Consider the following 85,087-nt stretch of genomic DNA (forward strand, 5'->3'; position numbering starts at 1 on the left):
CGGGCGGCAGAAGACCCTGAGTTTGAGACGTTTTACACGAAGAACATTTTGCTGAACGAGGGGATTCGGGCCTGGATGGCGCCGCAGGACCAGCCGCATGAGCGCTTTGAGTTCCCTGAAGAAGTCCTCCCCCGCGGCAACGCGCTCTAAGCGGGTGCTAACCCTCGAACGCTCGATTTTCCTGGATCCCTTGCATGAGTGTTGAGGTCGAGCGTTCGCCTGTTGGATCCCTGGATTCGATGGGTAGGCACTCGGCCACTAGCAAGCCCTTTTGTTTTGGATCCCTAATTTTGATTGCACTGGTTGTTACTGTTTTTGGAGGCTAGCCTCAGTGACTTCAACGACGTTTGGTTCCGTAGCGATGCAGGATCGCACCCAAGGCGGATTTGCCTGGTGGGCGGGGAATGCTCGCTTGATCAATCTTTCTGGTCGGCTTTTGGGTGCCCATGTGGCCCATGCTGGCTTGATCGTCTTCTGGGCGGGAGCGATGCTGCTGTTTGAGGTGGCTCACTTCACGCCAGATCGGCCCATGTATGAGCAGGGCCTGATCCTGATGCCCCACGTGGCCACTCTGGGCTGGGGGGTTGGCCCGGGCGGCGAGGTGATTGACACCTACCCCTACTTTGTCATCGGGGTGCTGCACCTGATCTCCAGCGCCGTGCTGGGGTTGGGGGGCATTTATCACGCCATTCGCGGCCCAGAAACTCTGGAGCAGTCTTTCCCCTTCTTCGGCTACGACTGGAAAGACAAGAACAAGATGACCACCATCCTGGGCATCCACCTGATCCTGTTGGGGTTGGGGGCTTTCTTGTTGGTGGCCAAGGCCATGTGGTTTGGCGGTGTCTATGACACCTGGGCTCCAGGAGGTGGCGATGTGCGGGTGATCACCAACCCCACCTTGAACCCCGCCGTGATCTTCGGCTACTTGTTCAAATCTCCCTTTGGTGGGGAAGGCTGGATCATCAGCGTTGACAACATGGAGGATGTGATCGGTGGCCACATTTACATCGGCATTATCTGCATTGCCGGTGGGATCTGGCACATCCTCACCAAGCCCTTCGGTTGGGCCCGCCGCGCCTTCATCTGGTCTGGGGAGGCCTATCTCTCCTACAGCTTGGCGGCGGTTTCCCTGATGAGCTTCATTGCCACTTGCTACATTTGGTTCAACAACACCGTTTACCCGAGCGAGTTCTACGGCCCCACTGGCCCAGAAGCATCTCAGGCTCAGGCTCTCACTTTCATTGTGCGCGACCAGCGCCTGGGGGCGAACATTGGCCAAGCCCAAGGTCCCACCGGTCTGGGTAAATACCTGATGCGCTCCCCCACGGGCGAGATCATCTTTGGCGGTGAGACGATGCGCTTCTGGGATGTGCGCGCTCCTTGGAAAGAGCCGCTGCTGGGCCCCAATGGCCTGGACTTGGATAAGCTGAAGAACGACATCCAACCTTGGCAAGCTCGCCGTGCGGTGGAGTACATGACCCACGCGCCGCTGGGATCCCTGAACTCGGTGGGTGGTGTGGCTACCGAGATCAACACGGTGAACTTCACCAGCCCGCGCACCTGGTTGGCTGCTCACAACTTCATCTTCGGCTTCCTGTTCTTTGTCGGCCACCTGTGGCATGCCGGTCGCGCTCGCGCTGCCGCTGCTGGCTTTGAGAAAGGGATCAACCGCGAGAACGAGCCGGTTTACCGGATGAAGCCGATCCGATAAGGGCATAAGTCCCTCTGGAATGTACCTTTGGCCCCCCTTGCCGGGGGCCTTTTTTTGGGCATCCCCCCCTCAAGGATTGGCAGAAAGAAAGTTTGGGGTGGAAACTGAAGAGCGCTGAGTCATCAGAGCAGATGCACAAGATCCCTGTTACCGTCATCACCGGATTTCTGGGATCCGGCAAGACCACTTTGATCCGTCACCTTTTGCTCAACAACCAGGGCCGCCGCATTGCCGTGTTGGTTAACGAGTTTGGCGAAGTGGGCATCGACGGCGAGTTGCTGCGGGATTGCCAACTGTGTGAGGGGGAGGGATCCATCCCCATTCTGGAGCTGGCCAACGGCTGTCTCTGCTGCACGGTGCAGGAGGAGTTTTTGCCCACCATGGAAGCTCTGTTGCAGCGGCGGGCGGAGCTAGACTGCATTTTGATTGAAACCTCAGGACTGGCCTTGCCCAAGCCGCTCGTGCAGGCTTTCCGCTGGCCCACCATTCGTACAGGCGCCACGGTGGATGCGGTGATTACGGTGGTGGATGGTCAGGCTCTGGCCTCCGGGCAACTGGTGGGGGATCCGGCGGCCCTGGAGGCGCAGCGGCAGGCTGACGAAAGTTTGGACCATGAGACTCCGCTTGAGGAATTGTTTGAGGATCAGTTGAGTTGTGCCGATTTGGTGGTGCTCACCAAGGTGGATCAGATTACCCAAGAGGAGCAAGCTCGGGTGGAAAGCTGGCTGCGGCACCACTTGCGCCCTGAGGTTCAAATCCTCCCTTGTGAGCGGGGGCAGGTTCCCCCAGAAGTGCTCTTGGGCTTTAATGCAGCGGTGGAAGACCAGCTCGAGCGCCGCCCCAGCCACCACGATCACGGGGAGGAGCATGAGCACGAAGCTTTTGAGTCTTTCTACCTCAGCTTGGAGGGAGGTTATGAGCCGGGATCCCTGGTGGCTCAGCTACGCCAGTTGGCCCAAGAGGAATGCCTTTACCGGATCAAAGGATTTGTGGCCGTCCTCCACAAGCCGATGCGCCTGGTGCTGCAGGGGGTGGGATCCCGATTTGAAACCTACTACGACCGCCCCTGGCGACCCCAGGAGCCGCGCTTGACCCGACTGGTGCTGATTGGGCAAAACCTCAACCGCGAGCGCATTGCCGCCCAGCTCCAGGCCTTGGCCATCAGAGAAACGGTGGCCCCCACCGGCTGATCCCTGTCGGAGGCGAGTGGGATCCCTTGGGTCCTCGGCTCTCATCCCCCCGTCCCAGAGGGAAAGGAAGTAGCGTCCAGTTCTACTGTTACTCAAAGGTGGTCTAGAGGTAGGTATCCAAAAGAGAGGCCACGGTGGGGAAGTGGCAGCGCAAACCCAGGGTTTCTGGGGAAATGGCCGGGTAAACAAAATGGCGCTGGCGCAGACAGAACTCATCCCAGGCTGAAAGCCGCACCCGAAATAGAAAGGCCAAGCCGCGAACGAGAGCCGGGGGCAGAGGCACTCGGAAATAGATCCGTTTTTTGAAATAAGCACACATCTGTTCCACACATTCATCCCAGGAGAGGGGGGGATTGCCCAACACCCAATCGCCGCCACCAGGCAGATGGGCCACCCAATAGGCCACCATCTCGGCCACATCGGCAGCGTGGATAAAGTGGAAGCTGGCATCCACCCGCAAAAAGCGGATCAGATCCAGCCAGCGGAGAACGTCCTTGAGGCCGGCAGTGATGTGGGAGTAGGGGTGGTGGGGGCTGCCGCCAAAGAGCAGGGTGGGATAAAGGGTGAGCAGGCGCTCCGGCCAGAAGCCGCTTTCCTGCCGCCGCAGCAGCATCTCGTACTTGCTGCGGATGTAGTCGGTGCCGGCCCGTCCGGCAATGGCCAAAGGCTCCAGGTCCTGGTTCAAAAGGCTGGCCGTGGAAAAGTAGATCACCTGCTGACAGCGCTCCGGATCCAACAACTGAAAGAGTTCCAGAGTGTGGGTAACATTCACGGCCCAAGCCAGGGCGGGATCCCCCCAAGCCGCTGCCATGTGGATCAGCCCGTCCATCTGCCGTAGCAGGGCAGCCTGTTCCCGGATGCGCAGGAGATCGCCGGGCACCCAAGTGATGGGGGCAGGGAGTCGTTCCAGGGGCAGCCGTAGGCGGCTGGTCTCGCGGATGAGAACGTACAGGTGGTAGGCGGGCCGCTCCGGAAACTCGGGATCCCTTTGCTGGGCCAGGCGCTCCAACACATAGTGCCCCAGGCAGCCGCTAGCGCCGGTAAGAAACAGGTTTCGCAAGAGGTCTTCCCAACGGGACTCGATGAAAAAAAGCTTCTGACTAGTGTACCGCTTCAGCTTCTGTCTACCGGACTGCCTGAACCCTCAATTCCCCTGCAAGAGAGCCGCTCGGCTTGGCAAACCCCACACTGGAAATCTGGCCGCAAGGATGTCAGCTAGAAATCGCAGGAGCCCCGCACTGTACCCGTAGGGTCAGTGCCGGGAGGAATGCGCTTTGATGAAGTACAATGAACTTATGAGCCAAGTCCTGACCATCTCCTGCAAGCTCAAGGTGTCCCCGTCGCAAGCCGCCAAATTGGACGCGACGATGGATGCCTTTGTACAGGCATTGAACTGGGTCAACCAAAACACACCAGAAAAAGTAGTCAACGCAGTCAAACTCCAATCCCTTTGCTACTACGAGATTCGAGCTCGGTTCGGCTTGTCTAGCAACTTGGCTCAACAGGTGTGCAGACGGGTAGCGGGTTCCCGCAAAGTGGCTAAGCAGAAAAAGCGTCCCGTCAAGGAGTTTAAGAGCGGCTTTGTTACCTACGACGCTCGCATCTTTTCGTTCCGTCAAAAAGACTGGACGGTGTCGCTGACCACGGTGGAAGGGAGAGAACGCTTTGAACTGGCCATTGGCAACTACCAGCGTGGGATGCTGGCTGGTTCCAACCCAAAAGCTGCCACGCTGATCAAGCGCAAAGATGGCTCCTACTACATCCAGATTTGCGTAGAGGAAAAAACACCTAAACAACAAGATACCGACAAGGTGATCGGGGTGGACTTGGGGAGGACAGATATTGCCCATACGTCAGAGGGGGACAACTGGAATGGACAGCAGTTGAACCGAATCCGAGACCACTACTCCCGGTTGAGGGCGGCACTCCAACGCAAAGCCAGTAAGGGCACACGCAGTTCGCGGCGCAGATGCAGAGAACTGTTGCAACGGCTGTCTGGCAAGGAGAGACGCTTTCAAGTGTGGGTCAATCATCGCATCTCCAAAGCTATTGTCTCTAGGGCAAAAGCCACAAACAGCGCTATTGCTCTGGAAGACCTGACAGGGATCCGGGAAAGGGTCAATCAACAGCCACGCAGCAAAGCCGAGCGGCGTAGGACCAACAGTTGGGCGTTCTACCAACTACGTCAGTTTCTGGAGTACAAGGCGAGGGTTGCAGGGGTTTCTCTGATTCTTGTGCCGCCTGCCTACACGTCGCAGACCTGCCACAAGTGTTTGCATATCCATCCCGACCCTGCGCAATCCTACCGCAGTGGCAAGTCGTTCAAGTGTGGGCACTGTGGATGGGAAGGGGATGCGGATTTGAATGGTGCGAATGTGATTGCGCTCTTGGGGGCTGTCGTAAACCAGCCTAGAGGTCCGGGCTTGTTTTGTTCTCTGGTAGAGCAGAACAGGCTCAGGGCTACTGAAAGCCCGCTCCGTACCGCTTAGCGGTCGGAGCCGGGTAGTTTACCATAGTTCGACAAGAATCCAACTCAAAGAGCATATCCGAATATCCATCTGCATCTGTGGCTGTAACCTCTTCTCCGCCTTCCCGTTCCCGCGCTTTTGACCTTTGGCCTCCCCTGGCCTTAGTTTTGCAGCGGCTGACCCAAGCCGTACCGGTGCTGCTGTTGATCACGCTGCTCAGCTTTTTGCTCTTGCAGCTGGCCCCCGGAGATTTTTTGGATCCCTTGCGGGCGGATCCCAGTGTCAGCCAGGAGTTTATTGCCCAAGAGGAAGCGCGGCTGGGGTTGGATAAGCCCTTGGTTTGGCAGTACTTGACCTGGCTGGGCAACCTGCTGCAAGGGGATTTCGGGGTGAGCTACACCTATCGCGTGCCGGTAGCACAGCTCATCCTCTCCCGCGCCGGCGCTACCTTGCTGTTGGCGGTGTCCTCTGTGGTGCTGACTTGGCTGGTCGCCATTCCCCTAGGGATCCTGGGGGCGCTGCGGCAGAACACCCCCCTGGATCGGGCGTTGCAGTTGCTCAGCTACCTGGGCCAGGCCATGCCCAGCTTCGTGCTGGCCATTTTGCTGCTGATCGTGGCCCAAAACGTGAGCTGGCTGCCGGTAGGGGGGATGACCAGTGTTTATTTTGCCGAGCTTAGTTTGGGGGAAAAGTTGCTGGATCTGGGCCGCCACCTGCTCCTGCCCACGCTGGCCCTGAGCATCACCAGCTTTGCCGGGCTGCAGCGGATTACGCGCGGCAATTTCTTGGATGTGCTGCGGCAGGAATACATCCAGGCGGCGCGGGCCCGTGGGATCCCAGAGTGGCGGGTGATCTGGTTGCACGCGCTGCGCAACGCCGTCAACCCCTTGATCACGATCTTGGGCTTTGAGTTTGCCAATCTGCTCAGCGGCTCTTTTATTGCCGAGTTTTTCTTCAATTGGCCGGGGCTGGGCAAGCTGCTCTTGGAGGCTGTTCAAAGTTTCGACATCAATGTGGTGATGGCGGGGCTTCTGCTGGGGGCCGTGATGCTCATTCTGGGCAATTTGTTGGCCGATTTGCTCCTGATGTGGGTGGATCCCCGTATCCGACCCGACTCGTTTTTTAGTTAGCCATTGCTGCTACGGATCCCTCAAACAGGCGGCTCAATTGTGGAGACAATATCCCGAATCACCGCCTCAGCCTCTTGCCGTCGGTTGCCGGCCATCTCTCCCGACCCGGCCAGAGAAACCCGATGGGTCAGTACCGGCACGAACAGTGCTTGCAGATCTTCTGGTAGACAAAAGCTGCGCCCTTTCACCAGCGCCTGAGCCCGTGCTGCCCGCGCCAAGGCCAGGGCTCCACGGGTGGATACCCCCGCCCGCAGCAGCTTGGACACGCGAGTGGCCTGCACCACCTGCAGAAGATAGTCCGCCAGGGATCCATCCAAATACACCTGATCCACCGCCGACTGAATCTCTCGCAACTCCATCAGGGAGAGAACCGGCTGCAGAGCATCCACCGGCTCGGCCTGTTGCCGTTGCAAGAGTAAAGCTCGCTCTACCTCAGGGCTGGGGTAGCCAATCGACAGCCGCACCAAAAACCGATCCAACTGGCTTTCTGGGAGGGGATAGGTGCCGTGGTACTCCAAAGGATTTTGGGTGGCCAACACCATAAATGGGCTCGGCAGCGGGTAGGTGCGATTGTCCAGCGAAACCTGCTTTTCCGCCATTGCCTCCAGCAGGGCACTTTGGGTGCGGGGCGAGGTGCGATTGATTTCATCCGCCAAGACCACGTGGGCAAAAATGGGGCCGGGACGAAATTCAAAATCCCCTTTTTCTTTGTTGAAAAGGGTGAGGCCAAGGATATCTGTCGGCAATAGGTCGCTGGTAAATTGAATCCGCTGAAACTTGGCTCCCAAACTGTGGGCGATGGCCCGCGCCAAAGTGGTCTTGCCTACACCGGGCACATCTTCAAGCAAAACATGACCTTCCGCAACCAAGGCCGTGACCACCGCCTGCACCACCTGCGATTTGCCCTGAAACACGGATTCGATATTGGCAATCAGCTTGCCAATCTGTTGGTGCAAGGTTTGTAATCGCTCCCCTGGGATCCGTGCTGAACCAGACCGGGTGCTGACACTCGCCATAAACCATTCCCAAAGGGGCCTATTCCACCTTACAGGCTGGATCCCATTGCCAGCTCAGGGCGGGATCCCGCTAAATCCCAGTGAAAAACCGGAGTATCATAGACCTGAGCCCTCCACAAGGATGGATATCTTGGAACTGTCTTGCAAAAGTGAATATGCTCTCCTGGCCCTTCTGGAATTGGCCCAGCACTACAGCGATGGCCAGGTGCTGCAGATTAAAGAAATTGCGGCTCATCAGTCCATACCCGACCGCTACTTGGAGCAATTGCTGGCCACCTTGCGCAGACAGGGGTTGGTGCGCAGCCAACGGGGATCCAAGGGAGGCTACTTCCTGGCCCGAGCACCCTGGCAGATCTCGCTGCTGGATGTTATCCAGGCCATCGAGGGGGAAGATCTCACCCGCTCCCGCGACTTGCCCTCGGGCGATCTCACCCCAGAGCGGGAAGTGCTCCTGAAGGCCTGGCAAGATGCCCAAGCTGCGGCGGTAGCCATTCTCCAGAAGACCACCCTACAAGACCTCTGCGACCGGCAGGCACAACAGCAACAGGCTCGGCTCATGTATTACATCTAGGCCAGAGGCTGGAGCTGGGATCCTTGGAAGGTTTTGGGTTATCCTGAAACCCACTGCTTTTTGAATTGAGCCCTTCCATGACCGTTCGCTCTTCTCGCTCTCAGGCTGCCGATACGTTTTCCGCGGAAGATTTTGCCCAGGCTTTAGACAAGCAAAACCTCAGCTTTCAACCGGGGCAGGTGGTGCAAGGCCGCATCTTCCAACATCAGAACGATGGCGCTCTGGTGGATATTGGCGGCAAATCCCCGGCCTTTTTGCCCCTCAAGGAAGCAGGGATCCGCCCAGGGGAAGATTTGAGTGCGCTCTTTCCTTTAAAGACAGAAGCCGAGTTTCTCATCCTGCGGGAAGATGCAGAAGGACAAATTGTGCTCTCGGCGCGGCGGCTGAGGCTGAAGCGGCTTTGGGAAGAGCTGGCCCAGAAGCAAGCCAACGGCCAGACGGTAACCGTTCCGGTGATCGCCACCAACAAAGGGGGGGTGGTGGTGGATGTGCAGGGGCTGCGCGGCTTCATTCCCCGCTCCCACCTCAGCCAACGGGAAAGTCTGGAGGAGTTGGTGGGGCAATCCTTGACAGCAAGCTTTATCGAGGTGAACCCAGAAGCCAACAAGCTGGTGCTCTCCCAAAGGGCGGCTGTAAAGTCCGAGAACCTGAGCCGCTACACCAGTGGCCAAGTGGTGGAAGGCAAAGTCAGCGGACTAAAACCCTTCGGTGTGTTTGTGGACTTGGAAGAAGGGGTAACCGGGCTGTTGCACATCAAGCAGGTCAGCCAAAGTTTTGTAGCCTCGCTACCGGATTTGTTCAAACCAGGCCAACGCATCAAAGCTGTTGTCATCGATGTGGATGAGGCCAAGGGACGGATGGCCCTCTCCCTGCGGGTGCTGGAAAAGCATCCGGGCGAGGTGCTGGAGCAGCTGGACAGGGTTATGGAGGAGGCCGAAGAGCGGGCCGGTAAACTCAAGGGGAGAATAACATCCGACGGCCAAGTCATCTGATCCCATCTCTGCCTCGAGTTCGGATGCAAAACCTGCAGAGGGAAAGCAAGACGCCTTACGGCAATCAGAGGAAAATCACTTCCAAGGGATCCCATACGGGATCCTTTTTTTCATCCCGTGCTCAACGCCTTACGGCAATCAGAGGAAAATCACGGTACTCTAGTACTACCCTTACTCCTGCAGGGGCCTGTGCTCAACGCCCAGGGGCTTACCTCTGACAATACCACTGGTCTTAGCCCTCTTCAGCCAGGAGGTGATTTTCGGAAGAGTTCCCAGAAGAGGGCTGGATCCCCTACCCCCGCATAGGCAACCTCGAAGGGTAGAGCTTAGGATGGCTTGACCCATCTCCTCTTTATCAGCTCTCTCGCTGCCTATGAACCTGTCATCCATTGCCAAGCCACAGCAGCTTTCTCTTTTGCTGATTGCACTTCAGCTAACTCTGGGAGCGCCGGCGACAGCTCATCCGGTCACCGGTTCTGCAACGGACTCGACGGCGGCGGCCATTCAGCGAGTAACGGAAATTCATGGCGGAGCTGGGCCTTGGGCCGTGGTCGGCTATCGCATGGGGATGCGCGCTCTGCAGGAGCTGGGCTTGATGAGTCCAACTCCCCACACTTCTAGGAACCGTTTTCTGGTGGAGGTCATTCACGAGTCGCCGGCAGAGATCCCGTTCGTGTGCATTGTGGATGGCTTGCATGCTGCAACAGGGGCCAGTTTGGGCAAGTTGAACTTGAAGCTGGTGGAGGTCGAATCTCTTGAAAAAATGCGCAGCGTGGTCATCCACCGAGAGACCGGCAAGCGGGTGGAGTTTCAAGTTTTGCCCGAGTTTATTGACAAATACCGGAACTTGCCCCCGGAACAACTGGCGGCTGCAGGGCAGGAAGTTCTTCAACTGGCCGATGAGAAGCTTTTCCGTCTCGCCATTAGCCCCTAGCAGGGAATATCGCTGCCGGATCCCTTCGGCATTCCTGAGCCAATCAGCTCCAGACCCGAGCGGGTGGCCACCTCTGCCGGATGCTCTCTTTCTGGAACTAACTCTGATTATCGTGGGCTCGCTAGGTACCCCCTAAGGGATCCGGGCTTGAGCGAATACATCTTGAGGGATCACCTTTAGATCCGGCAGGAAATCATCTTGAATGGCTTGGGATCCCGTAAAGGTGCGCGGCGGGGCATCGGGATAGAAGACGGTGATGCTCTTGGCTTGGGGATCCACAACCCAAACCCTGGGGATCCCAGCTTCTAGATAATCGCTTGCCTTCTGAGCTATGGCTCCAAAACTCTGGCCAGGAGAAAGGATCTCGATCACCAACTCGGGAATGGCAAAACAAGGTTCATCGGTCATGGCCTCAACCGGCAACCGCTCGTTAGAGATGTAAGTAACATCAGGAACTGGGATCCAGGGCTCTGCCTTTCGTGTTAAAACAACTGCCCACTCAGTATGTGCTGACCCAGGCTTAGGACACTCAGGGCTAGAGCACCAGTCCTCCAAAATTTGCCACAACACCGGTTGGAGACGAGCATGGAAGCGCTTTGGCGACATGGGTTCGTTTTTGGAGACGGCCCGCCCATCGACTAGCTCATAGACAATATCCCCCTCCGGCAAGGCCAGAAACTGTTCGGGAGTTAGCTTTTGACCTGAAATGGACAACTCTGGAGTCGATAGCATCACAGGATCCCCGTTGTTTAGGATGGCCGAATCTCTGTCTAGGCTAGCTCTGACATCCCCCACCTTCACCGTTTTGAAACAGTTGTCGAGCAGGGATCCAAATCCAGCGGCAAGATGGCTCCACTCAATTTTGGGGGTAGAGATCCCCATCTTTCTGGCACCGGCTGAGCAGAGGATGCCACTTTTCGTGAGAGGATAGGGCAACATTCAACCCAGAACCCTCTCCAGGCAACTTGAGAAGGGGGGGCTTCCAGGCTGCAGTAGCTTGAAGATGCCCGTGCTTCAATGCTTGAAAGCCGTCATCGAGAGGATCCCTATGGCTAATACCCTTTTGACCACTCTAGGCACCAGCCCCTACAGCGAGACGGTGTATGTTTTTGGGGAGCGGAAAGCCGATAGAACCCGTTATGTTGCCAAAGCCCTCTGTCAGCTCTTTGACATCGAGAGGGTGATTGTGCTGCTAACCCAAGAAGCACATGACACCCATTGGAAGCATCTACGGGACTGCCTACCCCCCCACGTGGAGAAAATTGCCAAGGCCATTCCTGAAGGGAAAACCGAGGCAGAGACCTGGGAGATCTTCGATGTGCTGGTCGATAGCATCGAGCCCCATACGCGGCTGGTTTTCGATATCACCCACGCCTTTCGCTCCATCCCCGTACTGGTGCTCTTGGGAGCCGCCCTTTTGCGCAAGGCCAAGAATGTAAATATTCAGGGGCTGTACTACGGTCTCTATCTCAAAGACCAGCAGGAAACACCCATCATCGATCTCACCCCCGCCCTTCGTCTTTTGGACTGGCTGACGGCTACCGACAAATTCATCAGCACCGGCTCGGCCTTGGAGTTGGGCCAACTTTTGGATACAGTTCAACGGGACTTTTACCGCCAACCAAAGCTCGGCAAAAGGGATCCCAGGCCCACCCGGCTGCAGAGCTTTGGACAAGCCATCCGCGACATCTCCCGTTCTCTGGAGCTGGTGAGGCCGGTCAGCCTGCAGGAGGACTTGCGCAAGTTACAAAGACACTCTACCCAGGAGTTGGCAGAAGAGGTGGGCCAATTTGCCAAGCCCTTCGGCCTGCTGCTGCAAAGCATTCAAAATAGCTACAGCCAACTGGCGCTGCCGGCAGACCAGAAGGAGGATCCCCGCGCTCAAGTTCAAAAGCACTTTCAACTGCTGCGCTGGTATGTGGAAAAGCGCTTCACCACCCAAGCCATTCTCTTGGCCCGCGAGTGGGTGGTCTCCGCCCTTTGCCTCTGTGAGGGGATCCAAAACTACCTCGAACGAGAAGCGCGGCAGGGAATTGAACACCAGTTGGGATCCCTCATCCCGCGGGAAGAGCAGCTCTTGGGAGATCTCCCTGCGACTGGATCCCTTATCCAACACCAAGAGCAGCTTCAGTCCCTGCCTCCCATTGCCGCCCATGTCCCAGATGTGCAGCAGCTAGCCAAGCTCTGGTCTCGGCTGAGCGAATACCGCAACGACGTGGCCCATGTGCAGATGAAACCCAAATCTCTACGCAGCGAAGTTCTGGAGAGCTTTGTGCTGCAGGATCTGCTGCCGAAACTGGAAGCGCTGTTTCCTGAATTGACTCGAACAGAGGGGGAATTGGAAGGGGATCCTTCCAATTCTCGGTAGGCTACCAACGTCGGCCCACCCTCAGGTTCTGGGTTTTCAATTTCGGTCCAGCGGTTGGCAGGGGCTGAGCTTGAACAAGTCCTATTGACCTGGAGAAATACTGAAAAAAACCTGAGGGCCGGTCGGGATCGGTGGACTTTGTTTTGTAGCTTCTGCAGCCGGCTATCGGGTGGCTGCTGGGGTTTTGTCTACTTTGTTTCTTGCACGTTCAGTTCTTAACTTTCCTATCTTTCCTGCGAAAACACCATGTCTTATCACTACTACTGGCAAGCAAAGCTCTGGGGCCTGCTGCATGATCCTGCCCTCAAAGCCCTCCACGACGCCTCTGGCCGCGCTAAGGAAGGGCTGTGGCCAAACCTAGCAGCGATGCAGGGGTGGATCTCGCCCAAGGCAGAGGGATCCTCTCCCATAGGCGATGCTGATCTCATCGCCTCGGCCAGCGACCGCGCGGCCATTGGCCATTTGCCCATAGCCATCAACTATCAAGTTGAGGATCGCAACTTGGGTCTTGGACTAGAAATGAGCCACTTGCTCTCCGGGCGCAAGCACTTTTGGCAATTGGCCGATGACCAACACCAAGCCCTCAAGAATGCCCACTCCCGTGCAGACTACCTGATGGAACGGGAGGAGAACGCCATCCCTGATTGGGTTCGGCAGGAGACGGATCCCCAAAAAGTGTTTTGGTGGTTTTGGCGGTGCTTTCCCCAGGCCATTTGTCAGGAGTTTGGGGATGAAAGCTTGCTGCTATTGCCGGCAGAAACCCGGCTTCCAGACGGATCCCTGTGGAGCCACGCCAGCGTCACCGCAGCCCTAGCGGGATGTTTGGCCGGCTACGACGAGCCCAAGTTCGCGCGTCCCTTCTTGGTGAGCTTTACCTTCAACCCCATCCAGGAGCTGATCAAAGCCAGCCGCAAAATGCGGGACTTTTGGGCCGGATCCTGGCTGCTGCACTACCTTTCTGCCCGCATGAGTTGGCGACTAGCTGAAAAATACGGTCCCGACTGCCTACTCTACCCCAGCCTCTATGGCCAGCCATTAATCGACTACTGGCTGCGGGAGAAGTACCCCGAATTTGAAGAATGGATCCCTCAACCTTCTGCCAACGCCCTGCTCACCGCCGGTTTTCCCAACGTGCTCCTGCTGCTGTTGCCGGAAGACCGGGTGCAAGCGGCCATGCAGATGGCGCAGCAGACCCTCAAGGAAGAATGGAAGCAGTTGGCCCAGAAGGTGCTGGATTACCTGCAGGGGGATCGCCGCTGGCTGAGGCAGTTGCACCCAGAGGACCCCACCTGGCAGGGATGGCTGGAGCACCAGTGGCAGCACTACTGGGCAGCCGTGCCCTTGGGATCCCCGGCTCACTCTCTCAAGGATACCGGCATCCTCAAGCCCCCTCAGGTTTCCATTGATGCGGATCCCTGGGTCAGTGCCCAAAACCGCACCTATCACCTAGAGGCCAAGCAAAAGCTCTTCGGGGATGAGGAGCTGGAGTTTCTGCGGGCTAGCTTTTGGGATCCCCAAAGACAACAGCGCCGCCAATACAAGGCCGGACTCAACGTGGGATCTTGGTGGGCAGCCGCAGTGGAGCAAAGTCGGCGGCTACAAGCCGCTTGTAAGCAGGCCCGCGATTGGCAGCTCCCCGTTGCCTTTGGGCCGCGCAGCACCGTTTCGGGCTTGGGGCCGGTGGTGCATCCCTCACCGCGGCAGGGGTGGATAACAGAAGGGGAGAGTCGGCGGCTTTGGCAGCGGCAGGCCGGGCTCTTCGATGGCCGGGAACAGCTCAATGCCACCGAAACCCTCAAGCGGGGCTTGTACAAAGTGCTGCCGGAGCTCTTCCGCGAGCTGGATGAAGACCAGATTGCCGCTTCTTACCCGGATCTCACGGCTGGGGTGGCTGGCTACCTCAAAACCCAAGGGCGACGGGAACGAGAGCACTTCGAGCAGGCCTGTCAGGCAGTGGAGGCCCGCTACCCGGAGGTCAGAGGGGTGCTGCGGGAAATGCGGGGCAAATGGGGGATCCCGTGGGCCGACCAGCAGAACCTGCGCTACCATCCCCGTCTGCTCAATGCTGGTTGGCTGGTGGAAGACCTGGAGCTGGACGAGGAAACGCAAAGAAGCTACCGGCAGGACATCGAGACGCTTCTAGGCCGCTACTACCCCAGCGTTAACCCCGCCAGTTGGTACGTGCTGGCTGCCGGGGATGGGGACGACATGGGCAAATGGCTCAGGGGCGAGAAGATGAAATCCTACTACGACTATCTGCCTCAACCCCTACAGCGGCTGGCCAACGGGCAAACGGAAGCCATTGGCGAGGTCTTTGGCAAGGACAAGGAGGAGCTGGAGCAAGTCAAAGACGCTTTTCAGAAGTTTGTCAAAAACAGCCGCAAGCGCATGGGGCCTGCCACCCACAGCGCCCTAAGCCGCGCCCTGCTGGATTTTTCCGGCCAGTTGGTGCCCTACCTAACAGAGCAACGCTATGCAGGCAAGCTCATCTACGCCGGCGGGGACGACGTTTTGGCCTACACCAACCTCTGGGAGTGGGATGGCTGGCTGTGGGATATTCGCCAGTGTTTCCGGGGGGGAGAGGATGACTGGCGGGAGTTTGAGAACCTGGGGGACTACTGGCAGTGGAAAAAAGGGCGGCCTCCCGAAGGTTTGAGCCGGCGCCCCCTCTTTACCCTGGGATCCGCAGCCACCATCAGCTTTGGCGTGGTGATTGCCCATCACTCGGTGCCTCTGGCCATTGCCCTGGAAAACCTTTGGCAGGCGGAAGAAGAAGCCAAGGGCCACCTCTATGCCCATGGCTGCCCCAAAGACAGCGTGCAGGTGCGGGTGCTGTTTGCCAATGGCAACCAACTGGTGAGCACCAGCAAGTTCGACACGTTCGACAAGTGGAAGGATCTCCTTGATTTTGACTGGAAGCTCATGGGCCAGCAGCAGGATCAAAGCTCCTTGTTTGAACAAGCGGCCCAGCTTTGGGAGCAACACCCAGCTCCGAGCCTAGAGGCAGTGCGTGAGTGGGCCCGGTTGTTCTGCAGCCGCCGGGATCTCTTCAAACAGGAATCCGAGCAGAAAGAGCACTTCCAGAACAAGCTTGTGGAGTTTATTCAGCATTTTTGGCAGTACAGCCTGCCCGCCCAGCCGCAGGCGTGGGATCTGGAGATCAAAAACTGGTTCAAGTTGGCAGCTTTTGTGCTGCGCAACCGCACCGTTGCTTTGGGGAGGAACGGCCGATGAGTTGGTTTACCCTATCACCCTTGGATGTGTGGATGTTTCGAGATGCCAAGCCCTTTGCGCCGGGAGAGCGGGCCTGGGCCAATAGCAGCTTTCCCCCCAGTGGCCACACCTTGGCCGGGGCTGTTCAAGCCTACCTGGGCCAGCCGATGACGCTGCGGCTGCGGGGCCCCTTTCTCTGCCACGACGAAAGGCTCTATTTCCCTGCCCCTCTGCATCTGGAAGACGGATTCCCCCTTGTTCCCGTTCCTTGGTTGGACAAGACGGATCCCTACTTCCATTGCCACTGGGATCCCACCCGGCCAGCCCCCTTGGTTTCCCTGAGGCCAGCAGAGGAGGAACCCGAAGGCAGCCAGAGCAGCAAGAAGAAGAAAACAGGAGGCTACCTACCCTTCGAGGTGGTGCAAAAGGCGCTGGAAGGCAAAGGCTGGGATCTCAGCCAGGCCGTTAAGCCACCGCTGAAGTATGAAGTGCGGCCCCACAACACCCTGCAGGTGAGCAAGCGGCAAGTGCGAGAAGCCGATGGCTACTTTGTGGAGACCTGCATCCGTCTTCAGCCGGGCTGGAGTTTGGCCCTTTCCATCGAGTGCTGGGATCCAGATGGCGAAGCCTGGGATCCCTTGCCCCTGCAGCAAGAAGTGGTTGTGCGGCTGGGGGGAGAAGGCCACGGTGCCTTGCTAGCCCCTTGTCCGAAGTTGCAGGCGCAGTGGCAGCAGTTGCAGGCCCTTTCTCAGGCCGCCTTTTGCCAAGCCGGACGCGCTTTGGCCTACTTGGTGACCCCAGGTGTGTTCATCAAGAAGGTGGACGGGCGTTCCCTCTGCCGTGCCTGGCCCTGGGAATGGCGATTGGCCACTCCCCATCCTGCTCATTCCCTTACCGGCCCCCTGGTGAGCGTGGCCACCGGCAAGCCCGTTCCCATCAACGGCCGCCTGCGGGTAGATCACCCCCAAGAGCCGCGACAGATGAGCCTACCCGCTCCTCAAGTTTTTGCAGCGCCTCCTGGCAGTGTCTACTACCTGGAGCAACCGGCCCCCCTCAACCAAGAAGAGCCCGAGCTAGAAGATGGCCGGCTCAACGTGTTCCACCGCTGGCGGCTGTTGGGCTATAGCGAGCTCCTATGGCTGCCTTGGGCCAACTGAGTTTTGCTTTCAACCCTCCAATGCTTACTCAAAAAAGGAGAGATTTGTATGCCTTTTCAGATCGTTTACCTCCATCTGTTGACTCCCCTGCACACCGGCGGCACTGCCCAAGAAGGGAACCTCTTGGGGATTGCCCGCGAATCCCACACCCATTTGCCCTACATCCCTTCCAGCACCATTCGGGGCAGGTTGCGGGCCAGCGTGCCCGATAAAAACAAAAAATTTGAGCTCTTTGGCAACGAAATTGGGGAAGGGGATCAGCTTACCCAGGGATCCATTTGGATTGGAGATGGCTCCTTGCTTTGGATCCCGGTGCCCTCCCTTAGCCACGGGGTGGTGTGGATAAGCTGCCCGCTTCTGCTCAAGCGCTGGCTGCGGCTAACAGGCCAGAATCTGTCAGTGCCGGATCCCTACAGTACGAGCTTGAAGGCCGACCGACCCATTTACCTCAAAGATGCCATTCTCAAAGAGGGTCTTCGACAATGGTCGGAATGGAAGAGCTACACCAAAGATCCTAATATCAGTCGCGTGATTGTTTTACCCGATCAGCACTGTGCCACCCTCATTCAAATGAGCCTGTGGCGGCAGGTGAAAGTCAAGCTTAGCGAGCAAAAGGTTGTGGAAGGAGGCTTCCGCTACGAAGAGGCTATTCCTCCCGATAGCTTGATGTACTTTACCTGGGGGGTTACAGCCCAAGCAAATGGCAGTTCTCGACAGACAGCAGAAGAGTTTCAAAAGCTGCTGCAATCTAACCAGATTATGCAGATTGGCGGCCAGGAAAGCTTGGGCCGAGGCTTTGTGGAGCTGTCTTTGAACTAGATCTCAACCTAGGAGGGAGGTTTTATGAATAGCTTTGACCCGCGTACATTGGCCAAGCCCGTTTACGAATCCCTGTGCCAGCTCAGAGCGCAAACCAGGGATCCAGAAAGGCTAAAAGAGCAAAAAAACCAGGCTGTGGAGCTCTACACCTATCTTTCTACTTGGGGCCTGCTGCGCCTCAAGGCCGAAGAAGACGCCCTTAGCCAAGAGGGCAAAAAAGAGGTGGTCAAGGAGTTTTTCGATTGCCTAGAAAAGATCTCCGGTCAAAACGAAATTGCCAAATCCAACGGCCTGGATCGTCTCATGGGGTTGGGAGTTGAAGAGTACCTGGGTTTAACAGGGCTGGGACTTGCCTTGGCGCAAGAATTCAGCTTCTGGGCTACAGCCATTTACCATGACGTTAGCGGAGGGGACTAATGAGCGTAGCCATTCCAATCCAGTCTATTTCCCTGTGTGAAGGAAGCCAAGTGGTCATCCATTCGCTGACTTGGCAAGACTTTGAGAGCATCTTGGAAGAGTTAGGGGAAGACCGCCACACTCGCATTGCCTATTACAACGGCACGTTAGAGATCATGTCTCCCTTGTCCAAACATGAGCGCCCTCACCGCATTGCCGGAGATATTGTGAAAGCTCTCCTTGATTCTCAAGGGAGAGACTGGGAAGATTTTGGCTCAACAACCCTTAAAAAGTCTGGCAGTGCTGGGGTGGAGCCTGACACCTGCTTTTATGTCCATCACCTAGAGCAGGTGCGAGGGTGTGAGGGAAGGATCGATGTCGATCTGTTGCCTCCGCCTGATCTGGCCATTGAGTCCGACGTTACTTCCCGGACCTTTATCGATGCCTATAAAGCTATTGGCGTGCCCGAAGTTTGGATCTTGGGTGAGCGAAGTTTACGGATATTTATTCTGCAGGGAGAAGACTACGTAGAATCGAGCTGCAGCCGACTTTTCCCAGACTTTGACATCCCCAGGCTTGTGCCTCAACTCATTCGACGCGCCTTAGAAATTGGCACCAGCACTATGTTGCGCGAATTTCGGGAAACGCTTCGCAATTCCTAATACTGCTTTCCATCTTTAGGAGAAGATCAAATGCCTAGCAATCGTCCTGCCAACGCTCCACAACCTTCTCCCTGGCTAGGGCATCTCTTGGATCCCAACCCCAGCCCAGATCCCACAGCGAGCTTTATTGAATATCTGCGTTGGATGAGGGCTCCAGCAACTCCTTTCAAAGACGGAGCCAAAGTCGATCTGGTGCACCAGGCAGAAGCAAAGGCAAACTACGGAGCGCGCCTGCAAGTTCTAAATGCTCGCATCAAACGCATTGCCGGAGAAAAAAACACTTTTCAGGTCACCTGTCCCTGGCGAATTCGGGTAGGCGGAGCCAAAGGCCCGGAGAGCATGCTGCTGCCCGCTTTTGATCACTTAGGGATCCCTTACCTTCCCAGCTCCACCTTGCGGGGGGTAGCCCGCGCCCAGGCTATTCGAGAGTTGATGCAGAAGCGCAATCTGTCTTGGGAGGAGGCAGATAAAGCAGTGGCACCCTGGCTTGGGCATCTAGAAGCTGAGGACAAAGATAGTGCTGGCAAGGTGATCTTTTTAGATGCCTACCCTGTGCCGACCAGGACTCAAAGACAAGGGGATCCCGATAATTCCAGAACAGGAGGTCTAGCTGTCGATATTGCCAATAATATCTGGAAGTGGAACGGTCAAAATCTTGAATACTCACCTAATCCCAACCTCTTCTTTTCTCTCAAGCAAGCCACTTTTTTGATTGGCCTGCGTAAAGGGCCAGGCTGCACCGACGAGATGTTGGCCCAAGTGAAAGAATGGCTCATCCGCGGGCTGGAGCAAGGAGTGGGATCCCAAGTCAATACCGGCTACGGTCGGCTGATTCAAACTGGCAAAACTCTATCTCAATACAAGGGAGAATTCTTGCGGCTGCCTTTTAAGCTGAAGGGTCAGTTGATCCACGGGCGACAAGTGGTCAACTGGAGACCTGATAAGAACCGGTATGACAACAAATCAATTGCCGAAGTCCGACCGGTAGCCTTTAAGAACATGCTGCGCTACTGGTTTCGAACCTTTGCCCTGGGTGTTTTGCCCGTGAAGCAGGTGCAGGAATGGGAGGGGCAACTTTTTGGGGCCATCACTCCCCAGCAAAAACACAGCTGGATCCACGTGGATCTTTTGAAGGGGCGAGTAACTCAACCGGAGCCGGAACCCAATCAAGCAGGAAAGGGGAAGCCTGCCGGACGGCAAGAAGGGATCCTCATTCTCAGCCTTTCTGAGGAGTGCCAAAACTATGCTTCAAAGGAGAAGCAGGAAGCGGTGCAAAAGCTCTTTCGGAATCTAACCTGGATGCTGTTTCACCTGGGAGGTATTGGCCAGGGGGCAAGAAGGCCCTGCTACTCTCGCCAAGACCGCGGTAGAGCTCCTTGGTGGCGGGGATCCACCCTCATTCCCAACTCCGAAGATTCATTTTGGAATCTGCCAGAGTCGGTAGAGGAATTCCAGAAACTCTTTCAGAAGCGGCTGCGGGGCTTTTTTGAAGCACTCCAGGTTTTGACTGGGCAGGCCATTGATCCCAGCAATCCCGGGAGCTTTGGTCAGGTCAGCAAAGAAAAGTTGCCTGAAGCTGTGGATGCCCATTGCAGGATTGTAGTCTGCAGCGGCCCAAAAGAGTTTAATAAGCCCTATGCTTTGGCTGTTTTGCACAAGGTAGGCAAGATAGCGCCAGGAAAATACGACAAGTTTCTCTGCGGCGACACAGGCACGCCGTCCCCTGTTTGGATTGCAGATTTGGATGACTATCAGGTGGTTACCGTTTTTAGGGCAACGGTGAATCCTAGGAAAAGTTATCTTGAACAGCTCAGGAAAAATGCTGATGATTTTGGAATAATCTGGCCCTTGAAGTAGAGATCTTGGAGAATCTCTGGAGGAATAAAATGTCCAAAAAGAGGATCAATGCCAAAGTTCTTAGAAACCTTGTTACAGCTGTGGTCAACGGCTCGATCACGCTGGCCATCCTGCTAATTGCTCCTTTGGGATTGGCAGCCGTGATTACCAATACCATTCTTGTCGCGATTGCCAGCTTCTTTTCGGGCAGTCTGGCCGAGATCGTGATGGATTTCTTGTCAAGTCCTGAAATTGATGTGGAGATTTTACCGGAGCGTGGCCGCTCTAAACCCGGCAATGCCATAGATCAGAGGCGAGGCGCTGAAGATCTGCGTCGTCATGACGAATAATGCGAACTTTATATGTCTCTCAGCAGGGGTGTAGGCTAAGCCTTAAGCAAGAGTTCGTAATGGTCTATTTGGGCGAGTCGCTCTTGCAGGAGGTGCCTCTACCCTTGCTGGAGCAAATTTTAATCTTTGGCCGATCCCAGGTGACTACCGATGTTGTGAGGGAGTGCTTGAAGCGCAATATCCCCATTGCCTACCTCTCCCGGCTCGGCTATTGCTACGGTCGCCTCATTCCCATTGAAAGGGGCTACCGCCGCCTGGCCCATTGGCAACAGGCGCTCCCTGAAGCATGGAGACTGCAAACAGCAGCCCAAATAGTGCGAGCTAAGCTCCTCAATGGCCGCGTGCTGTTGATGCGACAACTTAGGCAGCGCCCCAGCGAAACCAGGGATCTAACCCTGCGCAGCCTGGAACACTTGGCCGCTCAAGCTCTGCAGGCTACTTCGCTGGATCAATTGCGAGGCATTGAAGGGATCGGCGCAGCTTTGTATTTTCCCGAATTGGGCAATTGCTTACAACAAAAAGGATTTGTTTTGATCAAGCGCACCCGACAGCCGCCCACCAATCCAGTGAATGCCATGCTCAGCTTTGGCTACATGGTGCTCTGGAACCACCTATTAACCTTAATTGAGCTGCAAGATTTGGATCCCTATCAAGGTTGCCTACATGCCAGCAGCGAACGCCACGCTGCTTTGGTTTCCGATTTGCTGGAAGAGTTCCGAGCGCCTATTGTGGACTCACTGGTACTGTGGCTGGTCAACAGCGGTGTTATGGATATCCAAGAAGACTTCGAGTATCGAGATGGGGGCTGTTTTCTCAGCGATGCTGGCAGAAAGAAGTATCTCAAAGCTTTTCTCCAGAGAATGGAGGGATCCATCCAAACCCCCGATGGGGATCAACCCCGCTGGGATTTGCTGACGCAGCAGGTTAAGAAATTTAAGCATTCTGTCTATAATCCTCAAGACCTGTATCAGCCTTACCGGATTCGCTGATGTTTCTTTATGTCGTTACCTACGACACCCCTTGTGATAAGCGCCGCAAGAAAATTGCCGACCTGCTAGAAGGCTACGGCAAGCGCGTGCAATACAGCGTGTTCGAGTGTGTCCTCGACAAAGACAAGTTCGAGGAGCTCAAGCTACGGCTCCGGAAAAGGGTCAAGCCCGATGAAGACAGCGTCCGCTTCTATCCCCTCACCAGCCACGCCCTTGACCAAGTGGAAATCTGGGGTGGGCCCCCCTTAACTGCACCCCCCCACTCGATCGTTGTCTAGCTCAAGCAACTCTCCACCCACTTCAGTACTTGATGTTCTCAAAAGCACACAAAAACGGTATCAACGCTTTTGCGAGCGCCTCGCCAAAACCCGCAAAGGCCGATTCTTTCGTTGACCCGCTCGATGCCTTGCGCCACAAGGCTTTCAGGCCTCTCACCCCCCTCTCCCAAGCTCTTTTTTGCCCTCTTCGACCGACCCCCTCGCAAATGGGTCTTGCATTCCTTGCCCTGCTTGGGTTTAATAGGGGTAGAGTTCCCCCTTCGGGGGGATCCCTAGAAATTGGAAACAATGGTATGGCAGAGTATCTAGGTAGAAGATATCACATTGAGTTCCCCCTTCGGGGGGATCCCTAGAAATTGGAAACTGCTTTTTGTTTGCTAGATATAGCTTTGATGAAGCCTGGGTTCCCCCTTCGGGGGGATCCCTAGAAATTGGAAACAAGCGTAAGGAGGGCTTGAGTAATCCTTTCCGCGGGGCGTTCCCCCTTCGGGGGGATCCCTAGAAATTGGAAACTAATAACACGGTTTATGCAGTAGATAAAGTTGGTCTTAGAGTTCCCCCTTCGGGGGGATCCCTAGAAATTGGAAACCTACCAGACGAGAAATCGCCGATAAAATTATCAGAGGTCGTTCCCCCTTCGGGGGGATCCCTAGAAATTGGAAACCTGCGAGTATATCCGCAGCGTCGCCTTGATCTTGGGGTTCCCCCTTCGGGGGGATCCCTAGAAATTGGAAACTGCAATTCTGCTCCAGGTTCGGTTTGACTGCTGCTGTTCCCCCTTCGGGGGGATCCCTAGAAATTGGAAACTTGAGGAAAAGCTGTGTTACAAAGGTAGGGAAGTTGACTCAATGAAAGTTCCCCCTTCGGGGGGATCCCTAGAAATTGGAAACAAGTCAGAATGTCAGCAAAGTGAAGTAGTACCCATCAAGTTCCCCCTTCGGGGGGATCCCTAGAAATTGGAAACTTGAGGATGGCTCGCTGACCATCAACGATCCGCTGTTCCCCCTTCGGGGGGATCCCTAGAAATTGGAAACTTCCCGTAAATCATCCGAACACCGCGGGGTGTTCGTTGAAGTTCCCCCTTCGGGGGGATCCCTAGAAATTGGAAACCTCTTAAATTTGATAGGAGTAAATCTGTGTTTAAAAGTTCCCCCTTCGGGGGGATCCCTAGAAATTGGAAACACGCTTATAATGATCAATCAGTGGAGAGAAAAACCAGTTCCCCCTTCGGGGGGATCCCTAGAAATTGGAAACAGGTGAACAACTATCCTACCTAAAATAAAAAGGCTGGTTCCCCCTTCGGGGGGATCCCTAGAAATTGGAAACATGAACCGTCCTGCACTGTGGATTTGCATAGCCAGTGGTTCCCCCTTCGGGGGGATCCCTAGAAATTGGAAACTAGAAAGCTTATCCAGAGCCTGTTCTAGCCAATCCTGTTCCCCCTTCGGGGGGATCCCTAGAAATTGGAAACCACCGAGGAGTCGGAGGAAGTACCACACGGACTTCTGGTTCCCCCTTCGGGGGGATCCCTAGAAATTGGAAACTGATTCCAGACGATAAACCCATCTTTGTCCACCGCAATGTTCCCCCTTCGGGGGGATCCCTAGAAATTGGAAACGAACTTTTAACCCGGCTGGATCGGGCTCAGGAACAAGGCAGTTCCCCCTTCGGGGGGATCCCTAGAAATTGGAAACGAGCATAAAGCTTCTCCCATCCGGTTTCCCGGATAAACCAGTTCCCCCTTCGGGGGGATCCCTAGAAATTGGAAACTTGAGCTGGATCTTGTTAATGTTCATATCGCACCTGTTCCCCCTTCGGGGGGATCCCTAGAAATTGGAAACATCATCCACCTCTCCCTAAAGTAGAAGACGGTAGCGAAGAGTTGTTCCCCCTTCGGGGGGATCCCTAGAAATTGGAAACACCTGCTCTACTACAACGTCGCAGCAAAGGCCCAGTGTTCCCCCTTCGGGGGGATCCCTAGAAATTGGAAACATTCTCAGCAACACTCGTGTATTGCAATACAGTATTCTCGTTCCCCCTTCGGGGGGATCCCTAGAAATTGGAAACATCAAGTACGGGCAGCGACGAGTTAACCTCGTCCACCTGGTTCCCCCTTCGGGGGGATCCCTAGAAATTGGAAACGTTCTGAAACACCGTGCCAGAAAAAGTTCTCTAAGAGGTTCCCCCTTCGGGGGGATCCCTAGAAATTGGAAACCGTCGTATTCGACGGGAAGGAGGTAGTACGCGTATAGTTCCCCCTTCGGGGGGATCCCTAGAAATTGGAAACTAGAGCAGGTACCTTCATGATTACCTCTCCCTTTATGTTCCCCCTTCGGGGGGATCCCTAGAAATTGGAAACTGCAGCCCTGTCTTTGGGTGTTACGCGTTGAAAACACCCTGTTCCCCCTTCGGGGGGATCCCTAGAAATTGGAAACAAGGTATTTAACCCCCCGCTTGGTGTACACTGTATGAAGTTCCCCCTTCGGGGGGATCCCTAGAAATTGGAAACAGGACACCACTAGAACGTTCCCTCTACGGACCTTAAACAGCGTTCCCCCTTCGGGGGGATCCCTAGAAATTGGAAACACACCACAGCCCCTTTGATTGTCTCTGCAGGGAAGATGTTCCCCCTTCGGGGGGATCCCTAGAAATTGGAAACGATGTCTATAGCTAAATGTATAAGCAGCTACAGGACTATCGTTCCCCCTTCGGGGGGATCCCTAGAAATTGGAAACTTGATTTTTATTCTCCTCATTGGCTTTAGCTTCTGGTTCCCCCTTCGGGGGGATCCCTAGAAATTGGAAACACCCATCACGGTGTTTATCGCGGTATGGAACCGCGATGTTCCCCCTTCGGGGGGATCCCTAGAAATTGGAAACCGGAAATCCACCCGGTCTGCCATACCAACCAATCTTGTTCCCCCTTCGGGGGGATCCCTAGAAATTGGAAACATTACTGAAGCTAAGAAACGTGAAGACAGAAAATGGGTTCCCCCTTCGGGGGGATCCCTAGAAATTGGAAACTTGTTGATTTAGTTGGCGAGCTGGTTCAGTTTGCTGATCGTTCCCCCTTCGGGGGGATCCCTAGAAATTGGAAACGGTAGCAAGAGCAAGGAGTCAGTTGTATACTCAGTGTTCCCCCTTCGGGGGGATCCCTAGAAATTGGAAACTCCTGGGTGTGTTTGGGGAGGCTAGGTTAGGTTAGAGTTCCCCCTTCGGGGGGATCCCTAGAAATTGGAAACATGAAGGCACTCCTTATAATTATGCAACTACCCTAGGTGTTCCCCCTTCGGGGGGATCCCTAGAAATTGGAAACAGCAAGCTGAACATCATTGAGGGACTTGACGTACTCAGTTCCCCCTTCGGGGGGATCCCTAGAAATTGGAAACCAAGCCTGCACGGCCATCCATCCCAGTGCCCCTATGTTCCCCCTTCGGGGGGATCCCTAGAAATTGGAAACAAGTACCCCCTTTTGGACATACGTGTCCCTTGTTTGGTTCCCCCTTCGGGGGGATCCCTAGAAATTGGAAACAGCTAGACGTTCTAACATTCGTCGAGATTTTAATCAGTTCCCCCTTCGGGGGGATCCCTAGAAATTGGAAACTTTGAAAGGCAGGCTACCGTTATTCCCTGCCTAAGGGTTCCCCCTTCGGGGGGATCCCTAGAAATTGGAAACTTTACTCCCTTAAAGCGTGACTCTTGGTGAAATAAAAAGTTCCCCCTTCGGGGGGATCCCTAGAAATTGGAAACTTCAACTGCTCCGCCTGTCGAGCAGACAGTTTCAAGGGTTCCCCCTTCGGGGGGATCCCTAGAAATTGGAAACTACGCCTCTAGCCTCCCGTAGTTACAACGGTAGACGGAAGTTCCCCCTTCGGGGGGATCCCTAGAAATTGGAAACACGCCTACCAAATCCCCGGTTCCAAACCGGTTGTTGAGCCAGTTCCCCCTTCGGGGGGATCCCTAGAAATTGGAAACAGGTAGCCACCCCCATCTCTCCAGGCCCTTCTAGCCGTTCCCCCTTCGGGGGGATCCCTAGAAATTGGAAACTGCAGGGCCTCGGAAGGACGCAACGATGTGGGATCCCTGGCTGTTCCCCCTTCGGGGGGATCCCTAGAAATTGGAAACATACATTTCCGTCTCGTTTTACGTTCCTGATTTGGAAGTTCCCCCTTCGGGGGGATCCCTAGAAATTGGAAACACTGTAACGTCAAGTTCAACAATAACAGAATCATTTGTTCCCCCTTCGGGGGGATCCCTAGAAATTGGAAACAACGTGCACCTTTCTGTGTTAGCTCCGCCTTCCGACGGTTCCCCCTTCGGGGGGATCCCTAGAAATTGGAAACGTCCAGTACTTCCTGGAAGTTCAGGAGCCCCGCTTCGGTTCCCCCTTCGGGGGGATCCCTAGAAATTGGAAACTATAGGCTTGGGCAACAGAACGGGCATCGGTTTTACAGTTCCCCCTTCGGGGGGATCCCTAGAAATTGGAAACTCCTAACTTTGGCAGGGAATCACTAAACCTGCCTTTCAAAAGTTCCCCCTTCGGGGGGATCCCTAGAAATTGGAAACAACTACTTGGTTACGGGAATGTAAAAAGAGACTTCTGTTCCCCCTTCGGGGGGATCCCTAGAAATTGGAAACTCGATGATACTCACCATACGCAGAGCTGCGTTGATGATAGTTCCCCCTTCGGGGGGATCCCTAGAAATTGGAAACAAGCTGAATGCAGTCCGAGAGGCTCTCGAACTGTAGTTCCCCCTTCGGGGGGATCCCTAGAAATTGGAAACCATTCGGCTATAGGATTATTAGTGATCTTAAATAATGTTCCCCCTTCGGGGGGATCCCTAGAAATTGGAAACCTTGGTACATAACGGAAAGAGCAGTGGCGCATATACAGTTCCCCCTTCGGGGGGATCCCTAGAAATTGGAAACTTGTATTTAAATACTTTATTTTGATTAATTATTGTCACTGTTCCCCCTTCGGGGGGATCCCTAGAAATTGGAAACTTCCAACAACAACGTTGGGTACGCTTGACTAAGCGTGTTCCCCCTTCGGGGGGATCCCTAGAAATTGGAAACCACCCATCACGACGACTATCGCGATAGGGAGCGGCAAGTTCCCCCTTCGGGGGGATCCCTAGAAATTGGAAACATCTATTGGCAAATTGGTCTTGTTCTAGTAGATCTTCGGTTCCCCCTTCGGGGGGATCCCTAGAAATTGGAAACAAGCTAACCTGATTGTTAATGTAGTGTGCGAAGATGTTCCCCCTTCGGGGGGATCCCTAGAAATTGGAAACTTGAGCTTATTCAGTTGATTCAATTGATCGCTGGACAGGTTCCCCCTTCGGGGGGATCCCTAGAAATTGGAAACGGCCTGGGCTTTCAGCGCTTTTTGGAACGCTTTGGCCATGTTCCCCCTTCGGGGGGATCCCTAGAAATTGGAAACATGGCTAGACTGGCTCTGATCTGTCATTTATTTTCTGGTTCCCCCTTCGGGGGGATCCCTAGAAATTGGAAACAATTTGATTGGCAAAATCTTTCTTATCTATTAGTGAAACACAGTTCCCCCTTCGGGGGGATCCCTAGAAATTGGAAACGCTCTTTGACTCCAGTTGGTTTCGTACGAAACGAAGAGTTCCCCCTTCGGGGGGATCCCTAGAAATTGGAAACCTACTGTACCCAGAATGGCTGCGATATCCCTAATATATTGTTCCCCCTTCGGGGGGATCCCTAGAAATTGGAAACGTTACTCGCTGGAAACACCCTACTTCCCCACAATGGCAGGGGTTCCCCCTTCGGGGGGATCCCTAGAAATTGGAAACCATAAAGAACACCCAGGTTTTCATACCTGGGTGTCTTTTGGGGTTCCCCCTTCGGGGGGATCCCTAGAAATTGGAAACCTGTTAAACTAGAGCAACTGGTCCAACTGACGCAGTTGATGTTCCCCCTTCGGGGGGATCCCTAGAAATTGGAAACTCCATTTGTCAAGTGTACCTACCTCTTCGAGGTACCACCCGTTCCCCCTTCGGGGGGATCCCTAGAAATTGGAAACACCCAGAGCGTATTCTAGCCAATCCTGTCCTTTTGCAAAGTTCCCCCTTCGGGGGGATCCCTAGAAATTGGAAACATGGATCTCATTTACGAATACGAATACAACCCAAGTTCCCCCTTCGGGGGGATCCCTAGAAATTGGAAACCAATATCCCATTGGGCTGACTACTAGTGCAGCTCAAGTTCCCCCTTCGGGGGGATCCCTAGAAATTGGAAACCTGCGTTACGTCAAACTCATGCGGTTTTGTGGCCGTTGGTGTTCCCCCTTCGGGGGGATCCCTAGAAATTGGAAACACGATAAAAGCACCCCGATAGTCCACAATTGCAGGGCGTTCCCCCTTCGGGGGGATCCCTAGAAATTGGAAACAACCGGTTCGGTATGGGTGTTCAGAACTACTTTGGGTTCCCCCTTCGGGGGGATCCCTAGAAATTGGAAACAGTCTATAAATTCGTATCTAAACAATTTATATAAGTAGTTCCCCCTTCGGGGGGATCCCTAGAAATTGGAAACACGATGAATGGAAAGACACTCAAGCACCATTTATAGCGTTCCCCCTTCGGGGGGATCCCTAGAAATTGGAAACTTTTCCTAAGGTGCTCTCTTACGGAGTTTAAGGGAGTGAGTTCCCCCTTCGGGGGGATCCCTAGAAATTGGAAACAACCCAGGTCTGCTTGCTGTAATTCCAGTAGTAGTTGTTCCCCCTTCGGGGGGATCCCTAGAAATTGGAAACTGTTATTAGCATTGACTTGCACAATTGGTATTTAAAGTTCCCCCTTCGGGGGGATCCCTAGAAATTGGAAACTTGTAGTGTGGTAGGTAACAGTACTGTACTGTTCCACGATGTTCCCCCTTCGGGGGGATCCCTAGAAATTGGAAACTATCAACCTGACCCAGCAGATGGTTGACCAGCTAAACGTTCCCCCTTCGGGGGGATCCCTAGAAATTGGAAACATTATTCGGATTAAATCGCGGAGGAGTTCACAGCGTTGTGCGTTCCCCCTTCGGGGGGATCCCTAGAAATTGGAAACTCGTCTCTAGGGCGTCCACTCCTGATGGCCCAGTCCCGCCAGGTTCCCCCTTCGGGGGGATCCCTAGAAATTGGAAACATTGGCCAGTCAGATCAGAGCGGCTGGCATACGGGAAGTTCCCCCTTCGGGGGGATCCCTAGAAATTGGAAACTTGCGGATGGTTCAGCTCATCTAAACTCAACAAAGGCTGTTCCCCCTTCGGGGGGATCCCTAGAAATTGGAAACAGGCTTGACCTCCGCACCAACGGTGAGGGTGCAAACTCACGTTCCCCCTTCGGGGGGATCCCTAGAAATTGGAAACTTGACCTTCTCCTCTGCCGGCTGGCAGCTCTGCTCGGTTCCCCCTTCGGGGGGATCCCTAGAAATTGGAAACCCTCAATGGTCAACCACTTGTTGCGATGCGGAATCGCAAGTTCCCCCTTCGGGGGGATCCCTAGAAATTGGAAACTTGTTTATCCCTGAAGAAGGGAGGTTGAGTATGGAACCTGTTCCCCCTTCGGGGGGATCCCTAGAAATTGGAAACGTGTGGGTGGGGGAGGGACTACCTTAGAGGGTTCTGCCCATCGTTCCCCCTTCGGGGGGATCCCTAGAAATTGGAAACTTCAAACTTGCGGAGCAGGCCCGCGCGATCCAGCATCGTTCCCCCTTCGGGGGGATCCCTAGAAATTGGAAACTTATGATGCGGAGCACCTTGTCCCTCGGTGTGCCTATATAGTTCCCCCTTCGGGGGGATCCCTAGAAATTGGAAACTTTTGGTTCTGCAGGCTTTGGTTTGTCGGCAAAGGACTGTTCCCCCTTCGGGGGGATCCCTAGAAATTGGAAACGTGTGTGGGTGGGGGAGGTTAGGGAATTACTTTACAGTAGTTCCCCCTTCGGGGGGATCCCTAGAAATTGGAAACACGTTTATGGTGACTGGCGCAAATATTTGCGTGACTGGTTCCCCCTTCGGGGGGATCCCTAGAAATTGGAAACATATAGAAGGTGACCGAGACGTACCCTACTCCGCAGGGAAGTTCCCCCTTCGGGGGGATCCCTAGAAATTGGAAACCCTATAGCCACAAAAAATCCCCCGCCAATAAGGCGGGGTTTTTCCTTCGGGGGGATCTATAGAATTGGAAACCTAGGGATCCCCAGTTGGAGAGAAATTGGAAACAGAGAAAAGATTAGAGTAAAGCCGGTGCTGCTCGGCAGAGGCCAGGCAGCGCTGTTGGTGCTCAGGCCACTCCTGGAGGGCTAGTTTTTGTTGTTCCTGGAGAAGGGTTTGTAGGTCTGAGTCTGCAGGCAGCTCGCCTTGCAAAACCTGCAAATCGTTAAAGCGGCCCAGTTGATCCTGCAAGCACTTCAGGGTTGCTATCCAATCTTGCATGGTTTCCCCGTAAAAGGGCGCAAAAAACTCCACCTGATAGCGCAGCCGCTTGGTGGCCTTGCGCAGCTCGTGCAGTTGCTCAGCCTGGGCTTCCGTTGCGGGGAAAGCAGGGATCCGCCAGCCTGGCTGCAGCAGCCACTGGGCCAGCAGAGGAGTCAGCAAGTGGGGCAAGCTTTCCGGCAAAGGCAGCTCCGCCTGGGGCTTATAGCGGGGGTGAGCCAGCCACTGCTCGCAGGCAGCTTGAAACGCCAGGAAGTCAGCATCTTCAAGAATGCGGCGGGAGCGTTTCTCGGCTTGGGTTCGACGTTGCTGCAGATCTTGTTTTAGCTTCTCCAGTTCTGCCTGCTGGGCTGCCGGGATCCCTTCCCAACAAGGTTCCTGCAGGATTTCCAGCAGCACGTCCAGATCCCGCTGCTTGCCCAAAGCACTGGCCAGCTTTTGCAGGCGTTTGGGCTTGAGAGGCTTGGGCAGCCGGACGGATCCCTGAAATACCTGCACCCAGGTGCCAATACGGCGCAGGGTCACCCGGATTTGGTGCAGAGACTCTGCCGCTTCTGGATGCTGAGCCAGAACTCGCTTTACGTGTTTCTGCAGCCGCTGCCATTGCTGGCTCAACAGCTGGTGGGCCCAGGCGGCCACGGTTGGCAAGGGCGCAGATGAGGGCAAGGTCAAGTGCAAGGACTCCGTCCCGCTGACGCGAAAGGACTCCGTCCCGCTGACGCGAAAGGACTCCGTCCCGCTGACGCGATCGGTTTTCAGCTCAGCAGCAACAGCGTCCACAGCCAGTCTCCTCTACCCAAAACGAGAACCAAGAGGGCAGCAGGCTCTTTTCACATAGGTCATCCAGAATAGCTTGAGGTTACCCCCGCCTCTTCCTTTTTAACCTAATCTTAACCTTGGTAAACCGAGCAGGCTGTGGCCAGGGAAACTGTCGCGAGCTTTGGCCTGTCGCGCCATTCCCGTCAGCGGAACAGAGCATGACTCTAGTCAATAATAAGCTCAACTATACTGAAAATAATGTATAATATGTTCAGTACGGATTACTACCAGTTGATCTTTCTGTTTACTTTCGAGTCTGCCAACATGGTAGCCAAAGCAAAGCAGAAAATTGGTAGTAAGACGACACGGAAACTGCGCTTTGGGTATTCTACTCAAAGCTTTGCGGGATACCGCCATTCTGGTTGGAAACAAACAGAATGCTATCGCTGCATAGTTGAACAGTGATGTTCAGCAATGTTCAGCGTAAATGTATCAGTCTAGGGCTCCCGGCCTGCTGTCGCAAGTGGTAGGCGGGGTTCGACCACTGACCAGAGGCGGGCAGCCACCTCTGCGGGGGATCCCTGGGCGTCAATGCGGACAATCCGCTGTGGTTCTGCGGCGGCCAGAGCCTGGAACCCTTGGTAGACGCGGCGGTGGAACTCCAGGTGTTCTTGTTCGAGCTTGTCGCAAGACCCTGACCGCGCCAGCCCCACCTCGGGGGGCAGATCCAGCCACAGGGTGAGATCCGGCTGTAGCCCGTCGGTGACCCATCGGTTGAGCTGCCGGATCAGATCCAGATCTATGCCCCGGCCATAGCCTTGATAGGCCAGGGTGGAATCGGTAAAGCGGTCGCAAACCACCACCTGCCCTGCCGCCAGAGCCGGCGCGATGACTTTGCTCACGTGTTCAGCCCGATCCGCCGCGTACAGGAGCAACTCCGCCAGAGGGCTAAAGGGATCCCCGTGCAGCAACAGCTCCCGCAGCGTTTTGCCCAGCGCCGTGCCCCCCGGCTCGCGGGTACACAGGCAAGCGTAGCCTTCTTGGCGCAGCCGCTCAACCAAGAGGGCCTGTTGGGTGGTTTTGCCCACCCCTTCCCCGCCTTCTAGGGTGATGAACACACCGTCGTCCTGATACATTCACGCTGAACTCTCCTGAACATGGTTCAGGAAAGAAGCGATCGCATCCTGCCTATCTCTGTTCGCGTCAGCGGGACGGAGTCCAAACAGGAAGGCGGTATCCCGCAAAGCCCTGAGGAATACCCCCCGAGCGCTTTCCCCCTTCACTTCCCGGCAACCGTTGCGGTGGACTCAAGGATCAGGGGGAAACTTGGTCTACTATATCCCTCTCAATGACTTTTGCCAAACCGCCTAAAGCTCAGTAAATTCAGCAAAGTTCAGGGTTTTGGGGGTTAGAGGCATGCTCTGCAGGAGGGTTAGCGCAGGTTGAGTTGGGGCTGCAAATTAAAGGAGTGCCCCGGCACCACCACGTAGACGTCGGGGATGTTGGTGGGCTCCAGGCTTTGCAGGGCTAACCCTTCGATGTTGGAGCGCAGGGCGTTGTTGATGGTGGCTTCCAGTTGGGACAAAACCTGCGCCTCGTTGCCCTGAGCGGCCAAGCCAGGAAACTGGCTGTACACGGCGCGCGCCAAGCTGCTGGCCAAGGGGAGCTGGATCAGGGTGAGGTTGGATCCCCCCAGCTGGGGGCCCAAGGTGTTGGCCCGGCCGCGGATGCCCAAAGCTTGGAGGGCATTGGCCGTTTGGCTGACGGGGATGGTGCAAGTATCCATCTTGTAAACGGGCACTGAGGCCATGGTCAGAGCAGAAACGCTGGTCAGTTGCACCACAGTAAAGGAGGCAGTGCCGTTATAGGCAAAGCAAAAATCGCGAAAGGCTGCGGGCACATTGGCAGCGCGGATGGGGCGCTCATCGTCAAAGCCGCCCGACTCGGCGAAGATGTTGCGGATAGCGAATCCCCCGAAGAAGGCCAGCAGGGCCACCACCAGCAGGATCGTCAGATCGGAGGAGGAGACCCCCCCGCTGGAGCTGCCGCCTCGCCCACCACCGCCATATCCCCCACCGCCAACATAGCTGGAGGTGTAGCCGTAAGCCGCGGAACGGCTGTAGTCACTGCGGTAGCCGGATTCCCCAAGGACTCCGTCCCGCTTACGCGAGCGGCCAGCAAAGGACTCCGTCCCGCTACCGCGAAAGGCAGAGGAACGGGCGGATCCGTCGTAGCTGCGGTTGCTGGAGACAGAACGGCGGGGAACTAGCGCTTGCCCAGGGCGCTCACCGGCTCCTCCTGCAGCGGCTTTCTGCCCCCCCTTTTCGCTGTCAACACGAGACCCCTCGTCTCGGCCAGTCTGGGGGGAGCGGTTGGAAGGGCGAGAAGTGGCCCCTTGCGCGGACTCCCTGTAGCTATCCCGCCCATTCTCCAAGGACTCCGTCCCGCTACCGCGATCGTCCAGCCAATCCTCTGCGCCCACAAAGGTTGAGCCCTCTTCCGGCAAAGGGGGTGGGGAACGACGACTTTGCCGCTCCCTTCCTTCACCAGAGTTTGCAACCGAGGAGACCGCGGCTTCCTCACCGGCAGAATCCGGGGAATGGCGGCTGGGATCGGGGGCAGCAGTCCGTTCCGCTGCTGCAATGGGATCTTGATCCTCAAACTCAGAAAAACCCATAGTTCTTCGAGCGCTCCCCTCAGCTGCCAAGGCAAGACGGCTTTCAATTTCACTCCCCCGAAGGGAAGGGACTATTGTATCCTAGCAGCTCCCCAGCCAGGACATCGGATGCTATTCCTGGGATCCAAGCCAGCCCATACGCTTCTCCAGGAGAGGCAACTGCGCTTTCAAGGCGCGCAAGGCTCGGCCTCGGTGGCCGATGGCCTCTTTTTGAGCTGGGCTCATCTCGGCAAAGGTTAGTCCCACTTCGGGCACCCAAAACAGCGGGTCATAGCCAAACCCTCCCTCTCCCCGCGGCTGGGTCAAGATCTCCCCCGGACATACCCCTTCCACCAGGGCATGCACTACACCTTGGGGATCTACCAGGGCGATGGCGCAGTGAAAGGTGGCTCGGCGATTTGGGATCCCTTCCATTTCCCTAAGCAACCGCTCGATGCGGGCAGCATCGTTGGGGGCATAGCGAGCCGAGCGGATCCCAGGGGCACCGCCAAGGGCTTCTACCGCTAGGCCGGAATCGTCGGCAATGGCCCACTCCCCCAGAGACTTGGCCACGGCTCTGGCTTTGAGAAGGGCATTTTCGGCAAAGGTGGTGCCGGTTTCTTCCACCTCAATTTCTGAGGGCATGCGGCGCAGCTCCCAAGTGGGGGCATGGGTCTGGAAGAAGGCGTTGAACTCGCGCCATTTGCCAGGGCTGCTGCTGGCCAAGATCAAAGGACGGGTCATGGAAGGTTCCTACGAATCGTATGGATGTAGCGGAAAGCTGAGGAGGCGGAAGACGACTCAAGGGATCCCTACCTAATGGATCTCGAGAACCATGTTGTGCAGGGCTGTGTTAATCACCAGGGTGGATCCCCATCGCTCTACCTTGCCCCCATCCCAATGCATGTGTCCGCAGATGTAGTAGCGCGGCTGCAGCTGTTCCAAAAGGGGGCGCAAGGTGGGTGTGCGACGGTGATACCACTTCCCGCCTTCATCCAAAAAGCCTCGCGGCGGAGCATGGGTGAGCAGCAGGTCAATGGGCCGGGGGGGTTGACTGTAGAGGGCGAGCAGCTCCTGCAAATGGGCGGAGGTGAGAGACCAGCTCCAACCACAGGGGGGAGTCCAGGGTACAGCCAAAACCTGTAACCCCAGCCACTCAAAGCAGCAGGACTGGGTGATGGCCCGTCCCCAACGGCCAACCAGCGAATTCAAAACCGAAGCTGCTGGATCGTGGTTGCCAGGTAAAAAGAGCCAGGGTTTGCCCAGGCTCTCCACCGCCGCCAAGAAAGATCGCAGATGAACCACCTCTGCTTGGGCTGCCGGATGAAAGCCCTGGGTGGCCTTGCGGGAAGGTTTGCCGGCCTTGGAACAGAAATCCCCGCAGTTGATGTAAGCATCCACCTCCGGCAGATGGGCAAGGGCCTGCCGGATCAGCCGAGCGCTGCCGTGGTAGTCAGAGCCGAGCAGCAGTTTAATCCCCATGGGCCTCTGCAGCAGAAGAATCCAGGTGGGATCGCTGAAGCAGGGCGGCAACCTGCTGCCAGGAGCTGCTGTACCAAGCTTGCTGGGCTTCCAGTTCTTCGCCGAGGGATCCCGTGGGGCCAAAATCCGGGCAGGCGTACCCCAGGGAGCGTAATCCTGCCACCAACACTGCCGGAGACAGCCACCACTGCTGGGCCAAGCGCAGCAGATCCACCTGGCTACGGGTTTGCAGGTATTGGCGGAGCTGGCGTTGCAAGCTGGCAGCGGAGGGCAGGGGCACCGCTTGCTGATGGACGGCAATCAACAGCTCGCTGCTGGGGGTGCAACAGAGCAGCCACTTGAGGTGATCCAGAGAAGGGGGCCAGCTCCACAACCAGAGTTGATCATAGCGGTGGCCGGCTTGGGGACGGTCGTAGTGGAGAGTCAGGTACCGCCGTTCGCGATAGCGGGCCGTAGGCCTTGAAGACAAGACCAGCGAGGGGCGGCGGAAGCCGTAGAACAGGATGGTTCCCTGCGCCTGAGGCCAGAGGACAGAAAATCGGTCTACAGCTTGCCAACGCAAAGGCTGGGTGGGCTGGGGGGTGGGGCGCCAGATCAACAGAGGTGAGGGCTCTGTCCCCCTCTGGGAGCCAGTCGAGGGCTTGGAGTTGGGCATGGGAGGAGTGGCATCCAGAGAGGCGGGGGAGATGGGAGACTTGCTCCCATCAGGGGTGCGGGGCGCTGTTTTCTCGAGAGGGGGATTGCCGGCAGTGGCAGCCTCTTGGGCAGGTCGAATCCCGACAATTTCCAGCTCCAGTTGGGTTTCTCCCTGCCATGTTTTGGCCTTGAGCGTGTAGGCTACATCAACTCGCTCCGGCAGCGGATGGGTTTCCGCTCCCCGCCAACGGATAGCCCAGAGGGGGCGCTGTGGCCTCGGGTTTGTGCTCCCCACTGCTGACCCGTTCGCCAAAGTGTTGCCCAAAGCGTTGCCCAGCGATAACCCATCAGTGTCGTAACTGGAGGTTTTGACAGCTGAGTCGCTCCTGCCCGGACAAGAGGACTCCGTCCGAGTAGCACGTAACCCATGGGAGTGTTGCGTAGGGAGAGCAGGATCCCGGAGCAGCAGCTTCAGGTGGCCGGGAACTGGGCCAAATCGCTGCTGTTGCAGAACCTGCAGGTTGCGGCTGCAGAAGACCGGCTCAGGATTGCCGATGCCACAGGGCTGCAGATGCTGGAGCTCTCGATAGAGGTCAAGGGTGAGATCTGACAGCGACACTTCGGCATCGATTTGCACCAGCGGCTGGATCTGCTCCGGCTGCAACTGCTGTTGGGCAAACTGCCGCAATCGTTCTTCAAAAAAAGGCCAGTCTTCTGCTCTCAGGCTAAATCCCCCGGCAGCGGGGTGGCCGCCGTGCTTGGTGAACAGATCCTTGCAAAACTCCAACGCTTGAAACACGTCAAACTCGGGGATCCCCTGCCGCGCCGAGCCACTGATCTCCCCTTGCCGCGACTGACTGCCGATGAACACCGGACAGCCAAAACGCTCTGCCAACCGCGAGGCCACAATGCCGATCACCCCTTTATGCCATTTCTGCTGAGGGGATCCCAAAATCGTCAATACCCGTTCCTGCTGCAAATCCCGGCCTTGCTGGGCAATTTGCTCGAGGGCTTCTGCCTCGATGCGCCCGCACATCTGCTGCCGCACCTGGTTGAGCCGTTCGCAGCGGCGGGCCAGTTTCTCTGCTTGCAGGGGATCGTCGGTGGTCAGCAACTGGATCCCCATTCTCGCCCGGCCAATTCGCCCAACGGCATTGATGCGCGGCCCCAGGCCAAACCCAATCCACTCAGGCCGCAACCCCTCCAGGGATCCCTGCATGCCCATCACCTGCAGAAGGGCGCGGATCCCTGCCACCTGGGAGGTGGGCAAAAGGTTCAGCCCCTGCCGCACCCAAAGGCGGTTAACCCCCGTCAGCGGCGCCAGATCGGCAATGGTGCCCACAGTAAACAGTTCCAGGGCCACCCGCTGCAGATGGCCATCACCACGGCGCTCGGCCAGCGCCTGGGCCAGGAGGTAGGCAACTCCCACCCCGGCCATCCCCCGATAGGGAGAAGAAACGGGGAGCTGCTTGGGATTGAGGATGGCATCGGCAGGGGGCAACTGGGGCGGCAAATCGTGGTGATCCGTCACGATTACCGTCAAGCCCAGAGCTTTGGCCAGTTGGATGGGCTCGTGGGCGGAGATGCCGTTGTCCACGGTGAGAATGAGGCGCACCCCCTCTCGGTGCAGCTCTTGTACCATGCGGCTGTTGAGGCCATAGCCCTCGGTCATGCGGCTGGGGATGCGGTAATGCACTGGAGCGTCCTGCAAAGCCCGCAGCAGCAGGGCCGTGCTGGTCATGCCGTCGGCATCGTAGTCGCCGCAAATGGCAATGGGCTCTTGTCGGCGAATCGCCCCGTCCAGCAAGTCCACCGCCAGGGGCAAATCGGCAAAATCCTGACTGGGTGGAGGCAGGTGGGCGGGATCCGGCTGCAGGTACTGCTGCACGGCAGCAGGGCTGGAGAGCCCGCGATTGAGTAAGATCTGAGCCAATATGGGCGAGATCCCCACTGCCTCGGCCAAGCTCTGGGCAGCCAACTTGTCCACAGGATGAAACAGCCAGCGTTGAGCAGGGATCCCGGCCATAGCAAAGCGTAGGGCTTGGATGGGGACAGGGGGTAGGCAGTGCTACAGTTGGCATGTGGGCTATCCTTTTGACGTTAACCCAAAACGCTCCTCTGCTCTTCCCTGCTGTCGATGTATTCTCTACTGCTTACCTATGGCCTTAACCCGCTGACAGGCTTAAAGCTGTTGGTCAAGTCCTCTGAGCAGACCTCTCTGTGGACACTGGCCCAGCAGCTTTGGGGCCGCCCCGGATCTCGGCGACGCAGGCCGCGCCTACAAATCTCGTTAGGCCGCTTGGTGCCAGAGCAAACCGAGCACTTGTCCAAGTTGGAAGTGCTGCTGCGTCTGCGGTTTTTCATCGCCCTCGAAGCCGAAACTCCAGAGGGTGCCCCCCACCACTGTCACGAACGGTTCTTGCTTCCTTCCGGCCAGGGATCCGCCATTCAGCTTGCCCGCTACACCGAGGGCTCGCAGCAGTACAAGACGGAGATCATCCGCTTTGCCCTGGGGGGATCCCGCACCCTTGTGGCGAGGACTCCATCCCGCCGCCGTCGCCTCTGAAACAAACTCCCCGACAAGCCATAGCGATAGAGCATGACTCTAGTCAATAATAAGCTCAACTATACTGAAAATAATGTATAATATGTTCAGTACGGATTACTACCAGTTGATCTTTCTGTTTACTTTCGAGTCTGCCAACATGGTAGCCAAAGCAAAGCAGAAAATTGGTAGTAAGACGACACGGAAACTGCGCTTTGGGTATTCTACTCAAAGCTTGGCGGGATACCGCCATTCTGTTTGGAAACAAACAGAATGCTATCGCTGCATAGTTGAACAGTGATGTTCAGCAGTGTTCAGCGTAAATGTATCAGTCTTGCCAGCCTATCTATACTGGAGATGCACTAGATCTGTGTTTCTCCCGTGAACCCAACTGGGCTGCATCTTTGCGGTGGCAGTGCGGAGCATTCTATCGGTGGTGGGCGGCATCTGCAAGCCCATCCCTGGCACAGCCTTGCCCAAACTTCGGCTTACGCTAGGTTTGAGTTGCCGCCAATCCCGCCAGAGGAGATGGATCCCATGTGCAACACCCGTCAGGACTACGGCTGGCCAAAGTGCTCCGCACTCCTGTTGCCAGCGCAACCGGCCCTCTTTGCCGGATCCCTGGCGGCCTTTGCCCTTGTGCTCCACGCCGTTAATGGGAACGTCCTGCCGGCTGCTTTGGCCCTGACCCGTTACCAAGTGCATGTACTGGCGGATGGGGCGGCGGAGTTGGCTCAGGTGCGCACCCAGGTGCCGGATGCCTATTTTGTGCAAGGGGATGGGCAGGTTTTCATTCTGGCGGGGACGTTCATCAACCGTAGCCATGCTCAACGCCGTCAGGCCGACTTGGAACGGCTGGGGTTATCGGTGCGGGTGGTGAGCCGCCAAGAGACGGATCCCCCTCTGCCCCCTGCTTTTCCTGCCCAAGCAGCACCCAGCCGCCCTGCTGCCAGCTCAAAAGCCTCTGTGCCGCCGACGCCAACCGCTCCGCCCTTGGATCCCCAGCGTCCCTTTGCCACCCACGTGCCCAACCCCACCGGTGATCCCCGTTTGGAAGAACGGGTGCGCCGCTTCTTTCCAGGAGCCACTGTGGTGCAGTACCGCGGCCAGGTTGCTTTGCAAACGGGAACCTTCTCCCGCCTGTCGTTGGCCCAGGATCAAGCCCGCTGGCTAACCGCTCAGGGGTTACCGGCAGTGGCGGTGTCGCTGGTAGGAGAAAATGCTGGCCAGGATCCCATCTCCAATCCCGCCCAAGGGGAACGCTATTGGGTGTTGGTGGCGGATCCCACCGGGGAGAAATGGCCTGCGCTAAAACAACTCCTAGAGGGATCCCTGCCCTTGATCTACGATGACCTGCGGGTGGTGCGCACGGGTGGGTTTGCCGACCCTGCTGCTGCCGCCGAGCAGGTGCGTTACTTGGCCGGCCAAGGCTATGAAGCGGGGATCTTCCCCGCCGATCTGCGCCGCTCTCAGCCTCTTTTGCAAGCGGATCCCGTCTCCTCCTCGCCTGCCCAGGCTGTTCCTCCTGGGGAAGAAGGTGGCAGCGGATTTTGGGTGGTGGTGCAGGCTGGGGAAGAGGCCCTACCCAAGCTGCAACAGTTTGCCCCTGATGCCTTCCTGCGAGGCTCAGTGATTCAGGTGGGCACCTACCGGCAACGGGCCAACGCCGAACAGGCGCGGCGCTCTCTGGCCGAAGCAGGGTTCGATGCCCGCATCCTGCCCGTGGAGTAGCCAAGAGCCACTTCCGCCATAAACGCTCTCCTCCTTCCCTGCCGTTGGGGATCCCCATTCGGACCAAATGGCGACTTGGGTGAGTTTCTGCTTTTGACATACTCCCCACCCTACTGGCTTGTCAAAGCCTACAGCCCGCTTGGGCGAATAGAGCGGTTGACTATCCTGCCACTGCCCTGAGCCTACCGTAAAGCCCTCCTCAAGGACGGAGCGTTTGGGCAACTGGGCGAGGCTGGTAAGAAGGATAGGCCAGCCGTTGCACCACCTGTTTGCAATACACCACCTGTTTCAATAGCAGTGCGGAGCATTTTTCCTAGAGGGCTTGCTTAGCCTGCTGCAGCGTCTGCTCAAACACCTCCAGCGGCTGCGCACCGGAGAAGGCAATGCCGTTCAAGATGAAATGGGGAGTGCCGCCGATGCCCAGTTGAGAGGCCAGGTCGATATCTCGCTGAATGGCGCGTTCTGCCGCCCGACTGCGCCGATCCCGATTGAATTTTTCTATATTCAGGCCCAGCTTCTCAGCAGTGGCCACATAAAACCCATCCCCAAGCTGGGATTGGTTGGCAAACAGCTCGTCGTGAAACTCCCAGAACTTACCTTGACGTTGGGCGGCCCAAGCAGCCCGGGCAGCCGCCATCGCTTCTGGGTGGATGCTGGTCAGGGGCAGGTGCTTGTACACCAAGGTCACCTCATCTCCATGGTCGGCCATGAACTGCTTGAGGGTGCTGTGGGCGCGGGCGCAGAAGGGGCATTGAAAATCGGAGAACTCCACCAACACTAACCGCAGAGCGTCGGATCCCAGCCGAGGGGAATCTCCGATGACGGCGCGTGGGTTCTCCCGCAGTTGACGGCCAAATTCTTCCGCCAGCCGCTGCTGTTGCTGCTGCTGCTCCTGGTACTGTCGCTGCTGGTATTCCTGTACGGCCTCCAGAATCACCTGGGGGTTCTTTCGAATGATCTGCAGCACCTGCTCTTCCAAATCTGCCGGGGCAGCCGCCGCCGCTGGTAGGAAAACCGGAGCTCCACTTCCCACTCCCAGCAGAACCGTCAGCCCGAACAAAAGTCCAGCCCGGGCCAAGCTCCGCCCCCAAGCGCGAAAAATCCTCACCAGCCTATGCATCCCAACCCCCCTCTCAAACATGCCTAGAGCCGTCGCAACTCACCCAGCCTACCGTCAGAGACCGACGGTGTCTATTACTCCTTTTGGGGGGGTTAGGAATTGGTGGCCTGCAGAAGCTGCTCCTTGATCCGCTGCAACTGGCTGGCCCAGCGGGGATCCGGCTCAGAGGCTGCCTCACTTTCGGCGACGACGGTGGAGCGCCCACCCTTATTGCCGCGCTGGCGTTGCTTTTTGCTGGGGGCAGGGTTTTCTGCCGACTCTTTAGAGCCCTTGGCCTCAGAATCTCTGGACGCTCTGGAATCTTTGGAACCTCTGGACTCTTTGGATGAAGGCTCAGAGGTCGCTGTTTTGGATTCGCCTTCTTCCCCTCGGTCGCGCGGCTGGGCGAGCTCAATGCGCAAGTTGACATCCCCAAAGCTGTGGCCGTTGAACTTTTCGATGTACTGCTGCGCCTGCTCTTGGGTGTTTACCGTTACAAAGCCGAAGCCGCGGCATTTGCCTGTCTTCCGATCCCGGATCACCTTGGTGGAAATGACCTCACCGGCAGAGCGAAAGAGCTTCTCCAGTGCCTGACGATCCACCTCTTCCGGCAGATTTCCAACATACAGACGCACAGGCATGATCCAGCGAAGCTCCTAATCGAAATAACAAAAGGCCAAAATGCAAAGCGCTACATCTAGGGCGCTCAAGCCCATAACATCAAACCCGGAACCCGGTAGTCCATTGTCACACCATAGCGCGCCGCAAAGCGCAACCCTTGGCAATCACGAAGCTATTTTTTAATTTACCTCAACCTGGAGCCGCGAAGACGAGGAGAACGGTTTTTGTGAACGACTGCTTTGTACAGCCGGTTTGTACAGCCGGCTTTTGCAGCTAAGCTAAGCCGGTGTTGTTCAGGCGATCCCGATGTTGAAAAGGTCGGGCCTGGGGGCCCGTGTAGTCGGCTACAAGATGTCCTTGCCCTCGCAGTTGGTAGCGGTAGGTCACCAAGCCTTCTAAGCCCACCGGCCCGCGCGGCGGCAGTTTTTGGGTGCTGATGCCCACCTCCGCCCCGAAGCCATAGCGAAACCCGTCGGCAAAGCGGGTGGAAGCATTGTGAAAGACCCCTGCCGCATCCACTTCATCCAGAAATCGCCGGGCGGCGGCGGCATCTTCGGTCACAATCGCCTCGGTATGGCGGGATCCGTACTGCTGGATGTGGGCAATGGCCTCGTCAAGGGAGCCCACCACTTTAATAGAGAGGATCAAATCGGCATACTCGGTGCTCCAGTCGTCCTCGGTGGCCGGGATCAGATCGGGCACCAGCTCGCGGCAGAGGGGATCCCCCCGCAATTCCACCCCCTTTTCCCGCAGGGCCTTGACCGCCAGAGGCAAAAAGTGGGGGGCTATGGCCTCGTGAACCAGCAGAGTCTCGATGGCATTGCAGGCAGCGGGGTACTGGGTTTTGCTGTCCACCGTCAGCTTGATCGCCATGTCCACATCCGCTGCCCGATCCACGTACAGGTGACACAGGCCATCGGCATGGCCCAATACCGGGATGCGGGTATTCTCCAGGATGTAGCGGACAAAGCTGCTGGAGCCGCGGGGGATGATCAGGTCTACCAGCCCCTCCAGTTGCAGTAGGGCCTTGACCTCGGCGCGGCTGGTGAGCAACTGCAGGGATCCCTGGGGAAACTCTGGGATCTGCTGCAGGCCCGCCTGGATGGCCGCCATCAAGGCTTGACAGGAGAGCAAAGCTTCGGATCCCCCCTTGAGCAAGACGCTGTTGCCGGTTTTCACCGCCAGGGCAGCAATTTGCACCAGAGCATCGGGCCGCGACTCGAAGATCACCCCCAGCACCCCCAAAGGGTAGGTGCGCCGTTCCAAAATTAGCCCCTCGTCCAGTTCCCGGATCAGCAAAGCTCGGCCCACCGGATCCCCCAGCCGGATCACCTGCCGCACTCCGGCCACCATGTCGGCCAGTTTGTGGGCATCCAGCTTCAGGCGGGCATAGGCAGATGCCGACAACTCCCCGGCTTTCACCATCTCTGCTGCCCGCTCCAAGTCCGCCCGGTTGGCGGCCAAGATAGGCTCTTGGTGCTCCACCAAGGCAGTGGCCATGGCCTCTAGAGCGGCATTCTTAATGGCAGTGGGCAAGGTGGCCGTGTGTTGGGCAGCAGCGCGGGCCAACTGCACTTGGGACAGCAGCGGGCGGTCTGAAGCAGAGGCAAGCGAGCTGGGGCAATCGGTGGCGAGGGACATAGAGTCAAACAGGGGCAAAGGTGCCCATTGATATGAAGAAGAGCTGTGAGGATAAGTTGTGTTGAACTGTGATCCCAGGAGCACCCCCAGAAGGGATCCCTATGCTAGGTTGGGCACAGTCGCTTGGGGGTATCTGTAGCCTACCAAAGTCTGGATCCCACTTGCTGCAGCAGGGGAGCCTTTCCTTGCTCTCGATGCTTCTAAGCTGAAGTTTGGATAGGGGAAGACCCTTGCTCGAAACCCAGTTCCCTGACGATTAGAGATCCACCTCGTCAACCTCGATTTAGCGCCTTCCAGGAGAGCCAATGAGAAAGCGTGGGTTTGTGGTTAGTGCAACGGCTGCGGTGATGACAGCGGTGTCGCTGGTCGGCGTGCAGCTATCTATGCCGGGTTGGGCGGGGTTTCGCCGGGATCCCAAAGAGGTGGTGGACGAGGTTTGGCAAATTGTCAATCGGGAATATGTGGATCCGTCTTTTAATTCCCTGGATTGGGAAGCGGTGCGGCGGGATCTGCTCAGCCGAGAGTATGCCACCCGAGAAGATGCCTACGCGGCCATCCGGGAAGCCCTGAAGAAACTGAACGATCCCTACACCCGCTTTCTGGATCCGGATCAGTTTGCCAGCATGCAAATCGATACATCCGGTGAGCTGACCGGGGTGGGGATCACGCTGGGCATGGATCAGGAGACAAACGAGCTGGTGGTGATCTCCCCCATTGAAGGGTCTCCTGCCGACCGGGCTGGGATCAAATCCAAAGACGTGATCGTGCGCATCGACGACAAGTCCACCGAAGGCATGGACACCAACGCTGCAGTCAACCTCATTCGGGGCGAGCCGGGTACGCGGGTGCGGCTGACCATTCGCCGCGAGGGGGAAGGGCTGAAGGTGTTCGATTTGGTGCGGGAAAGAATTGAGCTGGCCACCGTGCGCTACAAGGTTCACGAGGAGAACGGCCTGCCCATCGGCTACATTCGCATCACCCAGTTTTCCGGCAACGCCGCCGAGAAGGTGCGCCAAGCCATTCGCGAGCTGGAAAAACAAGGGGTAGCCGCCTATGTTCTGGATCTGCGCGCCAACCCAGGGGGGCTGCTCTACTCCAGCGCCGAGATTGCCCGCATGTGGATCAACCGGGGCAGCATCGTCTCGACGGTGAACCGCCAAGGGGAGCAGGATCGCCTGACGGCCAACAACACGGCCCTCACCGATAAACCTTTGGCCGTTTTGGTGGATGGTGGCTCGGCCAGCGCCAGCGAGATTTTGTCGGGGGCTCTGCAGGATAACCGGCGCGCCGTGATCGTCGGCACGCAAACTTTCGGCAAGGGCCTGGTGCAGTCGGTGCATCCCCTGTCTGATGGCTCGGGGCTGGCGGTGACCATCGCCCGCTATCGCACTCCCAACGGCAACGACATTGACCACAAGGGCATTACCCCCGATATTTTGGTGGAATTGTCCGAGGAAGATCTGAAGCGGCTCAGCCAGAACCGAGAGCTGGTGGCCACCCCAGCCGACCCACAGTACGCTGCTGCCATCCAGGCTCTGCAGGCTCAGATCTCTGCCCGTCGGCAACAGGCCCAAGAGGCCATTCGTTCTTCTTCACGTTAGCCGGTGTTGGGAGCGGTTTTGATGGGTTTGAGATGGACATTCCTGAAGCCGTGGTTGAGGGAATGGCCAAACCCTTGAGGACTGTCCACCAACCCTGGGTTGAAAATGCTTTTATTGTTTCTGTAGGTGGCGCGTAGCACAATGGCGGGGTCGAAGATCGCGGGATCCATGAATTTGGTCGGACGGGATCTGCTCAAGCTCAGCGACCTAACCCCGGCGGAGCTGTCGGCCCTGCTAGCCCAGGCGGCTGAGTTAAAGCGGGATCCCTATCGGGTGGAGCTGCGGGGTCGGGTGTTGGGGCTGTTGTTTCAGAAGGCTTCTACCCGCACCCGCGCCAGTTTTACGGCAGCCATGGCCCAATGCGGGGGCAGCACCCTCGATCTGGTGCCGACAGTGATGCAGGTGAGCCGCGGCGAGCCCCTGCAGGATACGGCCCGCGTCCTCTCCCGCTACCTGGATGTGATTGCCATTCGCACCTACCACCAGAAGGAGCTGGAAACCTTTGCCGAGTATGCCGATATTCCGGTGATCAACGCCCTCACCGATCAGTTTCACCCCTGTCAGGTGTTGGCCGATCTGCTCACCATTCAGGAGAACTTTGGCCAACTGGCGGGCCTGACCCTGGCCTATTGCGGCGATGGCAATAACGTTGCCCACTCCCTGCTGTTGGGTTGTGCCATGAGCGGGATCCACATCCGCGTCGCCACCCCCCCCGGTTACGAGCCGGATGCGGCAGTGGTGGAGCAAGCCCGCACTCTGGCCCAGGGATCCCAGGTGTTGGTGCTGCAGGATCCCCAGGAAGCCGTCTCTGGATCCCAGGTGGTCTATACCGACGTGTGGGCCAGCATGGGTCAAGAAGCTGAGGCCGAGGCCCGCAAGGCCACCTTTCTGCCCTACCAGGTCAATGCCGAGCTGCTGCAACAGGCAGATCCGGAAGCCATTGTGCTGCACTGCCTGCCGGCCCACCGGGAAGAGGAAATCACCACTGAAGTATTGGAGGGATCCCAGTCCCGCGTGTGGGATCAGGCGGAAAATCGCCTACATGTGCAAAAGGCACTCCTGATTCAGGTGCTGGGCGCAGGATGACCCCTCACCCCCAGGCTAGAGAGCGGGTTAGCAAATGAGCTTACCGGAAAACTGGGTCTATGGTCATTTCGATTTAAACCAGGACACTGCACCCACACCCCAAACGTTGGTCGCGTCGGCGTTGCAGAGCAATAGCGTTGCGGAGCGATAATGCAGAGGGCCAGAAGGTTTTTCAAGGACTCCGTCCCGCTGGCGCGACCAGTAGCCTAGGCGTCTCACCCTAACCTGAAATGACTATATTTGACAAAACTGGCCCAAATCCTAAGCTGGCTACCGATTACTGCTGGGGCGGCGGGCGGCAATTGCCAGGCTGACATTGGGCACCCGCTGCAGAGTATCCATCACCTCCACCACCTTGCCGTGGGAGAGCGCCAAATCGGCGTTGATCACCACCAAGCGCCGCCCTTCAGCCGGCTTCTCGGCCAGGATGCGTTCCACTGCCGGGATCAGGGCAGAAATATCGGCAATTTTCTCCTGATTGACGGCAATCTGTCCTTCCGCCGTCACGCTCACCGTTACATCCGGCTGCAGACGAACTTCAGCTGTAGTGGCATCCGGCAGGTTGACATCCAGAGCCTCGGAGCGGGTGAGCACCAGGCTGGCAATCACGAAAAACACCAGGATCGAGAAGATGACATCGATCAGGGGCACGATGTTGATCTCGCCAGCTCGGAAGTTCTCTTCGGGGATGCGCATAGGTTAGGAGGGCTCAAGCGAGGAGTAGGGGGGAAGGGTGGAGCTGCCACTGGGGCTAGATTGGGTGTAGGAATACTGGGAAAGCTGTTGGGCCTGCATCTCTTGCCGCTGCCGATGCAGCAGCTCCAGCATGCCGCCGTACTCTTGGATCTTAGAGAGTTGCCGCAGGTACAAAGAGCGGAAGACGTTGGAAATCAACAGGGTGGGAATAGCCACAATCAGTCCAAAGGCCGTCGAGTACAAGGCTTCGGCGATCCCCCGACCTACCCCCTGGGTATCGGTGCCGCCGATATCCCCCAGTTGAATGGAGCTGAGGATCTGGATGATGCCGGTGACGGTGCCCAACAAGCCCAAGAAGGGGGCAACGGTGATTACGGTGTCGAAGACCGTGTTGAAGCGCTTCAGCAGAGGCACTTCTGCCGCCAGGGCCGTTTCCAGAGCCAGCTTAAAATCTTCCGGGCTGGCCTCGTTCAGCTCCAACCCGGCCAAAAAGATGCGGGCAATCGGCAAATCGGCATTTTGCTCCAGCAAATACTGGGCAGCGCGCGGGTTGCGCCGGTACTGGCTCAGGGCTTGCTGCACCACCTCCTCCTGCCGATGGGTGATCTTCCACCAAAACAGCACCCGCTCAATGCAACAGGCCACCGAGAAGACCGAGAACGTCAACAGGGGGATGGAGTAATACCAACCCTGGATCATGAGCTGCAAGACTCTATCCATCGATCCTGATTCCCCCCTCCAAGCGGCAATTTACGCTCATCTTGTCATAGCACTTTCTCGGCAGGGCTGGGATCCCTTCTTGCGCGGCGAAGATTGCACCTTCTGGCAATTTTGCCCCCATGCCGGCTCTCATCTCGTCAATTGTCAATCCAGAGGGCATACTGGTTGCAACAATTTTGGATCCCGAGGGCGTGAATTATGAAATTCAGACGCTGGTTGGGTCTTTGCTGCGCCGGCTTGATGGCCTTGCTGTTGACGGCTTGCGGCAAGGGATCCGCCCCCTACGACAGCATCGTGGTCAATTTTGTAAACACGGCCACCCCCAGTCAGATTGCTGCTATCGCTAAAGAGTATCACTTGACGCTCCGCCCCAGCAGCGACAGCGCTTTTGCCCGCCAGGAAGCGATCTATCTGTTTGACGTGGATGCCAACCACCTGGGATCCACGCGGCGGCTGGTTAAGCGGCTCACCGACGAAGCCTTGATCGAGTATGCTCACCCCAACTATCAATTCCAGGCGGCTTTCGTGCCCAATGACCGCCTCTATCCCCAGCAATGGAACCTCAGGGCCATCCGCATGCCGGAAGCCTGGGACATCTCCCAAGGGGAAGGGGTGACGGTAGCCGTGGTGGACACGGGAGTAACACGAGTGCCGGATCTAGCCCAAACCCAATTTGTGAAGGGCTACGACTTTGTGGATGACGATGAGGATCCGGAAGACCTCAACGGCCACGGCACCCATGTGGCGGGAACCATCGCCCAATCCACCAACAATGTCTTGGGTGTAGCCGGCATTGCCTTCAAGGCCAAGATCATGCCGGTACGGGTGTTGGATGCCAATGGCTTTGGATCCCTGTCGGATGTGGTGGAAGGGATCCGCTATGCTGCCGACCACGGGGCTACGATCATCAACCTCAGCCTGGGTAGCCGCGCTTCTGCCCAACTGATGGAAGAGGCAGTGGCCTATGCCCATAGCAAAGGGGTGACGGTGATCGCAGCCGCTGGCAACGAAAACTCCAACCAGGTGAGCTACCCGGCCCGTTACCCGCATGTGATCGCCGTCTCGGCCACGGGGCCCAACGGGGAGAAAGCCCCCTACTCCAACTATGGGGTGGGGGTGGACATCTCTGCTCCCGGCGGAGCCAAAACGCCTGATCACCCCGAGTACGGCATCCTGCAGCAAACCATCAACCGTCGTAACCCCAACGAGCCGGTCTTTGCCTACTTCCAAGGCACCAGCATGGCCACTCCCCACGTAGCCGGTGTGGCAGCCCTGATCCAGGCTCAGGGCATCAAAGACCCGGACAAGGTGGAAGAAGTGCTGAAAATGTCGGCTACCCCGGTGCCCGGCGACAAACAGAACTTCTACGGGGCCGGTCGTTTGGATGCGGCCAAGGCGCTGGCCAGGGCCACAGGACAACAGGACGAAAACCCCTTGGTGCTCTGGCTGAAGGACTTCCTGCAGTACCTGAACAACAATGGCTACCTCAACCCGCGCTTCTGGTTCGATGGCGGCCCGATTGCCCTGGTGCCCAAGCTGCTGATGGTGGTGGGCGGATACATCATCCTGGTGCTGATCCGCTGGTGGCTGGCTCCCAAGCGGTTGCTGCAGACGGTGCCTTTGCTAGCCGGGATCCTGTTGGGCAGCGCCGGTCTCTTCCCCTTACAGGGGCTGGCGATTGTCGGTGGCCCCCGTTGGCCCTTCCAACTGGCGGGCAGCTCCCTGCCGGAGTTGGGCACCGCCTTTGCCCAGACCAATGCCTTGAACCCCCTATTTGCCAGCGTGTTGATCCCGGGCCTGTTGATGTTGCTGCTCCTGGGCCATCGGCGCTGGCGCTGGGCGGTGATCGGCCTGTGCATCGGCATGGCCTCGCATCTGCTCTTGTCCGGATCCCTGTTTTATGAGGGGGTGCTATGGCTTGGATCCTCTGCTTGGTTGGGTCGCTCCTTCTTGCTCTTCAATGGCTTGCTCTGCCTGGGCCTGGCCTACTTGGGAGCGCAAGCGGCTACGGAATCTCAGTCCACGGCAACCGGGCTGGCGCTGAGGCGGTGATGCAAGAGTACAGCGGTACCATCCAGTTCCTGGATATTGAAGGGGGGGTGTGGGTGCTAACCCTGCCTTCCGGCGAGCACTACGCCCTTTTCCGTGCCCCCAAAGAGCTCTTGCAAGAGGGGCTAGAGGTCACCATCCAGGGACAGATCAAAGAAGACATGGTGACGGTGGCTCAGGTAGGGCCGGTTTTGGAAGTCAGGAGCTTCCGGCGGCAGCCCTAGCTTGGCTTGCGGCTCCGGCCAAATAAAATCGGGGATCCCTGTTTGGGGATCCCTGCTTTTCTGGAGTGCTTTTATGTCATTTCGATTCAAACTAAGGCACTCACCCACACCTAAAACCACCTAAAACGCTGGTCGCGTCGTCGCGTCAGCGTTGCGGAGCAATAACGCATGGGGTCAGAAGGCTTTTTTCAGCAGCCCAGGCGTCTCACCCTAACCTGAAACGACGCTATTCGCCAAAGAGAGAAGGGATCCCCACTAGGAAAACGCAGCCTCCAGCTCCTGCAGCGTCTTTTTCACCTTGGCTTGGGCTGCTTCCACCTCAGGTTGGTCATAGGCTTTGGCAGCAAAGTCCAGTTGTTCCAAGCTGCGGCCCATCTCCTTGGCCAGGCGCAGCACTTCCCGCTTTTGCTTATCCGGCAGGGTAGCCGCCAGGCCGGTCAAGGTCTTACGAGTGAGTCCCATCGGCCCGTGGATGTAGGAGCGAATCTCCAACCAGTCCTCCGCCTCCACCAGGCTTTGCAGCCGCTCCACCTGTTGCTCCAGTTGTTGCAGCTCTCGGGGCAGGACAGCAGCCGCTTGCACAGGAAGGGATCCCAGCCATAGCCCCAGTGTCAGGATGGCAACCAGCAACACACTCCGCCAGCGACAGATCATCACACACCTCCCACATGCCTGCAACAGGCTTGATTTCTTGGCCATCATTGCCGTCAGTTTCTTGGCCATCATTGGGCAACCAAATGAATAGTTTACCTGCTGGCTGCACCCCAACCCCTTGGCTGCCTCTCGAAGAGCACAGCAAATCGGTTAGGCTAGGGATGTAAAAGAATGTAAATGGCACTCTCATGCAACGCATCATCCTCATGACCGGCAAGGGTGGAGTCGGCAAAACCTCGATGGCGGCGGCGACCGGCTGGCGTTGTGCCGAGATTGGCCTGAAAACTTTGGTGCTGAGCACAGATCCGGCTCACTCTCTGGCCGATAGCTTCGATCAGCCCTTGGGCCATGAGCCGGTCGAGGTCAAACCTAACCTTTGGGGGGCGGAGCTGGACGCCCTCAACGAACTGGAGCTGAATTGGGGATCCGTCAAAACCTACATTACCCAGGTGTTGCAGGCGCGAGGGCTAGATGGGGTGCAGGCACAGGAGCTGGCGATTTTGCCAGGGATGGATGAGATCTTTGCCCTAGTGCGGGTGAATCGCCATTACGACGAAGGCAAGTTCGATGTGTTGATCATCGACTCGGCCCCTACAGGCACGGCCCTGCGCCTCTTGAGCCTGCCGGATGTTTCTGGCTGGTACATGCGCAGGTTCTACAAACCCCTGCAGGGGCTGGCGCAAATGCTGCGTCCTATTGCCGAGCCGATTGTGAAGGGGCTGACCGGGATCCCGCTGCCCAATGACCAGGTGCTGGATGCTCCTTATGAGTTCTATCAGAAGATCGAGCGGCTGGAGCGCATCCTCACCGATAACCGCATCACCTCCGTGCGGCTGGTCACCAACCCGGAAAAGATGGTGATCAAAGAATCGCTGCGGGCCCACGCCTACCTCAGCCTCTACGGGGTGGCCACCGATTTGGTGATCGCCAACCGCATCTTGCCGGATGGAGTGGTGGATCCCTACTTTGCCGCTTGGAAGGCTGCCCAGCAAAGATATCGGCAGGAAATCCACGAAAACTTTGCCCCCCTGCCGGTCTTCGAGATCCCGCTGTACTCCGAGGAGTTGGTGGGGTGGGATGCCCTGGCCCGCCTGAAAAAAGACCTTTGGGGGGATCGCAACCCGGCGGACGTGCTCTATGCCGAGCAAACTCTGAATGTGGTGACCGACAACGGCCAGTACCGACTGGATCTTTACCTGCCCGGGATCCCGAAAGAGCGGGTGGAATTGACCAAAACCGGGGATGAGCTGAACATCCGCATCGGCAACCACCGCCGCAACTTGGTGCTGCCTCAGACTTTGGCGGCCATGACCCCGGCCCGCGCCAAGATGGAAGAAGACTACCTGCGCATTCATTTTGCCGCTTGAGCCTGTAGCCGCTAACAGGCCCGTTTCGCTTACTTTTGGGTCCCCGAACGTGAAGTTGACCTTCTGGGCTTTTTTCAAGCGCATACAAGCCCATGCTCTTCCGTCTCCACCTCGACCCTGGTCGCGTCAGTGTTGAACGGCAACGACGCAGCGACAGCGCAAGATGGCACAATGAGAAAATCCCCCACCTCTAAAGATTGATCGCCAAGGATCCCTCCACAGAAGAGCATGAGATCATGCTGTTGCTTCGTATCTTCCTGGTGGCTCTGCTCATCACTTTGACGGGTTGGTTTTCCCCTCCCGCCAGTGCTCTGCTCAACGACGACCGTTACGATGGCAACATCTTTGCCCTCTACGGGGCCAACGGCGGCATGATCCCCCCCCGCGTCTCCCTGAAGCAGGCAAAAGAGCAAGGGATCCCGGCCCTCCTTGTGTACTACATCGATGACAGCAGCGATTGCAAAAAATACGCTGCCACCATTGCCAACCTGCAGGTTCGCTACGGGCTGGGAGTCTATTTCATTCCCTACTCGGTCGATTCCCTCTTACCCGGCGACGAGCGCGGCCAATACTACACCGGACAAGTGCCTCAAACCCTCCTCTTCGACCCAGAGGGAAATATCGTCTATCAATCCGTCGGCAACCGCCCCATCACCGAGGTGGAAAACGCTATTCGCGCCCTCTTCAAGTTGGATCCCGTTCCCCCAGGGCTGATCAAAGCCAAACCCTTCAACGAGATCCAAACCGGATTTGCCGGATCCCGTTCTCCCCAAGCCTACCCCCCTACAAAGGCCCAGCCGTGACGGCCAACCCCAATCGCGATAGCGGGACGGAGTCCTTTCGCGCTATTCGGACGGAATCCTTTCCCTCCGATTCTCTCGAGGCTCTGCAGGAAAAACTCCAGAGTCTCCAGGCTCGCCTTGCCGATCTGCGGGAACTGGAGCGCATGGCCCAGCTTTCCCCTGAACAATGGGCTGAAATCCAAGCCGAAGCCAGCCAACTGGAGCAACGCCTCCAGGCTTATGTGCTAGAGGTGTTTAATCCTGTCCCTGCCACCTTTTGGCAAGTGGTGCGCTTCGGCGGCCTTGGCCTGCTGCTCGGCATTGCCCTGCAGCGCTGGGTGCTGAGCTAGCCTACCCCTTAGGATAGAAAAGCTCTCGGATCCCGGAGCTCTTGTCCATGCGCATGCGACGTTCCAAGCCGTTTAGCTAGCTCGTCGGGAAGCCCCGCACTCTCTGTAACAGCAGGAGGGTCGGGATGAAAGGCGGATATATTCTGTACTATAATCAACATGGTTGTACAAAACGGCGTTGCCGGAATCTGGTACAACTACGCGGTAGGGCATTCCGTGTCTGCGCGTGGAGGGTTCTTGCGTAGGCTCCCCGTTCGCGTCAGCGGTGCGTAGCACTTTGAAGCGCGAAGCCCACGCTGTACCCGTAGGGTCAGTGATGGGAGTATGTCACTCCCACCATCAAACTCCCCCAAATCCAAACAACCTGTCGCAGCAGCCCCAAACTTTCCTGCACCACTTGCGGGGTCAAAGGGCGAGCCGGGCTCCCCAATTTGGGTTTCACCTTCGGGATCCCGCGATAGAAATTGGTTCCCCCCAGTTGGATCTGCAGCCGCCAGGCAAAAGCCGCTTCGCTCCACCCGGAATTGGGGCTGGGATCCGCCTGCGCATCCTGACGACACCGCTGCCAAAACCCCCAGGGATCCCGGCTGAGCAGGGCCAGGGTGAGCACCGTCAGGCGGCAGGGCAGCCAAGTCAGCCCATCCTCACAGCGGGCCGGCACCGTGCCCAAATGGGTGAAGGGGGGATGGCGGTAGCCTACCATCGAATCCAGAGTGCTGCTGGCCTTGTAGGCCAAGGCCAAGGGTGCCCCTCCCAAGAAGGCGTAGAACAGAGGGGCAGTCGCTCCGTCGGGGGTATTTTCGGCCACCGTCTCAATCACCGCCCGCAAAATCTCCGGCTCCGTCAGGTGCTCTGTATCCCGCCCCACGTAGCGGCTGAGCCGTTGACGGGCCTCCGGCAGATCCCCTTTTTCCAAGGGATCCAACACCTCCAACGCAGCAAAGCGCAGGCTGCGCCCTCCCAGACAACTGGCCATCAGGATCACCTGCACGAGGATCCCTGCCCAGGGGTGGATGGCATTGCCGATGGCGACCAGCCCCCAGCCTATGCCGTAGGATCCCCCCACCAAAGTTAGGGTGAGCACTGCCCCGCCCCACCGTTGTGCTTGCGGAGTCGAACAGTGCTTGAGGATATAGCCTTGCCCCCAGGCAATAACAGCCCCCATCACCCGCACTGGATGAGGCCAACCCCAGGGATCCGCCAGCAGGTAATCCAATACCAAAGCTGCCGCCAGCACCAGCCCGGCAGTCGGTTGGGCCGGAAAAAACAGCGATGACTCCATCCCGCCAGCAGGCTCAAACCACAAATCCACTCTCCTGATCCTGAGCCGCTTGCCAGCTCCGGGCATCAAAATACAGATCTTCCAGAGTGGTTTCCTCCAGCACCTGCTGCACTTGCCGAGCGATCCGCTTCCACAGGGCTTCCGTCACCCAGTCCAGCCGCTCCGCCGGATGCACGGCTGAAGGATTAGAACTGTCCATGAGAGGATCCAAGGATTCTCCCACTGCCGCCAAAATGGCGCTAATCGGGATCCGCCGCGGTGCCCGTGCCAGCCGGTAGCCCCCCTGGGCCCCCCGTTGGGAACAAACCAAGCCAGCCTGGCGCAACTCAATCAGCAACTTTTCCAGGTAGGGAGCTGGGATCCCCTGTCGCTCGGCAATGGCCCGCACCGAAGCCATTTGCCCGGAGCCGAGCATAGCCAGATCCAACAAAGCCCTGATGCTATAGGTGGCCCGCGTTGTCAAGCGCACCGGGATCCTTCTCCAGAGAGAAAAGAGGAAAGAGCCTCACTTCTCAATCCTCACTCCTCATTGTTGCTACGCAACGCTAGCACGAAAGGCAGATGCCTGGGTATCGGGGCACCGGCCAAGAGAAGTTAATCTGGGGATCCGAGGTGATCTCCAATTGTTGGCAGCAAGCCCTTGGAGCGGAGAATAGGTTATCGGGATGGAACACCCCACCGCCAGCCTTTACTTGGTGGCCACCCCCATCGGCAACCGCGAAGACATCACCCTGCGGGCGCTGCGGGTTCTGCGCGAGGTGGATTGGGTGGCAGCAGAAGATACTCGCCACTCCGGCCAGCTTCTTAAACATTTTCAAATCTCCGCCCGCCTCATCAGCTATCACGAGCACAACGCTGCCCAGCGGATCCCGCAACTCCTGAAGTATCTGTCGGCGGGCCAGTCGGTGGCCCTGATCAGCGATGCCGGCACCCCCGCCATTTCCGATCCGGGAGAAGAGCTGGTGCGTGCCTGCATTCAAGCTGGGATCCCGGTGATCCCTGTGCCGGGGCCGGTAGCTGCTGTTGCGGCCTTGACCGCTTCGGGCCTGCCCACAGAACGATTCGTGTTCGAGGGATTTTTGCCGCTTAAACCCAGTCAGCGACAAGCCCGCCTGCGGCAGTTGGCCCAAGAGCCCCGCACCCTCATCCTTTACGAGGCCCCCCATCGCCTGCGCCAAACTCTGCAGGATCTGCTGGATCACTGCGGCCCGGAGCGGCAGATCGTGCTGGCGCGGGAGCTGACCAAGCTGTACGAGTCCTTCTGGCGGGGATCCCTGGCAGCAGCTCTGGAGCACTGCGCCGCCCAGCCGCCGCGGGGGGAGTTCACCCTCTTGCTTGAGGGATATGTGGGTGCCGTTCCCAGCCCTAACCCTGCCAGAGGCGGGACGGAGTCCTTGAATGGGCGGGGAGACAGTGAATCGGAAGCGGAAATTCGTCAAGAAATGGCCCGATTGCTGGCCGAGGGCCTGTCCCGGTCTGCAGCCAGCCGCCGGTTGGCCCAGCGTCTGCAGGGATCCCCCATCTGGACGCGGCGCCGCCTTTACAATCTATCCTTGCAGCTTGAGCCGCTCTCCAGTTCTGGCGGGACGGAGTCCTTTTCTGAGTACGTCAGCGCTCCACATTGTTTCCAAGACAACAGCGAGACCGAGTCCTGAGGTGTTCGCGTTAGCGGGACGGAGTCCTATGGCACGGATTTTGTTGGTGGACGATGAAGTGGAGTTGGCCGATTCTCTGGCCCAGCAATTGAGGCGAGAGGGCTACACGGTGGACGTCGCCTACACAGGAGGGCGGGCCTGGGAGCTGCTGCAAAAGTCCCCCGCTCTGCCCTACGATCTGCTGGTCTTGGATTGGATGTTGCCGGAGCTCTCTGGGCTTTCCCTCTGCCAGCGGGTACGGCAGGTGGATTGCACCACCCCTATCCTGTTTCTGACGGCCAAAGATACCCTAGACGACCGGGTGGAAGGGCTGGATGCCGGGGCAGATGATTACTTGGTGAAGCCGTTCGAGCTGCGGGAACTGCTGGCGCGGGTGCGGGCCCTCTTGCGGCGAACCACAGGTACTGGAGAAGGGATCCCTCGCCTGCAGGTCGGGGATTTGGAGCTGGATCGGGAGAACCAGGTGGCCTACCGGCAGGGGCGGATGATCCACCTCTCTCAAAAAGAGTTTCGCCTGCTGGAGTACTTCATGACCCACCCCGGCCAGTTGCTCACCCACGACCAGATCTACGAGCAGGTGTGGGCCGGAGAGGATCCCCCCAGCAGCAATGTCTTGGCAGCTCAGGTGCGCCTGCTGCGGCGCCGCCTCAGGTTGCCCGGGGCAGCAGAATTGATCCACACCGTCTACGGCAAGGGCTATCGCTTTGGGCCTGTTGCTGAGAATCCCTAGGAAGAGGCCCAGAAGAGGCCCATCCTACAGTCCCGCAAGCTGTAGCTGTCCCGAACAGCAGCAAACCCCAAGCAAGCGACCCAACGGGGCCCTTCCCAACAGCTTGCTGGGATTCACAGCTCCCCTCTCCCAAGAGGAGAGGGGCAGGAGCGCTTGGGGCTCACTTGGACTTGAGCTTCTCCGCTTTCTCGATGGCCTCTTCGATGGTGCCCACCAAGTAGAAGGCTTGCTCCGGCAGATCGTCCAGTTCTCCCGACAAAATGCGCTGGAAGCCCTTGATGGTGTCTGCCAGTTTCACGTACTTGCCGGGGGAGCCGGTGAACACCTCCGCCACGAAGAACGGCTGGGACAGGAAACGCTCGATGCGGCGGGCACGGGCCACCACCAGCTTGTCCTCTTCCGACAGCTCGTCCAGCCCCAGGATGGCGATGATATCTTGCAGCTCTTTGTAGCGCTGCAGCGTTTGCTTCACCGCCCGGGCAGTGTTGTAGTGCTCTTCGCCCACAATGTCCGCCTGCAGGATGGTGGAAGAGGAATCCAGGGGATCCACCGCCGGATAGATACCCTTGGCTGCCAAGCTGCGGGACAATACCACCGTCGAGTCAAGGTGGGCAAAGGTGGTTGCTGGGGCCGGATCCGTCAAGTCGTCAGCAGGCACATACACCGCCTGCACCGAGGTGATGGATCCCTGCTTGGTAGAGGTGATGCGCTCTTGCAGGTTGCCCATTTCGGTAGCCAAGGTGGGCTGGTAACCCACCGCCGAGGGCATGCGGCCCAACAGCGCCGACACTTCCGACCCGGCCTGCACAAAGCGGAAGATATTGTCGATGAACAGCAGCACGTCCTGCTTGTTAACGTCGCGGAAGTACTCTGCCATGGTCAGGGCAGTCAGGCCAACCCGCATGCGGGCACCCGGTGGCTCGTTCATCTGGCCATAGACCAGCGCCACTTTGTCCAGCACACCGGATTCTTTCATCTCGTTGTAGAGGTCATTGCCCTCGCGGGTGCGCTCTCCCACGCCCGCAAACACCGATAGGCCAGAGTGCTCCTCAGCGATGTTGTGGATCAGCTCCTGGATGAGCACTGTCTTGCCGACGCCGGCACCGCCAAACAGGCCCACCTTGCCCCCCTTTTTGAAGGGGGCCAGCAGGTCAATCACCTTGATGCCGGTTTCAAAGGGCTCTGGCTTAATCGTCAAATCGACAAGTGGAGGCGCACTGCGGTGGATGGGGGCAAATTCTTGGGCTTGAACGGGCTCTCCTTGGTCAACCGGCTCTCCCAGCACATTGAAAATGCGCCCCAGGGTGGGCTGCCCGACCGGCACAGTAATCGGAGCGCCCGTATCCACCACCGGCATGCCCCGCACCAGGCCGTCGGTCGAGGACATGGCCACCGCACGCACGCGGTTATCCCCCAAAAGCTGCTGCACCTCAAAGGTGACGTTAACCTTCAGGCCGCTTTCGGTTGTGCCCTCCACCTTGAGGGCATTGTAGATTTCGGGCAGCTTGCCGCTGGGAAACTCGGCGTCGATCACAGGCCCAATGACCTGAGTGATGTAGCCAACATTGGTGGCAGTAGCGGTGGCAGTAACCATGATTGAGGCTCAGCTCCTTGTGTGCTCAGTTATCGACTCAGCAATGCCGGGTGTAAATCATTATCATCATACAAATAAAGGGATCCCAGTTGCTGCCGCACTTTTGCCTGTCCAGCCTATGGGGGATCCCCGGCAGAGTGGGCTTTTCTTCGCTACCCTAGAGCTAGGTAAGACAGGGGGTTGCCAGCGATGAGCCACTACGGAGGCCGTATTGCACAGCTCAGCTCCGTTAGGTTGGGAGGACGGCGTCGCTGCCCACGTCGCGGCCGGGCCCTGCAATTGGGGATCCTTGGCTTCTTGCTGGGGTTAGGGGTGATGGGGGGAGCTTGGTGGTACAGCATCGGGCCCCGGCAAACCCTTTCCCTGTATTGGCTGACCAGTGCTGACAACTCTATTGACTACGTGCAGCAGGAGCGCAGGGTTCGCGCCTTTGACACTCAAGAAGCCATCCGCCTGGCCTTGGAGGAGCTGATTGCCGGCCCCCGGGATCCCCACCTCACCACGGCCATTCCCCCCCAGATGCGGGTGTTGGATGTGCGGGTGGAGGGCGACGATATTTTCCTCAACTTCTCCCCCGAATTCACGCAAGGGGGGGGATCCACGGCGATGATGAGCCGGATTGCGCAGGTGCTCTACACGGCCACCAGCCAAAACCCCGGCGCCCGGGTTTGGATCTCGGTGGAAGGCCGTGCCCTAGAAGTGCTGGGGGGCGAGGGGTTGATCCTGGATCAACCCCTGACACGGGCCTCGTTTGTGCCCGGCTTTCAACTGCCGGCAGAACCTGAGGCGGAGCCGACAACCCCAAAGGACTCGGTCTCGCTGATGCAGTCGCCAAAGCATCGCGTAGCGATAACGGCTTCTTGAGACGGAAACCATGAGCTGGTTGCAGCGGGTGGGCAGCAGTTTTCTCCTGGCCGGCCAGGTGATTTTGCATCTGATGCGGGGCCGTATCCATCGCCGCAACACCCTGGATCAGTTGGCGGCGGTGGGTCTGGAGTCGCTGCTGATTGTTTTGATTACGGCGGTGGTGATCAGCGGTGTTTTCACCATCCAGTTGGCGCGGGAGTTCATCAACTTTGGCGCTTCCTCCCTAATTGGGGGAGTTTTGGCGATTGCCCTTGCCCGCGAGCTGACACCGGTGGTGACGGCGGTGATCTTGGCCGGACGGGTGGGATCCGCCTTTGCCGCCGAGCTGGGCACCATGAAGGTCACGGAGCAGATCGACGCTTTGCTGTTGTTGCGCACCGATCCGGTGGATTATCTGGTGATCCCGCGGGTGCTGGCTGCGGGGCTGATGCTGCCGGTGCTCACCATCCTCTCCCTGCTGACGGGGCTGGTGGGGGGGATGATCATCTGCGCTTCGGCCTACAACATCTCTCCTGCAGTGTTTCTCAACTCGGCGCAAACCCTTCTGACCTCTTGGGATTTGCTCGTCTGTTGTTTTAAGGCGATGGTGTTTGGGTCTTTGATCGCCATTGTCGGCTCCAACTGGGGCCTTTCCACCAGCGGGGGAGCCAAGGGGGTGGGTCGCTCCACCACCGATGCGGTGGTTACGGCGCTGCTGGGCGTGTTTGTCACCAACTTCCTTATTTCTTGGCTGTTGTTTCAGGGGCCGGGGAGCGCCCTCAGCCGCGCGTTGTAGCCACTTCTGCTGTCCCGTTAGCGTTGCGGAGCAATAGGGAGAGAGCTAGGATGGGATCCCCTTTCCCTTCAGCGGTGCAGAGCACTTTGCGAGTAGAATTTCAGATTTTCCGACAGTTGCCGCCGGAGCCGCCCCGCTGGCAGTCCTTCTGGCTGGAGACATCCCCTGGCGCCACCATTCTCGATTGCCTCAACCAGATCAAGTGGGAGCAGGATGGCAGCTTGGCCTTCCGCAAAAACTGCCGCAACACCATCTGTGGCAGTTGCGCCATGCGCATCAACGGTAGGGCAGCCTTGGCTTGTGGCCGACATGTGGGCGAAGAGCTGGATCCCCGCAGCCCCCAGCCACAGCCTATTCGCATCGGCCCTCTGGGAAACCTGCCCGTTCTGCGGGATCTGGTGGTGGATATGCAGCCCTTCTGGAACGATCTCAGCCGGGTGGATCCCTTTGTCAGCACGGCGGGGCGACGCATCCCGGAGCGAGAGTTTTTACAGCTGCCTGCCGAACGGGAGCATCTCAACGCTGCCGGTGGCTGTATTCTCTGCGGAGCCTGCTATTCCGATTGCAATGCCAAAGAGGTGAACCCAGAGTTTGTTGGCCCCCATGCTCTGGCCAGAGCCAACCGCCTCGTCCAAGACAGCCGCGACAGCCAACGGGAACAACGCCTGCAGGCTCTGGATAGCTTGGCTGGTGTCTGGGGCTGTACCCGCTGCTGGAACTGCAACAGCGTCTGCCCGATGGGCGTGGCACCTCTGGATCAAATCACCGAACTCAAACAGGGGATCCTCTCCCGCCATGCAGACAAGACCGCTGCTCTGCCCACCGACCGTTCCCGCCAGCACGCTGTTCGCGCTATTCGGACGGAGTCCTTGCCCATAGCCATCCGCCACCGCAAGACTCTGGTGCAACTGGTGCGCTCCGGTGGTTGGATAGATGAGCGCCGCTTTGCCCTGCAGGTGGTGGGCCGGGATCCCAAAGGGCTGCTCAGCTTGGTGCCTTTGGGTCTGCGCTTGTTGGCCAGGGGCAAATTTCCCTTTCGCTTCCAGCCCTCTGCAGGGGCGGCGACGGTACGGCGGCTTATCGACACAGTTAGGCAGGAAGGAAGGGATCCCCTCTAGGCTCCAGTTTTGAGGTTGTCTTGGCCGGAAATCAATCTGGCACTCAAAATCCGATCCCCCACTTTGATGTGGCGCAGCACCTCCGTTCCCTCTGTAACGTACCCGAACACGGCATAGCGGCCATCCATCAGGTTGAGCCCAGCGGGGGTGAGATCCGGTTCGGCCATGAAGATGAAAAACTGGGAAGAAGCGCTGTTGGGATCGTCGGGATAGCGGGCCATGGCCACCGTCCCTTCGGCAGAAAAAGGCAAGGCCGGCTCCACATCCCACAGGCCCATCTGATCAAAAGTTTGGCCGTAGCGGGGCATCACCTCGCCTTTGGCGCGAATCTCCATGGGGATGGTGCGAACCTTGCCCGTGGCCGGATCCACATAGCCATCGGCAGGGCCAGGGGGATCCCCGGCCTGCGCCAGGAAGAAGGTCTCCACCCGGTCAAAGGTCAGGCCATCGTAGAAGCCCCGCTGCACCAGGTCGGCAAAGTTGCCGGCAGTGATGGGGGCGCTGTAGCCATCTAAGGTGATCACCATGCGCCCAGCGGTGGTGTTTAGCTCCACCTCTGCCCGCCCCAAGAGCTGAGGTTTGTCGGCATACTCAGCAGGCACTGTGTAGGGGAAAGCCCCCACCCAGTTGTTTTCGAGGGATCCCAACTCGTCCACTAGACGGTCGTAGGCAGCGCGGGCCTCTTCTTTACCCTTGGATTTGCGCTCGCTGGCTTGGCCGATCACCCGCAACTGCTCCCGCAGCGCAGCCATCTGTTCAGAGGCTGGGGTCACCCGATCCGGAGGCAAGCCGGCCAGCAGGGAATCTCCATAGCGATCCAAGAGGTGCTCTACCTGGCGCACATCTCCCCGCACCGCTGACCAGCGGTTGTACTTCAGGTCGGTGTCGATTTTGGAGATGGCCTCATCAATTTCCAGCAGCTTCGTTTCCTGAATAGGCAACGCCCGCCGCAACAGGGTACGTGGATCGGTAATGGCATCCCCTTGGGGCAGAGCCAAGGCCGGGATCCCCCAGAGCGCCACCCCGCAGAGCAGAGCAGCTACGTAGAGGCCAATCCGGCAAAGGGATCCCCATTGCCAAAATCCTTGGGCACGCTGCGTCATGGTTCCTACCGACTGCAAAACCACTCCTGTCTCAGCCTGACATCCCACCGTCACAGGCGGCAAGCGTTGTCAGACCTCGATTGAGATTTCAACGACTGGCGTGCTCCACCTGGGGGAAAGCCGTTATCGCTACGCAACGCTTTTGCAACCGCGATAGCAAAGACGGAGTTCTCAGAGGGCATGGCTACACGGCTCTCCTACCTAGGAACGGTGACCTCGAAACGGATGACCCCGGCTGAGCCAGAACTGCCTCCCCCCACATTCACCACCACCACACCGTTGGGGTTGCTGATGCCCCCACAAGCAGGCGGCACGGCCCCACCCGGCGGAATGAAGGCCCCCCCATCCCCATCTTGGGCGTCGCTGAGGGCCACAGGGGATCCCCCTGTGCTCACCGACAGGCTGCCCGGCACGTACCGCAAACCCGCTGCCAAGGGATCGCACACCACAAAGGTGGAAGCGGGCGAGTCCAGCAGGAAGTAGATGGCAAACTGCACCCGCGCTCCGGGGCGCACCGGCAGGTTGATGGCCCCCTGCAGGAAGGTGCTGGCTCCGCCTGGCCAAGGGATCCCTGGGTTGTCGTTGGGGTCGGTGGGCTCGTCGAAGAATTCGGGGATAGGAGTTCCGTTGAGAGCGGTAATCCGCTTGACCAGTCGGATCCCTTCGCCTGGGGGAGGTGCTGGGCTGGGGGTCGGGGTTGTACCTGGGCTCGGCGTCGGTGTTGGAGTGGGTGTTGGCGTCGGCGTTGGTGTTGGTGTTGGTGTTGGCGTCGGTGTTGGGGTGGGGGTGGGCGGAGCTTGCTCCTCATATGCTCCTACATCACACCGAACTCCAGCAGGTCGGGAAAAACCCCGCTGATCCTGGTTGACAGGGCTACTGTTCAGGTCGGTACACTGCCCGGCTGGCACAGCGTCGATGGCTACACTGCCTGCCAGAAGGGCATGGGTCTGGGTCGGCCCACCATTGTTGACCAGTGGCCCAAGGTTCAAAGCTGCTGAGGTCACAGCCGTAAGTCCTGGGCAGCTTCCATCGGTGTCGAGATTCGCCCCGCTGGGGGTGAGAGTGCCAGCGTTGGAACAATTACCTCCGCTTGTACTGTTTGCTACGATTGAGTTTCTGAGGTTGGCTGTGGCGTCGTTGAAAATACCTCCACCTTTTGAAGCTGAGTTCGATGCAATTGTTACAAAGCTTAGACTGCTGGTGCCGAGATTGTAAATGCCACCGCCTTTTGTGCCAGCACTATTTCCTGATAGGGTGCTGTTGGTAATGTTTACTGTACTGCTGCTGGAAACATAGATGCCTCCCCCCTCCTGGCCGACATTGTTGAAGGAGATCTCGCTTGCGTTGAGGGTCACCTTGCCGCCATTGCCGTTGTAAATGCCGCCCCCCTTTTCACTAACGTTATTGCCGGAGATCCCTGTTTTGCTGATGTTTGTCGTGCCTAAATTGTAGATGCCGCCCCCTTCCTTGCCAGCACCATTGTTGACAATGCCGGCGTTGGTAACCGTTACCGTGCCGCCGCTGCCGTTGTAGATGCCGCCTCCCTCCTGGCCGGCACCATTGTCGGAAATGCCCGCTGCGTCAATGGTTACTGTGCCCAGGTTGTAGATACCGCCCCCTTTCTCACCAACACCATTCTTGGAAATGCCAGTGTTGGTAATTGTTACCTTGCCGCCGCTGCCGTTGTAGATGCCACCTCCCTCCTGGTCGGCACCGTTGTCGGAAATGCCCGCTGCGTCAATGGTTACTGTGCCCAAGTTGTAGATGCCGCCCCCTTTCTCACCAACACCATTCTTGGAAATGCCAGTGTTGGTAATTGTTGCCTTGCCGCCGCTGCCGTTGTAGATGCCGCCCCCTTCCTTGCCAGCACCATTGTTGGCAATGTCGGCGTTGGTAACCGTTATCGTGCCGCCGCTGCCGTTGTAGATGCCGCCCCCTTTGTCACCAACGCCATTGTTGGAAATTCCAGTTTCGCTGATGGTTGCCGTGCCCAGGTTATAGATGCCGCCCCCTTCCTTGCCGGCACCATTGTTGGTAATGCCGGCGTTGGTAACGTTTACCTTACCGCCGCTGCCGTTGTGGATGCCACCCCCTTGCTGGTTAGCACTGTTCCCCGAGATATCGGCTTTGTTGATAGTTACTGTGCCCAGGTTGTGGATGCCGCCCCCGAAAGAAAAAGCCCCATTACTGGAGATCTGAACCTCGGAGACTGCAAGCTGACTGCCGACCTCCACAAAAACACCGCCACCGGCAGTATCTGGAAAATTGGCTCCATCCGCACAGCCGCCTTTGATCGCTACACTTTGTAGATTGAGCTTGCCTCCGCTGCTGACATGGAAAATCCGAAACTCGCCTTTGGCTGCACTACCATTTAGATCGCACTTTACCGAAGTATCTCGCTGGATCGTCGCCCCGTTGCCTTGAATGGTGATGGTGCTGGTAATGTCCAAATCGTCGTTGTCCGCTCCAGAGTCGGTTTGGTGTCCCAGCCCATCGTCGTCTTTCGACAAGGTGTAGGTCGTCGCTGCCGACAGCACAATCGTGTCTGCACCTGAGCCCGCAGGACACTCATTCACTGCTGAATCGGTGTTTGCAGCTATCACGGCCTCCCGCAGAGAGCAGAAGCCATCAGTGGCTATAGCATCGCTTGGGGTGGTGACGGTGATCGTAGTCTGTGCCGGCGAAGGCAACTGCAAACCTGCTGCTGCTATACTCGCCAACAAAGGCAATACGAACCTAGAGCTGTATTTGCCCACACCTTGCCTCTCTGTCAATCAAGATGGCCCAGTAAGAGGATCTCCCCCTGCTCACCTGCGGCAACAAGCCATAGACAGGGAGAGGGGCTTGGCAATCGGCTAACCTCGAAGACCTCCTCTCCCTAAATCTACCGCTGGCTGCAGTGGATTTCCCATTCCACTCTTTCCACTCTCATTTCCCTTCTGCCAGCCGATAAGGCATGGCTACACCTTGGGATGAGAGGCTGCTCCCGGTTGAGGGGCAAGGTGTGGAATGGGCTTCACCTAGGAACGGTGACCTCGAAGCGGATGACCCCGGCTGAGCCAGAACTGCCTCCCCCCACGTTCACCACCACCACGCCGTTGGGGTTGCTGATGCCCCCACAAGCAGGAGGCACAGCCCCACCCGGCGGAATGAAGGATCCCCCTCCCCCTGTGCTCACCGACAGGCTGCCCGGCACATACTGCAAGCCAGGCGCCAGGGGATCGCACACCACAAAGGTGGAAGCGGGCGAGTCCAGCAGGAAGTAAATGGCAAACTGCACCCGCGCTCCTGGGCGCACCGGCAGGTTGATGGCCCCCTGCAGGAAGGTGCTGGCTCCGCCTGGCCAAGGGATCCCTGGGTTGTCGTTGGGGTCGGTGGGCTCGTCGAAGAATTCGGGGATAGGAGTTCCGTTGAGAGCGGTAATCCGCTTGACCAGTCGGATCCCTTCGCCTGGGGGTGCTGGGCTGGGGGTCGGGGTTGTACCTGGGCTCGGTGTTGGCGTCGGTGTTGGTGTTGGCGTCGGTGTTGGTGTTGGCGTCGGTGTTGGTGTTGGCGTCGGTGTTGGTGTTGGCGTCGGTGTTGGTGTTGGCGTCGGTGTCGGCGTCGGCGTCGGTGTGGGGGTCGGCGTGGGGGTCGGTGTTGGCGTTGGCGTCGGTGTGGGGGTCGGCGTGGGGGTCGGTGTCGGCGTCGGGGTCGGAGTTGGTGCTGGAGTGACTGTGACAGTGATGGTTGCTTGGTTGGAAATCAGCCCTACCGTATCTTTTACTGTGTATTGAATCGAAGTGGTAGTACCCGTGAAAGCTGGCAGCGGAGTAAAAATGACTACTCCGCCTGAGACGGTGTATGTACCTTCCCCGGCAACTGTCAGAGTGGTCTGTTGCCCAGGAGTGAGCGGATCTAGGTCGATAGTACTAGGATCCAAACTGAAAGCATACGCTATGTCATTCGACAACACATTGATAGTGACCGGTGTATTTTGGGGAGTGGTGGCGGAGTCATTATTAGCAACGGGGTTGTAAGCAACAATGCCCCCTCCTGCCGTCATGTCCCAACCGCCGTTAGCCTCTGTCGTATTTTTCGGAAACGTTGTGAAGTCTTGGATTGAGCCAATTACGTCATTCCCAACTACTGAGTAACCAAAGAACGTTTGACCAGATCCTATGCCCAGATCCTGGTAACTTACGAAAACACCCGACAATTTTTGATTAACTGTGCTAGCTGTAATATTCGTATTCAGATTGTCAGTTCCGCAATTGTCGCTGTAAACCTTTGTAAGTGATATCACTGTTCCTTTTCCCCAACCAGTAGCCGAGACCGAGATGACAGAGCCATAACCAAATTGTGTGGGATTTGAATCGAGTTTCGTAATAGCAGCAATTTTAAAAGGATCGTTTCCCCCTCTATCTAGAAGTAGGAAGCCAATCTTATCAAGGTTTGTAGAAGGGGCAGTTATTCCGCCTGGGGTTATAAAGTCCGCTCTCTCAATGTTGTTACTGTTCACACTGATAATATTTGTAAATAGATTATCCACACCAGCTTTGATAACCGGGTTTGAGGGATTGATTAGGATAGCTTGCTCCATCGACGTAATTCCTAGAGTGCCAGGAATGTCTGGCGGAATAACCCAGACAATGTTGCATACACCAGATTTATTGGGGTTATCGACTCTCCTCAGAACAACTTGATCGGTTGCACCAATGAGAGACAGCTTTTGGCCACTCACCTGAATGTCTGTCAGTACAGATCCAGCATCTAAGGTGGGAACAGCAGCGGCTTGGAGTGTGTGCTGATAGCTGTGATCAATCACTCCTTCGACCACAATCGTAGGGGCAGTAACGCTGCCAGCTGTGGCTTCCAAAACCCAGTCTGCTCCAGCTTTGGCATGTCCTGTGAGGTTGGTAGAAGCAGCGATATCAGCTCCTGTCAGGCGGGCTATTTGCTCTATGAAAAGTCTGCCCTCCAGCCCTGCCGCCACCTCGCAGCCGTAGATTAAAATGTCCGCATCGTCCGCAAGGCTAGATTTCCACTTTGCCAGTAGGTCCGCGTACTCGGGCAAGTTTTCTCGGTTAAGAACTCTTCTGCCCAAGGAGAGTGAGCCTGCCTGCCCGTGAGACAGGATGTGCAGGGTTTTGATGCCTTTTCGTCCTCGCAGTGTCTCTGTGATCTGCTCAATCCCATCTCTATTGGGATCCAGAAAAACAACTTCCGCTCCAGGACGAATGCCTGCCAGCAAGATCGCCAAGTCCGGCAAGGCTTGATCGATAAAGACCAGCTCATCCTGCTTGGGGTGTTGTAGAGACGTTTCCCTAGACGCAGAGAAGCTAGCTTGCTCTACCCCCAAGAGAACCATTAGCAGGGCTGTGGAAACGGTGCCCAAGCTGCGACTAAAAAAGCAAAGCAATCTTTCCAGTTGACCAGGACGAAATGAAGACGGTTTTGAGGTCAGCATTCAACACTCCTCGGCTCTCTCAGCGCGTTCTCTCAGAACACAAAACCAGCTTGACCAAACTTGACTAAAACGAGGCAGCCATCAATTATCTACCCTTACCGAAACCGTGTTGCTAAAGAGCAATGAGCCCGATGCTGAACGAACAACAGCTCTGTTGGTGATGATGGTGGGAAGAGCGGGAGTTTCAGGAGCAGGCACAAATGGAGTCGGCGTAGGTGCCGGCGGTAGGGGTACGGGAATGCGGAGGCGGCAGGGCTGATCCGATTGATTGCCTTCTGGGGCATAGCAAACGCGAATGAGATCTTCCACAAAGCGAAGCTGATTAAAACTAAGTTGATCCGCTTGTCGAATAATGTCCGTAATGATTTCCTCCAGGTCTCGGGCTGTTCTGGAAAGAGGTACGCTGACAAACAGAATATTCTCCAGATCCCTAATTTCTGGAGGCGCTAAGTTGGAGAAAGACACTCTATCCCGTTCCCGCAGCAAGATGCGATAAAGGGCTTCGCTCCAAGGGGAAACATCCACGGCTGCGCTGAAAACAAATCCCCGCAGGGGTGTAGGCTGGCCGGACTGACGCCCTTGGCCCAGGAGATTGGACTGAACCGATACCAACTTCCCCGGCGGTTGAATAATCGATCCGGAAAAGGGGATGGTGAACCGCAAGTTGTCCTCCAAGGCAGTGGTTGACAAGGCAGGCAACAAAATGTCCCCTCTTGAGCTTAGGTTGAACAACTCAACCTTATTGCCTCTTGAAAAGAGCGGCCCTCCCGAACAAAGGGCGGCTGTTGAGCCTGAAGGGCAAAGCTGAGCAAAGGGATCAACCACCAATCCCAAAATGGCAGAGGTAGAGCCAGAGCCGGGATCCCTTGGCGGCGACCCCACGGTCGAGGGGCTGCTGGAGGTACCACCACCGCAACCTTTCAGGAAAACCGTTAGGGAACCTGTAAGCACTGCCGCCAGGACAAGCGCAGCCGGTTGCCAAAATCTTCTGGGTATACCGAGTCGTCGAAACATTTGCTTATCGCCTCGCTCTCGATTAGGGATGTTGTCAGCCTGCGGAATGACTCTAGCGGGATCCCACCGTGAGAACAGCGTCGCTGAATGGCGCCACAAAACGGCTGCCTTCTCTCTCAACTCTCAGCTCGCCACTGAGAAGATAAGAACCAGCAGATAGCGGAACATTGCTTTGCACCCTCATTTGCAGGCGGTGCTCCCCAATAGCAGCAGGGAATAAGTTGGCAAAGGGAGCTTCCAGCCCTTCAGAAAACCGTGCCAGCACAAAAGTCCCCTCAGTAGCTGCAGCCAGACGCTGTAACTCCAGAAGATTCAAATCGACCCCCAACCCAACCACATACACGGTGAGTTTTTGTCCTCGCTCTCTGGCCAAAGTTGTCAGCTCCTGAGTAGCTTGGTTGATGGAGCGGGTGCTTTCGTTGTCAATCCCATCGGTAAACACCACCAAGCGGCGGTTGAAACGCTCGGTGGGCCGAAAGTCGCTCAAGAAACGCCCGGCTTCTACCGTGGCATCGTAGAGGGCGGTGTTCCCTCCGGGAACAGCGCGCAAAACGCCTCGTCTCAGCAGCTCTTTGTCGCCGGTGAAGTCCTGCAATAGCTGAGCCGTGCGCAGAGGCTGCCCCAAAGCTGTAAGGCCAAAACCTGCCCCCCGGTTGTCAAAGCGCAGAATGGCGCCCAGATCCAGGGGTGCAGGGCGAAATTGATCCAAGAGCCGAAAAACAGCCAGGAAGCGCCGAGATTGGGGATCCAAAACCAGCAAGCTGCCTGAGCCATCCATCAGCACTGCCATGAGCAAAGGCCGCTGAGCCAGATCCGACGGGGGGTTCTCGATCCGGGTGGGTGTCAGGGTCAAGGCTACCGGCTGCGGGATCCCTAGCAAGTCGGTTACCCGGTTTACCTGCAGGCTGACCTGACTGGCAGAGAGCTGGGTTATTGGTTGGGGCGGATCCCCGCCTTGCAGGAGGGCGATGTTGAACTCCATTTCCCCTTGTGTGCCAGAAAAGGAGCGGGTCAGAGCCCCATTGAATGTCAGGCGAGCTTGGGATCCCACAGCCGACGGCTCAATGCCTGTACCGCCGGAAGAGCCACAGCCGACAAGGCAGCTTCCCACGAGCACCAGGAGAAGCAGCCAACCAGCTTTTTGGCTTTTTACTTGACCGGGCTGTATTTTTACAGTCATTGCAGCTGCCAGTGCAAGCATAGTGGGGTGGCATGAAAGTACGGAGTTAGAATACCACCCAGTAATTCCGAAAGCTACTGTAGCGCTTGGTGTAGGCGTAAAGATTTTTACTGCAGTTAGAGGATCTCGAGTTCATCTTTTTTCGCAATGCGAGCACAGCGGGTCTCAGCTTTGAGCCTAGTAAGGCGGCTAAAGCCTGTCTGCTCCGAGAATTGCTTCGAGATAAAGACCCCTTTGTTTTGCCACTTGTGGCAAGCGTTCTCGCTGACCAATTGTCAAATAAGCCGGCGCTCTCCTCCGTGGCCTATAGTTCATAGCAGCTCATCAGTGCAGGTGTAAGCTCTAAAAGGATCCCCTGGGTGAGGAGGAGAACTGAACATGGCGGCAAAGCAACTCAAGTTCTATTGGAGCCCCCAACACCAGCTCTTTAGCTGCGATGGCGCCAAGTTGGAGGGGCACGGCTACATCCAAACCAACCCCTCCCATGACCTGGTTCACCTGCTCATTGCCGCCAACGGCAACATGCCCTGGCAGCCGGTGGAAAGCCGCGAGCAAACTTGCTTTGCCGAGTACAACGCGGTGATGCTGGAGCATCTGTTGGTCAACTGCTTCAACGCAGCGGTGCTGGGATCCCTGCCTGCCCAGCAGATCATTCCAGAGGCGCGGAAGTTCTTGCGGTGGTTTGTTTCAGAACATTACGCCCCTTTTCCGGTGTCTGAAGAAGAGGCTTTTCGTCGCTTTGCTGCGCACCTGGATATTGAGCGCATTGTGCGTTTGTTCCCCTATTTTTACAGTCTGCGGGCTTGGGAATGCTTCAGCCTCGATTACCGCGCCGAGACCTACGACCTGGAGTTCACCTCCGAGGATGATCCCGTTCGAGAGGCCCCGGAATGGGCGGCGGATCCCAACATTTTGGAGACTCAGGAGCTGGTGCGGCAAAAGCTCTCTGAGGCAGTAGCCGAGGCGGGCTCGATCCGGCCCAAACCGGAGCCCGTTTTCCCGCCAACTTCGTCAGCTTCTCCTCTGTCCGATCCCCCAGCCAAGACCAGGCAGAAAAAAACCGGACTCGGCTTCAAGCCTGCCCGTTGATGGATCCCCTCACCCCTTTCCCACAGGGAGAGGGGAAGACTAATCTGCGCCTTTCACTAGCCGACGAAAGGCCTTTTTGCCCACCTGCAAAATCCGCCCGGCCAGCTCCGAGGCATGGGCAAACTCCAGGTCGGGATCCTCCACCTTTTGCCCATCCAGCCGCACGGCGCCCCCTTGAATCTGCCGACGGGCCTCGGCGGCACTCTTGCACAGGCCACACTCACGCAGGATGTAGCTGAGTTTAACAGGGTAAGACAACCCATCGATGGCAAAGGTGGGGATGGATCCCGTTTCGGCAAGAATACCGTCTAGCACCAGGGCTTGGGCGGTGCGCTGGGCCTCTTCTGCCGCTGCAGGGGAGTGAAACTGGGCCACTAGGGTCTTGGCTAGGAGGATCTGCCGCTGGCGGGGATCCTGCGGCAGCTCGGCAAGGGGCACTGAGGTGAGCAACTCAAAGTAGCGCTCCACCAGGTGATCCGGCACCTTCTCCAGCTTGGAGTACATGGTGAGGGGATCCTCGGTCAGGCCCACGTAGTTGTTTTTGGACTTGGACATTTTCTGGTACCCGTCCAGCCCCTCCAAAAGCGGCACCGTCACGCAGAACTGCGGCGCTTGGCCCTTCCAAATTTGCAGATCCCGACCGGTGAGCAGGTTAAAGCGCTGGTCGGTTCCCCCCAGTTCTACGTCGGCTGCCAGAGCCACCGAGTCGTAACCCTGCAAGAGGGGGTAGAGAAATTCGTGCAGATAAATTGGCGTTCCAGCTCGGTAGCGCTGGGCAAAGTCTTCTTTGGCCAGCATCTGCCCCACCGTCATCTGGGCCTGGAGTTCGATCAGCTCGCTGAGAGTCAGGTGGGCCAGCCACTCGCTGTTGCGGCGCACCTCCAGCCGGCCAGGGGTCTCAAAATCCAAGATCTTGCCGGCCTGCTCCAAGTAGGTGCGGGCGTTTTCCTCCACTTCTGCTGGGGTGAGGCGGGGACGGGCCTCCGATTGGCCAGTGGGATCCCCGACCAGCGCTGTGAAGTCCCCAATGAGCAAAATGGCCACATGGCCCGCATCCTGAAACTGGCGCAACTTGCGCAACACCACCGAATGCCCCAGGTGCAGATCCGGTCGGGTGGGATCGATGCCCAGCTTCACCCGCAAGGGACGATTTGTTGTGGCCAGGCACTCCGCCAGGGCAGCAGCTCCTCCTGGAAAGATCTCGGCCACCCCCCGCTCAACAATTTGGGCTATCAACGGATCCCGGTACGCTGGCGAAACTGAGGCTGACGATAAACTCAAATCCTGCTCCTCCGGCTGAACCCATGAGCCATTTTAAGCCCACGCAAATTAAGCCCACGCAAAAGATGGTCGGCTCTCAACTCGCTCCACCTAGCCCGGTTGGAGTTGTCGATGGGCAGGGTTGGCCATCCTGCTGCCCCAATAGACGCCGCCCTATAATGGGTCTGGCTTGTTGTTGCTTTGCAACACGGACGTGACAGGGTTTTTGACGTGACCTACGGTCGCAGACCATTGGCCCGCCGGGCGAGAAAGCCAGGGGTAGAGCGTGTCTCCAATTCCCCTTTTTCCGGATCGGGGTTTGACGAGCATGCCGACTATACCCCACCCACCCGCCCCTCCCGGATTGCCCAGGTTGCGGGTGTGGTGGGCAATCTGTTGCTGGGATCCCTGCTCTTGGGATCCACGGCAACGGCTGCCGGATTGGTGGGGCTGGCCATTAGCTTCCGCAACTTGCCGGACGTGCATCAATTGCGGGATTACGTGCCCATTGCCACCACCCACATTGTCGATATTCGGGGCGAGCCCATTGCCAGCCTACACGGGGAGGCCAACCGGGAAGTGATCTCCCTTGAACAGGTCTCGCCGGAGATGAAAAAGGCCTTGCTGGCCATTGAAGACAGCCACTTTTACACCCATCCAGGCATTAATCCGGTCAGCTTGGGCCGGGCGATCCTAGGCAGTGTGGAGGGGGGTATAGGCTCGGCGGGGGGGGGATCCACCCTGACAATGCAGTTGGTCAAGAACCTGTTTTTGAGGCCGGAGCGTACCCTCAGCCGTAAAGTCGCCGAGATCGTGTTGGCGGTGCGCCTAGAACAGGTCTTCAGCAAAGACGAGATCCTGGAGATGTACCTCAACCAGGTGTATTGGGGGCACAATCTCTACGGCATCCAGGCGGCGGCCCGCAGCTACTTCAACAAGGATGCGTCTGAACTGAACTTGGCTGAAGCGGCGATGTTGGCTGGGATCCTGCCGGCCCCGGAAACCCTCAGCCCCTTTCGCAACCTGGAGGGAGCCAAACGGCGGCAACACCTGGTGCTGGATCGTCTGGTGGAGCTGAAGTGGATTACCCCCGAGGAAGCCCAGGCGGCGCGGGAGCAAAAGCTGACCTTAGGCCGCATTACCTCCTTTCAAAGCAATGCTCCGGCGGTCACCGATGCCATTGAGGCGGAGCTGCGGCGCCGCTATGGGGAACAAGCTCTAATGCAAGGAGGTCTGCGGGTTCAGTCCACCATCGATCTGCGTCTGCAGCGCCTTGCCCAGCGCATTGTCAATGAAGATGGCCCCCGCATTGGGGCAGCTCGTCGTGCCGATCAAATGGCTTTGGCGGCAGTGGATCCCCGTACCGGCTATGTGAAAGCCATTGTGGGCGGGATCAACGCTCAGCGGGGCCAATTTAACCGCGCCACCCAGGCGTTTCGCCAAACGGGATCCACCTTTAAGCCCTATGTGTACTACGCGGCTCTGGCCAGCGGGCGCTATTCACCCGGCAGCATCTTGGAAGATACCCCCGTCACCTATCCCGGCTCGCCACCCTACAGCCCGAAAAACTACGACAACACCTTCTATGGCTCCCTCACCTTTGCTCGGGCTTTGGAGCTCTCCCGCAACGTGCCCACGGTCAAGTTGGCCGATGATGTTGGGATCCGCAACGTCATCGCAGCGGCTCAGGCCACCGGCATCAGTGCCGAGATGTTTCCCAACTTGGCTACAGCTCTGGGCTCGGCCAGCGTCAGCCCCCTGGAGATGGCGGCCAGCTATGCGGTCTTTGCCAATGGCGGATATCGGGTGGAGCCGACCCTCTTGGCCCAGGTGGTGGATCGCAACGGCCAAATCCTCTTCGAGGCCAGGCCTCAGCCGCAGCGGGTTTTGGATCCCTGGGCGGTGGCTACGCTCAACCAAATCCTCAAAGGGGTGGTGACCCAAGGCACCGGGAGGGCAGCTCGTCTGGACGATGGGCGACCTGTAGCCGGCAAAACCGGCACCACCTCTGATTTCCGCGACGCTTGGTTCATCGGCTATGTGCCGCAACTGTCTACCGCCATTTGGATTGGCAACGACAACAACTCCCCCATGCTGCCCGGCACCGCCGGCGGGGCCTTTGTTGCCCCCACCTGGAAGCGCTTTATGACTGAGGCTCTGCAAGGGATCCCACCTCAGGACTTCCCCAGCCCGCATCAATTTCCCCCTCCCCGACCATGACCTACAGCGAGGAGCGGCTGGCGCGCATCGAGCGCACTGTCGAGGCCAACGCTCAGGCCATCGCCCAACTGGCCCGGCAAAACCAAGAGCTGATGCAAACCATTGCCGGCACCGAGGAACGCATTGCCAAAGCCGAGGAACGCATTGCTGGCGCCGAAGAACGTCTGGAGGCCGAGGTCAAACGCTGGGACGAGCGGTTTTTCCAGCTCAGCCGCGATACCCTCAACTTCACCCGCAATGTGGTTACCATTGCCGCCATCACGGCTGTTTTGATCCCCCTGCTCAGGGATGTCGCTCCCCTGCTGATCGAGCTGTTGCGGGAGGGATCCCGTTAGCGCTTTCCAGCCGGGACGATCTCGCTTTTCCAACCGCTGGCCAACGAGTGGTTGTCGGCCATTGGGCTGAGACAGCCGCGATTCCACCTCTCTGGGGTCGAGCAGGGTTCCAACCGGAATCGAGGTGTCCAAGGGATCCCAGCGCGTACTGATTCTGAGTTACACTAAGACTGCAAAGAAAGGTAACGCCTTTTTCTGGTTCTCCTGACCCTTCACCGCGTTCTTTCTTGCATTCCTTGCACAAGACACAGAGGACAGACGATTATGGCTTTTGAACTCCCGGCTCTGCCCTATCCTGCCGACGCGCTGAAGCCCTACATGTCGGCAGAAACGTTTTCCTTCCACCACGGCAAGCACCACGCGGCCTACGTAGCCAACCTGAACAAGCTCATCGAGGGCACCGATCTGGCCAACAAGTCTCTGGAAGAAATCATCAAGGCCACCTTTGGGGATCCCAACAAAGCGGGTATCTTCAACAATGCTGCCCAAGTTTGGAATCACACCTTTTTCTGGGAATCCATGAAGCCAGGCGGGGGAGGTGCGCCTACCGGGCCTATTGCCGACAAGATCAACGCCGACTTTGGCGGCTATGACAAGTTTGCAGAAGCCTTCAAGACGGCAGCCGCCACCCAATTTGGCAGCGGTTGGGCCTGGCTGGTGCTGGACAACGGCACCCTGAAGGTCACCAAAACCCCCAATGCCGAAAACCCCCTGGTTTACGGCCAAACGCCCCTGCTCACTTTGGATGTGTGGGAGCACGCCTACTACCTGGATTACCAAAACCGGCGGCCTGACTTCATCAGCGCTTACCTGGAGCACCTGGTGAACTGGGATGCCGCCAATGCCCGGCTGGCTGCCGCCTGACTCTACCTGTTCTGGGATCCCTTGACGGGGGATCCCATCGAAGACTAGCCCTATGTCTCTGTTTGCGAAGGGATCCTTGGGGATCCCTTTTTTGCGCCTAGTCTTTCCCCAAGCGTTCCCGCTCCTCGCGCAACCGCTCCAGAAAGCCAGGGGTGGGAGGTTGGGTTGGAGGGGCTGCAAGGGGAGCAGAAGTTGGAGCAACCCGGTTCACTTGGGGAAACAAAGGTTGATTGATGGGCTGCGGCGGGAGAGGTTTGGCCGGGACAGGGGCTGGAGAAGGTGGAGCAGCGGGCGTGGGCACGGCAACCGGTCGGGGTGGAGGCACAGCAGGGGCTGGAGGAGGAGGTGACACCTGCTGAGTTGGAGCAGGGGGCTGAGGGGTAGAGGACACTGCCTCTGGAGTTGCTGCTGGCCTGGGTGTGGGCTCGCTTGCGGACTCACCGATTCCCAGATCTGGGGCGGGATCATCCTCAAACACCGGTTTGCCCTCCGGATCCCGCGGCAGCCAGTCCAGCAGGGGTTCAGGAGTGGCTGAGGGATCCCGCTCGGAGCCGCCGACGCGATGGGTATCAGGTCGTTCAGGGACAGCAGGCAGTTTTTCCCTGCCTGGGCCCGGATCCAACAGCAGACGCAGGCCCCAGAAGGTGCTCCCCGCAATGGCCACAAAAAGGGCTATCCCAGCCCAGAGGGGAAACGGCTTGGCCTCGGGCTCTGCCTGGGTACTGAGCAGGTGTGTGCCCGACTGCCCTGCATCCACCGCCGCCAGGGTGCGCTCGGAGAAGATGGGTGCGGTTGGGGGGGGCGCGAGGGAAGAGCTGGCAGCGCTCTGGGAGCGCAGGGATCCCTCCAATTGGGCGCTGAGAACCTTCATATCTTGGGGCCGCCGGTCGGGATCTTTGGCCAGACAGGAGAGCACCACCTGTTCCAGCTCCAGCGGAATCTCATAGGGCAAATTCGAGCGATCGAAGGGCTGAGGCTGTTGGTAATTGTGGGCCTCGTACCAGCCGGGGAAAGAATCGCTCTTGGGTCGCAGAGGTTGTTGCCCGGTCAACATGCGGTAGAGCACTACGCCAAGCGAGTAGATATCCGAGCGGGCATCCAGGGCTTCCCCGCGCACCTGTTCGGGAGAGGCATAGCGCACCGTACCCAAAAAGCCGGTGGTCTGGGTGCCGAGGGCGAGGGAAACGTCGCTGAGGAGCTTGGCAATGCCGAAATCCAAGATTTTGACGGTCTCCCCCAACGTTTCATCTTTTAGGACGAAGAGGTTGCTGGGTTTGATGTCGCGATGGATCACCCCCTTGATGAGATGGCCATCCTGCTCGGTCTCTAGGTTGTGGGCGTAATAGAGACCGGCACACACTTGGCGGGCAATCCTCACCACCTGTTGAGGCGGCAGCACCGGCTGCTTGAGCATCAGCTCCCCCAAACTGCGCCCCGTCAGGTATTCCATCACCAGGTAAGGTTGGTCGTTCTCTAGGCCATAGTCCAATACCTTGACAATGGCAGGGTGCTCCCCCAGCAGCGTGCTGATGCGAATTTCCTGCTGAAAACGTTTGTGCAACTGGCGTCGGGTGTTGTCATCGCCTGCTAAGTTTTGGTGCAACAGCTTGACCGCCACCGGACGGTTGAACAGGCGCGTATCGACAGCCTTGAACACCCGCCCCATGCCACCTGCTGCAATGCTGTGAACCAGTTGATAGCGCTGGCCGATCACTTTTCCAGGAGCAAGCTGGTGCATAGGCAGCCTAGGAGCATGTACCCTCTGATTTTAATGCGTGTTTCTCGGGGGTTTCTCCCGCCTTTCTCTGGGCACTACTGCCAAGCTGTTTTCACTGCTTAATGTGTCTTAATGTGTCTGATGTACTTACTTTTGAATACTTATTAAACGCCCTGCCAGTAATTGAAGGCCGGACAAAGTCTGTGGGGCATCGAGAGCTACTTGGATCTGGAGGGATCTGATAGACTCATGCGGGCGCTTTGCCGGGTCTGTTCATTAGCTGTCTGTCGGGTGATTTATGCTGGCTAACTGGCTGCAAATTTCGGGGATCCCTCTAGCCCTGATCGGCCCTGTTGAGAATCCGGTGCTGGTGTTTTTGATCATCCTGACCATCATGCTGGTGGCTCCCTTGCTGTTTGAGCGGCTGCGCCTGCCGGGGATCATCGGGTTAATCTTGGCTGGGCTGGTGGTGGGGCCCTACGGCTTGGGCATCTTGCGGCGGGACGAGACCATCATCCTGCTGGGCACGGTGGGGCTGTTGTTTCTCATGTTCATGGCGGGGCTGGAGACCAGTCTGGAAGATTTGAAGCTCAATGCCGGGAAGGCCACCCTCTTCGGGGCGCTCACCTTTCTGTTGCCCATGCTCATCGGCACAGCAGCCATGTTGGCCATTGGGTATGGCTTTCTGGCGGCGGTGCTGGTGGCCTCTTGTTTTGCCTCTCACACCCTGATCGGTCTGCCCATCATCTCGAAGCTGGGGTTGATGCGTCTGCAGACGGTAACGGCAACTTTGGGGGCCACCCTTATCACGAATGTCCTGGCTTTGTTGGTGCTGGCGGTGGTGGTGCGCGCCCACCAAGGGGAGCTGTCGCTGCGCTTTTGGCTGACGTTGATCCCTTCCATTGCCCTCTACACGTTTGCCACCCTGTGGGGGGTGCCTAAGCTGGGCAGTTGGTTCTTTCAACGCTTTGGTCACGACGAAGGAGCGGAGTTTACTTTCGTGATCGCCACTTTGTTTGTGGTGGCCTACGGAGCGGGGTTGATCGGCATTGAGCCGGTGGTGGGAGCCTTTCTGGCCGGGACGGCCATTACCCCCATCATCCCCCAGCTCAGCCCCCTGATGAACCGGATCCAGTTTATCGGCAACACCCTGTTTGTGCCTTTTTTCTTGATCTCGGTGGGGATGCTGATCAATCCCGGTATTCTCTTGGGGGAGCCGCGCACGCTGCTGGTGGGCGGAGTGATGATTGCAGCGGAGGTGGTGAGCAAGTTTCTGGCCGCTTGGATCCCGGCCCAACTGTTTGGCTGGCGCTTTGCCAGCACGATGATCATGTTCGGTTTGTCGATGGCTCAGGCGGCAGCTACCCTGGCGGCGATCACGGTGGCTTTTCAGGTGGAGTTGGTGGATGAGCTGACGGTGAACGGCACCATTGCCATGATCCTGGTGACCTGTGTTGCCTCGCCTTGGATTGTGGCCCGCTGGGGAGAGCAAATGCAGCCAGCCGAAGTGGCGGCAGAGTCCACTGAATTGCCCAAGCCAGATTGGGGAGCTCGCGTCTTGGTGCCGGTGGCCAACCCGGATACCGAAAGCAACCTGCTGCAGTTGGCTTTGATTTTGGCCAAAAAAGATGGGGGAACGCTGCTGCCGCTGCATGTTTTGTCTGACCGCGCCGGGATCTCGCCGGCAGCCCTGGCCCTGCAGGAGCAGTTGCTGACTTTCGCAGAAGCTCTGGCCCACAGCGCCGTGGCCCGAGTGGAGCCGATCCGGCGGGTGGATGACTCGGTGGAAAAAGGGATCATTCGCTCGGCGGCGGAACGGCAGGCAACCTTGGTGATCCTGGGCTGGAAGGGCTACTCCACCTATGCGGAGAACTTTTTCGGCAGCATCATCGACGCGGTGGTGCGGCAGGTGGGGATCCCAGTGTTGATCACGCGGTTTCCGGTACCCATCGAGACGGCGCGCCGCATCCTCTTGGTTGCACCGGAGCTGGAGGTCTCTCCCGGATCCCTGCAGCAGACCCTTGGGCTGGCGCAGACGCTGGCCGGCGAATTGAAAGCAGGTTTGCAGATCCTGCTGGTGCAAACCCGACCTGGGCGGGAACGCTCCCCAGCCTTGCCGGCAGAAAGCTATGCCCACTTGCCGGTTCAGCGGGTGCAGGGGGGGGTGGTGGCGGAAGCCTTCAAAGCGCTGCAGCCAGGAGATGTGTTGGTGTTGATTCCCAGCGAAACCGGCAACCGGTCGCGTCTGGGCCGAGAGCCGGAGACCATCGCCCGCAACCGACCCAGCCTTCCCATCATCGTGGTGCATTTGCCGCGGGATTCAGCTCATCCCTTGCGCCAAGGAGATGGGGTTCTGGCGGCCGCAGAGCCCACTTGACAGGGATGGCATTGGGGTGTTGTCTGGCGGACTGGAGCTCTTGTCTCAACGACGCCCCGGCTCCCCTGGTAAACTGGGATACCCCAGGTTCGGAGCAGTCGTGAGCCAGAAGGGAGGCCCAGAGCCATAGACTATGTTGATTGAGGAAGTGGGGGTGGTACCCTACGGAGCACAGGAGCATGACTCTAGTCAATAATAAGCTCAACTATACTGAAAATGATGTATAATATGTTCAGTACGGATTACTACCAGTTGATCTTTCTGTTTACTTTCGAGTCTGCCAACATGGTAGCCAAAGCAAAGCAGAAAATTGGTAGTAAGACGACACGGAAACTGCGCTTTGGGTATTCTACTCAAAGCTTTGCGGGATACCGCCATTCTGTTTGGACTCCGTCCCGCTAACGCGAATGGAAACAAACAGAATGCTATCGCTGCATAGTTGAACAGTGATGTTCAGCAGTGTTCAGCGTAAATGTATCAGTATGGTTGCCTATTTGCTGGAAGTCGGCTGTGAGGAACTCCCGGCCAGTTTTGTGGATTCGGCCCTAGAGCAGTGGCGAACCGGGATCCCGGCCTCTTTGGCGGAGGCTCATCTGCAAGCGGAGCAGATGCAGCTTTTCGGTACGCCGCGCCGCCTGGCGGTTCTGTTGCAGGGGTTGCCCACCCAGCAGCCGGATCGCACTTTGGAGGTGAAGGGGCCGCCGGTTCAGGTCGCCTACCAAGATGGCCAGCTCACCCCTGCCGGGGAAAAATTTGCCCAAAAACAAGGGGTGGATCCCGGCAGCCTGGAAATCCGGCAAGTGGGCAAGGGATCCTTTGTGTTTGCGGTGCAGCGGGTGCGGGGCCGACCGACGGCAGCCGTGCTCCAAGAATTGGCACCCGCCTGGATTACCAACTTGAGTGGGGAACGGCTGATGCGCTGGGCCTGCGGGGATCTGAAGTTTCCGCGCCCCATTCGCTGGCTGGTTTCCCTTTGGGATGATCAGGTGCTGCCTTTGCTGCTGCCGACCCACGAGGGCAATACCATGCCGGGCTTGGTGGCGGGGCGGGTGAGCCGGGGGCACCGCGTTTTGGGATCCCAGCAGGTCACTCTGGAGCGGGCCGAGAGCTACGTTCAGCAAATGCAAGAGGCCGGGGTCAGCCCCGATCCGGCAGTGCGGGAAGCGTACATTCAGGCCGAGGTAACCAAGCTGGCCAGGCAGGTGAATGGGGAAGCCCAGATCCCTGCCCCTCTGCTGCGGGAGGTGGTGCAGTTGGTGGAGTGGCCGACGGCGGTTTTGGGGCGTTTTGAGCCGGAATTTTTGCGCCTGCCGCCGGCGGTGATTGAGACGGTGATGATCATCCACCAACGCTATTTCCCGGTACGGGATGGCCGGGATCCCCAGAAATTGCTGCCCTATTTCATCACCATTTCCAATGGCGACCCTGGGCAATCGGAGCGGATCGGGGCAGGCAACAGCCGGGTGGTACGGGCGCGCCTGTCGGATGCCCGCTTTTTCTACGAAGAGGATCGGCGGATCCCCTTGGCGCAGCGGGTGGAACGCCTGCAGGCGGTTACTTTTGCCGAAGGGCTGGGATCCATGCGGGACAAGGTGGAGCGCATCCGCCACATCAGCCGCCTCATTGCTGCTGCCTTGAACTTGGATGCCCAGGAACAAGCGCTGGTGGAGCGCACGGCTTACCTGTGCAAGGCGGATCTGGTTACCCAAATGGTGTACGAATTCCCCGAGCTGCAGGGGATCATGGGGGCCGACTACGCTCGGCAGGATGGGGAACCGGAGGCGGTAGCCGAGGGGATTGAGCAACACTACTGGCCTTTGGGAGCGGGGGACGCTTTGCCCACAGCACTGACGGGGCGGGTGGTGGGCTGGGCAGATCGCCTGGATACCTTGGTGGGCATGTTTCGCTTGGGGCGGATCCCCACCGGCTCCTCGGATCGCTTTGCCCTGCGGCGGGCCGCCAACAGCCTGGTGCTGGTTGCCTGGGATGCCGGCTGGACTTTTGACTTCAACTTGCTGTTGCAGAGCGTGGTGCAGGACTATGCCTTTGGCGATGTCCACACCTTGCGAGCCTTGCAGGAGTTTTTGGCCCAACGGATACAGACCCTTTTGCAGGAGGAAAAACGGATTGATTACGACTTGGTCAGGGCTGTGGTGGGGGATCCCGAGTCGGTCAAAGCGGAGGATCCCCAGAAGGCCGAGATCACCATGCGGGCCCTGGGCAACCTGCCCTTGACTTTGCTGCGGGCGGAGTACCTGCAACACCTGCGGGCCACCGGGGAATTGGCGGATCTCTATCCCACCCTCAATCGCTGCGCCCGCCTGGCAGCCCAAGGGGACTTGGACTACGCCGTGGTGGATCCGGCAGCCGCCGTGGATCCCGGTCAGTTGCAGGAGGCGGCAGAAAGGGAGTTGTACGAGGCTTGCCAGAAAATCTATCGTCTGGGGGTGGAGCCGGCCTTACGGGGAGATTTTGTTCCCTTGGTGGAAGCTCTGCAAGCGGCAGCCCCTCAGGTAGCCCAGTTTTTTGAAGCCGTTCTGGTGATGGATCCGGATCCTGTGCGACGGGCCAGCCGGCTCAATTTGCTGGGAGTATTGCGCAACCAGTCCCGCCTGTTGGGGGACATGGGGGCTGTGGTCATGGCAGGGGAGTCGTCGCCGGAGAAGACCTCCTAGCCGTTTCAGATCAGTTTACTTCGAGACAGATCCCCCTCACCCCCAGCTTCTCTCCCAGAGGGAGCTACCCCCCAAGGACTCTGTCCCACTGGCGCGAACGGCTTGGGAATGGACATATCGTCATTTCCACTCAAACTCAGAACACTGTGCCCACACCTAAACCGTTGGTCGCGTCTTCGCGTCAGCGTTGCGGAGCAATAGCGTTGCGGAGCAATAATGCAGGGGGTTAGAAGGTTTTTCAAGGACTCCGTCCCGCTGGCGCGAGCAGTAGCCCAGGCGTCTCATCTTAACCTGAACAACCATACGATTTATCCAAGAAATTGCAAACACTGCTGCAAAGCCCGCTGCACCGAGCCTAGGTAGCCCTCTCCAAACAGGTTGAGATGGTTGAGCCAGTGGTAGAGCTGGTAGAGGGGCTTGCGGTGAGGATATCCCTTATCCAAAGGATAGGTCTGCTGATAAGCCCGATAGAACTCCGGCGGAAAGCCGCCAAACAGTTCTGTCATCGCCAGATCCGTCTCTCGATCCCCGTAGTAGGTGGCCGGATCGAAAATCACCGGGGATCCATCGGCTAAGGCCCCGTAGTTGCCGCCCCACAGATCTCCATGCAACAGAGCGGGTTCTGGCCTGTAATCCTGAAAAAAAGCTTCTAGCTCCGCCATCACCCGTTCGGCTTGGGCCACCCACGTGCCGCGATACCCCTGTTGGCAAGCCAATTTCACCTGGTAGAGCAGCCGCTGTTCCCGATAAAAATCCGGCCAATTCTGCCGCCAACTGTTGATCTGAGGCGTAGAGCCGATGGTGTTGTCGCGCTCCCAACCGTAGCTGCCGTTGGGGGATAGGGTGCGGTGCAACTGGGCCAACTGGGATCCCAATAAACCCGCAGTCTGCGGACGGGGCGAGGTTAGCTCCAGGTATTCCAGCACCAAGTAAGCCTGCTCTCCTACGGATCCCCAGATGATGGGCTGGGGCACGCGAATGGCCTGGGCAGCCGCCAGGGTTCGCAAGCCCGCAGCTTCCGCTGCAAACATCTCCAGCGCTCTTTCTCCCCCACGGGCCAATTTGACAAAGTAGTCTCTTGCCCCTTCTGCAAGAGGGCTTTGGGAAGCGCAGGAAAACCGATAGGTGGCGTTGATGCTGCCTCCGCCCACAGAACGATACTGTAGGGGCTGGATGGGATCCCCTGTCGCTTCCGCAAGGTGCTGGGCGATGGTTTGCCAAAGAGTTTGCATCAGCAGCCAAAGTCAATTGTCGGAGAAAAACAGGTACTTAATCAGACCTGTAAGCACACCACCCACTAGGGTAATAATTGCCCCTCGGCTGATGAACTCCTGGTTGTCCAAGCGCTTGCCAATCCCGTCCATCTTCTCGCTCAGTTTGCCTTCCATCCCGTTGATCCTTTCGTTCAACTGGGCCTCAATGCCATCGATTTTCTCGGTGAGCTTGACCTCGACGCTGTTAATCCTTTCGTTCAGCTTGGCCTCAACGCCATCGATTTTCTCGGTGAGCTTGACCTCGACGCTGTTAATCCTTTCGTTCAGCTTGACCGCCACCCCGTCAACCCGCTCTTCCAGCCGCTTGATCTCCCCTTGCAGCCTTGTTTCCACCTGGCGGATCTCGCCCCGCATTTCTGTAAATTGCAGGTCGATCTTCCGATCCAGGGCGAGGATGAGATCTCTGAGATCGGGCTGGGCAGTTTCGTTCATGGGAAAGAGAGCAGCGGGGCTTGAAGCCATTATGGCAGCAGAGCACTCTGCTTCATCGTGTCGTTTGTCTTGTCAGCCTTGCTCAAGTTCATTCCAGAATGAACGTTTGCAGGCTTGCCATGGCAGCGCCGAAATCCTCGGTCAATTGGGGTGGCCCAGCTCCTATTCCCCTTCAGTAGGTGCTGCTGCCTCAGGATCCAAAACGGCTCCTGCCCCGTAAGAGTCAATATCTATGGCCTGGGAGCCGCCCGTAGCCAACAGAGCCAGCAGGGATCCCAACTGCCACCACACCAAGCCTGCCGTGCCCAACACTAGGATCCCACCGACGCAGGCGGCCAGAGCCATAGGCAGGCCAAACACATTCAAACACGCAGCCACAAAGCCAAAGGTAAACAAGCAGCAGAGACTGTAGGTGAGGATCACCCCAGGAGTGCGATAGCGAATTTGGGCTTGGCTATCCCGGTTGAGCTGCCAAAGGGCTACCTGGTATTCCAACTTGTCCTTGAAAAGGATGCCAAAGATAACGGCAAAAAAGCTGAGCAGGGCAATGGCAGAGTAAATGGGGGGATTGGCGAAGGGATCAGAAAAGTTGCCGCCGGCGTAAAGGGATTCCATGGGGCCTACCTCGGTTCGGGATCTAAGCTCTTAGCTTAACATTTCTTAGCATTACTGCCAGTAAGCCGGGTTGCGTTAGCTCCACCAAGTCCACCCTAACCAGGTTGTCGCTCACCGAAAAAACTGGGTCTGAAGCCCCGCCCTTGAGGCCTACGGCCCGCTGACGCGACAGGGCGGCTTTCATGTGTGTACAATACAACCCATGAAACAGACTCTAACACTGGTTTGTAAGTCCAACCCA

General features: G+C 57.7%; 66 protein-coding genes, 3 pseudogenes and 1 CRISPR repeat array. Of the genes and pseudogenes, 40 read left to right on the forward strand and 29 right to left on the reverse strand.

What is annotated here, in order from left to right; all coding sequences use genetic code 11:
- The 3 genes and pseudogenes from ACVWYZ_RS07045 to cobW form a co-directional block, all read left to right on the forward strand.
- Window positions 1-150 (forward strand): annotated as a pseudogene (locus ACVWYZ_RS07045) (photosystem II D2 protein (photosystem q(a) protein)); the annotation flags it as partial.
- Between the two features lie 211 nt (window positions 151-361).
- A complete protein-coding gene (gene psbC / locus ACVWYZ_RS07050; RefSeq protein WP_457466670.1) occupies window positions 362-1,711 on the forward strand; it encodes a photosystem II reaction center protein CP43 in 1,350 nt (449 codons plus the stop codon).
- Between the two features lie 131 nt (window positions 1,712-1,842).
- The gene (gene cobW / locus ACVWYZ_RS07055) at window positions 1,843-2,901 is read left to right on the forward strand and encodes a cobalamin biosynthesis protein CobW (RefSeq protein WP_457466626.1); all 1,059 of its coding nucleotides are present in this window, start codon (window positions 1,843-1,845) and stop codon (window positions 2,899-2,901) included.
- Between the two features lie 103 nt (window positions 2,902-3,004).
- On the opposite strand, the gene ACVWYZ_RS07060 is transcribed toward cobW, so the two are convergent.
- Window positions 3,005-3,961 (reverse strand): NAD-dependent epimerase/dehydratase family protein, encoded by a 957-nt coding sequence (locus tag ACVWYZ_RS07060; RefSeq protein ID WP_457466627.1) that lies wholly within the window; start codon window positions 3,959-3,961, stop codon window positions 3,005-3,007.
- Window positions 3,962-4,196: 235 nt separating this feature from the next.
- Between ACVWYZ_RS07060 and ACVWYZ_RS07065 the strand changes: the two genes are divergently transcribed.
- Entirely contained in the window at window positions 4,197-5,390 is a 1,194-nt protein-coding gene (locus ACVWYZ_RS07065; protein ID WP_457466628.1) for an RNA-guided endonuclease InsQ/TnpB family protein, read from the forward strand.
- 77 nt (window positions 5,391-5,467) lie between these two features.
- Entirely contained in the window at window positions 5,468-6,499 is a 1,032-nt protein-coding gene (locus tag ACVWYZ_RS07070) for an ABC transporter permease (protein ID WP_457466629.1), read from the forward strand.
- A 20-nt stretch (window positions 6,500-6,519) separates the two neighbouring features.
- Here ACVWYZ_RS07070 and ACVWYZ_RS07075 read toward each other — a convergent pair whose 3' ends face one another.
- Window positions 6,520-7,515: an AAA family ATPase gene (locus ACVWYZ_RS07075; protein ID WP_457466630.1), complete on the reverse strand. Its 996-nt coding sequence runs from the start codon at window positions 7,513-7,515 to the stop codon at window positions 6,520-6,522.
- Window positions 7,516-7,645: 130 nt separating this feature from the next.
- Between ACVWYZ_RS07075 and ACVWYZ_RS07080 the strand changes: the two genes are divergently transcribed.
- From ACVWYZ_RS07080 to ACVWYZ_RS07090, 3 genes are all read left to right on the forward strand, one after another.
- The gene (locus ACVWYZ_RS07080) at window positions 7,646-8,086 is read left to right on the forward strand and encodes an RrF2 family transcriptional regulator (RefSeq protein WP_414332250.1); all 441 of its coding nucleotides are present in this window, start codon (window positions 7,646-7,648) and stop codon (window positions 8,084-8,086) included.
- Between the two features lie 77 nt (window positions 8,087-8,163).
- Window positions 8,164-9,078: a S1 RNA-binding domain-containing protein gene (locus tag ACVWYZ_RS07085; protein ID WP_414351627.1), complete on the forward strand. Its 915-nt coding sequence runs from the start codon at window positions 8,164-8,166 to the stop codon at window positions 9,076-9,078.
- A 373-nt stretch (window positions 9,079-9,451) separates the two neighbouring features.
- Window positions 9,452-10,012, forward strand: a complete 561-nt coding sequence (locus ACVWYZ_RS07090; RefSeq protein WP_457466631.1) for a formylmethanofuran dehydrogenase subunit E family protein — start codon at window positions 9,452-9,454, stop codon at window positions 10,010-10,012.
- A gap of 132 nt (window positions 10,013-10,144) precedes the next feature.
- Here the strand turns inward: ACVWYZ_RS07090 and ACVWYZ_RS07095 are convergent, their stop codons facing one another.
- Entirely contained in the window at window positions 10,145-10,894 is a 750-nt protein-coding gene (locus ACVWYZ_RS07095; RefSeq protein ID WP_457466632.1) for a Uma2 family endonuclease, read from the reverse strand.
- 166 nt (window positions 10,895-11,060) lie between these two features.
- Here ACVWYZ_RS07095 and csx2 point away from each other — a divergent pair, with 166 nt between their 5' ends.
- The 10 genes from csx2 (at window position 11,061) to cas2 (ending at window position 22,080) form a co-directional block, all read left to right on the forward strand.
- A complete protein-coding gene (gene csx2 / locus ACVWYZ_RS07100) occupies window positions 11,061-12,380 on the forward strand; it encodes a TIGR02221 family CRISPR-associated protein (RefSeq protein ID WP_457466633.1) in 1,320 nt (439 codons plus the stop codon).
- Window positions 12,381-12,626: 246 nt separating this feature from the next.
- On the forward strand, window positions 12,627-15,614 hold the full coding sequence (cas10, locus tag ACVWYZ_RS07105; protein ID WP_457466634.1) for a type III-B CRISPR-associated protein Cas10/Cmr2: 2,988 nt from the start codon (window positions 12,627-12,629) through the stop codon (window positions 15,612-15,614).
- Window positions 15,611-16,750 carry a type III-B CRISPR module-associated protein Cmr3 gene (locus tag ACVWYZ_RS07110; protein ID WP_457466635.1) on the forward strand — a complete coding sequence of 380 codons (1,140 nt, stop codon included), beginning with the start codon at window positions 15,611-15,613 and terminating at the stop codon, window positions 16,748-16,750. The genes cas10 and ACVWYZ_RS07110 overlap by 4 nt, the downstream gene beginning before the upstream one ends.
- Window positions 16,751-16,798: 48 nt before the next feature.
- Entirely contained in the window at window positions 16,799-17,569 is a 771-nt protein-coding gene (gene cmr4, locus ACVWYZ_RS07115; RefSeq protein ID WP_457466636.1) for a type III-B CRISPR module RAMP protein Cmr4, read from the forward strand.
- Between the two features lie 24 nt (window positions 17,570-17,593).
- Window positions 17,594-17,986, forward strand: a complete 393-nt coding sequence (locus ACVWYZ_RS07120) for a hypothetical protein (RefSeq protein ID WP_414357349.1) — start codon at window positions 17,594-17,596, stop codon at window positions 17,984-17,986.
- Complete coding sequence (locus ACVWYZ_RS07125) at window positions 17,986-18,627, forward strand: Uma2 family endonuclease (RefSeq protein WP_457466637.1); 642 nt, start codon at window positions 17,986-17,988, stop codon at window positions 18,625-18,627. The genes ACVWYZ_RS07120 and ACVWYZ_RS07125 overlap by 1 nt, the downstream gene beginning before the upstream one ends.
- Before the next feature lie 30 nt (window positions 18,628-18,657).
- Complete coding sequence (locus tag ACVWYZ_RS07130; RefSeq protein WP_457466638.1) at window positions 18,658-20,484, forward strand: RAMP superfamily CRISPR-associated protein; 1,827 nt, start codon at window positions 18,658-18,660, stop codon at window positions 20,482-20,484.
- A gap of 29 nt (window positions 20,485-20,513) precedes the next feature.
- Window positions 20,514-20,813 carry a CRISPR-associated protein Csx18 gene (gene csx18 / locus ACVWYZ_RS07135; protein WP_414406322.1) on the forward strand — a complete coding sequence of 100 codons (300 nt, stop codon included), beginning with the start codon at window positions 20,514-20,516 and terminating at the stop codon, window positions 20,811-20,813.
- Window positions 20,813-21,802, forward strand: coding sequence for a CRISPR-associated endonuclease Cas1 (gene cas1 / locus ACVWYZ_RS07140; RefSeq protein ID WP_457385049.1), 990 nt, complete (start codon window positions 20,813-20,815; stop codon window positions 21,800-21,802). The genes csx18 and cas1 overlap by 1 nt, the downstream gene beginning before the upstream one ends.
- The gene (gene cas2 / locus ACVWYZ_RS07145) at window positions 21,802-22,080 is read left to right on the forward strand and encodes a CRISPR-associated endonuclease Cas2 (protein WP_011431332.1); all 279 of its coding nucleotides are present in this window, start codon (window positions 21,802-21,804) and stop codon (window positions 22,078-22,080) included. Before cas1 ends, cas2 begins: the two co-directional genes overlap by 1 nt.
- Window positions 22,081-22,331: 251 nt before the next feature.
- Window positions 22,332-30,204: direct repeats of the CRISPR family, unit length 36 nt; unit sequence GTTCCCCCTTCGGGGGGATCCCTAGAAATTGGAAAC.
- A 72-nt stretch (window positions 30,205-30,276) separates the two neighbouring features.
- Here cas2 and ACVWYZ_RS07150 read toward each other — a convergent pair.
- Window positions 30,277-31,302 carry a CHAD domain-containing protein gene (locus tag ACVWYZ_RS07150; protein ID WP_457466639.1) on the reverse strand — a complete coding sequence of 342 codons (1,026 nt, stop codon included), beginning with the start codon at window positions 31,300-31,302 and terminating at the stop codon, window positions 30,277-30,279.
- Between the two features lie 249 nt (window positions 31,303-31,551).
- Here ACVWYZ_RS07150 and ACVWYZ_RS07155 point away from each other — a divergent pair.
- Window positions 31,552-31,735 (forward strand): annotated as a pseudogene (locus ACVWYZ_RS07155) (hypothetical protein); the annotation flags it as partial.
- Window positions 31,736-31,778: 43 nt separating this feature from the next.
- On the opposite strand, the gene tmk reads toward ACVWYZ_RS07155, so the two are convergent.
- The 5 genes from tmk to recJ all read right to left on the reverse strand — a co-directional run bounded on the left by tmk (window position 31,779) and on the right by recJ (window position 38,081).
- Window positions 31,779-32,399: a dTMP kinase gene (tmk, locus tag ACVWYZ_RS07160; RefSeq protein ID WP_414400778.1), complete on the reverse strand. Its 621-nt coding sequence runs from the start codon at window positions 32,397-32,399 to the stop codon at window positions 31,779-31,781.
- 314 nt (window positions 32,400-32,713) lie between these two features.
- Window positions 32,714-33,958 (reverse strand): hypothetical protein, encoded by a 1,245-nt coding sequence (locus ACVWYZ_RS07165; protein WP_457466640.1) that lies wholly within the window; start codon window positions 33,956-33,958, stop codon window positions 32,714-32,716.
- A 111-nt stretch (window positions 33,959-34,069) separates the two neighbouring features.
- Window positions 34,070-34,681 (reverse strand): RdgB/HAM1 family non-canonical purine NTP pyrophosphatase, encoded by a 612-nt coding sequence (gene rdgB / locus ACVWYZ_RS07170; protein ID WP_457466641.1) that lies wholly within the window; start codon window positions 34,679-34,681, stop codon window positions 34,070-34,072.
- A 72-nt stretch (window positions 34,682-34,753) separates the two neighbouring features.
- On the reverse strand, window positions 34,754-35,419 hold the full coding sequence (locus tag ACVWYZ_RS07175) for a metallophosphoesterase family protein (protein ID WP_457466642.1): 666 nt from the start codon (window positions 35,417-35,419) through the stop codon (window positions 34,754-34,756).
- On the reverse strand, window positions 35,409-38,081 hold the full coding sequence (gene recJ / locus ACVWYZ_RS07180) for a single-stranded-DNA-specific exonuclease RecJ (RefSeq protein WP_457466643.1): 2,673 nt from the start codon (window positions 38,079-38,081) through the stop codon (window positions 35,409-35,411). The genes ACVWYZ_RS07175 and recJ overlap by 11 nt, the downstream gene beginning before the upstream one ends.
- A 111-nt stretch (window positions 38,082-38,192) precedes the next feature.
- On the opposite strand from recJ, the gene ACVWYZ_RS07185 reads away from it, so the two are divergent.
- The 3 genes and pseudogenes from ACVWYZ_RS07185 (at window position 38,193) to ACVWYZ_RS07195 (ending at window position 40,331) form a co-directional block, all read left to right on the forward strand.
- A complete protein-coding gene (locus tag ACVWYZ_RS07185; RefSeq protein WP_457466644.1) occupies window positions 38,193-38,621 on the forward strand; it encodes a hypothetical protein in 429 nt (142 codons plus the stop codon).
- A gap of 85 nt (window positions 38,622-38,706) precedes the next feature.
- Window positions 38,707-38,890 (forward strand): annotated as a pseudogene (locus ACVWYZ_RS07190) (hypothetical protein); the annotation flags it as partial.
- Between the two features lie 91 nt (window positions 38,891-38,981).
- Window positions 38,982-40,331 (forward strand): SPOR domain-containing protein, encoded by a 1,350-nt coding sequence (locus ACVWYZ_RS07195; protein ID WP_457466645.1) that lies wholly within the window; start codon window positions 38,982-38,984, stop codon window positions 40,329-40,331.
- Between the two features lie 313 nt (window positions 40,332-40,644).
- Here ACVWYZ_RS07195 and ACVWYZ_RS07200 read toward each other — a convergent pair whose 3' ends face one another.
- From ACVWYZ_RS07200 to ACVWYZ_RS07210, 3 genes are all read right to left on the reverse strand, one after another.
- The gene (locus ACVWYZ_RS07200; protein WP_457395970.1) at window positions 40,645-41,451 is read right to left on the reverse strand and encodes a DsbA family protein; all 807 of its coding nucleotides are present in this window, start codon (window positions 41,449-41,451) and stop codon (window positions 40,645-40,647) included.
- 92 nt (window positions 41,452-41,543) lie between these two features.
- Window positions 41,544-42,071: an RNA recognition motif domain-containing protein gene (locus ACVWYZ_RS07205; RefSeq protein WP_457466646.1), complete on the reverse strand. Its 528-nt coding sequence runs from the start codon at window positions 42,069-42,071 to the stop codon at window positions 41,544-41,546.
- 253 nt (window positions 42,072-42,324) lie between these two features.
- Window positions 42,325-43,692, reverse strand: a complete 1,368-nt coding sequence (locus ACVWYZ_RS07210) for a glutamate-5-semialdehyde dehydrogenase (RefSeq protein ID WP_457466647.1) — start codon at window positions 43,690-43,692, stop codon at window positions 42,325-42,327.
- Between the two features lie 305 nt (window positions 43,693-43,997).
- On the opposite strand from ACVWYZ_RS07210, the gene ctpC reads away from it, so the two are divergent.
- Window positions 43,998-45,293: a carboxyl-terminal processing protease CtpC gene (gene ctpC, locus ACVWYZ_RS07215; protein WP_414416663.1), complete on the forward strand. Its 1,296-nt coding sequence runs from the start codon at window positions 43,998-44,000 to the stop codon at window positions 45,291-45,293.
- Here the strand turns inward: ctpC and ACVWYZ_RS07220 are convergent.
- Window positions 45,290-45,463: a hypothetical protein gene (locus ACVWYZ_RS07220; protein ID WP_414357621.1), complete on the reverse strand. Its 174-nt coding sequence runs from the start codon at window positions 45,461-45,463 to the stop codon at window positions 45,290-45,292. The genes ctpC and ACVWYZ_RS07220 overlap by 4 nt on opposite strands.
- On the opposite strand from ACVWYZ_RS07220, the gene argF reads away from it, so the two are divergent.
- On the forward strand, window positions 45,462-46,379 hold the full coding sequence (gene argF / locus ACVWYZ_RS07225) for an ornithine carbamoyltransferase (RefSeq protein WP_457466648.1): 918 nt from the start codon (window positions 45,462-45,464) through the stop codon (window positions 46,377-46,379). The genes ACVWYZ_RS07220 and argF overlap by 2 nt on opposite strands.
- Window positions 46,380-46,649: 270 nt before the next feature.
- Here argF and ACVWYZ_RS07230 read toward each other — a convergent pair whose 3' ends face one another.
- Together ACVWYZ_RS07230 and ACVWYZ_RS07235 are read right to left on the reverse strand one after the other, a co-directional pair.
- Window positions 46,650-47,075, reverse strand: coding sequence for an ExbD/TolR family protein (locus tag ACVWYZ_RS07230; protein ID WP_414352051.1), 426 nt, complete (start codon window positions 47,073-47,075; stop codon window positions 46,650-46,652).
- Window positions 47,076-47,078: 3 nt separating this feature from the next.
- Entirely contained in the window at window positions 47,079-47,795 is a 717-nt protein-coding gene (locus ACVWYZ_RS07235) for a MotA/TolQ/ExbB proton channel family protein (protein WP_049749560.1), read from the reverse strand.
- Between the two features lie 198 nt (window positions 47,796-47,993).
- Here ACVWYZ_RS07235 and ACVWYZ_RS07240 point away from each other — a divergent pair, with 198 nt between their 5' ends.
- Both ACVWYZ_RS07240 and ACVWYZ_RS07245 read left to right on the forward strand, forming a co-directional pair.
- Window positions 47,994-49,847, forward strand: coding sequence for a S8 family serine peptidase (locus ACVWYZ_RS07240; protein ID WP_457466649.1), 1,854 nt, complete (start codon window positions 47,994-47,996; stop codon window positions 49,845-49,847).
- A complete protein-coding gene (locus ACVWYZ_RS07245; protein WP_414356853.1) occupies window positions 49,847-50,068 on the forward strand; it encodes a hypothetical protein in 222 nt (73 codons plus the stop codon). The genes ACVWYZ_RS07240 and ACVWYZ_RS07245 overlap by 1 nt, the downstream gene beginning before the upstream one ends.
- Window positions 50,069-50,323: 255 nt before the next feature.
- On the opposite strand, the gene psbQ is transcribed toward ACVWYZ_RS07245, so the two are convergent.
- Window positions 50,324-50,722: a photosystem II protein PsbQ gene (gene psbQ, locus ACVWYZ_RS07250; RefSeq protein WP_414356854.1), complete on the reverse strand. Its 399-nt coding sequence runs from the start codon at window positions 50,720-50,722 to the stop codon at window positions 50,324-50,326.
- Window positions 50,723-50,910: 188 nt separating this feature from the next.
- On the opposite strand from psbQ, the gene ACVWYZ_RS07255 reads away from it, so the two are divergent.
- The 3 genes from ACVWYZ_RS07255 to ACVWYZ_RS07265 all read left to right on the forward strand — a co-directional run bounded on the left by ACVWYZ_RS07255 (window position 50,911) and on the right by ACVWYZ_RS07265 (window position 53,221).
- Window positions 50,911-52,089 carry a TRC40/GET3/ArsA family transport-energizing ATPase gene (locus tag ACVWYZ_RS07255; RefSeq protein ID WP_457466650.1) on the forward strand — a complete coding sequence of 393 codons (1,179 nt, stop codon included), beginning with the start codon at window positions 50,911-50,913 and terminating at the stop codon, window positions 52,087-52,089.
- Window positions 52,090-52,325: 236 nt separating this feature from the next.
- Entirely contained in the window at window positions 52,326-52,892 is a 567-nt protein-coding gene (locus ACVWYZ_RS07260) for a thylakoid membrane photosystem I accumulation factor (protein WP_457388580.1), read from the forward strand.
- Window positions 52,889-53,221: a hypothetical protein gene (locus ACVWYZ_RS07265; RefSeq protein ID WP_457466651.1), complete on the forward strand. Its 333-nt coding sequence runs from the start codon at window positions 52,889-52,891 to the stop codon at window positions 53,219-53,221. The genes ACVWYZ_RS07260 and ACVWYZ_RS07265 overlap by 4 nt, the downstream gene beginning before the upstream one ends.
- Window positions 53,222-53,531: 310 nt before the next feature.
- Here ACVWYZ_RS07265 and cbiB read toward each other — a convergent pair whose 3' ends face one another.
- A complete protein-coding gene (cbiB, locus tag ACVWYZ_RS07270; protein WP_457466652.1) occupies window positions 53,532-54,503 on the reverse strand; it encodes an adenosylcobinamide-phosphate synthase CbiB in 972 nt (323 codons plus the stop codon).
- Window positions 54,504-54,516: 13 nt separating this feature from the next.
- Window positions 54,517-54,972 carry an Rrf2 family transcriptional regulator gene (locus ACVWYZ_RS07275; protein WP_457466653.1) on the reverse strand — a complete coding sequence of 152 codons (456 nt, stop codon included), beginning with the start codon at window positions 54,970-54,972 and terminating at the stop codon, window positions 54,517-54,519.
- 196 nt (window positions 54,973-55,168) lie between these two features.
- Here ACVWYZ_RS07275 and rsmI point away from each other — a divergent pair, with 196 nt between their 5' ends.
- Both rsmI and rppA read left to right on the forward strand, forming a co-directional pair.
- A complete protein-coding gene (gene rsmI, locus ACVWYZ_RS07280; RefSeq protein WP_457466654.1) occupies window positions 55,169-56,158 on the forward strand; it encodes a 16S rRNA (cytidine(1402)-2'-O)-methyltransferase in 990 nt (329 codons plus the stop codon).
- Between the two features lie 28 nt (window positions 56,159-56,186).
- Window positions 56,187-56,888 carry a two-component system response regulator RppA gene (gene rppA / locus ACVWYZ_RS07285; RefSeq protein WP_457466655.1) on the forward strand — a complete coding sequence of 234 codons (702 nt, stop codon included), beginning with the start codon at window positions 56,187-56,189 and terminating at the stop codon, window positions 56,886-56,888.
- Between the two features lie 160 nt (window positions 56,889-57,048).
- Here the strand turns inward: rppA and atpD are convergent, their stop codons facing one another.
- Window positions 57,049-58,482: a F0F1 ATP synthase subunit beta gene (atpD, locus tag ACVWYZ_RS07290; protein ID WP_414407185.1), complete on the reverse strand. Its 1,434-nt coding sequence runs from the start codon at window positions 58,480-58,482 to the stop codon at window positions 57,049-57,051.
- Between the two features lie 189 nt (window positions 58,483-58,671).
- Here atpD and ACVWYZ_RS07295 point away from each other — a divergent pair, with 189 nt between their 5' ends.
- The 3 genes from ACVWYZ_RS07295 to ACVWYZ_RS07305 all read left to right on the forward strand — a co-directional run bounded on the left by ACVWYZ_RS07295 (window position 58,672) and on the right by ACVWYZ_RS07305 (window position 61,242).
- Window positions 58,672-59,346, forward strand: a complete 675-nt coding sequence (locus ACVWYZ_RS07295) for a GerMN domain-containing protein (protein ID WP_457466656.1) — start codon at window positions 58,672-58,674, stop codon at window positions 59,344-59,346.
- Window positions 59,347-59,356: 10 nt separating this feature from the next.
- Window positions 59,357-60,124, forward strand: coding sequence for an MlaE family lipid ABC transporter permease subunit (locus ACVWYZ_RS07300; protein ID WP_457466657.1), 768 nt, complete (start codon window positions 59,357-59,359; stop codon window positions 60,122-60,124).
- A gap of 86 nt (window positions 60,125-60,210) precedes the next feature.
- The gene (locus tag ACVWYZ_RS07305; protein ID WP_414342869.1) at window positions 60,211-61,242 is read left to right on the forward strand and encodes a succinate dehydrogenase/fumarate reductase iron-sulfur subunit; all 1,032 of its coding nucleotides are present in this window, start codon (window positions 60,211-60,213) and stop codon (window positions 61,240-61,242) included.
- Here the strand turns inward: ACVWYZ_RS07305 and ACVWYZ_RS07310 are convergent.
- The 5 genes from ACVWYZ_RS07310 to ACVWYZ_RS07330 form a co-directional block, all read right to left on the reverse strand.
- The gene (locus ACVWYZ_RS07310; RefSeq protein WP_457466658.1) at window positions 61,239-62,345 is read right to left on the reverse strand and encodes a peptidylprolyl isomerase; all 1,107 of its coding nucleotides are present in this window, start codon (window positions 62,343-62,345) and stop codon (window positions 61,239-61,241) included. The two genes, ACVWYZ_RS07305 and ACVWYZ_RS07310, sit on opposite strands and share 4 nt — an antisense overlap.
- A gap of 197 nt (window positions 62,346-62,542) precedes the next feature.
- Entirely contained in the window at window positions 62,543-64,948 is a 2,406-nt protein-coding gene (locus ACVWYZ_RS07315) for a choice-of-anchor Q domain-containing protein (RefSeq protein WP_457466659.1), read from the reverse strand.
- Window positions 64,949-65,361: 413 nt separating this feature from the next.
- Window positions 65,362-67,794: a DUF4347 domain-containing protein gene (locus ACVWYZ_RS07320; protein WP_457466660.1), complete on the reverse strand. Its 2,433-nt coding sequence runs from the start codon at window positions 67,792-67,794 to the stop codon at window positions 65,362-65,364.
- Between the two features lie 81 nt (window positions 67,795-67,875).
- Window positions 67,876-68,484, reverse strand: a complete 609-nt coding sequence (locus ACVWYZ_RS07325; protein ID WP_457466661.1) for a hypothetical protein — start codon at window positions 68,482-68,484, stop codon at window positions 67,876-67,878.
- A gap of 376 nt (window positions 68,485-68,860) precedes the next feature.
- Window positions 68,861-69,919 carry a vWA domain-containing protein gene (locus ACVWYZ_RS07330; protein ID WP_457466662.1) on the reverse strand — a complete coding sequence of 353 codons (1,059 nt, stop codon included), beginning with the start codon at window positions 69,917-69,919 and terminating at the stop codon, window positions 68,861-68,863.
- A 447-nt stretch (window positions 69,920-70,366) separates the two neighbouring features.
- Here ACVWYZ_RS07330 and ACVWYZ_RS07335 point away from each other — a divergent pair, with 447 nt between their 5' ends.
- The gene (locus tag ACVWYZ_RS07335) at window positions 70,367-71,077 is read left to right on the forward strand and encodes a hypothetical protein (RefSeq protein ID WP_414330718.1); all 711 of its coding nucleotides are present in this window, start codon (window positions 70,367-70,369) and stop codon (window positions 71,075-71,077) included.
- Window positions 71,078-71,116: 39 nt separating this feature from the next.
- Here ACVWYZ_RS07335 and tyrS read toward each other — a convergent pair whose 3' ends face one another.
- A complete protein-coding gene (gene tyrS / locus ACVWYZ_RS07340; RefSeq protein WP_457466663.1) occupies window positions 71,117-72,358 on the reverse strand; it encodes a tyrosine--tRNA ligase in 1,242 nt (413 codons plus the stop codon).
- 210 nt (window positions 72,359-72,568) lie between these two features.
- On the opposite strand from tyrS, the gene ACVWYZ_RS07345 reads away from it, so the two are divergent.
- The 3 genes from ACVWYZ_RS07345 (at window position 72,569) to ACVWYZ_RS07355 (ending at window position 75,756) form a co-directional block, all read left to right on the forward strand.
- On the forward strand, window positions 72,569-74,557 hold the full coding sequence (locus tag ACVWYZ_RS07345; RefSeq protein ID WP_457466664.1) for a transglycosylase domain-containing protein: 1,989 nt from the start codon (window positions 72,569-72,571) through the stop codon (window positions 74,555-74,557).
- Window positions 74,554-74,892, forward strand: coding sequence for a hypothetical protein (locus ACVWYZ_RS07350; protein ID WP_414342850.1), 339 nt, complete (start codon window positions 74,554-74,556; stop codon window positions 74,890-74,892). Before ACVWYZ_RS07345 ends, ACVWYZ_RS07350 begins: the two co-directional genes overlap by 4 nt.
- 264 nt (window positions 74,893-75,156) lie before the next feature.
- Window positions 75,157-75,756 carry a superoxide dismutase gene (locus ACVWYZ_RS07355; RefSeq protein WP_414380927.1) on the forward strand — a complete coding sequence of 200 codons (600 nt, stop codon included), beginning with the start codon at window positions 75,157-75,159 and terminating at the stop codon, window positions 75,754-75,756.
- A 97-nt stretch (window positions 75,757-75,853) separates the two neighbouring features.
- Here the strand turns inward: ACVWYZ_RS07355 and ACVWYZ_RS07360 are convergent, their stop codons facing one another.
- Window positions 75,854-77,494 (reverse strand): serine/threonine protein kinase, encoded by a 1,641-nt coding sequence (locus ACVWYZ_RS07360; RefSeq protein ID WP_457466665.1) that lies wholly within the window; start codon window positions 77,492-77,494, stop codon window positions 75,854-75,856.
- A 277-nt stretch (window positions 77,495-77,771) separates the two neighbouring features.
- On the opposite strand from ACVWYZ_RS07360, the gene ACVWYZ_RS07365 reads away from it, so the two are divergent.
- Both ACVWYZ_RS07365 and glyS read left to right on the forward strand, forming a co-directional pair.
- Window positions 77,772-79,850, forward strand: coding sequence for a cation:proton antiporter domain-containing protein (locus ACVWYZ_RS07365; RefSeq protein WP_457466666.1), 2,079 nt, complete (start codon window positions 77,772-77,774; stop codon window positions 79,848-79,850).
- A 482-nt stretch (window positions 79,851-80,332) separates the two neighbouring features.
- Window positions 80,333-82,525 (forward strand): glycine--tRNA ligase subunit beta, encoded by a 2,193-nt coding sequence (glyS, locus tag ACVWYZ_RS07370; protein ID WP_457466667.1) that lies wholly within the window; start codon window positions 80,333-80,335, stop codon window positions 82,523-82,525.
- Window positions 82,526-82,833: 308 nt separating this feature from the next.
- Here glyS and ACVWYZ_RS07375 read toward each other — a convergent pair whose 3' ends face one another.
- The 3 genes from ACVWYZ_RS07375 to ACVWYZ_RS07385 form a co-directional block, all read right to left on the reverse strand.
- Window positions 82,834-83,757 carry a fructosamine kinase family protein gene (locus tag ACVWYZ_RS07375; RefSeq protein WP_457466668.1) on the reverse strand — a complete coding sequence of 308 codons (924 nt, stop codon included), beginning with the start codon at window positions 83,755-83,757 and terminating at the stop codon, window positions 82,834-82,836.
- A 12-nt stretch (window positions 83,758-83,769) separates the two neighbouring features.
- Window positions 83,770-84,231, reverse strand: a complete 462-nt coding sequence (locus ACVWYZ_RS07380; RefSeq protein ID WP_457466669.1) for a hypothetical protein — start codon at window positions 84,229-84,231, stop codon at window positions 83,770-83,772.
- Between the two features lie 162 nt (window positions 84,232-84,393).
- Window positions 84,394-84,846: a hypothetical protein gene (locus tag ACVWYZ_RS07385; protein WP_414358508.1), complete on the reverse strand. Its 453-nt coding sequence runs from the start codon at window positions 84,844-84,846 to the stop codon at window positions 84,394-84,396.
- Window positions 84,847-85,087: the final 241 nt, after the last annotated feature.

The sequence above is a fragment of the Thermostichus sp. MS-CIW-37 genome (genome assembly GCF_054060065.1).

Coding starts and splice junctions, on each gene's coding strand:
- psbC (WP_457466670.1), top strand. CDS start 362: ATGCAGGATCGCACCCAAGGCGGATTTGCCTGGTGGGCGGGGAATGCT.
- cobW (WP_457466626.1), top strand. CDS start 1,843: ATGCACAAGATCCCTGTTACCGTCATCACCGGATTTCTGGGATCCGGC.
- ACVWYZ_RS07065 (WP_457466628.1), top strand. CDS start 4,197: ATGAGCCAAGTCCTGACCATCTCCTGCAAGCTCAAGGTGTCCCCGTCG.
- ACVWYZ_RS07075 (WP_457466630.1), bottom strand. CDS start 7,515: ATGGCGAGTGTCAGCACCCGGTCTGGTTCAGCACGGATCCCAGGGGAG.
- ACVWYZ_RS07085 (WP_414351627.1), top strand. CDS start 8,164: ATGACCGTTCGCTCTTCTCGCTCTCAGGCTGCCGATACGTTTTCCGCG.
- ACVWYZ_RS07090 (WP_457466631.1), top strand. CDS start 9,452: ATGAACCTGTCATCCATTGCCAAGCCACAGCAGCTTTCTCTTTTGCTG.
- ACVWYZ_RS07095 (WP_457466632.1), bottom strand. CDS start 10,894: ATGGGGATCTCTACCCCCAAAATTGAGTGGAGCCATCTTGCCGCTGGA.
- csx2 (WP_457466633.1), top strand. CDS start 11,061: ATGGCTAATACCCTTTTGACCACTCTAGGCACCAGCCCCTACAGCGAG.
- cas10 (WP_457466634.1), top strand. CDS start 12,627: ATGTCTTATCACTACTACTGGCAAGCAAAGCTCTGGGGCCTGCTGCAT.
- ACVWYZ_RS07110 (WP_457466635.1), top strand. CDS start 15,611: ATGAGTTGGTTTACCCTATCACCCTTGGATGTGTGGATGTTTCGAGAT.
- cmr4 (WP_457466636.1), top strand. CDS start 16,799: ATGCCTTTTCAGATCGTTTACCTCCATCTGTTGACTCCCCTGCACACC.
- ACVWYZ_RS07120 (WP_414357349.1), top strand. CDS start 17,594: ATGAATAGCTTTGACCCGCGTACATTGGCCAAGCCCGTTTACGAATCC.
- ACVWYZ_RS07125 (WP_457466637.1), top strand. CDS start 17,986: ATGAGCGTAGCCATTCCAATCCAGTCTATTTCCCTGTGTGAAGGAAGC.
- ACVWYZ_RS07130 (WP_457466638.1), top strand. CDS start 18,658: ATGCCTAGCAATCGTCCTGCCAACGCTCCACAACCTTCTCCCTGGCTA.
- csx18 (WP_414406322.1), top strand. CDS start 20,514: ATGTCCAAAAAGAGGATCAATGCCAAAGTTCTTAGAAACCTTGTTACA.
- cas1 (WP_457385049.1), top strand. CDS start 20,813: ATGCGAACTTTATATGTCTCTCAGCAGGGGTGTAGGCTAAGCCTTAAG.
- cas2 (WP_011431332.1), top strand. CDS start 21,802: ATGTTTCTTTATGTCGTTACCTACGACACCCCTTGTGATAAGCGCCGC.
- ACVWYZ_RS07165 (WP_457466640.1), bottom strand. CDS start 33,958: ATGGGTTTTTCTGAGTTTGAGGATCAAGATCCCATTGCAGCAGCGGAA.
- rdgB (WP_457466641.1), bottom strand. CDS start 34,681: ATGACCCGTCCTTTGATCTTGGCCAGCAGCAGCCCTGGCAAATGGCGC.
- ACVWYZ_RS07175 (WP_457466642.1), bottom strand. CDS start 35,419: ATGGGGATTAAACTGCTGCTCGGCTCTGACTACCACGGCAGCGCTCGG.
- recJ (WP_457466643.1), bottom strand. CDS start 38,081: ATGGCCGGGATCCCTGCTCAACGCTGGCTGTTTCATCCTGTGGACAAG.
- ACVWYZ_RS07185 (WP_457466644.1), top strand. CDS start 38,193: ATGTATTCTCTACTGCTTACCTATGGCCTTAACCCGCTGACAGGCTTA.
- ACVWYZ_RS07200 (WP_457395970.1), bottom strand. CDS start 41,451: ATGCATAGGCTGGTGAGGATTTTTCGCGCTTGGGGGCGGAGCTTGGCC.
- ACVWYZ_RS07205 (WP_457466646.1), bottom strand. CDS start 42,071: ATGCCTGTGCGTCTGTATGTTGGAAATCTGCCGGAAGAGGTGGATCGT.
- ACVWYZ_RS07210 (WP_457466647.1), bottom strand. CDS start 43,692: ATGTCCCTCGCCACCGATTGCCCCAGCTCGCTTGCCTCTGCTTCAGAC.
- ctpC (WP_414416663.1), top strand. CDS start 43,998: ATGAGAAAGCGTGGGTTTGTGGTTAGTGCAACGGCTGCGGTGATGACA.
- argF (WP_457466648.1), top strand. CDS start 45,462: ATGAATTTGGTCGGACGGGATCTGCTCAAGCTCAGCGACCTAACCCCG.
- ACVWYZ_RS07220 (WP_414357621.1), bottom strand. CDS start 45,463: ATGGATCCCGCGATCTTCGACCCCGCCATTGTGCTACGCGCCACCTAC.
- ACVWYZ_RS07230 (WP_414352051.1), bottom strand. CDS start 47,075: ATGCGCATCCCCGAAGAGAACTTCCGAGCTGGCGAGATCAACATCGTG.
- ACVWYZ_RS07235 (WP_049749560.1), bottom strand. CDS start 47,795: ATGGATAGAGTCTTGCAGCTCATGATCCAGGGTTGGTATTACTCCATC.
- ACVWYZ_RS07240 (WP_457466649.1), top strand. CDS start 47,994: ATGAAATTCAGACGCTGGTTGGGTCTTTGCTGCGCCGGCTTGATGGCC.
- ACVWYZ_RS07245 (WP_414356853.1), top strand. CDS start 49,847: ATGCAAGAGTACAGCGGTACCATCCAGTTCCTGGATATTGAAGGGGGG.
- psbQ (WP_414356854.1), bottom strand. CDS start 50,722: ATGATCTGTCGCTGGCGGAGTGTGTTGCTGGTTGCCATCCTGACACTG.
- ACVWYZ_RS07255 (WP_457466650.1), top strand. CDS start 50,911: ATGCAACGCATCATCCTCATGACCGGCAAGGGTGGAGTCGGCAAAACC.
- ACVWYZ_RS07260 (WP_457388580.1), top strand. CDS start 52,326: ATGCTGTTGCTTCGTATCTTCCTGGTGGCTCTGCTCATCACTTTGACG.
- cbiB (WP_457466652.1), bottom strand. CDS start 54,503: ATGGAGTCATCGCTGTTTTTTCCGGCCCAACCGACTGCCGGGCTGGTG.
- rsmI (WP_457466654.1), top strand. CDS start 55,169: ATGGAACACCCCACCGCCAGCCTTTACTTGGTGGCCACCCCCATCGGC.
- rppA (WP_457466655.1), top strand. CDS start 56,187: ATGGCACGGATTTTGTTGGTGGACGATGAAGTGGAGTTGGCCGATTCT.
- atpD (WP_414407185.1), bottom strand. CDS start 58,482: ATGGTTACTGCCACCGCTACTGCCACCAATGTTGGCTACATCACTCAG.
- ACVWYZ_RS07295 (WP_457466656.1), top strand. CDS start 58,672: ATGAGCCACTACGGAGGCCGTATTGCACAGCTCAGCTCCGTTAGGTTG.
- ACVWYZ_RS07300 (WP_457466657.1), top strand. CDS start 59,357: ATGAGCTGGTTGCAGCGGGTGGGCAGCAGTTTTCTCCTGGCCGGCCAG.
- ACVWYZ_RS07310 (WP_457466658.1), bottom strand. CDS start 62,345: ATGACGCAGCGTGCCCAAGGATTTTGGCAATGGGGATCCCTTTGCCGG.
- ACVWYZ_RS07320 (WP_457466660.1), bottom strand. CDS start 67,794: ATGCTGACCTCAAAACCGTCTTCATTTCGTCCTGGTCAACTGGAAAGA.
- ACVWYZ_RS07335 (WP_414330718.1), top strand. CDS start 70,367: ATGGCGGCAAAGCAACTCAAGTTCTATTGGAGCCCCCAACACCAGCTC.
- ACVWYZ_RS07350 (WP_414342850.1), top strand. CDS start 74,554: ATGACCTACAGCGAGGAGCGGCTGGCGCGCATCGAGCGCACTGTCGAG.
- ACVWYZ_RS07355 (WP_414380927.1), top strand. CDS start 75,157: ATGGCTTTTGAACTCCCGGCTCTGCCCTATCCTGCCGACGCGCTGAAG.
- ACVWYZ_RS07360 (WP_457466665.1), bottom strand. CDS start 77,494: ATGCACCAGCTTGCTCCTGGAAAAGTGATCGGCCAGCGCTATCAACTG.
- ACVWYZ_RS07365 (WP_457466666.1), top strand. CDS start 77,772: ATGCTGGCTAACTGGCTGCAAATTTCGGGGATCCCTCTAGCCCTGATC.
- glyS (WP_457466667.1), top strand. CDS start 80,333: ATGGTTGCCTATTTGCTGGAAGTCGGCTGTGAGGAACTCCCGGCCAGT.
- ACVWYZ_RS07375 (WP_457466668.1), bottom strand. CDS start 83,757: ATGCAAACTCTTTGGCAAACCATCGCCCAGCACCTTGCGGAAGCGACA.
- ACVWYZ_RS07380 (WP_457466669.1), bottom strand. CDS start 84,231: ATGAACGAAACTGCCCAGCCCGATCTCAGAGATCTCATCCTCGCCCTG.
- ACVWYZ_RS07385 (WP_414358508.1), bottom strand. CDS start 84,846: ATGGAATCCCTTTACGCCGGCGGCAACTTTTCTGATCCCTTCGCCAAT.